The sequence below is a fragment of the Lawsonibacter sp. OA9 genome (assembly GCF_022440585.1).
Map to the genome: position 1 here is coordinate 2,624,674 of NZ_JAKNTI010000022.1, position 99,962 is coordinate 2,724,635.

General features: G+C 56.0%; 84 protein-coding genes, 9 tRNA genes, 3 rRNA genes and 2 pseudogenes (1 of these 98 running past the window's edge). 35 read left to right on the forward strand and 63 right to left on the reverse strand.

Annotated elements, in window-relative coordinates:
• Together MCG44_RS13935 and MCG44_RS13940 are read right to left on the reverse strand one after the other, a co-directional pair.
• A protein-coding gene (locus MCG44_RS13935) for a tyramine oxidase subunit B (protein ID WP_240288824.1) crosses the window boundary here: on the reverse strand, positions 1–695 show its 5' portion. The gene continues 433 nt to the left of window position 1, outside the view; the window shows 695 of its 1,128 coding nt (coding positions 1–695); it begins with the start codon at positions 693–695; the stop codon falls past the left edge of the window.
• A gap of 102 nt (positions 696–797) precedes the next feature.
• The gene (locus tag MCG44_RS13940; RefSeq protein ID WP_240288825.1) at positions 798–2,162 is read right to left on the reverse strand and encodes a sodium/glutamate symporter; all 1,365 of its coding nucleotides are present in this window, start codon (positions 2,160–2,162) and stop codon (positions 798–800) included.
• Positions 2,163–2,580: 418 nt separating this feature from the next.
• Here MCG44_RS13940 and MCG44_RS13945 point away from each other — a divergent pair, with 418 nt between their 5' ends.
• Positions 2,581–4,098, forward strand: a complete 1,518-nt coding sequence (locus MCG44_RS13945) for a xylulokinase (RefSeq protein WP_240288826.1) — start codon at positions 2,581–2,583, stop codon at positions 4,096–4,098.
• A 66-nt stretch (positions 4,099–4,164) separates the two neighbouring features.
• Here the strand turns inward: MCG44_RS13945 and MCG44_RS13950 are convergent, their stop codons facing one another.
• Genes MCG44_RS13950 through MCG44_RS13965 form a run of 4 tightly spaced genes read right to left on the reverse strand, consistent with a single transcriptional unit; the run spans position 4,165 to position 8,568 of the window.
• Positions 4,165–4,998 carry a sugar phosphate isomerase/epimerase family protein gene (locus tag MCG44_RS13950; RefSeq protein WP_240288827.1) on the reverse strand — a complete coding sequence of 278 codons (834 nt, stop codon included), beginning with the start codon at positions 4,996–4,998 and terminating at the stop codon, positions 4,165–4,167.
• A gap of 29 nt (positions 4,999–5,027) precedes the next feature.
• Positions 5,028–6,548: an FGGY-family carbohydrate kinase gene (locus MCG44_RS13955; protein ID WP_240288828.1), complete on the reverse strand. Its 1,521-nt coding sequence runs from the start codon at positions 6,546–6,548 to the stop codon at positions 5,028–5,030.
• A gap of 29 nt (positions 6,549–6,577) precedes the next feature.
• Positions 6,578–7,393, reverse strand: a complete 816-nt coding sequence (locus MCG44_RS13960) for a BtpA/SgcQ family protein (protein ID WP_240288829.1) — start codon at positions 7,391–7,393, stop codon at positions 6,578–6,580.
• Between the two features lie 56 nt (positions 7,394–7,449).
• Positions 7,450–8,568, reverse strand: coding sequence for an ethanolamine utilization protein EutH (locus tag MCG44_RS13965; RefSeq protein ID WP_240288830.1), 1,119 nt, complete (start codon positions 8,566–8,568; stop codon positions 7,450–7,452).
• Positions 8,569–8,898: 330 nt separating this feature from the next.
• Between MCG44_RS13965 and MCG44_RS13970 the strand changes: the two genes are divergently transcribed.
• Together MCG44_RS13970 and MCG44_RS13975 are read left to right on the forward strand one after the other, a co-directional pair.
• Positions 8,899–10,011 (forward strand): ROK family transcriptional regulator, encoded by a 1,113-nt coding sequence (locus MCG44_RS13970; protein WP_240288831.1) that lies wholly within the window; start codon positions 8,899–8,901, stop codon positions 10,009–10,011.
• Positions 10,012–10,046: 35 nt separating this feature from the next.
• A complete protein-coding gene (locus MCG44_RS13975; RefSeq protein ID WP_240288832.1) occupies positions 10,047–10,244 on the forward strand; it encodes a hypothetical protein in 198 nt (65 codons plus the stop codon).
• Between the two features lie 634 nt (positions 10,245–10,878).
• Here MCG44_RS13975 and MCG44_RS13980 read toward each other — a convergent pair.
• A pseudogene (locus MCG44_RS13980) lies at positions 10,879–12,019 on the reverse strand (IS256 family transposase).
• A 1,164-nt stretch (positions 12,020–13,183) separates the two neighbouring features.
• Here MCG44_RS13980 and MCG44_RS14970 point away from each other — a divergent pair.
• The gene (locus tag MCG44_RS14970) at positions 13,184–13,318 is read left to right on the forward strand and encodes a hypothetical protein (protein WP_263858405.1); all 135 of its coding nucleotides are present in this window, start codon (positions 13,184–13,186) and stop codon (positions 13,316–13,318) included.
• Positions 13,315–13,782, forward strand: a pseudogene (locus MCG44_RS13985) (hypothetical protein); the annotation flags it as partial. The gene MCG44_RS14970 and the pseudogene MCG44_RS13985, both read left to right, overlap by 4 nt.
• 51 nt (positions 13,783–13,833) lie before the next feature.
• Here MCG44_RS13985 and MCG44_RS13990 read toward each other — a convergent pair.
• Both MCG44_RS13990 and MCG44_RS13995 read right to left on the reverse strand, forming a co-directional pair.
• Positions 13,834–16,047: a P-loop NTPase fold protein gene (locus tag MCG44_RS13990; RefSeq protein WP_240288833.1), complete on the reverse strand. Its 2,214-nt coding sequence runs from the start codon at positions 16,045–16,047 to the stop codon at positions 13,834–13,836.
• A 902-nt stretch (positions 16,048–16,949) separates the two neighbouring features.
• Positions 16,950–18,461 (reverse strand): recombinase family protein, encoded by a 1,512-nt coding sequence (locus MCG44_RS13995; RefSeq protein ID WP_240288834.1) that lies wholly within the window; start codon positions 18,459–18,461, stop codon positions 16,950–16,952.
• 271 nt (positions 18,462–18,732) lie between these two features.
• On the opposite strand from MCG44_RS13995, the gene MCG44_RS14000 reads away from it, so the two are divergent.
• Together MCG44_RS14000 and MCG44_RS14005 are read left to right on the forward strand one after the other, a co-directional pair.
• Positions 18,733–18,927, forward strand: a complete 195-nt coding sequence (locus MCG44_RS14000) for a helix-turn-helix domain-containing protein (RefSeq protein ID WP_240288835.1) — start codon at positions 18,733–18,735, stop codon at positions 18,925–18,927.
• Between the two features lie 336 nt (positions 18,928–19,263).
• Complete coding sequence (locus MCG44_RS14005) at positions 19,264–19,554, forward strand: hypothetical protein (RefSeq protein ID WP_318653908.1); 291 nt, start codon at positions 19,264–19,266, stop codon at positions 19,552–19,554.
• Between the two features lie 772 nt (positions 19,555–20,326).
• On the opposite strand, the gene MCG44_RS14010 is transcribed toward MCG44_RS14005, so the two are convergent.
• From MCG44_RS14010 to MCG44_RS14090, 17 genes are all read right to left on the reverse strand, one after another.
• A tRNA-Thr gene (locus MCG44_RS14010) sits at positions 20,327–20,402 on the reverse strand.
• A 112-nt stretch (positions 20,403–20,514) separates the two neighbouring features.
• Positions 20,515–20,591 (reverse strand) — tRNA-Asp (locus MCG44_RS14015).
• Positions 20,592–20,633: 42 nt separating this feature from the next.
• A tRNA-Trp gene (locus tag MCG44_RS14020) sits at positions 20,634–20,709 on the reverse strand.
• Positions 20,710–20,712: 3 nt separating this feature from the next.
• Positions 20,713–20,789, reverse strand: a tRNA-Ile gene (locus MCG44_RS14025).
• A gap of 65 nt (positions 20,790–20,854) precedes the next feature.
• A tRNA-Asn gene (locus MCG44_RS14030) sits at positions 20,855–20,930 on the reverse strand.
• 38 nt (positions 20,931–20,968) lie between these two features.
• Positions 20,969–21,084: ribosomal RNA gene (rrf, locus tag MCG44_RS14035) — 5S ribosomal RNA — on the reverse strand.
• Positions 21,085–21,204: 120 nt separating this feature from the next.
• A tRNA-Glu gene (locus MCG44_RS14040) sits at positions 21,205–21,279 on the reverse strand.
• Between the two features lie 3 nt (positions 21,280–21,282).
• Positions 21,283–21,358, reverse strand: a tRNA-Lys gene (locus MCG44_RS14045).
• A gap of 87 nt (positions 21,359–21,445) precedes the next feature.
• Positions 21,446–24,287 (reverse strand): 23S ribosomal RNA (locus MCG44_RS14050).
• A gap of 257 nt (positions 24,288–24,544) precedes the next feature.
• Positions 24,545–24,620: transfer RNA gene (locus tag MCG44_RS14055), tRNA-Ala, on the reverse strand.
• A gap of 25 nt (positions 24,621–24,645) precedes the next feature.
• Positions 24,646–24,722, reverse strand: a tRNA-Ile gene (locus MCG44_RS14060).
• A 123-nt stretch (positions 24,723–24,845) separates the two neighbouring features.
• Positions 24,846–26,376 (reverse strand): 16S ribosomal RNA (locus tag MCG44_RS14065).
• The 16S, 23S and 5S rRNA genes sit together here with 9 tRNA genes alongside, the layout of an rRNA operon.
• Positions 26,377–26,889: 513 nt before the next feature.
• Positions 26,890–28,023, reverse strand: coding sequence for a GerAB/ArcD/ProY family transporter (locus MCG44_RS14070; protein ID WP_240288837.1), 1,134 nt, complete (start codon positions 28,021–28,023; stop codon positions 26,890–26,892).
• Positions 28,024–28,039: 16 nt separating this feature from the next.
• A complete protein-coding gene (locus MCG44_RS14075; RefSeq protein WP_186853176.1) occupies positions 28,040–29,125 on the reverse strand; it encodes a Ger(x)C family spore germination C-terminal domain-containing protein in 1,086 nt (361 codons plus the stop codon).
• The gene (locus tag MCG44_RS14080) at positions 29,122–30,630 is read right to left on the reverse strand and encodes a spore germination protein (RefSeq protein ID WP_147572631.1); all 1,509 of its coding nucleotides are present in this window, start codon (positions 30,628–30,630) and stop codon (positions 29,122–29,124) included. The genes MCG44_RS14075 and MCG44_RS14080 overlap by 4 nt, the downstream gene beginning before the upstream one ends.
• A gap of 85 nt (positions 30,631–30,715) precedes the next feature.
• On the reverse strand, positions 30,716–33,376 hold the full coding sequence (locus MCG44_RS14085; RefSeq protein ID WP_147572629.1) for a cation-translocating P-type ATPase: 2,661 nt from the start codon (positions 33,374–33,376) through the stop codon (positions 30,716–30,718).
• A gap of 135 nt (positions 33,377–33,511) precedes the next feature.
• Complete coding sequence (locus MCG44_RS14090) at positions 33,512–34,462, reverse strand: LysR family transcriptional regulator (protein ID WP_240288838.1); 951 nt, start codon at positions 34,460–34,462, stop codon at positions 33,512–33,514.
• 219 nt (positions 34,463–34,681) lie between these two features.
• Here MCG44_RS14090 and MCG44_RS14095 point away from each other — a divergent pair, with 219 nt between their 5' ends.
• On the forward strand, positions 34,682–35,899 hold the full coding sequence (locus MCG44_RS14095; protein WP_147572625.1) for a pyridoxal phosphate-dependent aminotransferase: 1,218 nt from the start codon (positions 34,682–34,684) through the stop codon (positions 35,897–35,899).
• A 46-nt stretch (positions 35,900–35,945) separates the two neighbouring features.
• The gene (locus tag MCG44_RS14100) at positions 35,946–36,362 is read left to right on the forward strand and encodes a RidA family protein (RefSeq protein ID WP_147572623.1); all 417 of its coding nucleotides are present in this window, start codon (positions 35,946–35,948) and stop codon (positions 36,360–36,362) included.
• Between the two features lie 61 nt (positions 36,363–36,423).
• On the opposite strand, the gene MCG44_RS14105 is transcribed toward MCG44_RS14100, so the two are convergent.
• From MCG44_RS14105 to proC, 13 genes are all read right to left on the reverse strand, one after another.
• Complete coding sequence (locus MCG44_RS14105; protein ID WP_186853178.1) at positions 36,424–37,731, reverse strand: peptidylprolyl isomerase; 1,308 nt, start codon at positions 37,729–37,731, stop codon at positions 36,424–36,426.
• Positions 37,732–37,888: 157 nt separating this feature from the next.
• Complete coding sequence (gene mfd, locus MCG44_RS14110; protein WP_394803818.1) at positions 37,889–41,401, reverse strand: transcription-repair coupling factor; 3,513 nt, start codon at positions 41,399–41,401, stop codon at positions 37,889–37,891.
• A 202-nt stretch (positions 41,402–41,603) separates the two neighbouring features.
• Entirely contained in the window at positions 41,604–42,377 is a 774-nt protein-coding gene (locus MCG44_RS14115) for a hypothetical protein (protein ID WP_240288840.1), read from the reverse strand.
• A gap of 88 nt (positions 42,378–42,465) precedes the next feature.
• Positions 42,466–43,782, reverse strand: coding sequence for a tetratricopeptide repeat protein (locus MCG44_RS14120; RefSeq protein WP_240288841.1), 1,317 nt, complete (start codon positions 43,780–43,782; stop codon positions 42,466–42,468).
• A gap of 28 nt (positions 43,783–43,810) precedes the next feature.
• Positions 43,811–44,404, reverse strand: a complete 594-nt coding sequence (pth, locus tag MCG44_RS14125) for an aminoacyl-tRNA hydrolase (protein ID WP_240288842.1) — start codon at positions 44,402–44,404, stop codon at positions 43,811–43,813.
• 57 nt (positions 44,405–44,461) lie between these two features.
• Positions 44,462–45,445, reverse strand: coding sequence for a ribose-phosphate pyrophosphokinase (locus MCG44_RS14130; protein ID WP_147572613.1), 984 nt, complete (start codon positions 45,443–45,445; stop codon positions 44,462–44,464).
• 76 nt (positions 45,446–45,521) lie between these two features.
• Positions 45,522–46,205: a DapH/DapD/GlmU-related protein gene (locus MCG44_RS14135; protein WP_147572611.1), complete on the reverse strand. Its 684-nt coding sequence runs from the start codon at positions 46,203–46,205 to the stop codon at positions 45,522–45,524.
• Positions 46,206–46,395: 190 nt separating this feature from the next.
• On the reverse strand, positions 46,396–46,893 hold the full coding sequence (locus MCG44_RS14140) for an HDIG domain-containing metalloprotein (protein WP_147572609.1): 498 nt from the start codon (positions 46,891–46,893) through the stop codon (positions 46,396–46,398).
• A 92-nt stretch (positions 46,894–46,985) separates the two neighbouring features.
• Entirely contained in the window at positions 46,986–48,242 is a 1,257-nt protein-coding gene (locus MCG44_RS14145) for a glutamate-5-semialdehyde dehydrogenase (RefSeq protein ID WP_147572607.1), read from the reverse strand.
• Positions 48,243–48,301: 59 nt separating this feature from the next.
• Positions 48,302–48,928 (reverse strand): LysE family transporter, encoded by a 627-nt coding sequence (locus tag MCG44_RS14150; protein ID WP_186853181.1) that lies wholly within the window; start codon positions 48,926–48,928, stop codon positions 48,302–48,304.
• Positions 48,929–48,959: 31 nt separating this feature from the next.
• The gene (locus MCG44_RS14155) at positions 48,960–49,304 is read right to left on the reverse strand and encodes a TIGR04076 family protein (protein ID WP_240288843.1); all 345 of its coding nucleotides are present in this window, start codon (positions 49,302–49,304) and stop codon (positions 48,960–48,962) included.
• Positions 49,301–50,110, reverse strand: coding sequence for a glutamate 5-kinase (proB, locus tag MCG44_RS14160; RefSeq protein ID WP_186853183.1), 810 nt, complete (start codon positions 50,108–50,110; stop codon positions 49,301–49,303). The genes MCG44_RS14155 and proB overlap by 4 nt, the downstream gene beginning before the upstream one ends.
• A 15-nt stretch (positions 50,111–50,125) precedes the next feature.
• A complete protein-coding gene (gene proC / locus MCG44_RS14165; protein WP_240288844.1) occupies positions 50,126–50,983 on the reverse strand; it encodes a pyrroline-5-carboxylate reductase in 858 nt (285 codons plus the stop codon).
• 411 nt (positions 50,984–51,394) lie between these two features.
• Here proC and MCG44_RS14170 point away from each other — a divergent pair, with 411 nt between their 5' ends.
• From MCG44_RS14170 to MCG44_RS14190, 5 genes are all read left to right on the forward strand, one after another.
• Positions 51,395–51,808, forward strand: a complete 414-nt coding sequence (locus MCG44_RS14170; protein WP_240288845.1) for a hypothetical protein — start codon at positions 51,395–51,397, stop codon at positions 51,806–51,808.
• Between the two features lie 51 nt (positions 51,809–51,859).
• Entirely contained in the window at positions 51,860–52,231 is a 372-nt protein-coding gene (locus MCG44_RS14175) for a GntR family transcriptional regulator (protein ID WP_147572590.1), read from the forward strand.
• Complete coding sequence (locus MCG44_RS14180; protein ID WP_240288846.1) at positions 52,228–53,130, forward strand: ABC transporter ATP-binding protein; 903 nt, start codon at positions 52,228–52,230, stop codon at positions 53,128–53,130. Before MCG44_RS14175 ends, MCG44_RS14180 begins: the two co-directional genes overlap by 4 nt.
• On the forward strand, positions 53,105–55,150 hold the full coding sequence (locus tag MCG44_RS14185; RefSeq protein ID WP_240288847.1) for a hypothetical protein: 2,046 nt from the start codon (positions 53,105–53,107) through the stop codon (positions 55,148–55,150). Before MCG44_RS14180 ends, MCG44_RS14185 begins: the two co-directional genes overlap by 26 nt.
• Before the next feature lie 247 nt (positions 55,151–55,397).
• A complete protein-coding gene (locus MCG44_RS14190; RefSeq protein ID WP_240288848.1) occupies positions 55,398–56,654 on the forward strand; it encodes an acetyl-CoA C-acetyltransferase in 1,257 nt (418 codons plus the stop codon).
• Positions 56,655–57,049: 395 nt separating this feature from the next.
• Here the strand turns inward: MCG44_RS14190 and MCG44_RS14195 are convergent, their stop codons facing one another.
• The 6 genes from MCG44_RS14195 to MCG44_RS14220 all read right to left on the reverse strand — a co-directional run bounded on the left by MCG44_RS14195 (position 57,050) and on the right by MCG44_RS14220 (position 62,335).
• Positions 57,050–57,268: a hypothetical protein gene (locus tag MCG44_RS14195; protein WP_186853196.1), complete on the reverse strand. Its 219-nt coding sequence runs from the start codon at positions 57,266–57,268 to the stop codon at positions 57,050–57,052.
• A gap of 460 nt (positions 57,269–57,728) precedes the next feature.
• On the reverse strand, positions 57,729–58,172 hold the full coding sequence (tadA, locus tag MCG44_RS14200) for a tRNA adenosine(34) deaminase TadA (protein ID WP_240288849.1): 444 nt from the start codon (positions 58,170–58,172) through the stop codon (positions 57,729–57,731).
• Positions 58,162–58,338, reverse strand: coding sequence for a hypothetical protein (locus tag MCG44_RS14205; RefSeq protein ID WP_240288850.1), 177 nt, complete (start codon positions 58,336–58,338; stop codon positions 58,162–58,164). The genes tadA and MCG44_RS14205 overlap by 11 nt, the downstream gene beginning before the upstream one ends.
• A 69-nt stretch (positions 58,339–58,407) precedes the next feature.
• The gene (gene spoIIP / locus MCG44_RS14210; RefSeq protein WP_240288851.1) at positions 58,408–59,577 is read right to left on the reverse strand and encodes a stage II sporulation protein P; all 1,170 of its coding nucleotides are present in this window, start codon (positions 59,575–59,577) and stop codon (positions 58,408–58,410) included.
• Between the two features lie 213 nt (positions 59,578–59,790).
• The gene (locus tag MCG44_RS14215; RefSeq protein WP_186853200.1) at positions 59,791–61,191 is read right to left on the reverse strand and encodes a sodium/glutamate symporter; all 1,401 of its coding nucleotides are present in this window, start codon (positions 61,189–61,191) and stop codon (positions 59,791–59,793) included.
• Positions 61,192–61,246: 55 nt separating this feature from the next.
• Positions 61,247–62,335, reverse strand: a complete 1,089-nt coding sequence (locus tag MCG44_RS14220; protein ID WP_186853201.1) for an NAD(P)-dependent oxidoreductase — start codon at positions 62,333–62,335, stop codon at positions 61,247–61,249.
• A 417-nt stretch (positions 62,336–62,752) separates the two neighbouring features.
• Between MCG44_RS14220 and MCG44_RS14225 the strand changes: the two genes are divergently transcribed.
• Positions 62,753–63,703, forward strand: a complete 951-nt coding sequence (locus MCG44_RS14225; RefSeq protein WP_240288852.1) for an AraC family transcriptional regulator — start codon at positions 62,753–62,755, stop codon at positions 63,701–63,703.
• Positions 63,704–63,811: 108 nt separating this feature from the next.
• Here the strand turns inward: MCG44_RS14225 and MCG44_RS14230 are convergent, their stop codons facing one another.
• The 6 genes from MCG44_RS14230 to MCG44_RS14255 all read right to left on the reverse strand — a co-directional run bounded on the left by MCG44_RS14230 (position 63,812) and on the right by MCG44_RS14255 (position 69,995).
• The gene (locus MCG44_RS14230) at positions 63,812–64,810 is read right to left on the reverse strand and encodes an ABC transporter permease (protein WP_240288853.1); all 999 of its coding nucleotides are present in this window, start codon (positions 64,808–64,810) and stop codon (positions 63,812–63,814) included.
• Positions 64,810–65,913 (reverse strand): ABC transporter permease, encoded by a 1,104-nt coding sequence (locus MCG44_RS14235; protein WP_186853202.1) that lies wholly within the window; start codon positions 65,911–65,913, stop codon positions 64,810–64,812. Before MCG44_RS14235 ends, MCG44_RS14230 begins: the two co-directional genes overlap by 1 nt.
• A 2-nt stretch (positions 65,914–65,915) precedes the next feature.
• The gene (locus MCG44_RS14240) at positions 65,916–67,535 is read right to left on the reverse strand and encodes an ABC transporter ATP-binding protein (protein ID WP_240288854.1); all 1,620 of its coding nucleotides are present in this window, start codon (positions 67,533–67,535) and stop codon (positions 65,916–65,918) included.
• A 212-nt stretch (positions 67,536–67,747) separates the two neighbouring features.
• Positions 67,748–69,058, reverse strand: a complete 1,311-nt coding sequence (locus MCG44_RS14245; protein ID WP_147572574.1) for a BMP family ABC transporter substrate-binding protein — start codon at positions 69,056–69,058, stop codon at positions 67,748–67,750.
• Between the two features lie 81 nt (positions 69,059–69,139).
• A complete protein-coding gene (locus tag MCG44_RS14250; protein ID WP_147572573.1) occupies positions 69,140–69,715 on the reverse strand; it encodes a xanthine phosphoribosyltransferase in 576 nt (191 codons plus the stop codon).
• A 112-nt stretch (positions 69,716–69,827) separates the two neighbouring features.
• A complete protein-coding gene (locus tag MCG44_RS14255; protein WP_240288855.1) occupies positions 69,828–69,995 on the reverse strand; it encodes a hypothetical protein in 168 nt (55 codons plus the stop codon).
• 150 nt (positions 69,996–70,145) lie between these two features.
• Between MCG44_RS14255 and MCG44_RS14260 the strand changes: the two genes are divergently transcribed.
• Entirely contained in the window at positions 70,146–70,622 is a 477-nt protein-coding gene (locus tag MCG44_RS14260) for a hypothetical protein (RefSeq protein WP_147572571.1), read from the forward strand.
• Between the two features lie 46 nt (positions 70,623–70,668).
• Here the strand turns inward: MCG44_RS14260 and gap are convergent, their stop codons facing one another.
• The 3 genes from gap to MCG44_RS14275 form a co-directional block, all read right to left on the reverse strand.
• The gene (gap, locus tag MCG44_RS14265) at positions 70,669–71,688 is read right to left on the reverse strand and encodes a type I glyceraldehyde-3-phosphate dehydrogenase (protein ID WP_240288856.1); all 1,020 of its coding nucleotides are present in this window, start codon (positions 71,686–71,688) and stop codon (positions 70,669–70,671) included.
• A 315-nt stretch (positions 71,689–72,003) separates the two neighbouring features.
• Positions 72,004–73,248 carry a dicarboxylate/amino acid:cation symporter gene (locus tag MCG44_RS14270; RefSeq protein ID WP_186853205.1) on the reverse strand — a complete coding sequence of 415 codons (1,245 nt, stop codon included), beginning with the start codon at positions 73,246–73,248 and terminating at the stop codon, positions 72,004–72,006.
• A 70-nt stretch (positions 73,249–73,318) separates the two neighbouring features.
• On the reverse strand, positions 73,319–73,495 hold the full coding sequence (locus tag MCG44_RS14275; protein WP_240288857.1) for a hypothetical protein: 177 nt from the start codon (positions 73,493–73,495) through the stop codon (positions 73,319–73,321).
• Positions 73,496–73,641: 146 nt separating this feature from the next.
• On the opposite strand from MCG44_RS14275, the gene MCG44_RS14280 reads away from it, so the two are divergent.
• From MCG44_RS14280 to MCG44_RS14365, 18 genes are all read left to right on the forward strand, one after another.
• Positions 73,642–74,451 carry a ParB/RepB/Spo0J family partition protein gene (locus tag MCG44_RS14280; protein ID WP_186853207.1) on the forward strand — a complete coding sequence of 270 codons (810 nt, stop codon included), beginning with the start codon at positions 73,642–73,644 and terminating at the stop codon, positions 74,449–74,451.
• Positions 74,452–74,673: 222 nt separating this feature from the next.
• Positions 74,674–75,429, forward strand: a complete 756-nt coding sequence (locus MCG44_RS14285) for a ParA family protein (protein ID WP_147572564.1) — start codon at positions 74,674–74,676, stop codon at positions 75,427–75,429.
• Between the two features lie 120 nt (positions 75,430–75,549).
• Positions 75,550–76,443 carry a ParB/RepB/Spo0J family partition protein gene (locus MCG44_RS14290; protein ID WP_147572562.1) on the forward strand — a complete coding sequence of 298 codons (894 nt, stop codon included), beginning with the start codon at positions 75,550–75,552 and terminating at the stop codon, positions 76,441–76,443.
• Complete coding sequence (locus MCG44_RS14295) at positions 76,436–77,059, forward strand: hypothetical protein (protein WP_240288859.1); 624 nt, start codon at positions 76,436–76,438, stop codon at positions 77,057–77,059. The genes MCG44_RS14290 and MCG44_RS14295 overlap by 8 nt, the downstream gene beginning before the upstream one ends.
• Positions 77,060–77,231: 172 nt before the next feature.
• Positions 77,232–78,533: a serine--tRNA ligase gene (serS, locus tag MCG44_RS14300; protein WP_240288860.1), complete on the forward strand. Its 1,302-nt coding sequence runs from the start codon at positions 77,232–77,234 to the stop codon at positions 78,531–78,533.
• Positions 78,534–78,755: 222 nt separating this feature from the next.
• Positions 78,756–79,190: a large-conductance mechanosensitive channel protein MscL gene (gene mscL / locus MCG44_RS14305; protein ID WP_186853210.1), complete on the forward strand. Its 435-nt coding sequence runs from the start codon at positions 78,756–78,758 to the stop codon at positions 79,188–79,190.
• A 1-nt stretch (position 79,191) separates the two neighbouring features.
• Positions 79,192–79,560: a hypothetical protein gene (locus MCG44_RS14310; protein WP_186853211.1), complete on the forward strand. Its 369-nt coding sequence runs from the start codon at positions 79,192–79,194 to the stop codon at positions 79,558–79,560.
• A 24-nt stretch (positions 79,561–79,584) separates the two neighbouring features.
• A complete protein-coding gene (gene rsmG, locus MCG44_RS14315) occupies positions 79,585–80,298 on the forward strand; it encodes a 16S rRNA (guanine(527)-N(7))-methyltransferase RsmG (RefSeq protein ID WP_186853212.1) in 714 nt (237 codons plus the stop codon).
• Positions 80,299–80,403: 105 nt separating this feature from the next.
• Positions 80,404–81,138: an AAA family ATPase gene (locus tag MCG44_RS14320; protein WP_147572549.1), complete on the forward strand. Its 735-nt coding sequence runs from the start codon at positions 80,404–80,406 to the stop codon at positions 81,136–81,138.
• Positions 81,139–81,311: 173 nt separating this feature from the next.
• Complete coding sequence (locus tag MCG44_RS14325; protein ID WP_147572547.1) at positions 81,312–81,728, forward strand: methylglyoxal synthase; 417 nt, start codon at positions 81,312–81,314, stop codon at positions 81,726–81,728.
• A 335-nt stretch (positions 81,729–82,063) separates the two neighbouring features.
• Complete coding sequence (gene hisS / locus MCG44_RS14330) at positions 82,064–83,431, forward strand: histidine--tRNA ligase (protein ID WP_186853213.1); 1,368 nt, start codon at positions 82,064–82,066, stop codon at positions 83,429–83,431.
• A 48-nt stretch (positions 83,432–83,479) separates the two neighbouring features.
• Positions 83,480–83,965: a hypothetical protein gene (locus tag MCG44_RS14335; RefSeq protein ID WP_186853214.1), complete on the forward strand. Its 486-nt coding sequence runs from the start codon at positions 83,480–83,482 to the stop codon at positions 83,963–83,965.
• Between the two features lie 203 nt (positions 83,966–84,168).
• Complete coding sequence (locus tag MCG44_RS14340) at positions 84,169–84,657, forward strand: hypothetical protein (RefSeq protein WP_240288861.1); 489 nt, start codon at positions 84,169–84,171, stop codon at positions 84,655–84,657.
• Positions 84,658–84,731: 74 nt separating this feature from the next.
• The gene (locus MCG44_RS14345) at positions 84,732–85,241 is read left to right on the forward strand and encodes a hypothetical protein (RefSeq protein WP_186853215.1); all 510 of its coding nucleotides are present in this window, start codon (positions 84,732–84,734) and stop codon (positions 85,239–85,241) included.
• Positions 85,242–85,290: 49 nt separating this feature from the next.
• Complete coding sequence (aspS, locus tag MCG44_RS14350; RefSeq protein ID WP_240288862.1) at positions 85,291–87,090, forward strand: aspartate--tRNA ligase; 1,800 nt, start codon at positions 85,291–85,293, stop codon at positions 87,088–87,090.
• A gap of 228 nt (positions 87,091–87,318) precedes the next feature.
• Entirely contained in the window at positions 87,319–87,693 is a 375-nt protein-coding gene (locus MCG44_RS14355) for a desulfoferrodoxin family protein (RefSeq protein WP_240288863.1), read from the forward strand.
• 146 nt (positions 87,694–87,839) lie between these two features.
• On the forward strand, positions 87,840–88,700 hold the full coding sequence (locus tag MCG44_RS14360; RefSeq protein WP_240288864.1) for a fumarylacetoacetate hydrolase family protein: 861 nt from the start codon (positions 87,840–87,842) through the stop codon (positions 88,698–88,700).
• Positions 88,701–88,710: 10 nt separating this feature from the next.
• Positions 88,711–89,889, forward strand: coding sequence for a glycoside hydrolase family 3 N-terminal domain-containing protein (locus MCG44_RS14365; RefSeq protein ID WP_240288865.1), 1,179 nt, complete (start codon positions 88,711–88,713; stop codon positions 89,887–89,889).
• A 151-nt stretch (positions 89,890–90,040) separates the two neighbouring features.
• Here MCG44_RS14365 and MCG44_RS14370 read toward each other — a convergent pair whose 3' ends face one another.
• From MCG44_RS14370 to rpmH, 9 genes are all read right to left on the reverse strand, one after another.
• Positions 90,041–90,985 (reverse strand): AEC family transporter, encoded by a 945-nt coding sequence (locus tag MCG44_RS14370; protein WP_147572531.1) that lies wholly within the window; start codon positions 90,983–90,985, stop codon positions 90,041–90,043.
• 98 nt (positions 90,986–91,083) lie between these two features.
• Positions 91,084–92,346 carry a stage 0 sporulation family protein gene (locus MCG44_RS15040; protein ID WP_147572529.1) on the reverse strand — a complete coding sequence of 421 codons (1,263 nt, stop codon included), beginning with the start codon at positions 92,344–92,346 and terminating at the stop codon, positions 91,084–91,086.
• A gap of 83 nt (positions 92,347–92,429) precedes the next feature.
• Positions 92,430–93,365: a DNA polymerase III subunit delta gene (locus MCG44_RS14380; RefSeq protein ID WP_240288866.1), complete on the reverse strand. Its 936-nt coding sequence runs from the start codon at positions 93,363–93,365 to the stop codon at positions 92,430–92,432.
• A 30-nt stretch (positions 93,366–93,395) separates the two neighbouring features.
• On the reverse strand, positions 93,396–94,715 hold the full coding sequence (locus tag MCG44_RS14385) for an aminotransferase class I/II-fold pyridoxal phosphate-dependent enzyme (protein ID WP_240288867.1): 1,320 nt from the start codon (positions 94,713–94,715) through the stop codon (positions 93,396–93,398).
• A gap of 62 nt (positions 94,716–94,777) precedes the next feature.
• Positions 94,778–95,764 carry an RNA-binding cell elongation regulator Jag/EloR gene (gene jag, locus MCG44_RS14390; RefSeq protein ID WP_186853221.1) on the reverse strand — a complete coding sequence of 329 codons (987 nt, stop codon included), beginning with the start codon at positions 95,762–95,764 and terminating at the stop codon, positions 94,778–94,780.
• A 2-nt stretch (positions 95,765–95,766) separates the two neighbouring features.
• Positions 95,767–97,251, reverse strand: coding sequence for a YidC/Oxa1 family membrane protein insertase (locus tag MCG44_RS14395; protein ID WP_240288868.1), 1,485 nt, complete (start codon positions 97,249–97,251; stop codon positions 95,767–95,769).
• A gap of 45 nt (positions 97,252–97,296) precedes the next feature.
• Positions 97,297–97,515 carry a membrane protein insertion efficiency factor YidD gene (yidD, locus tag MCG44_RS14400; RefSeq protein ID WP_147572524.1) on the reverse strand — a complete coding sequence of 73 codons (219 nt, stop codon included), beginning with the start codon at positions 97,513–97,515 and terminating at the stop codon, positions 97,297–97,299.
• Positions 97,512–97,874, reverse strand: coding sequence for a ribonuclease P protein component (gene rnpA, locus MCG44_RS14405; RefSeq protein WP_186853222.1), 363 nt, complete (start codon positions 97,872–97,874; stop codon positions 97,512–97,514). Before rnpA ends, yidD begins: the two co-directional genes overlap by 4 nt.
• 198 nt (positions 97,875–98,072) lie before the next feature.
• Positions 98,073–98,207, reverse strand: a complete 135-nt coding sequence (gene rpmH / locus MCG44_RS14410) for a 50S ribosomal protein L34 (protein WP_040649988.1) — start codon at positions 98,205–98,207, stop codon at positions 98,073–98,075.
• A 465-nt stretch (positions 98,208–98,672) separates the two neighbouring features.
• Here rpmH and dnaA point away from each other — a divergent pair.
• Positions 98,673–99,962 (forward strand): chromosomal replication initiator protein DnaA (dnaA, locus tag MCG44_RS14415; protein ID WP_240288869.1); only part of this gene is annotated, 1,290 nt, incomplete at its 3' end.

Here is a 99,962-nt window from a genome sequence, read left to right on the forward strand (position 1 = left end):
GAGGTGGCGGAGTTCACCACATCGGAGCCCCTGACACACTCCTCCACCGAGCCGACGCTGTGGGCCTTCTTGATGCCGGGGTAGGTCTCGGTGATCCACTTGGCCATCCGCTCAGCGTATTCGGGGAATACGTCGTAAATCTTGACCTCCTCCAGAGAGGGAAGAGAATCAATGATGCTCATGAAACAGCTCTGACTGATGGGGCCGGCGCCGATAAGGCCACAGACCTTGGAATCTTTGCGGGCCAAGTAGCGGGCGCCCACGCCCGGGATCGCACCGGTGCGCATACTGCTGACCAAGTTGCCGGACTCCAGGGCGATGGGGGCCCCGGTGTCAGCGTCATTCAGCATCACCATCAGGATGGAGCGGGGCAGGTTCCGCTGCTTGTTGGCAGTGTTGGAGCCATACCACTTCTCGCCGGCCACGTTGAACCGGCCTCCCAAATAAGCCACCATCGCCATGAAACGGCGGTCAGGGCCGTCCAGCGGCATATTGGGGAAGGGAGAGGTCTTGGGGAATACGATTTTCACACCATGGGAGTTGTGATTCTTCCCGCCCATCACGTAGTCGCCCTGACCTAGGAGCTGATATACCTCCACCATAGTCTCAACGCAGGCGTGCATATCCTTAACACCAGCCTTAATCATTGAGGGCTCATCCAGATACAGAAAATCCACTCTTCCAGTATTACTCATAACAATACGTCTCCTTTTCTATAGTCTGATGGATTTATTTGCAAGCGGTGGGGAAAATCTTAAGTTTCCTCTGTCTGCTTTGCCAAAAGGTTTACCTGAAAATTATGGCTCATTATAGCCGCCGCGTCCGGCCAGCGGGGCTTTATACCACATCTTTCCGACAAGGTTGATCGCCACCGCAGCCACGCATACCGCCGCACAGATTCCGACGACCAACCATCCCTGTCCATTCACTAGCGCAATTGGAACAGCTGACCAAGTGAATATCTCAACGAAGTTCAGGAAGGGCGTCATTGCGGTATCCTCTACCGTGTAGGACCGGTTCTCGGGATCAACGATACGCAGCAGCACAAAGCCGATAGCAAACACGCCAGTGGAATAGCCGTAGATGAAGATAGAGCGCTCAAACCAGCTTTTGTCGTTCATACGGGCTCCAAAGGGGATAATGCAGATCACAACGCAGAAGAGACCAACCAGAATCAGTACGATCAGTGGCAAGGCATACTCGATGATAACCTTGACATTGATCAACGCTACACCAAAGAACACCAGAAAATCGGTCGCGGTGCCCGAGACGCGGGAGTTGATGTTCTTATCCACATAGTCGTAGACCGGCGTTTTTCGGAAAATCAGGAAGAAAAACAGCCCCAAAAGGTAGGACACCGTAAAATCAGGGATACCGGAGATTACATATACCGCCAGAACTTTCTGGTTCAAAAGATACCCAAGACCAGCGACCATAAATACCAACGCTACATGGAATCCCAGCCCGTCCAGTGCGACGGAGGAGATGGTTTCACGCCCCATGGACTGCTGATGGTCCTTAGCAACTAGGCCGGTTCGCAGATCGTTATCAATAAACTTGAAATCCTTTACATAGGCGGTCCAGCCCTTCTTGGTAGCGATCTTAATAAGGATCAGGCCGCCAAAAACGCCGGACAGGATGCCAACTGTGGCAAAGGTCATTCCCAAGTCGCCGGCTTCGGCCCAGCCGAGATCGGCAAAGGTTTTGCCGACTGCCGCGGCAGTGCCGTGCCCGCCGGTGAAACCGGAGGCCAGCAGGATACCGAAACCGGGATTCAGTTCAGGCATGACGAACTTAATCAGCAGCAAAGAGACCCCGATACCCAGGGTATACTGAAGGAAATATGCAAGAAAGCGCAGAGAGTTATACCCGGTAACACGCTTGACCGTTGCCGCGCCCTCGCCTTTTTTGATCTCAAAGCCATTAATGCCGACCACCGTGAACACGATGATAATCAGCATACCGGCATAGGACCCGGCGCCGGAAGAAAAGTGGAGTACATCCAAAAATTGCTCGCCGAGAAACAACGCAATCAAGCCTGCAATCAAGCTGGACGGAATAAAAAATTCTTGAAAAAACTTAATTTTGGCCCGAAAAAGCTGTCCGACCAGGATTAGCAATGAAGCAATCGCGAAATCGCTTAAGACATCATAAATACTCACCATGTACCTCCTTAATCTGTCTCCCCTCTATAAGCCTCAGGTTTTGACGTTGTCCGCTGAATGGCGCGTCCCGCAGGCCTGCGGGACGCAAACGGGGGTACCCCCGTTTGAACCGTTTCCGACAATATTTAATTATACTCATATGGGGGCGCGGCTGTTTATATTGATTGCAGAGTATAGTAGCAAGGGGCAATTGCAGAATGGCCATTCCACATATTACACCAATTATTATAATAATAAAAAAAATAAAAGTAAATCTTTTTTTCTTGTCAAAAACGAAAACATGCGCTCCGATTTTTATGCAATTTCACTAAAACAATTTCCGACGCAACATTCTTCAATGTTAGTTTTCTCTTGCGCTCCAGGGGAAAGAGACTTATAATAGCCACATTACTATATTGAAAAAGAGGGCGTTTCTATGGACAGCAAAGAATACATCCTTACACAGGATATCGGCATCTACTCATGCAAGGCGGCACTTTTTTCCTTAGAAGGCGAAACGATCTGCACTAACAGGGTAGATTATGCGCCGGACGTTGTTCCGGATGATCGTTCTACCCAACCGCCTTCCACCTGGTGGAACGCCTTTTGTCTAAACTGCCGGAAGTTGCTGGAAAATGTCCCGGCCAGCTCCGTGAAGGCTGTCTGCGTTTCAGGGCAGATGATGGGCTGTCTTTCTCTGGGGCGGGATGGCCAACCTCTGTATGACCACATCACATGGGACGACAAACGGGACACGGATCAGATTAACAGAATTCAATCTCTCCTCAGTGCAGATATCATTCACTCCATTACCGGTGTTTGTCTGAGCTATATGTTCTCCCTGCCCAAAATTATGTGGCTGAGGGAGCACTTTCCTGATATTTACCAAAACACCTGGAAGTTTATCCAGTGCAAGGACTATATCAACTACCGCTTGACCGGTGTTCTGGCCACTGACGAGAGTGACGCAGGTTTCACCCTTATGTATGATCTGCTGAGGAGACGGTGGTCCGACACGATTTTAAGCGCATTCGAAATTGACGCCGCTAAACTGCCTGAAGTTGTCCCCTCTGGGACAGTGCTGGGTAAAGTAACTCAAGCTGCCTCTGCCGACTGCGGACTGGATCAGGACACGTTGGTGGTAGAGGGACTTGGTGACGGGCGCGCTCCCACTGTAGGCTCCGGCCTATCTCAAAAGAGCCAGGGGCTGGTTTATGTGAGTTCCACCGCTTGGTTTTCTCAAGTGACAGACAGTGTTCAAATAGACCGAAAAAGGATTCTGACCAAGTGCACTTACACGAATCCGGAATTGCTTTTGAACGGCGGAACCGTGCTCTCCGCCGGATATAGTATCGACTGGTTTTTAAACGCGTTTTATCCCGCCAGTCAAAGCACCCGTCTCCACCTGCGCCAGGAGTTGTTTGCCCGCATGAATCATGTCCCTATCGGGAGTAACGGACTGCTTTTTATGCCCCACCTCCGAGGGGAGCGGACGCCCTGGTGGAACAACTTTGCTAAGGGCGGCTTTATCGGCTTGGCTAACTACCATACTCAGGACGACCTTTTCCGTAGCGTCATAGAGGGGGTCTCTTTCCAACTGGCCCTTGTCTATAACTCCATTCAGGAGCTGGAGCCCTTTTCCTCCCTATATTTCAGCGGTTCTCAGGCCACGCCTCAATGGCAGCAGCTCTTATCTGATATTTTTGATATGGAAATTGTTAGTTCTGACATTAAAAGTATCATCGGCTGTGTCGGAGTGGCGGTTACAGCGGGGATAGGCCTCGGTATCTACTCGGGTCCTTCAGAGGCGCGCCATTTTCACCATAATCATTTTTACACCAGTCCGATCAAGGAAAACGTAGAACTCTATCGGGAGCTGATTCCTGTTTTCGAGGACTGTTACAACGCCCTCCGGGATATTAACCAATACCTCAGTCTTATGTGCCGCAAGTAGGACTGATATTGATAAAATGGGTGCCTCCAGCCCGGCAGTCGGAAGGCACCCATTCAATTTAGTTCATTATTGAATCCAGCTCTTAAACGTTTCAATCGACTGGCGGTCAGCCTGCCTGGGGTCCATAAAATAACGTCTATCCGCAATCTCCATGGACAGACAGCCCTCATACCCATACTCACCCAAGGTATCCACAAATTCCTTCAGCGGCAGGTTTCCGTCCCCGAAGGCTAAGTGGCCCCCAGGCGTGCCGTCTACCAAATGGACATGGACCAGATCTTTGCCCAGCAGTTCCAGATAATCCCGGACATGCTCATGTACTATCCCCACCTGACAGGTATCCAGCATAGCTTTCAAGTTTGGGGAGCTAATCTCGTCTACCGCCTGCCGCAGGTCCTGTGCCGTATTAATCAAATTGGAACTAATCGGAGATAGGTGTTCCAACGCCAGCAAGACACCTTCCCGCTCCGCCTTGGCTGTCAGATAGGCCAATCCTTCCATGGCCCGCCCCAAGCTCTCCTCGCGGTTCTGGTTCAAATACCCCCAACCGGAGGTGACCAGCATCATCCTGCATCCCAGCTCTGCCGTAATTTCAATCCCCCGGCTTTCAAAAGCCAGACTGCGCTTACGAATATCCTCCTCCGGGGCGGCGATGTTGACCGGATAGACAACGGTCTCCGGCGTATAGCAGATCAGCTTGAGGCCCCGGTCCTGGATCGCGCAGCGGGCTTCCTGTGCTTTTTGGTGTGTAACGTCATCCACATGGAGATGGGGCGAGGCAGCCCAAACCTCCACATTTTTCACCCCTACCTCGGCGATACTGTCCAAATAGTAAGTAAACGGATAATGGGCGTAATGGCAGTTCATCCCCGCCAACTGTTCAAATTTCAGCTTGTTCATCACAAATATTCCGCCTCCCGGTAAAAGTTTTAAAGCGAATGCATCAGATCCCGGTTAGCCAGGTATGCCCGGTCATAGATTCTTCGGTACTTCTGATATGCCGCATGCCGTTCCAAATCCGGTTCAATGTCCACGGAGAATTGTATTACTCGCTGCAGGTCCTCAAAGCTGTCAAAGAAACCGGTTCCGATCCCCGCCATCAGCGCATCGCCGTAGGAGGCTCCGATGGTCACCTTGGTAATGTGGACCGTCTCTCCCGTTATGTCCGCCACCATCTTCATGAGAATATCATTTTTGGCCCCTCCTCCCGCAGCCATAATGTGCAAAGGAGATATGTTGTGTTCTTTCAAGATATCGACGTGCTGCGCAGCCGAGAAGGCGATCCCTTCCAGCAGGGAGTGATACATGTGATTTTTTGTATGACAGCTCCTCAGGCCAAGCACAACGCCGCGGGCCTCCGGATCGTTGATGGGGGTCCGCTCTCCTGCGAAATAAGGTAAGGTAATCAGTCCCTCGCTGCCGATGGGAATATCGGCCACCTGCCGCATCATCGCCTCATAGACGTTTTCTCCGCCTTTCTCCGCAGCCGCGGCCAGCTCGGGGTAGAAATTGTCCCGGTACCAGTCGATGACCGTACCACAGTTATTGGTCCCAGCTGCAACACTGAATGTACCTGGAATGGTAAAGTTATTTCCACGGACCCGGTCATCTTGGATCATATACTCGGTGCAGCAGTAGATGAAGATTGAAGAACCAAATTGCATCATCATGTCTCCGGGCCGGATTACTCCGGTACTGATAGCCTCAGCGGTGGAATCCCCGGAACCTACAATCACCGGCGTGCCCGCAGCCAGCCCTGTGGCCTCGGCAGCCGCTTGGTGCAGATGGCCCGCCACATCGGTGACTACTCTTCCCTCTGGGAGCTGGTCCGGCCGGCAGAAGGGTTCACACATCTCCTCCCGAATCCGCCCGTCCATCGTATATAAGGGACGGAAAGAGGCAATTCCCAAAAAACGGTCTATGACACAGTTTCCCGTCAGTTTCGCCACCAGGTAAGATGTGCCCGTCAAAAATTTATAGGTCTTTGCGTAGACCTCCGGCTCATTGTTACGAATCCACAGTATCTTGGCGCAGATATCCCCGGAGCATATGGGACGACCGAAGAGCTCCCTGACCCGCTCCTGGCCATAATACTCGGTCAAATATTTGATTTCATTCTGGCTCCGAGCGTCGATCCCATAGAGGATCGCCTTCCGGAGCGGTCTCAGGTCCTTGTCCACCGGAAGACAGTTCGTCCCCAGCGTGCTGATTCCTAGACCCTGTATCGCCTCCTTGGACAGATGAGCCTCTTCCAGAAGGCGGTGTGTCAGCACACACAGATCGTGCCACCAGACCGCGTCGGCATCGTGCTCATAGTAATTTGGTTTCGGATTCTCCATACTGTGCTTTACAGCGGAAAAAGCCACTACAGCCCCATGGGTGTCAATAATGCACCCCTTACTTTCTGAAGTTCCGATATCGATGCCCATCAAATATTGCCAGTCTTGCATCACAGAGATCCTCCTTCCCGCATAGAAATCTAGCACCGGTGTTCGTTGCGGTACTGCCGGACCCTGTCCATAAACAGTTTCACTCGGCTCGCCTCTACCAGATTCTGAAATTTTCCATCCTTTTTAAAGGCCGTCCCCACACAGGCCCCGTCGCAGTAATCCAGTTTTTCACAAATATTTTCCGCCGTACAGCCGGTATTACACAGTACCGGGGTATCTCCGGACACCTCCCGGACCCGCTGGATCAAGCCGTTATCCGTCTCCGTCCCGGCACTGGCACCGGATACGCACAAGGCATCTGGGAAACAGTGGAAAATCATGGACTTTGTAATCTTCTCAATGGGCCGCTCCGCCAGATAGACCCCCGACTCCGGGTTGACCTTATACAGCAGTTTCAGATCATCCAGCCCCAAGGCCTTTTTCCGTCGGATAACTGCTGAAATATCGGTGTCGGTCAGTCCGTCTTCACCGACATAGGCTCCTGTAAAGGTGCTACGGACAAAGCCAGCCCCCACAGCGGCAGCCAGATCTATTGTTGCCAGAGGGTTAAGCACAATGTTGACCCCAAAGGGAATCTTGATATCCTCACGGAGCGCTCCCACAATATATCCCATTGATGCCACAGTCACCAGAGAAACCTTCTTTTCATAGGGCAGGCTGAACTCGTTGGCAATCAGAACTCCATCCACGCCCCCCTCCTGTAACGCCAGCAGTTCCTTCCGGGCGGTTTCAGTTACCTGTTCAATCGAGTCCTCCCGCCGGTACAGCGGGTCGCCGGGCAAAGCGCGCAGATGGAGCAATGCTATGATGGGCTTGTCCACACCGAACATATCTTTCATCCACATTTTCTTTACCATCCTTTCCGTCTGTCACCAATCCTGATTGTTATTTCATATATCGTTCACTGCTGTTCTGGTTTGGCGGCGAAAGTTCCTCCGCCGGGGATTTTGCCCCTCTTGCAGACGTAAGTGGCTAAAGCCACGGCGCTGAAACTGCCTACCATTTTGGAGAGGATCATCGGGATAATCATTGTCCGGTCCACACCGGCAATAAAGCCCAAATGGTCTCCAAACATACAGGAGCCGCTGACCGCGAAGGCTACAGCCACCACCACGCCTGCCGGAGACATCGTATTGCAAGTACCCAGAATCGGCATAATGTTGGCGAAACCGCCCAGTATGGCTACCGTTGCGTTGCTGTCGATTCCCAATAGGAGGCCCAGCTTTTGAAGGGACTGGCCTATCAGCCGTTTTATCAATTGGAGCATCGGGTAGGCCCCGCATAAAACAATTACCACACTGCCTACCACCTGAATACCCTCCAGCACTGAGGCGAGTCCGGGGATGATAACCACCGGTGTCAGTTCTTGGATAATCCCGATGGCAAAACCTGCGGTGGATATGGCGGTTAAAAGATAGCCAAATCCCTTGAAAATCATGATTGTGACTTTTTGCGCTCTCCACAGCCCCAGAGCGATCAGCAAGGAAAAGAGCAGAACCGGCAGCGTATTTCGGGCTACCATAGAAAACTGGTATCCAGCATATATACCGCCTGCGGCCAGTCCCAAGGGAACCGTAATAATTCCAATCAATACCCCGAGGGCAAAATAGCTGTGGTATTCCTTCTGAACGATGTTGATGCCTACCGGAATGATAAAGGAAATCGCCCCGCCCAACGAGCAGCCCAAAATACATCCAGATAAGTCCGCCGCCTCCTGCGTCATCGCCATGGTCTGCGCCAGTGAATATCCCCCCATGTCACAGGCTAAAATAGCACCGGGAAACATGGCCGGATCAGCTCCCATCATCTGGAAAAAAGGGGAAATGATAGGTCCCAGGAAAGAGCCAATTATGGGAGCCAGCAGGATCATACCAACCATGGGGATACACATAGAGCTGAATGTATCCAAACCTGCGTCAATTTGCCCGCCCAGCCCAAAGCGATTGCCGAAACACCTGTCCAATGCGGCTAACGCCATAATGCCCACCATCACATTCACAATAATCTGATTTAAGTCCATACTACCACCTCAGCACCCAAATACTTGCACACTGAAAATTTTTTAGATAAGATTTGTCTGCCGCATACTTACATTCCCTGCTCTTTTGCGCTGCGTTTCATTCTGCTTTTGAATCCCTGATTTGCATTTTATTTATAATTATTTTATTATTTATTATAATTAATAAATAAATAAATGTAAAGAGTATATAGAAATATTTTTAAAATACTCCGCTTATTTTCCGTGAAAATACAGTAGCCCTACAACCTGTTCTCCGTTCTTGCTTGCATTTCCCGCCGTCATTTGGTAAAATTAATATATTTAGCAAGAGCTCAAAAGAGGTATGTGGCCATGGATGTAACAGACATTAAGTCCCAAAATATCAAACGAATCTTAAATGTACTGCGCACTTCAGGCGGGACGACTAAAAATGAAATCTCCGCTATTACCGGATTGAGTTTTTCCACCGTTTCCAACTTGTGCAATGAACTCAAATACAATAATGTTTTGGTTGAGGAAAAGATAAGCAGTTCTACCGTTGGTCGTACTCCTTGTATACAGATCTTCAACTGTGCCGGATTTGCTTCCGTCTGTATCGACTTTCAGGAGGAAGGGATTCTAAACTACTCTATTTCCAACCTTGCGGGCGAGAGCTTATATCGGACTTATTTCGATATTTCCAAGATACAGGATATTTCCACGTTAATTAAAATGATAGACACTACTTGCAATAACATACTCCAGCAGTTTTCCGATATCCAGATTGTGGGTGTGGGCATCTCTGTCCCAGGTATCTATGATGAGGTTACCCGGCTTGTCATCAATTCCGCCATCCCCATTTTGAACAATGTCTCTCTCAAGGAGCTTTTAACACGTGCTCTGAGACTGCCTTGCTATATAGAAAATGAGTCCAACCTGTGCGCCCTGTCAATTCAAAAGGAGTATCCGGAAGTCAATAATATTGTATACCTCCACAGCTCCACGGGGCTGGGCGTCGGAATTATCTGCGAGGGAGTGCTGCTGCGTGGAAAAAACGGCTATGCGGCGGAGGTCGCCCACATTCCCCTCGGAACTCCAGACGCTGTATGCTCTTACTGCGGCAACAAAGGATGTATTGAAAACGATTTGGCTCAACGGGGTATGGAGATTCTTCGATCTTCTGATCTTAGTGGTACAGATCGTATCAGTTTGATACGGGACAGGGCGGAAAAGCTAGGAATCCTCCTTTCCTTGCTGACCAATCTTTTTGACCCTGATATTCTGTGTATCGGCGGCATAGGCTTTGACAGTTACCCCGAATTGGAGCCCATCGTGTTACATATCCTGGAGCAGCGGTCTACCCTTAACATAAAAAAAGGCCTCAAGCTCATTCACGATACAGACAGCCTGCAAGCCATCGAACAGGGGATCACACAGGTCATTTATAATAATTGGGACCCGCTGAAGAATGCATTTCAACTGTAAACCTCTAAGAATTGCATATTAGCCTTAAATCATGAATGGCCATTGGCAGAACTGAAGATGAAGATGTTTATACAAGTATTGTTGAATTTTGCGGAGTCGAGAATATAAAGGAAAAATTTCCGGCTTATAAGCAAGGCAATGATTTAGAAAATCTGCTCGGCAAATTTGAAAGGCTCTTTTTCTGGGAATATATAGAAACGAGCAGAGATTGGAATTTAGAATTTAGCTATTGAGCATTTCTGTGATGACCATTCTCTTCCTATTATGATGATTCATAAAAGCATAGGCATCGAATACTCAGTTGTGTATTTTATTGGATTAAGGGAATAGGCATTTTTAGCTTCAGAAATCGACCTGAGGAGGAGTAGTGTCCGTTCTTTGTCGCAATTTCTCATGCAAAGGCAGAAATTACATTCACATTTTGCAAACAAAGAACTGGAACGAAGTATCCCATACAATAACATATTTTTTATCAACACATAACAAAATCCTTAAAAAATTCGATTTTTCTGGCTTTTTTACTGCGGATTTTTGATTTTTGCGAGCGTCACGGTGTGGGACAACAGTCTGACCCACACCGTAACCCTCGTCAGAACGAATTGCGCGCTACCCCGTCGCCCTAGTGGGTGACAGCCGCTTCGTTTCATTTGTTCTTCCTCTCCCCACAAAAGCACGGTTTTTACATGACCCACAATGGAAATGACCGGAAACGTTCAAAGAGTGCCGGACAAGAAGTTTTTGTTTCCCATCCGGCTTTTTTCTCTATCTTACATGACCTGCTCCATAAAAATTCCCATGGCCTGAGCCGCCTCGGGTCGTGTCAAAAATTTTTCGCACTTTGGTTTGCAGTCTCTGGGATGAATAAAGTCAGCCATCAATGAAATCCTCAACGGAAGCCTCCAGGAGCTTCATATTCATGTACTTCTTGTTGCCCCACTGGGTGTCGGCCACATGGCTCAGCCGGGCACATAAGGGCAGAATTACCGTCCGGGAAACTACCCACTACACGAGTGCGGCGGCGGATCTCCCAGTTTAGCCGTTCAATGACATTGTTGGTGCGGATGCGGGTCCAGTGCTCGCTTGGAAAATCACAGTAGGTTAATGTTTCCTCAATACCGTCCTCAACTTTTTTAGCGGCCTCCTTCAGTTTCATGGAACGGAGTTCCTCCACCACGGTCCTAGCCTTTTCTCTGGCAGCTCTTCTGCTCTCCTGAGCATGGATCGCCTTGAGCATCTTGGACACCAGCTTCACCTTGGAGCGAGGCGTGACCGAGAACACATTGCGGTAGAAGTGGACGGTGCACCACTGGTATTTGGCCTCAGGAAACGCTTCTCCCACAGCCTCCAGCATACCAAGGCAATTGTCTCCAATGACAAGTTTTACGCCGTCCAGACTACGGCCACGCAGCTACTGGAAAAAACTGACCCGGCTGGCCTTGTCCTCTTTCATGCCCTCGATGGTGCCCAGAACCTCGCGGGATCCGTCCTCATTGACCGCAATCGCCTCCAGAATGGCTGCATTTTCAAACTCTCCGCCCCAGTTGCGGCGCAAATATATCCCATCCACATAGACATACGGATAACACCCGGCTTGTAGTGGCCGGTTCTGCCAAGCCTCAATGTGGACTACGTCTTCTTGTTCAGCTCTCTGATGGTGGAGGAAGAGATCTTGTTGCCCCAGAGGGCCTCAGGTGATGTCCTCTACGCGCTTGGACGGACACGCCGGCCAGGTACATCTCTATGAGGGCCTCCTCCACGTTGCCCTCCCGGCGGCGACAGCGCTCAATGATGGCCGTCTCAAAGGAGATCCCCTTGAGCTTGGGTACCTTGAGGGTGATGTCCCCGGAAGTGGCGTTGAGGTTGCAGCTGTACTGGCCGCTACGGTAGCCCTGGCGCTGCTCGTTGCGCTCGTACCGGGCTAGGTCAGCTTCTCCGCCTCAGCCTCCAGCAGTTCGTTGAGGGTCTCCTCTACTCTGCCACGGACCAATTCCTCGATCTCACTCTTGATTACTTCCTCGTTTAGCTATACACTCTTCTCGGACATGGTTTCCAGGGTCCTTTCAGAGTAGATACTTCAGCTCCAGATTGTGATTGAAAACACTTACGGCACACTAAATATTGATATTTTATATTGAAAATCACAAGATATAGCGTCATATAGAAGATGTTGATTGATTCTTTGTGCGATCTCCGCGAAAACCGGGCCAGGTCGTTGGCTTGGGAGCAGCAGGCAGCCGCATTGCACACGTTGTTAAGTTTCTACGAATGTGTTGAGGCCATAGCCTGTAGTTGCTGTGCCCAGACAACTGAGTTGTGTTATGTTGGCCGTGCGCTTTCGAGCTCGCGGTCGTCAAGGGCATCTCGCGAGACGTTGGTCTCTGCGCGCGAAAGCAGGAAAAATTCCACCTACACAAGAGCCTGGCCGCTCTGGTATACTGTACCTGTATTCAGGGTGGCGTAAGTTAGGGAGGAACGGCGAGACATAAGGGATAAGTGTGCCCTCACGCCTCCGGAATGGCCTTGAAGATGTAGGAACAGAAAGAAAATTCAATAACGAAACCACGAAGACACGAAAAGCATGACTGTGCGAACGAGCAGCTTAGCCTCTTTCCGTGTTTTTTCTGTTCGTTGGATCTGACGTGGCGGCTACCAGCCACGGCCCGGCAGGAATGTTGGAGCATGAAAACCTTGTCGATCATCGAAAGTAGCGTTGAGAGCCGTTGGGACGGTACGGCGAGAACACCGTCCAGGGAGCGTGGCAGCCTCCCGATCCTGCGCGCCATGGTGAGAGCATGGCTCCGGCAACGCAGGAACAGCACTCCCCCGATCCGTGGCCGGACGATCGAACGACACACGCGGCCATGGCGTCTGCCATCGCCCGCAGCCGAGTTCAGCGGTTGTGTCAGCAATCGCCGCCGGGCAGTTTGCCCAGCAGCAGGGCTTGTCCCCATACTGCGTTCGTACTGACCTGGTTCAAAATCAAAGAGAGACAGGCTTCCGTGAATGAGCCGTCCCCGTTCCCTGAACCGATTCCGCCGCAAGGCTTTTCCAGCCTACGGCGACTGCCGGGCATGGACGATCTCCACGGAAATCCACTGGAAACAGACGATTTTGCCAATGGGCGTACTGCGCCCGCCTGAACATAACGATGACCTGCAAGGAGTTTTGATATATGTCACGAAATATTGAGAATATGGGCCTTCATCTGGCCCTGGTGAGCCAGTTGGACAAGCTGGCCCGGCGCCATACAGTTACCGCACCAAGGAGCGTTACTATGGGGCGTGCAAGCGGTTCTGCGCCTACTTAGCGGATGTGTACCATCTGCAAAAGCTGGAGAACATCAGCGGCAGGCACCTCACCGCCTATGTCCTCCAGATGCAGGAGGATGGCAAGTCTCCCAGCACCATCAAGACCGACCTGGCCGCCATCCGGTTCTTCCACGACAAGATGAGCCGGCCCAAATACCGACTCCCCAGTAATGACGAGTTGGCCATGGAACTGGAGCGGCGTTGCTTTGGCGGCGTGGACCGCACCGTCCCCATCAACGAGCAGATCGCCCTTGCTCTGCGGCAACAGTTGGAGCGCACGCCCCGCGGCCACAAGCTGCTGGTGCCGGATGGTACGCCCACCGAACAGACCATCCATGCCTTGCAGCTCTTTATCCTGAAACACAGGGCTGATGTCCGGGGTGAGGGCTCTGACCGGCCGCTTTCCTTCCATGGCCTCCGTCACCCGTATGTCAAGCCCACGACAAAAAATAATTCTCTGTGAAGGCAGAAATCCCAAACTATCCATAGAGTCAGATAGTTTGAGATTTCTGTTTTACTGAATCGTACCGACTATATTTTGAAGTTCTTTTTTTATGACCTCTTCTGCAATATAACCTTCCATCAGGCTGTTTTCTGAGTCTCTTTTCATAGTCATTAGAAAAGCAACAGAATCTAACTGGTTTTCTTCTGGAAGTAGTAAAAATTCACGAGTTTTTACAAAGTTACCCATACGCCGATACGCTTCATCTATATCAGTAAACTCACTGAGGCTTTGCGTGTTTATCTTGCGTGTTTTCACAACGAGCTTAGTTGCCATTTTCCCATAAGAGGTGCAGTAACTGATAATCTTTGCAAGCGAAATGTCATCCGTAATAAGTATATCTTTGATGTGCTTTACAAGCTCTTCATCAATTTGACTTAGTAACCACAAAAAATTCAGTCCTCCATACTGTGACAATGCAGTTCCTAAATCTACCGCATCCATGCATCGGGCCTTAAATATAGGTTCAAGCTTTAACAGTTCGTCTAACGAGATCACCTGTTTATCTTCATGTGACTCTTTATCGGTAAAGCGTCCATGCTGTACTTCGAAATTATGCAAAAGTAACGCTAATGTTGACGCTTCGACCTCTTTATCTTCAAATACTCCTTGTAAGAACGCAAAGCGTTCCGACGCATCTATAGCTTTTAGTAAAGGATCAACACAAAATAGCAATCTCCACGCAAATGGAACTGTAAAAAAACCTTCCTCCTCGACTTTAAAATAACTCCATTTTTTGCATAGACAGCGTATTAGCAATGCCGCCCGCTCTGAAGGAATACTCCTCGAGTCGCCTTGGTTTGCGTATGCTTCGATTTCTTCAAGTAACCTAATAATTTTTCCATCCTCATAAAGCTGATTAATTCCTGTTAGAAGCTCACTTTCATTTGCCTCATACATGAATCTTTTCATAGTTACCGTTGGAATTGCATTGTCTTCCAGAAAGAGTGAAAAATAACGGTCAAAACACTCTGGAACTGCAATATTACACTTGATTAAAAATTCTCTATGATTGTAATAGCGCCCATAAGAAAAATATCGACCAAAAGCCAAATTCATTTTAGGAAACAATATCCCCAAAATGTTTTTTGCAGCCTCCTCATTTGTGGCAACACCAGTTGCAAAAAGATTGCTGACAGCTTTCTTTACCTTCTCCTCTTCAGTCTTTTGTCGATCAGATGAGTAGCTGCTATTTGAGCCACATATCGTGTCCTTATAATCATTGAGCATAGAATAGATAGCCGGCTCAAACACCTGAAGGCATGTCAAGCCGAGTAAATCTACGGGATCGGTTTCATCTTGTAAGAGGTTATATTTTAAGTAAAATACATTTGAATATCGAATAACATCCCTAATAGACCGAATATATTCTTTTATTCCCAATTGGAACAATTCTGCCCATATCGCTTTATCCCACCGGTCTTCTGATATATCTCCAAGTATTCCGTTGAGCTTTGAGAAAAGCGCATTATGAATGCTCGCCATACTTGGCGCGGGTATTTCAAACGGAACCTGTATAACTTTCTCAAGATATTCTCGCCCGTCTCCATGTTGTACCACGCTAAGTGCACGCACCACAACATCGTAATCAAATGCAAGTAGGTACACCGCATTTGGAAAATCCGCTAGCGATTTTACCAGTTGAAAAACTGCAATGATTTCTTCCTCGGAAAGCCGATCAATATCATCTATAGACACAATAATTTTCAAATGATCTTCGCCCATTTTGCGAATTATTTCATCTTTTTTCCCTTGCAAATCGTTGTCTTTTTGATTTATGTGTTTCCTTGCCCTGCTTGAAAATGCCTTACCCACTGCGGCAATTGCCGTTCCAGCACCAGGAATAAGACTTGCTGCATCAAAAAAATCTGCATATTGATCCACTAATTCACACACAGTATCCGCTGCGGGTTTCTTTATTTTGATTGCGCTTGCCATCTGCTTGAAAAACTGGGTGATAAGCTGTTTGGGATCAGAACAAAGCCAAGGATTAAATCTTAATACGATTACATCCTTATTTTTGGCCTCTACTTGTTCTATCACCATGTTGAGAAGTGATGTTTTACCACTCCCCCATTCGCCATACAGGCCAACGGTAAAAGAGGTAGGAAAAGTGGATCTCAATAAAACACAAGCAAGACTTTCGGCAAACAATTGCCGATTAAGTTTGTCATCAGAAGATCGAGTAATAGGCAAATCTGGACTTATCATTTCATTACCTCGCATAAGCAAATTTCTCTAACCAAAAACTTTTTTGAAAAAGGAATAGGCTCTGATCTCGTACACTCATAGCAGAGTTATCCGGAATTATAAATATTATACCAGGCTGTTACTCACTTGTAAATCAATCTGTATCCGCCCAAGTTCCCTTAATCTGACGGCCGCCACTTACCGTTATCCGGTCAATGCAATCCATGATCTAATCCAATGGTATTTCCTTGTTCAGAGCTTGCTACCTCCTTAAGAACTGCTGGTATCGGCGTCCATGCATTTTCAGCTCATGTTGTACACGCTCCAAACACTTCTTTGCCTCGTTGCTCTTTGCTTTTTCGGCTAGGTAGGTATCTTTGTCTAGTTCGTTTTTAACAAACTGCTCATAGATCCGCATACCTCATTCAAGTGAAATATCGGATAGTATGGCCTGACACTCAGTAATTTTTTGTTCAAGTTTCTCCTATTTTGAGCCATATTCCACGCTAAAGCCAGATCTGGATTTGATATATCCCTTCAACTGATAATATATGGCGATGAAAATGTCCTCTTCGCGCACATACATTCCCGTGTAGCGGTCGACTCCACTCCGGTTGTTCGTCAGACAAGTGAAGAAGTACAAGTTCGCCCGATTCGTACCTCGGCGGCGCTACATCTTGCTGCCGTAGCATCCACAGATAACTTTTCCCTTTAAAATTCAGCGAGATTTGTGTGTTGTCATTGTCCGTAAGCTTAAGTCATCCATTATATTAAAGCGATGATTTAATCGTTCTCGATTATCTTTTTTTCTTCCCATACGATCATCCTTAGCTTGCTTTCAATATCTCTATAACCATTAAAGCACATATTTTTACAATTAATACGCAAACATGAAAATTTATTAGAGAAAAGAACAGCAATACCTAATAATTGCCCATTTAGAATTCAATCGCCCATTTAACGGTAATATTTTTGTTTGGACATATGATAATCTCATCAATACAGTCCATAATCTCGCTGAGAGCAATTTCTTTGTGACTTGCTTTCAATAATTTGCGAAACACTTGATACTGTCTTTCATAATCCGTCTTGCTTGTAATCAAACCATCTCGAATTGCTTTCTTTTCATTCGCTGCACTTTGAGCTACTCGAAATTCTTCTTTGCTGATTTCTCCGTCAACAAACATCTCATAATGACGAATAAAATTCTCAAAAGTCTCTTGATATTGCTGATCAGATTGGGCAATATCATTGTCAAGCCCCTTTATTACCTGCTTATAGTGTGAATCGGAAATAAAATGCTCGTTTACATATAACTTTAGTTGATAATAGACAGCGTGAAAAACATCTTCCTCCCGCACATACATACCAGTGCATTTACCAGCACCTAAACGATTTTTAGTAATACAGGTAAAGAAGTACCAATCTGCATGATTGGTTCCGCGCTTACGCTGCATTTTCCCACCGCAGCACCCGCAGATAACTTTCCCTTTTAAAACATTTTCTGTCGATTGGCCTTTTGTGGTAAGGTTAAACGCTTTCGCTTGAAATGACCTTTGAATGGCATCAAAGGTATCCGTTTCTACCAAGGGCTCATGTGTTGCGGCAACAGCTCTCTTTTCTTTTCCTTGTATGAGCATGCCGGTATAGGTTCGATTGGTCAGGATATACTTGACTGACCTGCTATTCCAATCTCCGTTTCCATCATCATAGTTTCCGGCCAACCCCTTTGATCTCGCATATTGGATTGGTGTGGGAATATTTTTCTCGTTCAAATACCGAACTATGGCGGTCATACCAGTGCCATTCGCTGCTAACCCAAAGATTTTTCGGACAACAATAGCTGCTTTAGGATCAGGAATGAGTTTATCGTGGTTAGATTCTGATTTTTGATAACCGAATGGGGCTCTTGGCCCAATAAATGTACCTTGTTGTGCTTTCATGTCTAAGGTCGCCTCCACTTTCTTTTTAATTTCAATAGATGTTTGCTCGTTAAATGCGTTTATTATGGGTACGCGTATTCTGGAACTGTAAGGATGTTCTTGGTTGGTAATACCGTCAATCGTATCAAATTGATCGTTTACAGATACAAATCGGACTCCGTTAGCTGGGAAAATGACTTCGATATAGTAACCGGTAGTAATGTAGTCCCTTCCCAGGCGAGAGAGATCCTTTACAATAACACAGTTGACTTTGCCCGCAAGTATATCTTCTATCATTTTTTGAAATGCAGGCCGGTCAAATCGCTGACCGCTAAAACCATTATCGATATAGTAATGCGATATAGGAATTTGGTGCTGATCGCCCCAGCGTTCGATAATGAATTTCTGATTTTGGATAGAATTGAATTCTTCCTGATTTGCAACTGAAAGTCGAACATATCCTACTGCATTGGCAGTAGAAGGTCTAAACATTTCTGTATACTGATGTTTTCTGCTTTTTCGTGCCATGAAAAAATACCCTCCTTCGCCAAAAAAGGCTACGGCGCAAACCGTAGCCTCTAACAATATCATAGCATATGGCATTTTCCGCTTCCACGAGGGAATGTCCATTTGTCGCTTCCACGAGCTTAGTCATACTTACGCAGCAGAGAAATACAAGGAGCTGGTCAACGGGGGATGGGCGCCCTGGACGCCCACTTTACCGTGTCCCGGCTCCTGGGCCATGAGCGGCCGGACGTGACCGACATCTACCTGACCTCGGTGAGAGGGGGTGGCGGCAATGGAGCGTAAATATCATTCCTTTGATGAACTACCCCTGACCCTCCGTGTGGAGGACCTGATGCCTATACTCGGCATCGGCAGGAATACGGCCTATGAGCTGGTGCCCTCCAAACAGATATACAGTGTGAAGGTCGGCCGCCAGCTTCGCATCCCGAAACAATCACTGATCGACTATCTAAAGCGCAAGCCTTGATCTGATCGTATGGCATAGGGCGGTTGATTTTCTCAACCGCCCATGCTATACTCACTGCATGAATGGGTACTCCATTGATGTAGCAGGAAGGAGGATATCGCCAACAAATGGACGTGACTGCAAAGGAGTATACATGAAACCACGTAAAAAGGGACAACAGTACGAAATATCTTACTGCTACCCATGTTATCCAGAGCCATTTTATGAACGATTCTCCTCTTATGAGGAGGCCAATCTCCGCATCGCTCAAATTGAATATGAGAAGTCTCTTGGCGTTTTCCAGCCGCCTAAGCCTGTTCCCAGCACAGTGCGGACTGTTCGGAAAAAGTATACACTGTGGGGGAATTGATGGACAAGTATGTTCAGGTCTACGGTTTGAACCATTGGGGCGATTCCTTTTTATCCAACAACCGCCACCGCATCGAACATTATATCAAGCCATATCTCGGCGATGTAGCCGTGAAGGATCTGACTACCCTTGACCTGAATGTTTTTTATGATTTCCTTCAGGATAAGCCCGCTGTGATCCTCAAGGGGCACAAAAAGACTGACGCCACAGTTTGTCTCTCCGTCATTGAAAAGACCCACGCATTGCTGAGAAGCGCCTTGAAACAGGCGGTCATCTGAGAATACATCCCCAATAACCCCGCCGAGCGTGTGACGCTCCCCAAATACAGGCCCGCCGCCTGGGCGGTTTGGAGTGCCAGCGAAGCGCAGCGTGCGCTGGATTGCTGTACTGATCCTGTTCTGGAGATCACCATGTTGCTTGGCCCTTGGCTGTTCCATACGGACCGGAGAGATTCTGGGACTGACTTGGGATTGTGTGGATGACTCGGATTAAAGTCTGAAGGATGGCACAACGCATGTTCCGTAGTCAAGGAGCTGAAACGCTACCAGAAGGATAGCTTACGGGACTTTGAGTGCCGTGGCCACTCTTCCCTGAACAGAAGAAACCGCAGTTCTCCACGTCCCTAGTCCTAAAGTCACCGAAAACTGAGGGCAGTGTCCGGACGATTTTCCTACCCAGAAAGTAGCCTTGGCCCTTCGGAATATCAAAGAATCCCAAGATGCGCTGAAATTGTTGAATGGTGACAAATACGCTGGCTATGGCCTGGTCATTACACATCAGGACGGCAAGCCCTATGAGGAACGCCGCCATTTGGCTCAGAAAGTAGAGGAAGATTTCTTTCAGAAAAGGCAGGTAGCAGTAAAAAAGATACCACGGATGAAGCAACGCTCTCTCACCAGCTACTGTAGGAAAATCCCGATATCGCCAAACTTCTCATTGCAACCCTGTAGAAGAAAAGCTCCTGAAATATGTTTGCTAGAGAACTGTATTATCCAACAAATACCCCAAAAACTAAAAAGCCTTGAACCCGTTGAGGCTCAAGGCTTTCGCTGGAGCTGCTACCCAGATTTGAACTGGGGACCTCATCCTTACCAAGGATGCGCTCTACCGACTGAGCTATAGCAGCAAATCTGTTCCCAAACGGAAACTATTCTAACAGGACATGGCTTAGAATTTTTACAGATAATTAAAAAACTGGGAGACTATTTAAACAACCGTATGGTTGAAAATCTATAAAATGGCGACTCGGAAGGGACTTGAACCCTCGACCTCCGGCGTGACAGGCCGGCGTTCTAACCAACTGAACTACCGAGCCATTTTAAACATATGAAACAGAATGAAATCTGATATTCTTTTTTGGCAGGGGCAGAAGGAATCGAACCCTCGGCACGCGGTTTTGGAGACCGCTGCTCTACCTGCTGAGCTATACCCCTATATGGTGGGCCTTCACGGGCTCGAACCGTGGACCGGCCGGTTATGAGCCGGCTGCTCTAACCAACTGAGCTAAAGGCCCATGACCGTTCTCACATTATTTCGGAAAGAGCGGCTTGCCGTCATATATTGGCGGCAAGCCGCTTCTGGCTCCCCAAGTTGGACTCGAACCAACGACCCTGCGGTTAACAGCCGCATGCTCTACCGACTGAGCTATTGAGGAATGTGAAAGGGTCCGGTCCGGATGGACCGGACCCTTTATGTTGGCGTTACCTATCTTCCCGGTCCGTCTCCAGACAAGTATTTTCGGCAGAAGCGAGCTTAACTTCCGTGTTCGGAATGGGAACGGGTGGACCCTCGCCCTAATCAACACCAACTACTACTTTCTCTTTGAAAGAAAGTAAGCAAAGAAAAAACTACCTTTTCTCTCCTTACCGTCTTTCCAACAGTAAGTATTATATCCGTTTTTGCTCAATTGTCAAGAACCATTTTATAAATGGTGACCCGTACGGGAATCGAACCCATGTTTGCGGCGTGAGAGGCCGCCGTCTTAACCGCTTGACCAACGGGCCGTGTGGTGCGCCTTCAGGGATTCGAACCCGGGACCCACTGATTAAGAGTCAGTTGCTCTACCAACTGAGCTAAAGGCGCATTTTGCGCTTTTGCCTGCACCCTGAAAACCGAACAGTGAAGCCGCATTCCTTGCTTACAAGCGCCTGCATTCTATTCTTAACCTTTTAGGTCAAGCCCTCGGCTTATTAGTATCGGTCAGCTCAACACCTCACAGTGCTTACACCTCCGACCTATCAACGACATAGTCTACGTCGAGCCTTACTCCATAAAGGATGAGAGATCTAATCTTAGGGGGAGTTTCACGCTTAGATGCTTTCAGCGTTTATCTCGTCCAGACGTAGCTACCCAGCTGTGCCCTTGGCAGGACAACTGGTGCACCAGAGGTCTGTCCATCCCGGTCCTCTCGTACTAAGGACAGCTCCCTTCAAATCTCTTACGCCCGCAACAGATAGGGACCGAACTGTCTCACGACGTTCTGAACCCAGCTCGCGTGCCACTTTAATCGGCGAACAGCCGAACCCTTGGGACCGAATTCAGCCCCAGGATGTGACGAGCCGACATCGAGGTGCCAAACCTCCCCGTCGCTGTGGACGCTTGGGGGAGATCAGCCTGTTATCCCCAGGGTAGCTTTTATCCGTTGAGCGACGGCACTTCCACTTGCATACCGCCGGATCACTAACTCCAACTTTCGTTACTGCTCCACCCGTCGGTGTCGCAGTTAGGCTCGTTTATGCGTTTACACTCAATGCACGATTTCCGTCCGTGCTGAACGAACCTTTGAGCGCCTCCGTTACCTTTTAGGAGGCGACCGCCCCAGTCAAACTGCCCACCTAACAGTGTCCCCCGACCGGATTCACGGCCGCAGGTTAGAAAACCAGTAAATCAAGGGTGGTATCCCAAGGGTGGCTCCACCTGAGCTGACGCCCAAGCTTCCAAGCCTCCCACCTATCCTGTACATGATTTACCAATCCTCAGTATTAAGCTACAGTAAAGCTCCATGGGGTCTTTCCGTCTAGTTGCGGGTAACCGGCATCTTCACCGGTACTACAATTTCGCCGGGTGGGCTGTTGAGACAGCGCCCAAATCGTTACGCCATTCGTGCGGGTCAGAACTTACCTGACAAGGAATTTCGCTACCTTAGGACCGTTATAGTTACGGCCGCCGTTTACTGGGGCTTCAATTCAAACCTTCGCTTGCGCTAAGCTCTCCTCTTAACCTTCCAGCACCGGGCAGGCGTCAGCCCATATACGTCATCTTTCGATTTAGCATAGACCTGTGTTTTTGGTAAACAGTCGCTTGGGCCTATTCTCTGCGGCTCCCCTTAGGGAGCTCCCCTTATCCCGAAGTTACGGGGTAATTTTGCCGAGTTCCTTAACAACCCTTCTCCCGTTGGCCTTAGGATTCTCTCCTCATCTACCTGTGTCGGTTTGCGGTACGGGCACCTTAGCATACACCAGAACTTTTCTCGCCTCGTTATTCTCCGACTTCCCTACTTGATTTCGGTCCCTTTCGCCCGGGTCAACCAACGCCCGGGTTCGGATAGCTCCAAGTGTCCTTCTGGTTTAAGTTTCGGTGGCTACGGAATTTCAACCGTATGTGCATCGACTACGCCTTTCGGCCTCGCCTTAGCTCCCGGCTTACCTTGGGCGGACGAACCTTCCCCAAGAAACCTTAGATTTTCGGCCATTATGATTCCCACATAATTCTCGCTACTCATTCCGGCATTCTCACTCGAATAAAGTCCACCGCTGCTTCCGCTACGACTTCACCCCTTATTCGACGCTCCCCTACCACTGCATTAGATGCAATCCCAAGCTTCGGTTATACGCTTAGCCCCGTTACATTTTCCGCGCAGAGTCACTCGACCAGTGAGCTATTACGCACTCTTTTAATGAGTGGCTGCTTCTAAGCCAACATCCTGGTTGTTTTCGCAACTCCACATCGTTTTCCACTTAGCGTATATTTGGGACCTTAGCTGTGGGTCTGGGCTGTTTCCCTTTTGACCACGAGACTTATCTCACGTAGTCTGACTGCTAGTCATCAATTATCCGGCATTCAGAGTTTGATAGGGTTCAGTAACTTTATCAGCCCCTAGCCCATTCAGTGCTTTACCTCCGGTAATCTAAACTAACGCTAGCCCTAAAGCTATTTCGGGGAGAACCAGCTATCTCCAAGTTCGATTAGAATTTCTCCGCTATCCACAAGTCATCCGCCACCATTGCAACGGGGGTCGGTTCGGTCCTCCATGGGGTTTTACCCCCACTTCAACCTGCTCATGGATAGGTCACCTGGTTTCGGGTCTATTGCACGCGACTTTATACGCCCTATTCAGACTCGCTCTCGCTTCGCCTCCGGTGCTGAACACCTTAAGCTTGCCACGTACAATAACTCGCCGGACCGTTCTACAAAAAGTACCTCATCACACTTTAACGTGCTTTGAGTGCTTGTAAGCACAAGGTTTCAGGTTCTCTTTCACTCCCCTCCCGGGGTCCTTTTCACCTTTCCCTCACGGTACTGCTCCTCTATCGGTCATCAAGTAGTATTTAGGGTTGGAGGGTGGTCCCCCCAGTTTCCCACAGGGTTTCACGTGTCCTGCGGTACTCTGGATCCTGACTAAATCGACTCAGCTTTCGCTTACGGGACTATCACCCGCTGTGGTCGGCCTTCCCATACCGTTCAGCTAGCCTATCAATCCGTTGTGTCAGTCCACAACCCCGAAGGATAAATCCTTCGGTTTGCCCTCTTCCGCGTTCGCTCGCCACTACTTGCGGAATCTCTGTTGATTTCTCTTCCTCGCCCTACTTAGATGTTTCAGTTCAGGCGGTTCCCCGCCTACGCCTATTTGATTCAACGCAGGCTGACAGAGTATTGCTCTGCCGGGTTTCCCCATTCGGAAATCCTGGGATCGAAGCTTATGTGCAGCTCCCCCAGGCTTATCGCAGCTTGTCACGTCCTTCTTCGGCTCTTGATGCCAAGGCATTCCCCTTGCGCTCTTATTAGCTTGACCTTCGTAGAACAACCTTTTCAAGCTGTTCTCTTGGTTCTATAAGAATTATGCAGGCCTCAGATTCAGTTTCATTGTAGTATTTGTTACCCTTTTAATTCCTTAAAAAGTCCACAAATTTTACTTTGTTACCTCTCTGTTGCTTGCTCGCAATTTCTTGCTTGCTTCACTGTTCAGTTTTCAAGGTGCAGTTCTCCGACCCTTTTCAAGGTCAGATCGAAATGCTCACCCTCTTGGGTAAACACTTCGATTTGATCTTGTGGTGGAGGTTATCGGACTCGAACCGGTGACCCCCTGCTTGCAAAGCAGGTGCTCTACCAACTGAGCTAAACCCCCTTATCCGGGTGCCCTCAGCTTTTGGTGGTGGGCCCAAGTGGACTCGAACCACCGACCTCACGATTATCAGTCGTGCGCTCTAGCCAGCTGAGCTATGGGCCCGTGAGCCCCCACCGCTCCCCTTACGGCGTGCGCCCTCTAAATTAAACAACGTGACCCCTACTTTGCACAGACGTCTGACCTTAGGACGTTACAAAAACCTATCGGCTTTTGAACTCTCCTTAGAAAGGAGGTGATCCAGCCGCACCTTCCGATACGGCTACCTTGTTACGACTTCACCCCAATTATCGAACCCACCTTCGGCCGCGCCCCCCTTGCGGTTAGGCTACGGACTTCGGGTGTTCCCGACTCTCATGGTGTGACGGGCGGTGTGTACAAGGCCCGGGAACGTATTCACCGCGGCATGCTGATCCGCGATTACTAGCGATTCCAACTTCATACAGGCGAGTTGCAGCCTGCAATCCGAACTGGGATGGCTTTTAGGGGTTTGCTCCACCTCGCGGTCTTGCTTCCCTCTGTTGACCACCATTGTAGTACGTGTGTGGCCCAGGACATAAGGGGCATGATGATTTGACGTCGTCCCCACCTTCCTCCGTTTTGTCAACGGCAGTCTCGCTAGAGTGCTCTTGCGTAGCAACTAACAATAAGGGTTGCGCTCGTTGCGGGACTTAACCCAACATCTCACGACACGAGCTGACGACAACCATGCACCACCTGTCACCGGTGCTTCCGAAGAAGAAGGTGTATCTCTACACCGGTCACCGGGATGTCAAGCCCTGGTAAGGTTCTTCGCGTTGCTTCGAATTAAACCACATACTCCACCGCTTGTGCGGGCCCCCGTCAATTCCTTTGAGTTTCAACCTTGCGATCGTACTCCCCAGGTGGGATACTTATTGTGTTAACTGCGGCACGGAGGGGGTCAGACCCCCCACACCTAGTATCCATCGTTTACAGCGTGGACTACCAGGGTATCTAATCCTGTTTGCTCCCCACGCTTTCGCGCCTCAGCGTCAGTTGCTGTCCAGCAGACCGCCTTCGCCACTGGTGTTCCTCCTAATATCTACGCATTTCACCGCTACACTAGGAATTCCGTCTGCCTCTCCAGTACTCAAGAACTACAGTTTCAAATGCAGGCCACAGGTTGAGCCCATGGTTTTCACATCTGACTTGCAGTCCCGCCTACACGCCCTTTACACCCAGTAAATCCGGATAACGCTCGCCACCTACGTATTACCGCGGCTGCTGGCACGTAGTTAGCCGTGGCTTATTCCTCAGGTACCGTCACTTGCTTCGTCCCTGAGAAAAGAAGTTTACAACCCGAAAGCCTTCTTCCTTCACGCGGCGTTGCTGGGTCAGGCTTGCGCCCATTGCCCAATATTCCCCACTGCTGCCTCCCGTAGGAGTCTGGGCCGTGTCTCAGTCCCAATGTGGCCGGCCAACCTCTCAGTCCGGCTACTGATCGTCGCCTTGGTGGGCCGTTACCCCGCCAACCAGCTAATCAGACGCGAGTCCATCTCAGAGCGATAAATCTTTGGCAGTCAGAGCCATGCGACCCAACTGCATCATGCGGTATTAGCAGATGTTTCCACCTGTTATTCCCCACTCCAAGGCAGGTTACTCACGCGTTACTCACCCGTCCGCCACTAAGTAACTCACTCCATTGGACGAATCCTCTGTCATGAGCACTCCGTTCGACTTGCATGTGTTAAGCACGCCGCCAGCGTTCATCCTGAGCCAGGATCAAACTCTCAATAAAATGGTATTTAAAGAACCGAAGTCCCTCAAATCATATTATTGAAACTTTTCCAAGCTTCAAAGAAATTTACGGTCATCCGTTTCAAGCTTCGCTTGTCTTCGAACAACCAAATCCATATCTGGTGCTTTTCGTTTGTCACGTTGTTTAATTTACAAGGTACACGCCGCTCCGTGCGGCGGGTTTTTATCTTACCACATTCAGTTCGCTTTGTCAAGAACTTTTTTCGAGCTTTTTCAAACTCTTTTGTCCTCTCATTCGCCGCTCCCTTAGTGGCTTGCCGCTGCCCTCGCGGACAGCTTGATTAGGTTACCACACTTCATTGCCTTTGTCAAGCACTTTTTTTCGCCAGTTTCAAACTTTTTTCGTCTGTCCCCTGGACCGCCTCATGTGGCTCCCTCCGCTCCCCCGCAGGGCTTGCCCCTGCCGCAGAGCGCTTGCTTATATTAGCAAACACTTCCTCCCTTGTCAACACTTTTTTCCCACTTTTTTCCCCTTTTTTTATCCCCTCCTTACCTACACCATATCTTCCCCTCCTTCACTCCCTCCTACCACTATATCTGGACCGCCTGTGTCTTTTTTCACAAAGGCATCCGACAGACACAGTAGGAGTGGGATACCCAACGTCAGAATGATATGCCCCCAGGGCAGGACCTCTCGGCTCCATCGCTCTGCCGCCGCTCCGTCGGAGAAGCCAGCCAGGGCGCCCACCGCGGCGACGGCCAACGCCCCCGCCGCCAGTCCCCGCTCCCTGAGTCTGGGAATGGCAGTCCTGGCCATAGCCCGGATAGAAAATAGAAGGAGGGCCGCCATGGTCAGGTCTGAAAAGGTCCATAGCGCGGACACTACGCTCTCCACCCGTTGAAACGCGCCTTCAACGCCTACGCTCTTGGCCAGGGCAAAGAAGGGGCTGTCCAGCCCTGCGGCCAGCCGAGGTCCCAGGTTACCCAGGATAACGGTCTGAGCCAAAGTAAGCAGGGCCATCCCGCCTAGCCCCCAAAACAGCCAATGCCAGTTCCGCTTTTCCTTCTGCCCCTCCAGAGAGCCTGTCAGGAAGGCGGCCCAGCCGCCCCAGCCCACCACCCCAAAGGCGGGCAGGGCGGAGCGGAGTATTCCTGGCACGTCCCCACTCCACAGCGGCAGCAAGTGCTCCGCCTTCACCTGTCCTAGGGACAAAACTAGGACCACTGCCGCCGTCCCCAGAAGGACCACCAGAAAAAGCTGCGCCGCCCGGGCAAAAGGAGCGAGCCGGCCAGTTCCCATCCAGAGGGCCATCAAAGCCAGGGCCGCCAAGAAAAAGATCAGCGATCCGTCCCGGTAACCCGAAGCCAGCAGGCGCTGGGCACAAGCGCGAAGGCGGATGGCCAGAAGGAGCTCCGCCCACACTATATATATAATGAGGAGCAAGTTTCCCCCTGCCCTGCCCAGCCGCTCGCAAAAGGCGAACGCCAGCCCCCGCCCCCCGGAAAGCCGTCCCAGCAGCCAGCCCGATACCAGCGCCAGAGGAGCGGCGGCCAGCGGAGCCAGCCAGGCGCCCTTCCCCGCGGCAGGCAGGGTCAGACCGGGCAGCAGCTCCGCCGCCGGGGCCAGCAGTCCGGCCCACACCATGGTCATGAGCTGGGTGCGTGAAATATGGTCGTTGTTCTTCACAAGCTTCCCTCTTTCCTCACTCCTGGATCGATACCCTGATCTGGAGGTCTGGTTCCAGCGCGGCAAAGATACTGGGCCAGTCCTCCTGGATGGCCTGCCATTTGCCGGGCGAGGTCAGGGCCACCTGGGCGCCCAGCCCCAGGCAGTCCGCCTGCCACTGGCGGAGCTTGTCCAGCGCCCCCCTAATTTGGTTTTCCACCTGGCTGGCCAGCCGTCCGGTCAATTCTTTCCGCTCCTGGTCGGACAGGGGGTAGCGGTACTCCAACAGGTCCGCTTCGACGCGGCAGGTCAGCGTCAGCCCCATCAGCTTATTCCCTTCCCAGATAGGGGACATCTCTGTATGGGCCTGTGTCACGCGGAGCGCGGCCCGGTTTTCGGGCAGTTCGCCCTCCAGGAGATTGACTCCCGGCCTGCCGGCCAGCAGTTCTAGCCCCCGGGCCTCCCGCCCCTCCAGATATCCCGCCAGCAGCTCACCCTTCAAGATACCATAGCCGCCCTCCAGCAGGGAGGTGTCCCCCTCCCCCCCTTCCGCCGGGATAAGGGCTGGGACATAGGCCGCCCCCTGCTCCAGCAGGTCGGCATACACCTCCCCGGCAGTACGGGAGATGGTCGCCACCCCCATCTCGCTGTCGATCTGCAGGGTGGAAAGGCGGGCCTCCACCCCCTGATCTCCGCCAGATCGAACCGCTTCCTCCGCAGAGGCCTCCCGGACCAGCCACAGTTGAGCTCCAAGTCCCAGCTCCACATCCCGGGCAAAGTAGTCCAGCACAGATACTACCCCATGGCGGGCCAGCTCCTCCCCGAGCAAAAGCTGGTCTACATATCCGAAAAACACATAGCTGTCGCTCTGGCCCTGCATGGCCAGGCAGGCTCCACTGAGGGACTGGCTCTGGGCGGATAGGACTAGGGCAGACTGTCCCTCCGCCTGCAGCCCTCTGGCCCGTGGACCGGTGGAGGCGGTGACGGACAGTCCCGTTTCCAGCCAGTCTACTCCCATGGTACGCAACAGGGCCATGTCCCCCATTTCCCTGGCCCTGGGCAGCGGGGAGCACCCAGCTAAAAAAGCACAGGCAAGGGCCAAGGCACACAGCCGTCCTCTCATTTCTGATTCCTCCGGTTCTTGGTGTCATAGGCTCCATCCCGCCACTTCATTCGCGGCAGGGGCAGGCGGATCAAGGTAGGGTGGCCTCTCCTGGCCCCAGCCCCAGTGGTAAAGGGGGCCAGATAGGGGATGCCAAAGCTCTCCAGCCCGGCCAGGTGATAGATCAGGGCGGCCCAGCCCATGGCCAGGCCGAACAGCCCGCCCACACTGGCCAGGACGGCCAGCAGGAACCGCCACAGCCGCAGGGCGTTGCCAAAGTCCTGGGAGGGCTGGGCGTACCCCGCCACCCCGGCGATGGCAACGGCGATGAGGACCGCCGGGGACACGATATGGGCCTCTACCGCGGCGTTGCCCACCACCAGGCCGCCCAGAATGGATACAGCGGACCCGATAGGGCCCGGAAGACGGAGGCCAGCCTCCTGAATGACCTCAAAGGCCAGCAGCATAATTAACACTTCAAAGACAGTGGAAAATGGCACTTCCTGTTTAGCGGCCACAATGGACAGGGCCAGCTTCACCGGGATGGCCTCCGGATGAAAGGTGACCAAAGCGATATAGAGGCCGGGCACCACCAGGGTGACCAGGGCGCAAAACCAGCGGATCAGTCGGAGGGCGGAGGACACCATCCAGTGGTAGGCTTGGTCCTGTCCGGTCTTGAAAAACTGGTCGATAGTGCCAGGCACCAGCCACCCCAGAGGGATCCCGTCGGCCAGCAGGCCCACTCTTCCCTCCAGCAGGCCCTGGCAGAAGCGGTCCGGCCGCTGGGTATAGGCCATCAGAGGGAAGGGGCTTCTGTCTCCCTCCACCAGATACTCCTCCAGATTGCCGGTCGCTTCCACCCCGTCTATATCCAGGTCCGCCAGCCTTTCCTCCAGCTGGGACACAGTGTCCGGATCGGCGATGCCGTCCAAAAAGAGTACATCCACCACCGTCCTGGACTGCCGGCCTACGATCTGCTCCTTGATTTTCAGTTGGGGGGCCTTCAGATGGCGGCGTACCATAGCGGTGTTGGTACGCACCGACTCCACAAAGGACTCACGGCTTCCCTTCAGGGCAGGTTCATTGTCCGGCTCCCCCACCGACCGTTTTTCCTCTGTGGGGACAGGCAGAGTAAGCGCGTCTATCCGGCCGTCAAAAAACAAAGCGCAGCTTCCCAGGATAAGGTCATTGACCACATCGTCCAGTGTATCCCGCCGGACTGCGGCCAGATTATATAAGGCCCCATACTGAAGCATAGAAAACAATTCTCCCTCTGACACCTGGCTCAGTGCCGGATTCTGGGTCAGGGGACGCAGGATATAGTCGTTCAGTCTCTCATTTCGGGCCATTCCCAACAGATAACAGACAGTCACCATCCGCTCCCTGTCCCCGTGGAGGTACATCTGCCGCTTGCTGAAGTCGGCACAGCCGGCAAATGCCGCCTCCAGATTTTCCAGTGAGAGCGGTCCGGGAAACAGGGGTTCCTTGCGGGGATGGGGCCCGTCCACCTGATTTTTGTTTGACATGACAGCTCCCTCCTTCCGGCATAGTTTGCCAAGAAGAAGGGAGATTATGTAAAAATCAATTTTTCCCGCTGGAATGGAGGGACTTTTACCGTTTTGCTTTCTCTCTGACGGCAGACCGCTCCTCCCGCTCCCCTCGCTCTCCCTTCCGTCCCAGCGCCTTGGTGATCTCGCAGATGGGAATGGGGGCCGCCGCCAGCCCAAAGACAGCTAACCACTGGGCGCTGTCCATGGCAGTCACCGCAAATACGCCCTGGAGCGGAGGCACCAGCAGCACCGACAGTTGAAGCGCCATTCCCACCAGGAACGCCCGGTTCATAGCCGGGTTGGACAGCGCCCCCTGGGCAAAGAGGGAGCGGTCCTCGCTGCGGACATTGAAGGCGTGAAACAGCTGGCACAGGGTCAGCGTGGCAAAGGCCATGGTGTTGGCCACGGCCCCCTCCATGCCTGGAGCAGCCAGCCTGGTAAAGCCCAAAAAGTAAGCCGCCAGGGTGAGTCCGCCCACCATCAGGCCCTGCCAGGCCAGTCGGAAAGAAAATTTTTGATCAAAGAGGCCGGCCGCGGCGTCCCTGGGCTTCTCTTCCATAACCCCCTCCTCCACAGGCTCCACCCCCAGCGCCAGGGCGGGCAGGGAGTCTGTAACCAGGTTGAGCCAAAGCAGCTGCACAGGGACCAGAGGCATCTGTCCGAAGTCCAGCAGAGTGGCGGCAAAGATGGTGAAGATCTCCCCGATGTTGCAGGAGAGGAGGTAGTGAATGGCTTTTCGAATGTTGGAGTAGATGCCCCGCCCTTCCTCGATGGCGGAAACGATGGTGGAGAAGTTGTCGTCCGTGAGAATCATGTGGGCTGCCCCCTTGGCCACGTCGGTGCCCGCCACTCCCATGGCGCAGCCGATGTCCGCCGTCTTGAGGGCAGGGGCATCATTGACGCCGTCTCCAGTCATGGCCACCACATGGCCCCGCTTCTGCCACGCCTTTACGATGCGCATTTTGTGCTCCGGAGTCACCCGGGCAAAGACGGCAAATTTTTCGATGTCCTCCTCCAACACCTCCTGGGGCATGAAGTCCAGCTCGCCGCCTGTCACGGTCCACTCTCCGGGGCGGATAATGTCCAGCTCCCGGGCCACGGCGGCGGCGGTTGCCCTGTGGTCTCCGGTGATCATCACGGGACGGACTCCGGCCAGGTGGCAGCGAGCCACGGCCGCCTTTACCTCCGGCCGGGGCGGGTCCATCAGGCCAAAGAGACCCAGGAAGGTCAAGCCGCTCTCCACCGCCCGCGGCTCCAGCCCAGGCGGCAGGATGTGCAGCTCCCGCCGGGCCACGGCGATGACACGCAGGGCTTTTTGGGCCATGGCCTCATTGGCCTCCAGCACCGCCCGCCTGTCTTGGGCGGACAGAGGCCCGCGGGGGCCAGCCACACATCGCTCCAGCAGGATGTCAGGGGCCCCCTTGACAAAAACAGTCCAGCTCCCGTCCTCCCTGGCATGAATGGTGGACATAAGCTTTCGTCCGGAGTCAAAGGGCAGATCCGCCGTCCGCGGCCAGTTCTGTTCCTCCTTTTCCTGGTCCACCCCCTCCCGGGCGGCGGCCACCACCAAGGCCCCCTCGGTGGGGTCACCGACAGCGGTAGGCGCCCCCGCCTTCCACTCCAGCCTGGCATCAGAGCACAGGCAGCCGGCCAGCAGGGCATCCCGCCGATGGCCGCCAGCAGGTGTCCATAGCTCCTGGACCGTCATCCGGTTTTGGGTCAGTGTCCCTGTCTTATCCGAGCAGATGACGCTGGCACAGCCCAGCGTTTCTACGGCGGGCAGCTTTTTTACTATGGCCCCCCGGGCCGCCATACGCTGGACGCCCAGGGCCAGGACGATGGTGACGATGGCGGGCAGCCCCTCCGGAATGGCAGCTACCGCCAGGGATACGGCGGTAAGAAACATATCCAGCATATTTTTTCCCTGAATCAGTCCCACCCCGAACATGACAGCGCACACCGACAGGCACAGGAAGGACAGGGATTTGGAGATCTCCCCCATTTTTCGCTGGAGCGGCGTGTCGCCCTCCTTGTCCTCCAGAAGCAGGTTGGCGATCCGCCCCATCTGGGTGTCCATCCCCGTGGCCACCACCAGGGCGGTCCCTCGGCCGGCGGTAATCATGGTGCCAGAGAGCACCATGTTGGTCCGGTCCCCCAGAGCGGCCTCCTCAGGCAGCCGGTCGTGGGCTCCCTTTTCCACGGGGACCGATTCGCCGGTCATGGCCGACTCGTCCGCCTGGAGGCGGCTGCACTCCATAACTCTAGCGTCAGCGGGCACCATGTCCCCCGCCTCCAGCAGGATCACGTCCCCAGGCACCAGGGCGGCGGCGGATATCTTTTTTGCCCGCCCCTCCCGCAGGACATGGGCCTGTGGGGAGGACATCCGCCTCAGCTCCTCCAAGGCCTGCTGGGCGTGGTCCTCCTGGGTGATGGAGATGACTCCGTTGACCAGAACAATAATTAGAATGATAGCGCCGTCCAACCAGTCCTCCCCGCCGCTGGCCGCCAGAGACAGGGCGGCCGCCCCCAGCAGCACCAGAATCATAGGGTCCTTCAACTGGCCTAGCACCCGGGCCAGCACAGAGGGCTTTCTGGGCGGCTCCAGTTGGTTGGGACCCAGCCGCTCCAGCCGCTGGGCGCTCTCCCGCTCCGTCAGGCCGGAGGGACGGCTGTCCAGCTCTTTCATTACCTGTTCCAAAGGCCGGCTGTGCCAGTCACTCATATGTACCACGCTCCTTCTCAGCTTCTCTTTCAGTATAGCCTTGGGCCTGTCCATTTTTTGGAGAATCCTGGGGGAAGAAAAAAAGAGAGGCTGGGGCATAAAAATCCCCCGAACCAGAGGTTCGGGGGTGTGGGTTCACTCCTCCTGCCGATTTTTGTCCATAAAGTCCAGGAAATCGGTATAGATAGCCGGGAGGGAAGATTCCCTCCGGTAGTAGAGATAGAGGGTCCGCATCACATTCTCGTCGTCGATCTCGTAGAAGTAGAGCTGGTCCGTGGGCTTCACATGGTCCAGCACCCGGGGGCGGACAAAGGTGAGGCCATGGCCGTTCTCCGCCACATGATAGGCGGTCAGCATCTGGTCCAAGTACATATTCACCTTGGGGGTAAAGCCCGCGTTGCGGCACAGCTTCAGCACCCGGCGGTAGGTGTCGCTCCCCTTCTTCAGCAGCAGAAAGCCCTCCTTGGCAAAGGCGGACAGAGGCGCCCGGTGGCTGTCCACCCCCATGCCGCTGCCTGATTGGACCTGTTCAAACGTGAGGCGCCACTCCGCCATCTCCTGGTTGATCGCCAGCCCCGCCGGGACTGCCAGGATCAGCTCCTCCTGCCCCCACAGCTGGCCCTGAAACAGGTTGGTGTCCAAGGGGTAAATATCCAGCATGAAGTCGATGACACCGGACTGCAGGCACTTGGTCAGGTCGCTGGTATTGCCTTCCAGCAGGCTGACCACATAGCCGGGGTACCGGCGCTGAAATTCCATCGCCAGCTCAGACAGCACATAGGAGCAGAAATAGGCGGATGCTCCAATGGTGATGGCCCCCTCCCGCTGGTCGGCCAGCTGGGCGAGGCGGCTGCGGAGCTCGTCCTCTATGCCCATCACCTGCTCCACTGCCTCCACATAGCATTTGCCGGCGGGGGTCAGGCGGATGGGGTTGGTGCTGCGGTCAAAGAGGGGGGCTCCCACCCGCTCCTCCACCTTCTTCACCTTGCTGCTGAGGGCTGGCTGAGAAATAAACAGCCGCTGGGCCGCCCTGGAAAAGCTGCGCTCCTGGTAAACAGCATAGACATATTCCCTGTCTCGGAGCATAGGACGTCCCTCCTTATTTTAATCGTATTAGAATGATTTATTTTACCTCAACAGGGCCCCTTGGGGCAACCTTAAAATTTTTTAGATATATTCTTATATAATTTTCTGTAATTGATTTTCTGGCGGGATGCTACTAAAATAGAGATATCAAAGGCGGACCGGCACTCTTCCTCCTCTGGAGGAGACGGCACTGACTAATATTCAGGAGGTATGTTGAATATGGATTACATCACTGAAAAATTCTCAAAGCTGGGCTGTGACAACGCTCCCGGCCAGGAGACCCTGCAGAAGCAGGAGGCTCTGCCCATGGAGGGCGATCCCATCCCCGGCACCCCCGTAGACTTCTCCCACGGCGACGTGGACGCACACAAGCCCATCCCCGGCAGCTTGGAGAAGTTTGTAGAGGGCTATGTGGTGGGAGGCGGCCACCAGGCCTACACCGAGTACCGCGGCAAGAGCGATATCCGCGCCTATCTGGCCCAGAAGCTCACCGAGTTTAGCGGCGCCCCTGTGGACGCGGCCAGCGAGCTGATTCTGACTCCCGGCACCCAGGGCGCACTGTTCCTGGCCATGGGCTCCCTCATCGGTCGCGGGGACAAGGTGGCCATCATCGAACCCGACTATTTTGCCAACCGCAAGCTGGTGGAGTTCTTTGACGGCGAGCTGGTCCCTGTGCCCATCCACTGGAAGGATGTGGACCGTTACTCCGGTCTGGACCTGGAGGCGCTGGAAAAGGCCTTCCAGAGCGGCGTAAAGGTATTCCTGTACTCCAACCCCAATAACCCCACTGGTGTCATCTACTCCCCTGAAGAGGTGGCCGCCATCGGCCGGCTGGCCAAGAAGTACAATGTGGCCGTCATCGCCGACGAGCTGTACTCCCGCCAGCTCTTCGATAAGGACCAGCCCTACACCCACCTGCGCGCCCTGGAGGAGAAGCCCGACACTCTGATCACCATCATTGGCCCCTCCAAGACCGAGTCCCTCAGCGGCTTCCGTCTGGGTGTGGCCTACGGCTCCGCCCACATCATCACCCGCATGGAAAAGCTCCAGGCTATCGTGTCCCTGCGGACCGCCGGCTACTGCCAGTCCGCCTATCTCAGCTGGTTCTCCGAGCCCGATGGGTGGATGGAGAAGCGGGTAGCCGACCACAAGGCCATCCGGGACGATCTGCTGAAGGTTGTCGCCAAGTACCCCGGCTGCTGGGCCCGTCCCACCGAGGGCGGCAGCTACATCTTCCTCCAGCTCCCCGCTCTGAAGGTCACCCTGGACCAGTTCGTTAAGCTGTGCCGGGCTCAGGCCGCCGTCACCGTCACCCCCGGCACCGAGTTCGGTCCCCAGTTCACGGACAGCGTCCGCCTGAACTTCTCCCAGGATCACCAGGCTGCCGTGGCCGCTGTGGAGCGCATCTGCCAGATGGCCCAGCGGTACCACGCCTAAACACAGCCGCTACTTAATATTACCAAAACATAAAGGAGTGTCTGTTATGAGTAATCCGATCCCGCAGGGCAAGTATAAGCCCGCCGTCCGGAAGGGCAACCTGATCTTTACCGCCGGCATGACCCCCCGCCTGAACGGCCAGCTGATTATGTCCGGCAAGGTGGAGAGCGGCGTCTCCGTAGAGGACTACCGCCAGGCCGCGGACCAGGCCACCGCCAACGCCTTGAACGCCGCCCTCAGCTGTGTACAGCCTGGGGAGAAGATCACCCAGATCCTGTCCCTCACTGTTTATATCAACGCCGCCCCCGACTTTACTTCCCACGCCAAGATCGGCGACCTGGTTTCCGACTATCTCTATGAGAAGCTGGGCGACGCCGGCATCGGCGCCCGGGCCGCCATCGGTATGGGCACCCTGCCCGGTAATGCCCCTGTGGAGGTCCAGTTCATCGCCTGGGCGGAGTAATCCGCTCCCTGAACAGCAAAAAACGGGAGGCTCTCAAAAGAGAGCCTCCCGTTTTTTGGATTTATCCCTGGCTTCCAGAGGCGCTGGAACTGTCTGTCGCGGGACTGGAGCCATCGGAGGGGGCGGAGGAGTCCGCGTCATCCTCCGCGGCCTCATAGATGGCCGCGATCTCCTGCTGAACCGCTGCCTGCAGGGCCGTAACCTGGGTCCGGAAGGTGATGGGATCGATCTGCTCAAAGGCCTCGGTGGGCACGACGCCGTACTCATCCAGCCACTGCTGACTCAGAATCTCCATTTTGTCCGCCACCATCTGCCCGCGGTAATCAGCGGGGTCCAGGGGCAGCCGGAGGATGATGTGGTAGCCGTAGGTGCTCTCCACCACGTCGCTGATCTCCCCGTCCTTCAAGGCCAAAGCAGTGTTCTCAAACTCTGGGACCATCTGGCCCTTAGTGGTTGTGTACCCATCAGGATTGGCGGCTAGGCCGCTGTCCTCGCTGTGCTCGTTCATCAGTTCGTCAAAGAGGGCGATGGGGTCCTCCGCAGCCCTTAGCTGGGCCAGCAGGTCATCTGCCAGCGCCTTCTTCTCCGCTACTGTGGCGTCGTCTAAGGGGGCATACCCGGTGGTCCCGTCCTCATTGGTGACAGTCTGCTCCATATCCTTGGTCAGCAGCAGAATGTGCTTGGCCCGATAGACGCCCAGCTCATCCTGGGCATAGGAGAGCACCTCGGCGTCGGTGGGATAGCCCTCGCTCCCCTCGCCGTAGTAGAGCTCCTGGAGCTGTTCATCCAGGCTGACCCCCTCGTACATACTGCGGAACTGGTCCGGGGTCATCATGCTGGCCCAAAAGTAGTGCTCCATCGTTTCCTGGCCGCCCAGCTCCTGAACGGCGCTGTCTAGAAAGGCCGCCACCTGGTCCAGCATCTCCTGATCTGGGGACAGCCCTTTCTCCGCGCACAGTTCCGGAACCAGGCGGTAATAGGCGGCAATCTGAAGGGCAGCGTTCTTTAGCGTGTCCGCTAAGGTGCCGTCCTCTGTTTCGCTGTCCCATGGCAGGTCGGTCAGGCCAAACATGGCATACTGCTGCAACTGATACTCGATGTTGTAGTTCAGCCAGTAGAGCAGGCTTTCAGCGGTGATCTCATAGTCGCCCACCTTGGCCACTACGGTGTTTCCGGGGACGCCGGCGGTAGCCTGATAGGGGTCCGTGACCCCGGTCAGGTCCATGGGCTCAACTTCAGAGGGGGCGGAGGTGTCGGCGGAAGAGCCGCTGGTGCTGCTGTCCTCCGAGCCGTCCCCCTTGGAGCAGCCGCTCAACAGCGTGGTCCCCAGTGCCAGCGCAAGGGCCAGGGACAGGATTCGTTTCATCATGATCATGGAGATAGGATTCCTTTCTCATCAGGACAAGTTTTGTCTCTCTTAGGCCAAAGGCCCGCGGACGCATATCATCATAACACAAAATGAAGCGGGGAGCAAGGGCAAGTGAGGGCCCGCTCCCCTGGGGCACGGGCCGGGCCACGGCGGGCGGTCACTCCTCCACGGGCCCCTCACCTCCGGCGGCGTAGTCGGCCACCAGGGTACGGGCCGCCCGCAGAGCGTCCTCCCCCTGCTTCAGCCGCAGGGAGAGATACGGGAGCTCCCCGGCGGAGAAAAGGAGCCGGCCCTTGTACTTGCGATCTCCACACAGGAGGGATACCTGACGCAGATCGAATTGAGGGATGGTCAGCAGCAGGCAGCCATTCCTCTGGTCGATGTCGGTGACGCCGGCCCGGGCGGCGTCCGCCCGGAGCAGCGCCACGGAGATCAGGTTGTTTACAGTCCTTGGAGGCTCGCCGTAGCGGTCGATAAGCTCATCCACCAGGTCGTCAGCGTCGCTCTCCTCCCGGATGGCGGCGATGCGACGGTACAGGTCCATCCGCTGCTCCGGGGAGGGCACATACCGGTCGGGGATGGAGGCGGCCACCGACAGGTTGGCGGAGCACTCGGCACGTGTGGGGACCTCCTGTCCCTGCTCCAGCAGGACGGCCTCCTCCAGCAGCTTCAAGTACATATCATAGCCCACCGAGAGCATAAAGCCGCTCTGCTCCGGACCCAGCACATTGCCCGCCCCCCGGATCTCCAGATCCCGCATGGCGATCTTGAAGCCGGAGCCAAATTCGGCAAACTCCCGGATAGCCTCCAGCCGCTTGGAGGCCACCTCGGTGAGCACCTTGCCCCGACGGTAGGTCAGATAGGCGAAGGCCCGGCGGCTGGACCGGCCCACCCGGCCCCGAATCTGGTGGAGCTGGGCCAGGCCAAGCTGGTCGGCGTTTTCGATGATAAGGGTGTTGGCGTTGGGCAGGTCGATGCCCGTCTCGATGATGGTGGTACACACCAGCACGTTCAACTCCCCGTCGGTCATCCGGCTCATCACGTCGTCGATGGCCTCCTGGGTCATCCTGCCGTGGGCCACACCCACCGCCGCATCCTCCCCCAGCAGCGTCTGAACACGGGCGGCGCAGCGGTCGATGGTCTCCACCCGGTTGTGGAGGTAGTAGACCTGGCCGCCCCGCTCCAGCTCCCGGCGCATGGCGTCGGCCAACACCCCCCAATCGTGCTCCAGCACATAGGTCTGGACCGGCTGGCGGTCCGCCGGCGGTTCCTCCAGGGTAGACATATCCCGGATACCGGACAGGGCCATATTCAGTGTGCGTGGGATGGGGGTGGCGGACAGGGTAAGGACGTCCACCTGCTTGAACTGCTCCTTCAGCTTCTCCTTGTGCTGCACACCGAAACGCTGCTCCTCGTCCACCACCAGCAGCCCCAGATCCTTGAACTTCACATCCTTATTGAACAGGCGGTGAGTGCCAATCAGGATATCGACCGAACCGTTCTCCACCTGACGCAGTGTCTCCTTCATCTGGGCGGGGGTACGGAACCGGGACACCACGTCAATGTTCACCGGATATTTGGCAAAGCGGCGCAGGGCGGTGAGATAGTGCTGACGGGCCAATACGGTGGTAGGCACCAGGATAGCGGCCTGCTTGCCGTCCAGCACGCACTTCATCATGGCCCGGAAGGCTACCTCCGTCTTTCCGTAGCCCACGTCGCCACAGAGGAGGCGGTCCATTGGGGAGGCCCGCTCCATATCTGTTTTGATCTCCTGGATGCAGCGCAACTGGTCCTCCGTCTCGGTGTATTCGAACTGCTCCTCGAACTCCCTCTGCCATGGGGAATCAGGAGAAAAGGCATATCCTGGCTGACGCTGTCTCTGGGCGTAGAGCTGAATAAGCCCCTTGGCCAGGTCCTGAACCGCTTTTTTGGCCCGGGTCTTGGCCTTCTCCCACTCGGTGCCCCCCAGTTTGTTCAGCTTCTTGGTCTCCGCCGCGTCCTCGCCGCCGCCAATGTACTTGGACACCATATCCAGTTGGGTGGCTGGGACATAGAGCACATCGGTGCCGGCATAGGCGATCTTCACATAGTCCTTCTCCACGCCGTCTACCTGCATTTTGACCATACCCACATAGCGGCCCACTCCATGGTGCTCATGAACCACCAGGTCGCCGGGGGACAGGTCGGCGTAGGACTTCAGCTTTTGCCGGTTGGTGGCATCTTTCCGGGCCCGCGGCTTTTTGATGGCCCGCGGGTCGCCCTCTGTGATGACGGCCAGTTGGATGGATGGATACTCCATTCCCCCGGACAGGCCGCCCACGGTGATGACCGTCTGCCCAGGCCGGGGCAGCTCCTTCATCTGGAAATCCACAGCCGACTTTACCTTCTGCTCCCGGAGCAGTCCCTGTAGATCCAAGGCCCGCTGCTCCCCGGACACCAGCACCAAGGAGGAAAAGCCGCTGTTCTGGTAGTGAGCCAAGTCCTGGACCGCCGTCTCCAGACTGGCCCCAAAGGAGGGAAGCTGCTTGGCGGTGATGGACAGCAGCACCTTGGGCGGGTCAGGATAGGCGGAGGTGGTAAAGGAGTCCAGATAGACCACCGGCCAGTCCCGCAGCAGGGCGGTGAGCTGGGAGAAGGTCAGGGACAGCTCGCCGCAGGAGCCATCCAGCAGCCCCCGCTCCAGCAGGGACTTCACGTCCTCATCCAGCTGCCACTGCCAGGTCTTGGCCCGGTCAGCCACCCGGGCGCATTCGGAGAATACCACACAGGCATCTCCGGGGAGATAGTGGGCGGCGGAAGCCGCCTTGGGGTAGATCAACGGCAGATAGCGGTCCATAGCCGGGAAGGAACGGCCCTGGGAAATGGCCTCCCGGTCCTGCTCCAAGGTGGCTGCCAGCTCCTTTAAGCCGTTCTGGGCGGCCTTAGCCGCCAGTTGGCGGAGCCGCTCCGACAACCCGGCCAGTCCCCCTGGGGCCAGCTGAGGCAGCGTCTCGGCGGCCGGGAGAAGACGGACCTCCTCCAAATTTTCCGTCCGCCGCTGGGTGGACAGGTCAAAGGAACCCATGGCGTCCACCTCATCCCCGAAAAACTCCACCCGGGCTGGGGCATCCATACCGGGGGCATACACATCCAGGATGCCGCCCCGGAGGGCGAACTGGCCCACACCCTCCACCTGGTCACACCGGATGTATCCCGCGGCCGACAGGGCTTCCGCCAGCTGGGCCAGGTCCTGGCTCTGGCCGACTTTCAGTCGGAAGCAATACTGCTCCAGCGCCTGTGGCGGAAGGGTGCGCTGGAGCAAGCCCTCCACCGTGGCTACCAGGAAGGGAAGCCGCCCCGCGGCCAGCTTCTCCATCAGGGCCAGCCTCCGGTGCTCCCACTGGCGGGAGACGGTGGCGGCATTGTGGAAGGTAAAGGAGCGCGGGGTAAGAACCGGCACCTCCTGACCTACGAAGGCAGTCAGATCCCGGGCCAGCCGTTCCCCCTCCCCTTCGTCGGCACACACCACTACCACGGGCCGCCCGGTCATCGTCCCAATCCCCGCGGCCATGTGAGCCCGGTGGACCGCCGCCACACCGGACAGGGCGGCGGGAGAGCGGCCCCCCTCCAGGGCGGAGAGGAGCTGCTGGAATTCAGGGATGCGGTTCAGGGCGTCAATAAGCAGCTGCATCATAACAAAACCTCCGAAGCAACGCGGCAAAGCCCCCAATCCAACCGGACAGGGGGTGATCTCTTTGGTATGGATAAAAGTTTACTCCAGAATAGGCCCGTGTCAAGAGGAACAGGGCGGTAAGTGGGACCGCCCCGTTCAGAGGGTCATCCAAAAGGAAGAAAACCCAGGCGAACCGGAAGGACGTTCTCCCCCGCTTGCCTCAACCCTTTCCTGATAGGCGGCACAGCATCCGCTCCGCCTCCGTACGGACTGCCAGCCGTCCCCCGCGGGCAACCACAAAGGACAGATGCTCCTGGGCCTTGTTCTCCAACCCCCGGCGCTGGTAATAGATCCCCAGCGCCATGTGGGCCGCTACCTGTTCCCGGGTACAGCCGGCCTGTTCCAGATCGGCCAGCAGCAGAGGCTCTAGCTCAGGCCGCGCCTCCTGGATCTGGGCCGCCCGGTCCCGCATGGTCCCGGCCCTGGCCAGGACAGCCCGCTTTTGGGGAGAGAGCCGGCGGACCAGCCGTTCCATGGCCAGCTCTCCTCGTTCCCGCTCCGGGTCCTCTGGAGGGAGCTGGGTGAGCCACACAGCTAGAAGGGGCGGGTTTTTCCACAGCCGGGGCTGCTCCGCGGCCATGTGAGCAGAGTCCTCCGCCTCCCTACGCCGGCCCAACAGAGCCAGGGCATAGCCCTCAAACACCCGGTAAAAAAGGGACTTGGGGTTCTGCTTCAGCACCATGCGGCACAGTTCCAGCAGGGGTTCCGGGTCACAATACTCGTCCATCGCCCGGAATGCCGGCCGCCGGGCCCAGCCGCACAGGAATCCGTTGATCCCCCAAAACCCCGCCGCTTCCCAGAGGACAAACAGGGCGTAGGCGGTCATTAGGCCCTCCCCCTCGTTCCGCGCGGCATACCAGACCAACAGGGCCAGGGAGGGAACAGTCCACAGCCAGAAGGCTAGCCGGGCATGGGTTAAAATCCATCGGTTCATCACAGAATACCTCCTGAAATCCTATGTATTGCCCGGTCAGAATAGCACGGCTCTGTTAAAAAAAGAGGTATATTCTCTTAATTCTCTCTTAATTTTTTCCGTCCCGCGGGGATTGGCGGAGGGTCCGAAGCAGCTGCGCCGCCTCTTTTCCCACATACATGGGCCCGCCCCGCTCCGCCGCAAAGGTCAGGTGCTCCCCGGCCTCCTCTATTCTCCCCACAGCCAGGCAGTACCGGCCCAGCAGCAAGTGGTCACCGACCTGAGAAAGGAGAGGCCCGCCGCAGGTGATGTACCGCCGAAGGCCCTCCTCCAGTCCATCCGCCTCCCCCCGCTTGAGGCGGGCGGTGCACCGGAGGCAAAACACCTCCCGCCGTCCATTGTCCCTGCCCGCCTGGACCATCAGCTCCTCCATCTTTCCGGCCAGCTCCTCCGCCTCCTCGGTCCGGCCCCGGCGGTTGCACAGGATGGCCCTGAGTTGCAGCTTCTGCATCCTGTAATCCCCCTGCTCCTGGTCCGGGACCTGGTCCAGCAGGGCCTCGGCCTCCTCCTCCCGGCCCAGGCTGACCAGAGCGGTGGCCTCCAGCATCCGGAGTCCGGCGCGGGCAGGGGCAGGGATCTGACAGGCCTGGGCAGCCTCCAGGGCCGCCAGCAGGGGCCAAGGGTCGCAGGTATCCGCCATCCTCCTGGTTTCCTCTTCCACCCGAAGCATGGCCCGACGCCATTGGCGCTCCGGGCTGGGCTCCCGGCCCTCCAGCTCCCTCAGCAGGTCGTCCGCCAGCAGCCCGACATAGGTTTCCCCGCCCTGGGCCAGCGCAAATTCCAGATGGTCCCGGGCCGCCTGGGTATTTCCCACAGTCAGGTGATACCGCCCCAGCAGCAGCCGGGCCTCTACCCGCTGGAACCGGTTGACGGCGCTGTCTGCCAAGGCGGACAAATCGTCCTCCAGCCCCTCCAGGGTACTACTGTGGATCTTCAAGGCGTAGCCCGTGACGCACAGCAGGCGCTGGAGCTCCCGCCGGACGTCCCGCCGCAGGGGGCAGTCGTCATAGTTGGCCATGGCCTGAACCTGGGCCTGAAGGGCCTGGTCCCAGCGCTCCCACTGGATATGGATCAGGGCGGCCAGCCCCCAGTACAGGGCGCCGTTGCCGCTGTGCCTGTCCTCTAACTGGGCCTTCATCACAGATTCCGGCGTCACTACCTCCCCCGCCGCGATCAGGGCACCCACATAATAGGTGGTATAGAGATCTTGGACCAGCTGGCGCTCCCGCCGGGGGCCGCCGGCATACCGATTCTCGATGGCGCGCCTCAGCGGCATTGGGTCGCACCGCTCCCACAGGGGGCGGGCCATCCCCGCCAGCTTCTTCAGTGTCCGGCCGCAGGCGATCCCGGTCATCAGCTCTCCCATCTGGACACCCTCCTCAAAAAGTTCTGCCCTACCCGTTAAACCGATTCATTCCCTGCTCCAGGCCGTCCTTCAAAATACACTCCACCCCGTCGGCCGCTCGCTTCACCGCGGCGTCGATGGCCTTCTTGTCCTCGCCGGTGAACCTGCCCAGCACCCAGTCGGCCAAGTCGTAGTCCGGGTGGGGCTTCTCGCCCACGCCTACCCGCAGGCGGGGAAACTGATCTGTGCCCAGGTGCTGGATGATGCTTTTCAACCCGTTGTGTCCGCCGGCGGAGCCGCCCCTCCGGACGCGCAGTTTGCCCACAGCCAGCGCGGTATCGTCCAACACTACCAGCACATGGTCAGGCGGAACCTTGTAAAAATCTGCCGCCTGCCGCACCGCCTCGCCAGACAGGTTCATATAGGTGACCGGCTTCATCACCAGCACCTTTTCCCCGGAAATGGTGAAGATATTGGTCAGCGCCCTGAATTTCAGCTTCTGGATGGGGGCGTGCTGGCGCTCGCCGATCTCGTCGGCCACCATGAAGCCCACGTTGTGGCGGGTATCTTCGTACTTTTCTCCGGGATTTCCCAGGCAGACCAGCAGCCAGTTGATGCCGCCGGCATCTTTTTTCAAAAACATCGCGGTCCCTTCTTTGAAAACAGGGGCGGGCAAAAGCCCGCCCCTGGAGGTTTGTTCTTACAGGAAAAGGGGAGAAACGGAGGTCTCCATGTAGATGTGGCTGATGGCCTCGGCAAACATGTGGGCCACAGAGATGTACTTGATCTTGGGGCACTGGATACCAGGCTTCGCGGGGATGGTATTCAGGAAGATCACCTCGTCCAGCACGCTGTCCATGATGCGCTGGATGGCGGGGCCGGACAGCACGCCATGGGAGGCGCAGGCGGTAACATCCCGGGCGCCGCCAATCTCTACCAGCGCCTTAGCCGCGTGGCACAGAGAACCGCCGGTATCCACCATGTCGTCCAGAAGGATGACGTGCTTATCCCGCACATCACCGATGATATTCATGACCTCGGAGGAGTTGGCCTTCTGGCGGCGCTTGTCCACGATGGCCAGGGGCATATTCAGCTTCTGGGCAAAGGCCCGGGCCCGGGCCACGGAGCCTACGTCGGGCGACACGATCATAGTGTCATCATGGCAGGAGGCGTACTTCTGGGTAAAGTGCTCCACAAAGATGGGGGAGCCCAACAGATTGTCCACTGGGATATCAAAGAAGCCCTGGATCTGGTTGGCGTGGAGGTCCATGGTCAGCACCCGGTCCGCTCCCGCCGTGGTGATCAGGTTGGCCACCAGCTTGGCGGAGATGGGGTCCCGAGGCTTGGTTTTGCGGTCCTGGCGGGCGTAGCCGAAATAGGGGATAACAGCGGTGATGCGGCCGGCGGAGGCCCGCTTCAGGGCATCGATCATGATGAGCAGTTCCATCAGGGAATCGTTGACGGTGCCGGGCTTTCCCTCATCGACAAAGGAGCAGGTGGACTGGACCACGAAAACGTCGGAGCCGCGGACAGTCTCATAGATGGAGGCAAAATTTTCTCCATCGGAGAAGGCTCCTACCTCGGAGCTCCCGAGGGGGATGCCCAGCTCCTTACAGATGTCCTTGGCCAGCTGGGGGTTGGAATTGCCGGTAAAGACCTTGATATCCTTCCCGTGTGCGATCATAATACAGCTTCCTCCTAATATTTTTGGGTCCGGCTGTCGCCGCCGGCCCCGTTCCTATGTTGTGTGAGGCGTCCCCTCACTTTTTGCGCTTTTTCTCCCGGTTGGCGGCGGCCCAGCCCTCTTTCACCTGCTGGCGGGTGCGGCCGATGACCATGGCGTCCTGGGGCACATCCTGGGTAACCGTGGTAGCAGCGGCGATAAAGGCCCCGTCCCCAATCTGTACTGGGGGGACAAAGTTGGTGTTGCAGCCCACGAACACGTTGCTTCCGATGATGGTGCGGTGCTTCTGAAAGCCGTCATAATTGCAGGTGACGGTGCCGCAGCCAAAGTTGCAGTCGTCCCCCACGTCGCTGTCCCCCACATAAGTCAGGTGGGCCATCTTGGTCCCTTTGCCCAGATTGCAGTTCTTCAGCTGGACAAAGGCGCCGATCTTGGACCCCTCACCTACCACACAGTGGGGGCGGATGTGGGTATAGGGGCCAATTTGGCAGCCCTTCCGAATGACGCTCTCCTCACACTGGGAGGCGTTGATGGCGCATTCATCCTCCACTGTGCAGCTGGTGAGCATCACGTTGGGCCCAATCTGGCAGTTCCTGCCCACCACGGTGTCCCCGCGTAAAATGGTGCCGGGGAGGAGCAGGGTCCCCTCGCCCACCTGGACCGAGTCCTCCACATACACAGAGGAGGGGTCCATCATATCCACGCCCGCCTCCAGCAGAGCCTGGCGTTTGGCTTCCAAAGCGGCCTGACGATCACGCATATTGAATTCTCCTTTTGCTCTGGCTTAACAGGCCCTGAAATCAGGACTATAGACATTATAGCATATTATCAGGTCTTTTTTCCCGTGACAAGGAAAATTTTTTCAAAAAGGCCAGAAAGCACAATTTCACCGCAAAATCCCCCAACTTCGCAAAAAAACTCTCCTCCAGCAGGTGGAGGAGAGATAAAAATCAGGCACAGGCGGGCAGGAGGGGGCGCACTCCGAGCCGCTCCCGCAGACGGGCGGGATGGTAAACGCGGGACATTTCCAGTCCGGCGCAAAGGGTGTCCACCAGGTCCACCAGCCAAGCCTCTCGAGACCTGGGCAGAGCTCCACCCAGGGGCCACATATGGGACAGGATGATGTTCCGCTCCTTGTCGGACAGCCAGGTCAGCTCCCCGGCGTTTCGAGCGGCCGCCCGCGGATGGTCAAAGCACTGCCAGCCGGGATGGGCGGACTTATCCTTAGAGTCGTACAGATACAGGTCGTGGAGCAGTCCTCCCCGGGCAGCGGCCCGAGCATCCAGCCCCAGTACCTTGGCGGCGCGGTAGGACAAGTAGGCCACAAACAGGGAATGGTCCAGGGTGGAAATAGGGCCATGGTGCTTCCACCGGCCCATCATCCGCACCTGGTCAGACTCCAACAGCTCACGGGTAGTCTGGAGGAAATCCAAAATATGACGATTCATGGGAATCCATCCTTTCTCCTTCTGGAAAAGTCATTCTCTGGGCTCATTATACACAAAAGCTGGAAAAATACCAGACAAAAAATTTACCAAATCTATCGTATCTGGCCGCTGCCCCGGACGATAGTTTTGTAGGAACACAGCTCCGCCAGCCCCAGGGGGCCCCGGGCATGGAGCTTTTGGGTGGAAATGCCCATCTCACACCCCAGTCCAAATTCACCGCCGTCGGTAAAGCGGGTGGAGGCGTTCCAGTACACGGCGGCAGAGTCCACCCGCTGTTGAAAGGCGTGGGCAGCCCTCTCGTCGCCGGTGACAATGGCGTCAGAGTGGCCGGTGGAGTGGGCGGCGATGTGGTCCACCGCGTTTTCCAAGCTGTCTACTACCTTGACTGCCAGAATGTAGTCCAAAAACTCCGTGTCAAAGTCCCGCTCCCCGGCGGGAGTGCCCGGAATGACCGCCGCGGCGGAGCGGTCCAGGCGCAGTTCCACGGGGGGCAGGCCGGCGGCAGCCCGGTCCTCCGTCAGCCGCCGACGCAGCTTGGGCAGGAACTCCTCGGCGATGGCCCGGTGGACCAGGCACACCTCGGCGGCGTTGCACACACTGGGCCGAGAGCATTTGGCGTTCTCCACAATGTCCAAGGCCATCGTTTGATTGGCCCACTGGTCCACATAGATGTGGCAAATGCCGGTGCCTGTTTCCAGTACCGGGACGGCGGCGTTGTCCACACACGCCCGGATCAGCCCCGCCCCGCCACGGGGAATGAGCAGGTCTACCAGGCCCCTGGCCGCCATCAGCTCCCCCGCCGACTGGCGGGTGGTGTCCTCCACCAGCTGGAGTGCCTCGCTGGGCAGGCCGGCAGAGGACAGCCCATCCTTCAGGGCAGCCACAATGGCGGCGGCTGAGTGGTGGGCCTCCTTGCCACAGCGGAGCACGCAGGCAGACCCGGCCTTCAGGGCCAAAGCGGCGGCGTCGGAGGTCACGTTGGGCCGGGACTCGTAGATGATAGCGATGACCCCCATGGGAACAGAGACCCGTTGAATCACCAAGCCATTTGGCCGGTCCACTCGGTTCAGGACGACGCCCACCGGATCTGGGAGATCAGCCACCTCCCGGACACCCTGTGCCATTCCGGCAATCCGGTTCTCATTCAGGGCCAGCCGGTCCAGCATCACCTCAGAGATGGTCCCTCTGGCCGCCTCCATATCCAGGGCGTTCGCCGCCAGGATGGGGTCTGCGCGGGCGATGAGCGCATCCGCCATAGCCAGCAGGGCACGGTTTTTCCGGTCAGTATCTGCCAGAGCCATGGCGGCCTTGGATGCCTTGGCCTTTTGCAGCAGTTCTTGTGTCGTCATATCAAACACCTCTTTATCATGGTAGGTCAGCATAGAAAAGGACGGGCGCACACTCGATTTCAACCAGAGACGAGGGAGGCAGGGCCCTCGGTAAAAAAGGGCCATACCAAGCTAAACGCGCACAGGACTAGGGCGGCGGCCATTGTGGTATCTACCGCCCCGCGGTGGCTGGTGAACAGGGACTGCAGGGAGGCCCCAGCAAAGAGCCATACCAGGTTGCAGACCGGCCCAGTGAAGGGGAGAAACAGCCCCACGCCCAGCAGGGCCCAGAAGGATCGGGTATAGGGCAGCACATAGGCGCTCAACGCGGTCAGACAGAAAATCATGATTTTCACATTTGTCAGGTTGATAAGCAGCCCGGTCCGGAAAGTGGGGGCGGCCGGGTCCTTGGCAGCCCCGGACTTCGGGCTGCGCGCTATGTGCCAGGCCAGCCACAGCATATACACCGCGCCCAGCCAGGACAGCATTCCCACGTATTGGCCCAGCGCCGCGCCCAGCCGCCAAGTGATGGCCACCGAGACCAGAGAGATGAGGAGGAACCCGGTAAACAGCCCGCGCCATTGGCGCAGGGCCGCACCGGGACCATACCGCAGGGCCGCCGACAGGGAGCACAGGTTGGCGGGGCCGGGGGTAATGCCGCCTGTAAAACAATATAAGAGGAAGGACGGGAGCATGGTTACAGGCATAGCGGCACATCTCTTCTTTCCGTCTGTGAGCTCAGTTCACTGGTACGTAATTGATTTGGACATCCTGATCGGTGGCCTCCAGCTTGAAGATGACGGGGCGCAGGCCGTCATTGCAGGAGCAGATGGCAACACCGGGGGTGCGGATCCAGTCCCCAAAGTAGAAGGGCTCCTGGCCCGCCCCGTGGGCCAGGGCAAATACATATTGATAGATCGCCTTCCATGCCTCATCACACAACCCGTCAGGTTTGGCGTAGTCGGCATAGAATACCTCTCCCTCCTGAAGCATGGGACAGGCAGACAGTCCTTCCACTCCGTATTCCCTGGCCAAGTCCTCCTGAAGTGTCTTGCGCAGAACGGTGATCTTTACTTTTTTCATCGCCCGGTCTCCCGTCCTTTTTGATGCGCGGCCTCCAGGGCAATCTTCCCCAGGAAGCGGGTACCTACGGCCCGGCCGTCTACGATGTCATAGAGGTTCTCTGGGCGCGCGCCGTTGGTGATAACCATATCGCAGCCCCGCTGGGTGACCATTTTGGCCGCCCGAAGCTTGGTCCCCATGCCGCCCACCGCCAGCTCGCTTCCCTTACCGTCAGCCAGGGACTCGATTTCCGGTGTGACCTCTTCCACTGTGGGGATAAGGCGGGCGGCGGGGTCCTTGCGGGGGTCGGCAGTATACAGCCCCTCGATGTCGGACAGAAGGACCAGCAGGTCGGCCTCCACCGAGCAGGCTACGATTGCGCCCAGCGTGTCGTTGTCCCCCACCTTGATCTCGGCGGTGGCAACGGTGTCGTTCTCATTAATGATAGGCAGAGCGCCCAGCTCCAGCAGTCGGGCCATCGTGTTCTCAAAGTTCTGCCGGCGGTCGTCGTGGTCAACGTCCTCTCCGGTCAACAGGATCTGGGCTACTGTGTGGTTGTACTGGGCAAACAGCTTATCATAGGTATACATCAGCTCACACTGGCCCACCGCGGCGGCGGCCTGCTTGGTGGGCATATCAGCCGGCCGGCCGGATAGATTCAGCTTGCCTACTCCCATGCCGATTGCGCCGGAGGACACCAAAATCACCTCATGTCCGGCGTTTTTCAGGTCGGACAGCACCTTGACCAGCTCCTCCACATGGCGGATGTTCAATCGCCCAGTGGCGTGGGCTAAGGTGGAGGTGCCTACTTTGACTACGATGCGCATTGGAATCACCTCATACTATTTCTTCTGGTCCGGCGAGAGGAGCTGGCCGGAGGGCGTAGATCCCTGCTGGGTCATCTTCATGGTCTTTTCATAGGCGGCAATTACAGCGTCGGTGGCGGCGGACCGGAAAGCCCGCTCCTCCAGCAGCCGTACCCCCTGAATGGTGGATCCGCCGGGGGAGCACACCGCATCCTTCATGGCGCCGGGATGGGTCTTTTCAGCCAGATATAGGGCCCCTGTGCCCACAAGGGTCTGAGCGGCGCAAATCATGGCCTTATCCCGGGCCAGTCCACAAGCCACACCGCCGTCGGCCAGCGCCTCCAAAAACATGGCGGCAAAGGCAATGCCACAGCCGGATACACAGTTGGCCACCGCCATCAGGGGCTCATCCATCTCATCCAGCAGACCGGAGGGGGCCATTAGAGATAAAAAGCCCGCCTTCTCCTCTTCCGTTACCCCTTGAACACAGAACTGGGCAATGCCCTGCCCGATGGAGGCGGGGGTGTTTGGCATAATGCGAATCAGAGGATAGGAGCCGCCCAGCAGGGAAGTAAGCGTTTCAAAGGTCAGTCCGGCCGCCATACTGACCACCACGAAACGGTCGGTCCGGGCGGCAAGGACGGGAACCAAATCCTTTAAAGCAGCGGCCATCATCTGGGGCTTCACCCCCAGGAAGATCGTATCACAGGACCTGGCAATCTCCTGATTATCAGACATCTGGGCCCGAGAGAGCTGGTTGCAGAGCGCCTCCGCCTTAGCGGGTGTTCGGTTGGACAGATAGAGACGGGCGCCAGGGGCGGCTCCCTTGTCCGCGGCCCGGGCCAGGGCGGAGCCCATATTGCCGGTGCCAATAAATCCGATTGCACGAAACATTCACTGGTCCTCCTTATATTCCGGGATTTGGGGTATTTCTGGTAAAAGACAAATTTTCCTTTTCTAATCATAACACGTTCCGTCAACAATTCAATAAAAATTTGCGCCAGGGTCCTCTAACTTTTTTACTTCCTTCTAATTTGTATTGTTTTAGCCCCGACCATATCTGCTTTTCGCCTATAAGACTGGTGAAATCTTGTTTTTGTCTACTACTCCTATATGTCCCAGTCGTAAGTCCGACCTCTGTTTTTGAAACCGAGGGCGGGACCTTTGCCGGTCCCGCCCTCGGTTCTTTTTTTCTTAGGAGAAAATTTAAGAAGTTCTTAATTGTTTTTTCCCGCTCTCTTCGATATACTATGTGTACTAATACAATTAATACAGTTTTGAGTGTGGGAGGTCGCGATGCGCGGGATGAAAAAAAGCCTCTGTTTCCTGGGTGCCTGCCTGCTGTGTTTGGGGTTGACCAGTTGCGCCGCTGCGGAGCAAGACGCCTTTCAGGTCCAGATTATCTGCAGGAGTTCCGGCATACAGCAGATCTTCTGGAGCTGCTATCTGGATGGAGTCTTTTATGGTTCTGGGGGAATGGCCGACTTGGACGGAGAAGAGTTGACAGCGGAAAGCGAACTTGTCCCCTGTTTCTCCCGTGCCTACCTAGACGGTGCAGATCCGATTGGCTTCTCCATCGATTTTTCCCCCTATGCGGAGGGCAGGACCACCCCCTTAGGCACTACGGACCAGGTATCTATCCCCGCCCAGTATGGAGCGTGTTACACTGTGATACTCTCCGGGGACGAGGCAACAGGCTTTCAGGCCGAACTACAGTAAATATCTACAGACCAGATCCGGCGGCGTCCCGCCGAGAGAGGAGGAATCGCTTTGCTCAACCTAGACTTTCGGGATTCCCGTCCCATCTATGAACAGGTGAAGGACGGCCTGCGGAAGCTGATGGTATCCGGAGTCATTCAGGAGGGAGAAAAGCTCCCTTCTGTCCGTACCATGGCCAGCTCCCTGGCCATCAATCCCAATACCATCCAGCGGGCTTACGACGCTCTGGAGTCCGAGGGCTATCTCTGCTCCGTGCCAGGCAAAGGCTCCTTTGCCGCCCCCAACAGCGGGGTGGACACCGGGCGGCGGGACGCCCTGTTCCAGACCTTTGACCAGACAGCGGCGGAGCTGCTGTTTCTAGGGGTCAACGGCGAGGAGTTATGGGCCCGCATCCGGGCTCTGGAAGGAGGAGAGGAACCATGATAAAGGTAAACAACGTAGTCAAGACCTTCGAGGGCTTCCGGGCCCTGGACGGTCTGACCATGACGGCGGAGAAGGGCTCTATCTACGGCCTTGTGGGCCCCAACGGCGCCGGAAAATCCACCATCCTGCGACACATCATTGGCGTCTACCGCCCCGATTCCGGCAGCGTCTTGGTTGACGGCCAGCCGGTCTATGAAAATCCCGCTGTGAAGGCCAAGATCGCCACCATTCCGGATGAGCTGTATTATTTCGCCTCCGCCTCCACCCGGGACATGATGCGGTTCTACCGGGGGATGTACCCCCAATTTGACGCCAAGCGATATGAGGCGCTGAAGGATGCCTTCCCCGAGGTGGATGAGAAGCAGCCCATCCGCCGCCTGTCCAAAGGGATGCAGAAGCAGTCCGCCTTCTGGCTGGCCCTGTGCTGCCAGCCGGAGGTACTGGTGCTGGATGAGCCGGTAGACGGGTTAGACCCGGTGATGCGCCGTCAGGTCTGGTCCCTGCTGATGGGTGACGTGGCCCAGCGGGGGACCACGGTGCTGGTGTCCTCCCACAACCTGCGGGAGCTGGAGGACGTGTGCGACCATGTGGGCATCCTGTCCCATGGCAAGGTACTTCTGGAACGGTCCCTCACCGACCTTCAGGATAACGTGGTCAAGCTCCAGGTGGCCTTCCAGGACGGGCATCTGCCCCAACTGCCCCAGGATATGAACGTCCTCCACACCACCCAGGTAGGTCGGGTGTTCACTCTGATTGTCCGGGGCAGCCCAGCGGACATCAAGACCAGGATGGCGGTGTATTCCCCCATTCTGATGGAGGCACTGCCCCTGTCCCTGGAGGAAATCTTTATCTATGAAATGGGAGGTGAGGACTATGGGGTCCGCGACATCGTGCTTTAATTCCACCCTCTACCGCAAAACTATGACCCGCTTCTGGCCCCTTTGGGCCCTGTATGGGGTGATTTGGGCCTTTCTGATCCCTCTGAACCTGCTCAATCAGTTTTTCTGGCTTCAGGAGCGATATCAGGGAGAGCTGGACCTTCAGTCCATGCTGACCTCCGCCGCCCTGGACATCCCCTATCTCCTGACTATGGGAGTGGCCCTCTCTCTGGTCTTTGGGGCGCTGGCCGCCATGGCCTCCTTCGGCTATCTGTACAATAACCGGTCCGCCGCCATGATGCACGCGCTGCCCCTGCGGCGGGAGGCCTTGTTCACCACCCAGTATCTGGCCGGTCTGTCCTGCCTGTTGCTGCCCCATCTGGCGGTGGCTCTGGTGACGGCGGCCGCCGAACTGGCCTTTCTGCCTATGGAGTGCTGGGGAGAGGCGCTGGCCGCCCTGGCTGTCTGGCTGCTGGTTCAGAGCGGCACCGCTCTGTTTTTCTTCTCCTTTGCCGCCTTCTGCGCCATGTTTACCGGCCACATCCTGGCCCTGCCCGCCTTCTATGTCATTCTGAATTTTCTGGTCATGGTGATCTCCACCCTGCTGGCGGAGCTGATGAACCGCTTTTTCTACGGCTTCCCCGGCCGGGGCTGGGTGGGGGGCAGACTGGTAGAGTGGTGTACCCCCGTCTATCTGCTGTCCCAGGCCTGTAACTGGAATGTGGTCCAGACGGGGGAGAGCGGGGCCGCTGTGACTAGGGAGTGGGGTCTCGCCTCCCCCTCCACCGTGGCCATCTACGCCGTGGCCGGACTGGTTTTTGCCCTTTTAGCCCTGCTGGTCTACCGCCACCGTCATGTGGAATCCGCCGGGGATGTAGTGTCCATCCCCCTGGTCCGGCCTATTTTTAAATATGGGGTCTCCTTCTGCGCCGGACTGTGCTTTGGCACCTTTACCAGCACTTTTTTGGGCTGGCAGGCAGACGCCGTATTCCTCACCGCCTGTGTGCTGTTTTGGACCGTAGCGGGCTATTTTACCGCTGAGATGCTGCTAAAAAAATCCTTCCGGGTGCTAAACGCCTGGAAAGGCTGCGCGGCGGTGGCGGCCGCCATGGCTCTGTTATGCGCCGCCTGTGTCTATGATCTCTTTGGCGTGGAGAGCCGGATTCCCGATGCCGGCCAAGTCGCTTCCATCAATCTATCGGCAGACATGGGATACCCCATGGATATCAGCGGCTTCCATCTGTCCCAGATCACCGAGCCCGGCCAGATCCAGCAGGTCTTGGACCTCCACCAGGCCATCATCAATGAGAGGGACCGGAATGGAGCTGACAATTACAGCATATACGGTGATGACTACATCTTTTTCTATGTGACCTATACGCTGAAGGATGGGTCCACCCTGTCCCGTGAATATTCCAGCGTCCCCATCTTCCTGGATGAGTTGGACAAGGAGGGCTCTGTCACTCAGCTGGCCGACCAGTTGATCCAGAACCGCGGCCTGATCTCCATGGTGTATAATTTTGCCTCTTTCGAGGAACAGGGCCGGCTGGTGGAGGCCTATCTCACCGATGTCCGGATGCTGCCCAATTCCCTGTCCCCGGAGGGGGAAGATCGGAGCACCCTGTATCTGGACGGCGCCGCCGGGGAGGACCTGGAGGGCCTGTGGGAAGCGGTCAAGGCTGACTTTGCTGATGGGAGCATCGGCGTACGCTATCTCTTCAGCGACGAGGAGCGGTTGCGAAACACCTACCGCACCGACCTGCGTTTCCAATGGGAGCTACCCCTTGAGGAGCAGCCCGGCCGCGGCGGCCAGTATGCCCCCGCCGCAGAGAGCAGTCCCGTCGGCCAGACTTATTCCTCCTCCCTCAGCATCACCCTGACGCCCAACGCCAGCCGCACACTGGAATGGCTTCGGACGTTCAGCGGCCTGGGCTCCCAGTATGAGCTGGTCCTCCACGATGAGGAAACGGCTGTCGGAAGCGTTTCTACCGGAGATACCTCTGTGGCGGCCCTCTACCAGGAGGCCGTCCTTGCGGACTGAAGCCTTCTTCCCTCCCCCGGCTTAAAATAGAGCCGGGGGATTTTGTTAAAAAATTCACTATTTTACATAATTTTTGCCCTTCCGCTGATATAATTTTTGCGATTTTGTCAATCACAGGCAGGAAAGAGGCACCCTTGGACAGAAAAATTGATTGCTTTTTCCCCTTTCCTCCGATATAATCAGAACAAGAGCGGAAATCGTGGGCGTCCCTCTGGACGCCAAATAAATTTTGGAGGTAACAGAAGCTATGAAAGACATCTACGTTGTCAACTGCTGCCGCACCGCCATCGGCTCCTTCGGCGGCTCCCTGAAGGATATCCCCGCCGCTGATCTGGGCGCTACCGTCATCAAGGAGGCCCTGTCCCGCGCCGGCGTCAAGCCTGAGCAGGTGGACGAAGTCATGTTTGGCTGCATCCTCACCGCTGGCCTGGGCCAGAATGTGGCCCGTCAGGCTGCCATCAAGGCCGGTGTGCCCACCTCCGTCCCCGCCTACACCGTGGGCATGGTGTGCGGCTCCGGTATGAAGTCCGTCATCGAGGCCGCCCGTACCATCATGGCCGGCGACGCCGACATCATTGTGGCCGGCGGCACCGAGAATATGTCCGCCGCCCCCTACGCCCTGCCTGCCGAGCGCTGGGGCGCCCGCATGGGTGACAAGAAGGTGGTAGACACCATGATCAAGGATGGCCTGTGGGATGCCTTTAATAACTACCACATGGGTACCACCGCCGAGAACATCTGCGACGTGTGGGGCATCACTCGCCAGGAGCTGGACGAGTTTGCCGCCTCCTCCCAGAACAAGGCTGAGGCCGCCATCAACTCCGGCCGCTTTGACGACGAGATCGTCCCCGTGATGGTCAAGCAGAAGAAGCAGATGGTGGAGTTTAAAGTGGACGAGTTCCCCCGCGCCGGCGTCACCGCCGAGGGTATCTCCAAGCTGAAGGGCGCCTTCCCTGTGGGGCCTGAATCCCCCGCCCCCGCCGTGGAGCACACCTTCGAGCCCACCGGCATCAAGGAGTCCGCTGACAAGGGCCAGCAGCGCGTCACCGCCGCCAACGCCTCCGGCATCAACGACGGCGCCGCCGCTATCATCCTGGCCTCTGGCGAGGCCGTGGAGAAGTACGGCCTGAAGCCCATGGCCAAGCTGGTCTCCTGGGGCCAGGGCGGCGTGGATCCCAAGATCATGGGCGTGGGCCCCGTGCCCGCCTCCCGTCAGGCCATGGCCAAGGCCGGCCTGAAGATCGAGGACATGGATCTGGTGGAGGCCAACGAGGCCTTTGCCGCCCAGTCCATCGCCGTGGCCCGCGAGCTGGGCTTCGACATGAGCAAGGTCAACGTCAACGGCGGCGCTATCGCTCTGGGTCACCCCGTGGGAGCCTCCGGCGCGCGCATCATTGTCACTCTGCTCCATGAGATGCAGAAGCGCGACGACGCCAAGAAGGGCCTTGCGACCCTGTGCATCGGCGGCGGCCAGGGCGTTGCCACCATCTTTGAGAAGTGCTGATTTTCTCTTCTCCCCTTTGGAAAAGCGGCCTGTGATTTTGGAAGGATCACAATATAGTATCGAGCGGAGCTCCGGGACATCCCCAGGGCTCCGCTCCTTTTGTCCCGTGAGTCTCCCCCCAAGAAAGCGGGAATTTCCGAGGTCCTTGAGCCTTTTCGTCTTTTTTACGAAAATTCTGGTGATAGATTGAAACAAGGGGAAAAATAAGGTACTCTAAAGGCAGAGTGAAACAAATCGGCCAAAGGGTCCATCCAATGATCGAGGGAGGAAACAGATGAACAAGATATAGAAACAGCTTCTCTATTACTGCGGTATTTTTCTTGTTATTTTCCTGAGTCATGTGGCTTGCTCCGGCTTTCAGGAAAAGGCACAGAGTACCCTATCAGCTTGTATACCTACTCCTTGACCTTGGGACCGGCATTGCCGCCTTTATCCTTGTATTGCTGCTGGTCCTGGGCCGGACGGCGCTGTGCTCCATACGGCCAGCGGAAAATTCCGTTGTCTGTAATGCGGTATGCTTCTTCGCGGCCGCGGGGTTTCTGTGGTGGCGGTTTTTCTATTTTGGGGAGGTAACCTTTATTTCCCTGCTGCTGCCTGTAAGCGAGCTGTTTCATGGGCTGATGACCCTGCTGCTGATGCGGAAAAAGAAAGTTCAGGGAAATGCTGACACAAGTATCCCCTCCCCATAAAAATCAAAAGGCAGGCCTGTAGTTGGAACAGGCCTGCCTTTTCTTTTCCTGCGGGGCCGCTGACGAAAGCCCCCGGACGCCTGCTCCAAGGCGTCCGGGGGCTTCCGTTGAAAAAGAGGATCAAAATGAAACGAACTGTCTCTTGCAGATTTTATGATAAGAGAAACTTATTAACAATTCCAACGCAAGTTGTTACATAAGTTTTAAATCTCTCCTGGATCCAAAAATTTTGCCCAAAAAGGGGGGAAAGACCAGCGGTCAAACCGCCGGTCTTCCAAAAAAATTGGAGGATAGAATGAAAAGATGCTCTTGCCTTGCGAGTATCAGTATACCCAAGGGTTATTACAAAAGTTATCCGCAGTTGTTACAAAACCTTTAAATCTTTTCAGCGCAGCGCCTCAAAAAACTTCTGAAGGACCGCTTCACACTCCTCCCGCAGGGGACCCCGATAGATGCGGGGATGGTGGTTGAAGCGTTCCTCGAACAGATTGAGAACCGAGCCGCAGCAGCCCGCCTTCTCATCTCCCGCTCCGTAGTAGATTCGGTCAATGCGGGCGTTGATGATCCCTCCAGCGCACATGGGGCATGGCTCCAACGTTACATAGAGGGTACAGCCGTGAAGACGCCAGCTTCCGGTCCTGGCGCATGCGTCCCGTATGGCCTCCAGCTCCGCGTGGGCGGTGGCGTCTCCCCGTTCCTCCCGCCGGTTGCGCCCCTCGCCAACGATTTCTCCGTCCTGAACAATAACACAGCCTACGGGCACATCCCCCTCTGCCTGGGCCTCCATCGCCAGCTCCAGAGCCCGGCGCATATACTGTTCATGATTCATCCTGAATCTCCCGCATGAACACCAGTCCCCCATTCACCTGTGCGCAAAACTGCCAGCCTGCCCGGCCCAGCGCATTCCACTGCTCCTCCGCTTCTCTCACCTTTTTCTTCTCGTCAAACCCCATAGATACCCTGATATCAGCTATTTTATATTCGTATTGCTTCATCCGTTTCACCCCTTTTCCCCAGTTTACACCAGGGGGGTGGTTTTCGCAACCGCTCTTTTCTTGGACTTCCTACCCCTCCTTCATGGCCAGCAGGGTGCGGGCCACGTTGTCCGCCCACAGGCGGGCCCCGGCCAGGGCCTCGGTGAGAGTATTTCCATGGCCTCCCACCTCCACCAGGAGGTAGCCGGGCGAGAGCTGCTGGTTATACCGGCTGTTGCGCAGGACGATGGGCCGGGCCAGGCTGGAGTACCCTGTGACCAGGTTTTTTTGCAGCTTGATTCCAAAGGCCAAATTGTCCCTCCAGCGGGGGTGGGCGGCGCCAGAGCCGTCGGTGCCCACCACCAGCATGACCTGGGCCACCTTCTCCCCGGCCTCCTCTGAAACCAGCTTATAGATCTCCCCCTCGTTTCCCACCAGGGCGTCCCGGTGGACATCCAGCACCACTTTGATGGTGGGATACTGCTTCAGCCACTGCTCCACCGCCGCCTTGGACCGGTCATAGGCCCCATTATAGGCCGGATAGTCATAGAGGTTGGTATCATGGACCACCTGAAGGCCGTGGGCCCGAAAAACCGTGGCCATCTCCTCCCCCACCCGGACCATGTTGTGGTTACAGTCGGTGGTCCGGTAGGGATCGCTCTCCTCATAGGACCTCCCGTCCGACTGGGAGTATGCCTCACTGCCATGGGTGTGCAGGATCAGGATCTGCGGTCCCTCTCCCAGTGGAACGTCCACCGTGCCCTCCCCCAGCACCGAGGCGTCCAGCCCCAGGTCGGTCCGGTCATAGACATAAACTCCCTGGTCGTGGAGGTACTTCCCCCCCTCTTTGCCCTTCGCCGTCATCTCCAGGATGCCCTCGTCCTCTGTGGGAGGCTTCAGGTCGGGTTCCCCCTGCTCCTCCTCATCCACCAATTCTTCCTTTGAGCCCAAATCCTCCATCGGGTCGGCCCCATCTCGGACTTCCGCTACCGCTTCCTCTCCGGCAGCCAGCAGGGCGCTGTGACTCAACAGCAGCCTGCCCCATCCGGTCAGCTCTGCGGAAGCGGTCTGCCGGGGCAGCTCCCCCAGCTGGCTGGACAACAGGGACACGGACAGGCCGGGCTCCTGCCCCAGCGCGGCCAGCCGTTCCTTTACCCCGGATAAATCGGCCATCAGGGACAGCCCCCAGCAGGCCACCAACACAAGCCCCAGGGCCACTCCACGGCGCAGGGCCCGTCCGATTTGATCTCTCTTATCCACATTACCACCCCTTATCCTCTGTATGGTTCGTATCAGGAAGATATGCGGGAGCCAGCTCCTATATGACTTTCTGCCCCTTATTTCCTGGGCAAAAAAGACCTGGCTGGTATATGGGGCACTCCGATCTGGGTATATAGCGGCACACACCGCCTCCTGGCTCTCTGGGGAGGACCAAGAGACGGTGTATGTAGAAGAAGATGAAAAATGGGTAAATTATCGATATGTCTTCAGACGACGTCCGGGGACCCAGCCCTTAGTGAAGTAGGCGAAGATCCACATAACAGCCACAATGGCAAAGCAAGCGCCAGTGACGATCCAGCTTCCGGTCGTACCCATGTTGACGATAAGAATGGGAGGAATTACCTGAAGGCCAATGATGATGGGACGGTTGAACACATCGGCGATGCCGGAGTCCTCAATACCGCGGCTCTTCAGTTCCGGGTCAACCACGCGCTGCAGCAGCACGCCGGTGGCCGCCACGCCGGTGGCGTGACCCCAGACCATCATGTTGCGCTCGAACCAATCCTCGTCGGAGGATTTTCCGCCCACGATGATGAACCAGAACCAGTTGATGAGGAAGCCAGCGGCGCACACCACGATGAGGGGAACCGCAAATTCCATTACGACACTGAGGTTCAGCGAGCCGATACCGGAAATCATCAGGAAGTCGGTGGCGGTGCCCTGGATACGCTGTACCGTACCCCGGTCCACATACTGATCCGCACCCGTCTTGTTCAGAAAGCCATTGAGGATGATTCCGGCAATGAGAGACAGGCAGAACTCAGGAATAGAGATCTTGAAATCAAAGGTAGCCAGCGTCCAGTTGGCAAACCACTTGGAGGCGATATAGCCCACCCAGCAGGCCAGCATCACAATACCCAGATGGAAGCCCAGAGGATCCAGGCAGATGGAGGCTACGGTGCCTTTCGAAGAAGACTTCTGCTTATTGGCAGGGACCAGGCCGGTACGCATTTCCTGAGGGAGCTCCTTGGGATTCTCCACGTAGTGGGTGTAGCCCTTACGGGTGCCCCAGTTGATAATGATCATGCCGCTAATGATGCCGCCTACGATGCCAATGGTGGCGCAGGTGTTGCCCAGATCCGTCATGTTAGGCACGCCCAGCTCACTCAGAGCGGAGCCTACCGCCGCAGCGGTGCCATGGCCGCCGTAGAAGCCAGTAGCCATCATCAGACCAAAGTTCTCGTCCAGAGTGGGATAGAGTTTGACCAGCAGCACCAGTGTGACCAGCATGCCTACGGCGTACTGCAGTACGGCAATACCCGACACGTTAAAGAACATACCGCTGATCTTGGGGCCCGACGCGGCCCCTTTCTGGGGCTTGTCCCCGATGGGGGTGGCGGCAAAGATCACCACGATCAGCACGCTGGCATAGGTCCCGAATGAGGTAGACAGAGGCAGGATCTTCAGCTGCTCCACAGGACTTTGTGGACCGAACAGAAGAGCCAGAAAACCAGCGATAACCGCGGGAGGAATCAGCACCTTTTGAATCAGTTTTACCTTGGCACGCAGAAATTCACCGATCAGTAGCAGTGCGCCCATGATCGAAATATCGACCATGACTTGCCAGATAGCAGAAGACATTGTGAGTTCCATTGTAAACACTTTCCTCCTTTATCAGTTGCTCCAGAAAGCCCTGACGCGCAGAAAGTCAGATCACATCCTGGTAATAGGGCAGCTGTTCATCAAAACGTTTCTTCCCGTTTTGATACCAGCTGATCATGTGGGAAATTGTGTCAGCTGCCTTGGACTCCACAGCCAGATCAGAGTTGAAGCCCTGGTGGGGCTGCACATAAATGTTGCCCATCCGGCTCTCCGCCATCTGGAGCAGCACCAGCGCCGCAGCTACCCGGTTGTTCACAGTCTCAACCTGCCCCTTCTGAACAGCCAATGAAAAATCATGCTCATTGGAGAACACATCCAGGCCGATGCCGCCCAGCACACCCTGATCGTAGAGCTTCAGCAGCACAGGCTCCGGCGCAATCTCGCCACGAGTCACATTGATGAAGATCAACCCCTTCTTGGCACGGCTGAGATAGTCGTAGGAGAAGTAGTTCTCGTTGTAATAAGGGCTCCCCTTGATCCGGGTCAGATTCATGGCGTTGATGATCACGTCGCTGGTCTCAATGGCCTCATCCTTGGTGACAAATTTCACGTCGTCACCGTATCGCTGGGACAGCTCCCGGGCGCGGATGTCCACAGCCTGTACTGTCAGACCGTTGGCACGAGCCAGATCAAATGCGCGCTTTCCAATATTGCCAAGACCAAATACTGTCACCACCCGGTTGGCGGCCAGCTCCATGAAGGAGTCAGTCTTGTTGCGCTCAAACGTAGCAGTGTTCACTGTGTATTGGTTTAGCAGTCCGGCAGTCGCGTACAGGAATTTGATGGCGGTCTGCGCAACCGCGTTGACGCAGTAGTTGCGCAAAGAGGTGATGTTGGAAACATCAGCCAGACTTTCCAGATGATCATAGCCAGCACTTCTGGTAATGATGCTCTTTTTGGGATTGCTGGCAAGGTAGTCCTGGGGAGGAACAGAGTGGGTCTTAATCGTAATGAGGGGAGGAAGCGTTTCGTCTGGGTGCTGTGCAAGAAAATCCTGCAGTGCATCGGGAACGATCAGATAACGCAGATCCCTGGGCAGCAGCCCCTTGGCCTGCGCTGCCTCCGTCTCCTCACGAAGGTGGTGAGCTTCCTCGCCCAAAGCCTCAAAGTGGATCACGTCGTAGTTGTGCAGCATTATGTTGTTGCTCCTTTTTCATTCGTGCCCAGCCCAACCCGCTGGCTGCGCCTGGTATAAGGCCCGTGCCGCAGGTTTTTCTTGGCTGCCGGGCAGAGACAGATGGGAATCGCCGCTGCGCATTGGCTTTTCTGCCTTGAATTATGTCAGAGAATAAGGACGTTTTCCTGCACTCAACGAGGATTAAATTGACGTATCTTGCTAATAGCAGGATGAAAACACCAAAAAAGTGAAAATGACGGTAAAGCAAATAAACAAATTGAATAAAACAAAAAATGGATTTATTTCCAAAAATATTAAATAATTCGGATCAAACACATAAAATGGGGTCATGTCGAAATTTCTGGTAGGTACCTTGTTATTTTATTGATCTATCTTGTTCAAAAAAGCAAAATGCTTTGAGAAGCGTTTCCGTCCATGCTACATTTGAGAGAACACAGGCGCTCCCTGGGAAACGCCCGACTTGAGAAAGGAGAGAACAGCGCCCGTATGCTGCAGTGCCGATATGAAGTACACATCAGTAAAAATGACACCTATTCTATGGATAAGCCTCACTTCCATGAGGATGTGGAGATTGTTCTGTGTGTGTCTGGAGAAGGGCTTTTGTTTATTGGAAACACTGTGTTTCCGCTGCACCGGGGACAGCTATTTTTCATTAATAGCTCGGTCCTGCATCGCAGCGTGGCGAATGAGGAGTACCGGTGTATGGTATTTCATGTGTCTCCCCAGATGCTCCAGGTCCTCAGCAGCCCCTATACCCAGTTCAGCACATACTGCTGCGGGATCGGGCAGGCGGTGACCCTCACTGGAGACGATATCAACAGGCTGGAAACACTGTTTTCCGGCCTGATGGCCCCAAAAGAGATCGGGTTTGGCGCCGATTTGAACAGAGTTGCAGAGGTCATCAACTTTTTGGTGGAGTGCTTTTCCCACTTTGCCAAAGCCGGAAAACCCCAGGCGCGCACCAATCCGGGACTAGAAAAAGTGACCCCGATTTTAGAATATATCCAGGACCATTTGGATGAGCCGCTGACTACCGCAAGTATCGCGGAAGCCTTTTATATGAGCAAGCATTATCTGTGCCACCTATTTAAGGAGCACACTGGCTTTAGCTTAATTGACTATGTCATTAACTGCAGAGTTCTCAAGGCGCGGGGACTGCTGCGACAGGGAATGCGGGTACAGGAAGCGGGAGAACGGTCCGGTTTCCAAAGCAACGAACATTTTATCCGTACCTTTAAAAAGCTTACGGGAGTAACCCCAAAACGTTACGGCATGATGTATCGTGAGATCGACTTGAATATGAAGCAGGAGGTGGTGACCATCAAAGGTCAGGATGGACGCATTGTGGAAAGCATCAAAGCCTGAAAAATGTGGAAACGGTACATAAAATATATAGAAAATGCCGCTGTCTTCCTCAGAAGACAGCGGCAAAAAACTATTGTGATGGATCCGGTCAGGTCTTTTTCTTGCAGGTCACCGCTCTTCCCGAAAATAATTGAGCCCCAGGGAGGCGGGCAGGCCGGAGCCCTCACGCTTGCGGACGGAGGTAGCCACCAGCACAATGGCGGTGATGAGGAAGGGCAGGGCCTGGTACAGCTGGGTTGGGACGGCAGCCAGCCACCCAAGCGTATCGGGGAAGGCGGCGGCCAGACTGGAGCCTGAAACTCGCAGGGTATTGAAAAAGCCGAAAACGAAGGTGCCCAGGATGGCCAGGGCAGGATTCCAGTTGGCAAAGATGACCAGTGCCACCGCAATCCAGCCGTAGCCGTTGATCCAGCAGCTGCTGTTGAAGGAGCCAGACATATTCAGCCCCATATAGTAACCGCCGATCCCCATGATGCCGCAGCCCAGGCAGATGTGGATATATTTGTACCGCTTTACATTGATACCCACAGAGTCGGCGGCGCCGGGATTTTCCCCTACCGCCCTCAAACGCAGGCCGGGTGCGGTACGGTTCAGATAGCACCACATGAGCAGAGCAATGGCCACCGCCAGATAGACCATAATATTGTGGTCAAACAGGCCCCGGCCGACAACGGGCAGTTGGGACAGGCCGGGAATAGCCAGATCGGAAAAGCCCTCCTTGATGTTGGCGTAGTCATTCATGGCGGGCCAGCTGACCGCCTTGACGCCGTTGCCCACAAAGAAGTAGACGCCCAGGCCGAAGGTGGTCAGGGTCAGGCCGGTGATGTTCTGGTTCGCCTGGAGGGAAACAGTCAGCAGGGCAAAGAGCAGGCCGCACAGGGCGCCGGCCAGGAAGGACACCAGAATGCCCACCCCCAGGCTGTTGGCGTAGCAGCCCACAATATAGCCAAAGATGGCTCCCACGGCCATAATGCCCTCCACGCCCAGGTTCAGGCTGCCTGACTTTTCCACCACGATCTCGCCCACCGTGCCGTAGAGCAGAGGAATGTTGTACACCACGATGTTGTGGACAAAGGTGGTGACCACGCCCAGTTTATCCATTTCCATTAGGTGCTACCCCCTTTCTGAGAACGCACAAGCTTAAAGCGGATGAAGAAGTCCGCCGCCAGTACCAGGAACAGAATGACCCCCTGAAGCATATCGGCAAAGCTGGAGTCCACCTTGGAGAAGGTGGCGGCGGCAATGGTGGAGCCGTGCTGCAGCATGGAGATCAGAGCGGCCACCACAAAGATCACAGCGGTGTTCAGCTGGGACAGCCAGGCCACAATAACGCCCGTCCAGCCCACATCGTCGGTAAAGGAGGTGGAGAGGATGCCGGAGGTGCCCACCTTGAAGGAGGCAGCCAGGCCGATAAGACAGGCGGACAGGAATACGGTGCGCAGCACGATGGCGTTCACCTTCATGCCCGCATAGTGGGCGGTGCCGGCGCTGTCCCCCACCACAGCGATCTCATACCCATGTTTGGAGTATCTCTGGTAGATATAGACCAAGACGCCGATGAGCAATGTGAGGGGAACGCAGATATTCAGGGAAAATTTCCCGATGGGAATGGTGGGGAAGGACACCATCTTGCTGAAGTTAGCAAAGACAGGCCGGACGGACGAGGTGTCCAGAAAGAAGTTCCAGGACGCTTGGGTTTCTCCCAAAAATACCAGGAAATATAGGGCCACATAGTTGAGCATCAGGGTCATCAGGGTCTCATTGGTGCCGAACTTTACCTTCAGCACAGCTACGAAGGCGCCATACAGACCGGCGGCTGCCATTCCTGCCAGACACATCAGCACTAAAGTCAGCGGAGTCGGAAGCATAGGGCCGGCCTTAAAGGCCACTGTGGCGGCGGCCACAGCCCCCAGGATGAACTGACCCTCGCCCCCGATGTTCCAAAACCGCATCTTAAAGGCCAGGGACAGGGCCACAGAGGTGAGCGCCAGGGGAACAAAGACCTTCAGATAGTTCTCAAAGGTCTTGTAGGCAATCTTGTTGCCCACCATGCCCATGGTGAACATCCGGCTGTAATAGGCGACTGGGTCCACTCCCATGGCCAGCAGCAGCAGACCGCCTACCGCCAGGGCGGCGCCCACCGCAAGCAGATAAAGGCACAGCTTTTTCCAGAGGGGACAGTGATCCCGCTTGACGATATGAAAACGCATGGTCAGTCCTCCTTCCTCCGGCCGCCGTCCTCCTGGGCCTCCAGCTCACGCAACTCCTGGTCGGTGATGTTGGTGTCCCGGGCAATACCGGCGGGCTTATTCTCATACTTATTGGTCAGGTCCAGGGCGCCAGTCATCATCAGACCCAGTTCCTCCTTGGTCGTCTTGTGAGCGTGGACCACGCCCATGACCTTACCGTGGCACAGTACCATGATCTTGTCGCACAGGGCCAGCATCACATCCAGATCCTCGCCCACGAACAGGATGCCTACCCCATCCTGTTTCTGCTGGTTCAGGATGTGATAGATGGCGTAGGACGAATTGATGTCCAGACCACGGACCGGATAGGCGGTTATCAGGACATTGGGGCCCGCCTTAATCTCCCGGCCCAGCAGCACCTTCTGCACATTTCCGCCCGACAACCGGCGTACCGGGGTTTCTGTTGAGGGAGTGACCACGCCCAGTTGCTCAATCACCTGCTGGGCGGCGGCCCGGCCCGCCTTCCGATCCACAAAGGGACCCTTGTTCTCACCATAATTTTTCAGGAGCATATTGTCCGTAATGGACATGGAGGGGGCCAGGCCCATTCCCAGCCGGTCCTCGGGGATAAAGGACATGGAGATGCCCTTCTCCAGAATAGCCTTGGGGGGCAGGCCCACAATATTGTCCCCCTTGTGAATCATCAAGCCGGACTGGATGGGCCGCAGGCCGGCGATGGCCTCACACAGCTCCTTCTGGCCGCAGCCGGCGATGCCTGCCACTCCCAGAATCTCCCCTCCCCGGATGTAGAAGCTCACCTTGTCGATGGCCACGGCGCCTTCGTCGTTTTTGATGGTCAGATCCCGGACTTCCAGCAGGGGCCGGGTTTTTTCCACCACAGGCCGTTCAATATTCAGGTCAATTTTCCGGCCTACCATCCACTCGGTCAACTCCTGCTCGTTGGTGTGAGCGGTGTCCACGGTGGTGATATACTCCCCCTTGCGCAGGATAGCTACCCGGTCGGAAATGTCCATGACCTCGTTGAGCTTGTGGGTGATGATGATGATGGAGTGGCCCTCCTCCTTCATCTTCCGCAGCACAGCAAAGAGCTTATCAATCTCCTGGACTGTCAGCACCGCGGTAGGCTCGTCCAGAATGATGACCTTAGCTCCGTAATAGAGCACCTTGATAATCTCCAGGGTCTGCTTCTCCGACACCGCCATGTTCCGGACCTTTTTTCTGGGGTCGATGTCAAAGCCGAATTTTTTGGCCATCTCCCCGATCTCTCCGTACCGAGCCCTGTTTAGCCCGATACCGGCCTTCTCCTTGCCCATCCAGATGTTATCGGCCGCGGAGAACACATCCACCAGCTTGAAGTGCTGATGGACCATACCAATGCCCAGCCGCTTAGAATCCTCCGGGGAATTAATGGTCACAGGTATCCCGTCCATCAGGATCTGGCCCCGGTCAGGCTGGTAAATGCCAGACAGCATATTCATCAGGGTGGTCTTGCCCGATCCGTTTTCCCCCAGCAGGGCCAGAATCTCCCCCTGGCGCAGGGTCAGGTCTACGTCCTTGTTGGCCACCACACTGCCAAAGGTCTTGGTGATGCCCTTCATTTCAATGACATATTCCGACGCCATGGAACCACGCTCCCTCTTTTGTACTACAAATTGTTATCTTTCTCTCTTATATTGCACATCGTATCCAGGCAATCCAATACCGCTGGCCTCTCCTCCCTGGGCCGGAGGTTCCGGACCAGGGAGCACAGGCCAAGGGCCATAAGCTCTAAAAACCGGGCCGGCCGGTGGCCGGCCCGGTTTTTCGGGTCTTAGGGGATATTCGTTCAAAAAGCTCAGGCCACTACGACACCCTTGACAAAGTAGTTCATGGTGCCGGTGATGACGCCGTCCTCCACAGACTCGCCGCCGGCGGGCACGATCTCGGTGTTGGCGGGAACCACCACCTGGCCGTCCTTGGTCTCGTCCCGGTCGCTGGTGACCAGAGCGTCGTCATACTGCTCCACGGCGGCCTTACCGTCAGCGACTGTGACCTTCAGCTTTACGCCGGAGAACACGTCCCAAGCGCCGGAAACGATAAGCTCACGGACCTGGTCAATGGCGTCCTGGGTGCCGGCAGCACAGTTGTCACTCAGGGGGGACACATCTACAAAGCCTTCGGCCAGACCGCCGTACCAAGCTTCGCCGCCCATCTTCTCCACGAACTGGGAAGCATCGCCTTCACAGGCCATGGCAGTCTCGATTGCCAGCTTGTAGTAGACATCCCAGTTCCACACAGGGGCAGTCAGGTGGGCGTTGGGGGCGTCCTTGGTCATGTCGGAGTTGTAACCGCAGCCAAACACGCCGGCCTTCTCCGCGGCCAGCTGAGGCTGGGCAGAGTCGCAGTGCTGGGCGATGACACCGCAGTTGTAGCTGTTAATCAGCTCCTCGGCAAAGGCGTACTCGTTGACCTCGTCGAACCAGTTGCCCAGCTCCTTCACATAGACAGTGGCGTCGGGGTTGACGGCCTGGACACCCAGGGCAAAGCCGTTAATGCCGGAGCAGGTCTCAGCGTACTCAGTGCCGTAGGCGGACACATAGCCCACATTGTTATTGTTGGTCTCCAGGCTCTTCAGGCCAGCGGCAATACCGGCCAGGTAGCGCGCCTGATAGATACGGCCAAAGTAGTTGTTGTAGTTGTTGGGGTTGCTCATATAGCCAGTGGCGTGAGAGAAGATCACATCGGGATACTCCTCAGCCTTGTCGGCCATGGCATTCAGATAGCCGAAGGAGATGCCGAAGATGATGTCGCAGTCCTCGCCCACCAGGGTATCCACGGCGGTGGCCACGTTCTCATAGTCCTCGGTGATCTCGTCCTGGATGATGAGCTGGGTGTCGGGGTCCATGCCCAGGGCCTCCATGGCCTTGGTAATGCCGTTGTGGTGGGCATAGGTGTAGCCGGCGGTGTCGTTCTTGCTGTTGATGTAGATAGCGCCCACCTTAAAGTCGCTGACGTCGGTGGTCTGGGAGCCGCCAGCCTGGCTGCTGCTGGTGTTGGACTGGTTGTTTCCGCTGGTGGCACTGTTGCCGCCGTCGCCGCTGTTGCCGCAGGCGGCCAGGGACAGGACCATGGCCATTGCCATAGCCGCCGCAAGGATCTTCTTCATCGTTGTGTTATCCTCCTTAGTTTTTGGTTGCTCTTTTCATTCCTCGGATGGTACATATATTAAAACCGGATGGCTCCGGCTTTAATCCGCGAACTCCACACCGTTTTCCTCACTCATAGCCTTGACTCTGGCCAGGGACTCCACCCGCACGCCCTGGGCGCGGAGCCGGTCTCCACCGGGCTGGAACGCCTTTTCAATGACGATCCCCGCCCCGGCCAGCTGTGCCCCGGACTGCGCCACTATGTCGATCAGTCCCTCCAGGGCGGCGCCGTTGGCCAAAAAGTCGTCAACGATAAGCACCTTGTCCTGGGGGCCCAGGAACTTTTTGGACACGATGACCTGATAGATCCGGCCGTGAGTAAAAGACTCCACCTGGGTGGCAAAGACCTCGCCGTCAATATTTTTGGTCTGGGTCTTTTTGGCAAAAATCACCGGACAGTGAAAAAACTGCGCCGTGATACAAGCGATCCCGATGCCGGAGGCCTCGATGGTCAAAATCTTGTTCACGCCGCAGTTGGCGAACCGGCGCTGGAATTCTTTGCCGATCTCCTCAAAAAGGGCAATATCCATCTGATGGTTCAGAAAACTGTCCACCTTCAGCACATCGTTCCCCTTCACGATCCCGTCCTGACGGATCCGCTGCTTGAGAAGCTCCATTTCCAGTCCCCGTCCTTTCCTCGAAAATGACAGTGGCCCGAAAATACGGGCCACGCTACTTCTTGATATACATTCATTCTACAAAAAATTTTCGTCCCCTGCAATCCCTTTTTTAAATTTTTTCTCTTGCGCCTTCCACAATTTTTTCTCTGTTTCTCCCCAGCTTTCGTCCTTTTTCACCAACCACGCCTTCTTTTGCCCCGACCGTCCCGTTCCACAGGAGAAAACGGGGCAATACGGTACCGCTTGAAATACAGGCTGACAAAGTTTCAGCCGACATAACCAAGTGCAGCATCTTTTTTCAGTCGGTAATCCTGCACAATTTTTTTTAAAATCTTCTTGATATTTAATGCAACCTGAACTATAATAAAACTATACACAGCCCCTTTCACCCCAGTCTATTTTATTTAAAGTATAGGAGGAAACGTCCATGGGTTATCCGAAAACTGGAAATGAGGTTTATGTCAGCTTTTCCCTGTCAAATACAATGTTCTCCGGCATTGGCAAAGGGACCATTACCAGAGAACTGGTATCGGTAGATTATCTAAAGGACCTATTCCAAAAATACGGGGTCATCGTATCGGCCAAGCCGGAACAGCGCCGGCTGCTGGAACTGGTGAACGAGGCCTACGGCCTGGGTCTGGAGATTCCTGACACCCTGAAGCTGGCCCGCCTGTCTGAAAAGAACCGCCGTCTGGTCCTCATTTCCGTCCAGGGCCTGAAGCGAGTCAACGGCTCCCTCCTCCCCTCTTATAGCGAGGAGGAATTCCAGGAGGCCACTTTTGAGTTTGTCAAATACTATGTCCAAAGCCGGCACTACGACGATCTGGTGGCGGAGAACAACAAGCTGAAAAGCGACTTGGAATCTGAGATCGCCTGGCGTACCAGAACGACCGCTGACGAGTAAAACAAAAAAGAGCCGCCTGCTGGTTTCCCGGCAGACGGCTCTCCTTTTAGGAACGGTCCACGCGGTACATATGGGAAATCAGGTCCAGCACTTTATTGGAGTACCCCCACTCGTTATCATACCAAGCGATCAGCTTGACAAAGCGGTCATCCAGCATGATACCCGCAGTTTCGTCCAAAATGGAGGTGTGGGGATTGCCAATGATATCGGAGGACACGATCTGATCTCTGGTATAGGATAGGATTCCCTTCATGGGGCCCTGGGCGGCCACATGGACAGCATGGCATATCTCCTCATAGGTGGTGGGTGTCACCAAGCGGGCGGTCAGGTCCACCACGGATACATCATTGGTCGGGACACGGAAGGACATCCCGGTCATTTTGCCCTTCAGCTCCGGAATGACCAGGCCCACCGCCTTGGCCGCCCCGGTCGTGGAGGGAATGATGTTGCCAATGACAGAGCGGCCTGTCCTCCAATCACGCCCCGCTCTGGCGTCTACCGCCTTCTGCTTGGCTGTAGAGGCATGGATGGTAGACATAAGGGCCTGCTCTATCCCAAAATTGTCCTGGATGACCTTAGTCAGAGGCGCCAGACAATTTGTCGTGCAGGAGGCGTTGGATACTACATCCATATCCGCGCTATAATTCCAGTGGTTGACGCCCATGACAAAGGTGGGCGTCATTTCATCTTTGGCCGGAGCGGTAATGACCACTTTTTTTGCCCCGCCCTGAAAATGGAGGGAGGCCAGCTCTTGGGAGTTAAAGGCCCCGGTGGATTCTACGATGTACTGTGCGCCGCACTCGCTCCATGGGATCTGCCCCGCGTCGCTCTGACTGAATACCCGGATCCTGTGTCCGTTTACGATCAGGTCGCGGCCATCATGTTCCACCGTCCCCTGAAAGGTGTGAAACACTGAATCATACTTCACCATGTACTCCATGTAGTCCAGGTCAGCCTTACGCAAATTGATGCCGCGCAGGTCAAAGCCGTCCCCTCGCTCCAAGATGATTCGGAGTACAACCCTTCCAATCCGTCCGAATCCATTGATCCCAACTGGAATACCCATTTTACATCATCCTCCATTTTACTTCTCAATAAATACTAAAAAATATATATTTAGTATAGCTTTCATTATATATCTCTTTTCTAATTTGTCTATATAATTAAATAAGTTTTTTCTAAATAAATATTTTTATTGCTTAATTCTATTATAGAATAATATAATTATTATTTAAATAAAAATCAAATTCTTTTCCGGCTTGTTTAAAAAGTAAGAGGGAGCCTCTCCCAAAGGAGGGGCTCCCTCTTATTGTTCCATTGACGCGCCAGCTTTGTGGATCGGGCGGCCCTCACCGCCTCTCCAGGCACAACGCGGAGAAAATCAGCGGACCGCGCCCTGCGTCTTGGCAGTCTTACGGTCCTCCATCTTGGACACGATGACCGCACAAGCGGCGTCGCCAGTGATGTTCACCGTAGTACGGCCCATATCGAAGATCCGGTCGATCCCGGCCACCAGAGCGATACCTTCGATGGGGATATTGACGCTCTGAAGAACCATGGCCAGCATGACCATGCCCGCCCCTGGTACGCCGGCGGTACCGATAGAGGCGAGGGTAGCGGTGAGCACTATGGTGACCATTTGTCCCAGGCTCAAATCAATGCCGAAGGCCGTGGCGATAAAGATGGCACAGACGCCCTGGTAGATGGCGGTACCGTCCATATTGATGGTGGCCCCCAGGGGCAGGACAAAGGAGGCCACCTCACGCCGGGCCCCCAGCCGCTCGGAACACTCCAGCGTAAAGGGCAGCGTCCCTACTGAAGACGCGGAGGAAAAGGCCATCATCATAGCCGGGGCCATGTAAGCAAAGAATTTGAGAGGGGACACTCCCCCCAAGGTACCCACGGTTAGGGAATAGACCAGGACGGCATGGAGGATATACCCCACATAGGCCACCAGCAGCACCGCCACTAGGGATGCTAGGATCTCCGGGCCGTTTTCCACGATGACCGGACAGATCAGGCAGGCGACACCAATGGGAGACAACTTGATAATCAGGTCCATAATCTTCATGGACACCTCATTGAAACTGTCCACAATCTGGGCGGCCACCAGCCCCTTCTCTCCGGCCAGCAGGATACCGAAGCCCAACAGCAAAGAAATGACGATGACCTGAAGCATAGAGGCATTGGCCAGCGGCGTGATTGGGTTGGCGGGGAAAATATCCACAATGACCGACATAATGCTTTTTCCCGCTGGGGGTTCATAGCTCAGGCCGCTGGTCTCCAAGGTCGTAAAGAGGCCGGCCCCCTTCGCCACGCTGGCCAGCGTTAGGGCCAGCACCACCGCAAAGGCTGTGGTACACATATAATATACCACTGTCTTGCCACCTACCGAACCCACGCGGCTGATGTCCTGCATCGAGATGACTCCGGCAGCGATAGAAAACAGGACGATAGGCACTACAATAAATTTCAGCAGGTTCAAAAAGATGTCGCCCCAGGGCTTGATATAGCCAATGGCGATCTGCCCTCCGTCAGGGACCGCCATCAGTATCAGGCCCGCGGCAATACCAGCCACTAAGCCGACAAAGATCCAAAAGGCAAGAGGCAGTTTTTTTGTTTTCATAATTCTCCTTCTCCTTCCCTATCTTCCCTTATACTTTCGCAAGGATTTTCCAGAAATAAAACGGCCGTAATCATACATACAACGGCATTGGACCCGGCCCTCTCCCTCTCTCCTTCCTCTTATTTCCCTTATCCCCGCTTTTTACAGCACTTTTTCTTCTGCTTTCATTATATACACCTCGCTTTGAATTTACAAGGTATTCTCTTCCTCTCCTTTTATAATTGTGCAAGTTCCCCATATCAATCATTCATTTTTTATCTATTCAGTCAGCCTTTGACCCTCCCTCTGAAATTTTTACGGATTTTTTTCTGCCCCTCTGTGTTTTCGACCTATTATTTACCATATTTTGGTAGAATATGGGTGTGAGAACTTGACAGAAAGGCGGTACCTATCATGCGGCTGCTGCCCAAAAAAGGTATATTCGACAGCGGGCGTGTCCTATTCCTCCCTGTGGACTCAATCCTTCCCAATCCTGACCAGCCCCGCACGTTGTTTTCCCAACCCGAACTAGAGGAACTGGCTGACTCCATCCAGTCTATGGGTATTTTACAGCCACTTACTGTGCGCCGCCGGGAGGGCGGCTGGGAGCTGGTGGCTGGCGAGCGGAGGCTGCGTGCGGCCAAGCTAGCCGGTCTGCGGGAAGTGCCCTGCCTATCCATCCAGACAGACGGTCAGTCCTCCTCCCTGCTGGCCCTGGTGGAGAATCTCCAGCGGCGTGACCTGGATTTTTGGGAGGAGGCTCTCGCCCTGCGTAAACTCATTGACACCTATCACATCTCCCAGGATGAAGCCGCCCGGCGTTTGGGTAAGAGCCAGTCCGCTGTGGCCAATAAGCTCCGGCTGCTGAAGCTGGACCCGGCGGTCCTCACAATCCTGCGGGAAGGTGGATGCACCGAGCGTCACGCTCGCGCCCTGCTCCGTCTGGAGGACCCGGCCCAGCAGCGGGAAGCGGCGCAGCAGGTGACCGAGCGTTCCCTGACCGTGGCCCAGACAGAGAGTATGGTGGAGGCCATGCTCTCCTCTCCCTCCTCCGGCCCTAAAAAGAAACCCACGTTTATTGTCAAGGATGTCCGGCTGTTTTTAAATACCATCAGCCGTAGTCTGGATCTGATGCGCTCTGCCGGCGTCAACGCCTGTTGCCGCAGAGAGGACACCGACGAGGAGATTTTACTTACCATTCATATTCCCCGAAGGGCCACATGACGCCCTCCCCCCTTTTTGCCCCGTGGGCTTTTGATCCTGAGCCCACGGGGTTTTTGCGCCCAGATGGCCCTGATGTTTCACGTGAAACATTAGGCACTCATTTTTTGTGGGAAAGGACAGAGAAAAAGCGGAAAAGCAGTTGAAATCCCGGTGCCCGATTGATATAATAAGATGCTGTACCGCCCCTTCGGGGGCATTTTCATCGCTGCTAAGGAGGCGCTCATGGCCAAGATCATCGCTGTCGTCAATCAAAAGGGTGGAGTAGGCAAGACGACCACCGCTGTCAACTTGTCCGCCGCCCTCCATGACCTGGGCAAGCGGGTGCTGCTATGCGACTTCGATCCCCAGGCCAACTCTACCTCCGGCATGGGTGTAGATAAGAATACCGCTTCTCCCAATATCTACGATGTGCTGATCAATGGGGCCGAGCCGGCCAAAGCAGTGGTCCGGACCAGATATGGCGATGTTCTCCCCTCTAACAAGGCGCTGGCCGGAGCGGGCATTGAGATGATCGCCATCGACAACCGGGAGAGACTGTTGAAAACCGCCCTGGACGCCCTGTCCGGGGACTATGACTATATATTTATCGACTGTCCCCCTTCTCTAGAGCTGCTTACTGTCAACGCCCTGTGTGCCGCCGGCTCCCTGTTGGTCCCGGTCCAATGCGAATACTATGCCCTGGAGGGGCTTAGCGACCTCTTGGCCACAGTGCGGTTAGTCAAGCGGGGATTGAATCCCGCCCTCTCTCTGGAGGGGGTTCTGCTCACCATGTTCGACAGCCGTACCAACCTCTCCCTTCAGGTAGCGGAGGAGGTCAAGCGCCACTTCCCTGGCCAGGTATACGCCACCGTCATCCCTCGAAACGTCCGCCTCTCCGAGGCACCCAGCCACGGCAGACCCATCTCCGCCTATGATCCCTATTCTCGTGGCGCGGAGGCCTACCGCCTGTTGGCGGATGAGATTGCATCCAAGCGCTAACCTTATAAAAGAGTACGGAAAGCGGAGCTTTCGAGGTTCTGCTGTGTGGTCGTCCGGCTCTTATGAATCAATATCGTTCCTCTCCGCACCCGATGTTTTACTCTGGAAAAGGAGTTTATTATGGCAAAACGAACCAAAGAACTGGGGCTGGGCCGTGGTCTTAACGCCCTGCTGGGCGACCCGGACCTCCAGCCCCAAGGCGAGGGCTCTGTATCCCTGCCCATTTCCCAGGTCGAGCCGGGACTGAACCAGCCTAGAAAGCGATTTGACGAGGCGGCATTGGCCGATCTCACTGAATCTATCCGAGTCCACGGCATTATTCAACCCCTTACGGTTCGGCGGCTGTCCTCCGGCTACTATCAGATTATCGCCGGTGAACGCCGGTGGCGGGCGGCCAAGGCCGCCGGGCTGGCCGAGGTGCCCGCCGTCATTATTGAGGCGGATGACCGGAAGGTCATGGAGCTGGGCCTGATTGAAAACCTCCAACGGGAGGACCTGAATCCGGCCGAGGAGGCTCGAGGCTATCAGGTCCTGATGGATGAATATGGTCTGACCCAGGAGCAGGTAGCTCAACAGATGGGCAAGTCCCGGCCCGCCATCGCCAACACTCTGCGCCTGCTGGCTCTGCCGGATGAGGTGCTGGCGCTTCTGGAGGAGGGCATTCTTTCCGCCGGGCACGCCCGAGCCATTCTAGGCGCCCCCACCGCCGCCATTCAGAAGGAGGCGGCCCAGCGGGTAGCGGAGGGTCAGCTCTCTGTGCGCCAGACCGAAGCGCTGGTCAAGGCTCTTCAAAAGGAGCGTAATGAAAAGCCGAAGGCCGTCGGCCCCGACCTCTCCCTCTACCTGGGAGATCTGGAAAAGGACCTATCCGGCCGGCTGGGCCGGAAGGTGAAGATCGCCCACAAAGGAAAAAAGGGCCGGATCGAGCTGGAGTACTATGATGACCAGGACCTGGAAGCTCTCTTGACCCTGCTTCAGAGCCTCCACCGGGAAGGAGGTGGTGGGAATGGATGAGGAAAAAGCTCAGCAGGTAGGACAGGCCCCCCAGCCTGATTCACAGGATCTCCCCCCCTCTCCCGCCAAACGTGGGGACAAACCCATGACCAAGGGACAGCGGCAGCGCCGCCAGCGGTCGGTATTCCAATATATAGCCATCCTCTTTGCCGCCGCCTTCTTGCTGTTGCTGTACTCTTTCATGATGGAGCGGCGGCAATATAAGAGTTATCTGGAGCAAAACCAGGAGCAAATCGACAGCCTTCAGCAGTCCGCATCCGCCGTTCAGCGGTTGGATACCCTGTACGAGGAGAATGCGAAGTTGAAGGAGCAGGTAGCGGACCTGGAGGAACAGTTGGCGGATGCCAATGACCAGTTAGATGTGCTGCCTGATGTTATCAGCCACCAGGAACATGTGCTCTCTGAAACCTGCCGCGCCCTAGACCACTTCTGGCAGATTGACGAGGCCTATGTTCGGGGGCGTTATTCCCTTTGTCGTGAGTTAATTCAGGAGATGGAAGCCACAGAAAATGGGCAGACACCGCTGAAAGACTATCTCCCTAAGGAGAGCACCACTGACAATGGCCGTTTTTCTCCCTATGACCGCTATCTGGAGATTTACGAGGCTCTTTATTAGGGCACTTACTCTACCCTCAAGCTGAGGCCGAGCGCCAGGGAGATCTGTTTTGTGACCTAGAGACATGGGCTTTGGATCAGGAAAGCCCGCCAAGTCACTCCTTATCAAACTGACTTTCCCCCTGGAACGTTTCACGTGAAACATTACACTTAAATAAAGGAGAACGTATAAAATGTTAGATATTCGATTTGTCCGCGAGAACCCCGATGCCGTCAAAGAAAATATCAAAAAGAAATTCCAGGAGGCCAAGCTGCCCTTGGTTGATCAGGTCATTGCCCTGGACGAGGAGAACCGGGCCGCCGTTAGCGAGGCCAATGAGCTCCGCGCCAGCCGCAACGCCCTGTCCAAACAAGTGGGTATGCTCATGGGTCAGGCAAAAAAAGATCCCTCCAAGCTGGAGGAGGCGGAGGCGGTCAAGGCCCAGGTCAAGGCCAACGCCGACCGTCTGGCGGAGCTGGAGGCCAAGGAAACCGAGCTGGCCGCCCAGATCCGCAAGATCATGCTTCAAATCCCCAACATCATCGATCCCTCCGTCCCCATTGGCCCCGACGATTCCGCCAACGTAGAGGTAGAGCGGTTTGGGGAACCCAAGGTACCGGACTTCCCTATCCCCTACCACACTGAAATTATGGAGTCCTTCCGCGGCATCGACATGGACGCCGCCGGCCGGGTATCGGGCAACGGCTTCTACTATCTGCTGGGAGACATCGCCCGGCTGCATGAGGCAGTGCTGGCCTATGCCCGAGACTTTATGATCAACAAGGGCTTCACCTTCTGTATCCCTCCCTTTATGATCCATGGCAACGTGGTGGAGGGCGTCATGTCTCAGACTGATATGGAGGCCATGATGTACAAGATTGAGGGGGAGGACCTGTACCTCATCGGCACCAGCGAGCACTCCATGATCGGCAAATTTATTGACCAAATCATTCCTGAGGAATCCCTGCCCCAGACGCTCACCTCCTACTCCCCCTGCTTCCGCAAGGAGAAGGGCGCTCATGGCATCGAGGAGCGGGGTGTCTACCGCATCCACCAGTTTGAGAAGCAGGAGATGATCGTGGTCTGCCGGCCTGAAGACTCCATGGACTGGTACGAAAAGATGTGGCGCTACTCCGTAGAGCTTTTCCGCTCCCTGGACATCCCCGTGCGACAGCTGGAGTGCTGCTCCGGCGACCTGGCCGACCTGAAAGTCAAGTCCTGTGACATTGAGGCCTGGTCTCCCCGCCAGCAAAAATATTTTGAGGTGTGCTCCTGCTCCAATCTGGGTGACGCCCAGGCCCGCCGCCTGAAGATGCGGGTCAAGGGGGAAAAGGGCACCTATCTGCCCCACACACTGAACAACACAGTGGTAGCTCCGCCCCGTATGCTCATCGCCTTCCTGGAAAACAACCTCCAGGCCGATGGCTCCGTGGTCATCCCCCAGGTCCTTCGTCCTTACATGGGTGGTCTGGAAGTCATGGTGCCTGAAAAGTAATTTAGCGATTGCGATATTCTATTTTGCAATATTTTTATTATATATTACAATTTGTATTGACCGTTCTGGAGCGATTTACAGCACGTCTTACCCTACCCCAAGTCATTTGGACCGCCGAAAATGGCTCCAGACGGGTCGCAGGCTTCAAACCGTTGCGGCCCAACGGTTTCCAGGTTCTCCCCTTTCCGGTAGGCCCATTCAGCAGATAGGAGGAAAGCAGGCATGAAAAAATTTTTGGAAGAATTCAAGGCCTTCGCTATGCGGGGCAATGTAATGGACATGGCCGTCGGCGTGGTCATCGGCGGCGCCTTTGGCAAGATCTCCACTTCCCTGGTCAATGACATCATCATGCCCCTAATCTCCATGATTACCGGCGGCATAGACTTCTCTGACTGGAAGCTGGTCCTCAACGAGGCGGTGATCGATACCCAGGGCACTGTCGTCACCCCCGAGGTGGCCATCAACTACGGCAACCTGATCTCGGTGATCCTGGACTTTATCATCATCGCGTTCGCCATCTTCTGTGTCATCAAGGCCATCAACCGGCTCCATAAGAAGCCGGAGGAGGTCCCCGTCGAGGAGCCCGCTCCCCCGGAGCCCAGCGCCGAGGAGAAGCTGCTCACCGAGATCCGTGACTTATTAAAGGAGAGATCCTAAAATGTCCGAGGAAAAGCTCCCGGAGGAGCATAAAGGGGAGGACCGGGGATATACCCCCGCTTCTCCCCTGAAAAGGACCATGGCCTGGATCGCCCTGGCCTATGTGCTCATCCTCTTAGCCCTGACCACCTACTACTTTTACACCGGCACTACTTTGGGTAATCTGGCCCCCTTGCTCACCGTTCCCGGCCTCATCGGCTTGGGGGCGCTGGCTCTGGTGAGCTGGCGGTCCACTGGTCGGCCACGCAAATGGCTCGCCATCCTGCTGGCTATTTTGTGCTGGCTGGCTGCCCTGGCCACTCTGCCCATCGGCATTGTGGGCCTGCTGTCAAACTTCAGCGGGTTCGGCATCATTGCGTCAGTTTTCTGATCCCTGATTCTGGAGGAAGCAACCATGCGTGATATCATCGCCGCCGGCCTGGAGGAGCTGGGCCTGTCCCAACGAGTCCCACCGGAGGCACCGGAGCTGCTGGAGGCCTACGGCCGGGCGCTGCTGGAAAAAAACCAGGTCATGAACCTGACCGCCATTACCCAGCCCGACCAGGTGGCCCGGCTGCATATGCTGGACTGCGCAGCCCTGCTCAACTACGTCCACCTAGAGGGGAAAACGCTTCTTGACGTAGGTACCGGAGCCGGATTTCCCGGTCTCCCCTTAAAGATCCTCTGCCCCACCCTGGAGGTTACTTTACTGGACTCCCTGGGCAAGCGGGTCCGCTGGCTCCGTGAGGTGTCGGAGCAGCTTGGTCTGTCCGGTGTCACGGCCATCCACGCCCGAAGCGAGGAGCAGGCCCTGGTTAAAGGCTTTCGGGACTCCTTTGACTTTGTTACCGCCCGGGCGGTGGCCGACCTGCGGCTGCTGGCCGAGCTGTGCCTCCCCTTTGTGAAAGTGGGCGGCGTGTTCCTGGCCATGAAATCGGTGGACTGCGGCCCTGAAGTGGAGGGCGCCGCCCATGCTATCAAGCTGCTGGGTGGCCGGGTCCGGGACCAGGCGGACTATCAAATTCCCGGCACAGAGATCACCCACCGGGTTGTGGCCATCGAAAAGGTTGCTCCAACGCTCAAGGGCTATCCCCGGCGCTGGGCAAAAATTCAGAAAGAGCCGCTCTGACGAAAAGGCCTAAAAAAAACAGGTTTTAGACGAAAATTTTTTGTGAAATAGTTGACGAAATCCCAAATTGTGGGTACACTTGATTTGGTGAGTTAGGAGGTTTTTATGGGAACTGTCATTGCCGTCACCTCCGGGAAGGGAGGGACTGGAAAGACCTCCATCACCGGCGGCGTAGCCGCCTCCCTTGCTCTGATGGGCCACACGGTACTATGTATCGACATGGACATCGGCCTGCGTAATCTGGACATCACCCTTGGTCTCAGTGACCGGGCCCTGATGGACTTTTCTGACGTGGCGCTGGGCCGCTGTCCCCTGGCGAGAGGGGCTGTGGACCACCCCGATGTGAAGGGGCTGTCCCTACTCACTGCCCCTATGTCCCTGTCCCCCAGTCTGACCATCGACAAGGTCCGGGCCATGCTGGATACCGCCCGTGGGCAATATGACTACATCCTCATTGACTCCCCCGCTGGACTGGGGGCCGGCTTTCGGCTGGCCATCTGCGGAGCCGACCGAGCTCTGGTCATCGCTACCAATGATGCCTCCTCTTTGCGGGACGCCCAGCGTACAGTCTGCGAGCTGGAGAGTATCCGCCAGGTCCACCTGATCATGAATCGTATCCAGCCCAAGCTCCTCCGGAAGCTGCGGGCCACTATCGACGACGCCATGAACACCGCCGGCCTGCCTCTGATTGGGGTGGTGCCGGAGGACGATCAGGTCATGCTGGCCGCCAACCTGGGCCAGCCCTTGACCGCCCAGGGGCGACGGGGCGCCGCCTTGGCCTGCTGGAACATTGCCCTCCGTCTGGACGGCAATCAGGTTCCCATCATGCGCATCCGGTAACCCCCCTGGCCAAGACGCGCCCCTGGCCAGAAAAAATAGGAAGTATAATGGAAATACCCCGCCTACAGGGGTCCGTTTCCACAGGGCGGCCTACGGAAAAATAAATCAGTATTTTACGTTGGCCCCACAAAGCCTGGCGGCAAAGTCTCCGCCGGAGAAGGAGGTAACGCCTTATGAATATCGCGATCATGAGCCATACCAAAAAGCAGGATCTGATGGTCCAGTTCTGCACCGCCTACTGCGGCATCCTGTCCAAGCATACGGTATGCGCCACCAACGCCACCGGCCGCATGGTTATGGAGGCCACCGGCCTGCCCGTCAACCTGTTTTTATCCCATGAGCATGGTGGGATCGAGCAGATTGGCCAGCGCATCATTTATAATGAGATTGACCTGGTGCTGTTCTTCAACTCGCCTCTGGATAACGAGATGGATCAGAGCGTCCTCTACATCTCCCGGCTGTGTGACCAGCACTCCGTGCCCATGGCCACCAACGTGGCCACCGCCGAGCTGCTCATTCACGGGCTGGCCCGGGGCGACCTGGACTGGCGGGAGGGCATGAATCCCAATCGGGTCCCCTTTGCCCTATAAGGCTTGACTTTTCTTCCCCGCTGGGGTAAGATCGATAAATCACCGTGATGACGGCTCATTAGTATTCGGTATGTCGCCCAACAGAGAGGGGCCCCTTGGTTGAGAGGGCCCTAGGGTCTGGCTCCGGAGAAGACAGTGCCACCAGCGGGCCCGGAGACGGGTGCGGTCCCCTTCCCGCAACAGAAGGTCAGAGAGGGATGCCGGAGGCGTCTGAAATTGGGTGGCACCACGAAGCGTTCCGCGCTCTCGTCCCAATCATGGGAGGAGAGCGTGTTTTTTATTCTAACCAGCCAATCCCATTACTTCATTTCCACCAAAGAAAGGATCTTGATACCATGAGCAAAGTACAGCCCCGCACCCTGTCCGGCTTTATGGAGCTGCTGCCTCCGCAGCAAGCCCAGTTTGAGCGGATGGCGGCCATTCTGCGCGAAACTTACTCTCTCTATGGCTTCACCCCCTTGGATACCCCACTCATCGAGTCTAGCGAGGTGCTGCTGGCCAAGGGAGGAGGAGAGACAGAAAAACAGATCTACCGCTTTATGAAGGGGGACACGGATCTGTCCCTCCGCTTTGACCTGACCGTTCCCCTGGCCAAGTATGTAGCCCAAAACTATGGCCAGCTCACCTTTCCCTTCCGCCGCTTCCAGATTGGCAAGGTCTATCGGGGAGAGCGGGCCCAGCGGGGCCGATTCCGGGAGTTCTATCAGGCGGACATCGACGTTATTGGCGATGGCAAACTGGACATCTCCAACGAGGCGGAGATCCCCGCCATCATCTATCAGGCCTTTTCCAAAATGGGCCTGCGGCGCTTCCAGATCCGGGTGAATAACCGGAAGATCCTCAATGGCTTTTACGCCATGCTGGGGTTGACAGACAAGTCCGGAGACATCATGCGTACCGTGGACAAGCTGGACAAGATCGGCGGGGAGAAGGTAGCCGCCCTCCTCACTGGGGAGGACATCGGCCTCACCCAGGACCAGGCCGATGAGATCCTGAAATTCATCGCCATCAAGGGCTGTAACGGAGAAGTCCTTGCCGCTCTGGAGGGCTATCGGGGCCGTCACGCGCTCTTTGACACTGGACTGGACGAACTGCGGACCGTCACAAAGTACCTGGCCGCCTTTGGCGTGCCGGAGAGCCACTTTGCCGTGGACCTGACCATCGCCCGTGGGCTGGATTACTACACCGGAACCGTCTACGAGACCACCATGCTGGACCATCCGGAAATCGGTTCCATCTGTTCCGGCGGCCGATATGATAACTTGGCGGAATATTATACCGATAAACAACTCCCCGGAGTTGGAATTTCCATCGGCCTGACCCGCCTGTTCTTCGTTCTGGAGGATCAGGGCTATCTGAATCAGAATCTGAACACCGCCCCCGCCGACGTGCTCATCCTGCCCATGACCGAGGACCTCTCCCCCGCCATCTCTTTGGCCACCACCATGCGGGATGCCGGTATCCGTACCCAAATCCACGGGGAACAGAAAAAATTCAAGCAGAAGATTTCCTATGCCGATAAGCTGGCTATCCCCTATGTCGTCTTTCTGGGAGAGGACGAGATCCGCGCCGGCGTGGCCGCTGTCAAGGATCTGCGTACCGGCGAGCAGGTGAAGCTGCCCTCCGTTGAGGCCGTGGCCCATATCCGAAGGGGGTTGGAACAACTGAATCGGGGCACACCCATCCGGGACCGGGAAAGCTGAGCCGTCCGCTGACGAGATCTTCCTCTCCGCCGCAAAAAGGGGGTTACCATGAAAGCTGTCAAAAAGTGTTCTTACATCTTATTCCTGGCAGTCGGTCTTCTCCTGGCGTTATTTTTAGGGTTTCGGTGGCTGGATCGATCCAGAGAGTTTTCCTCCCTCCTTCCGTTTTCTCTCCAGGAAGTCACTGCGTGCTACGCTACCCTCGAATGTTTCTATCCGGACGACCCGGCTCAGGAGAAATCTCTCCACACCCAGCTCACCCAGACACAGACTCAGGATCTTCTGGAGCGGCTCTCGCAATCCACCTACCGGCGGGAGGGCTCCGCCAGCGGGCTCTCCACGGAAACAAACTCTCTGATCCGGATCTATCTCCACACCTCCGGCTCCAGCCACTCGGAGCTGATGCTGAACGGAGAACTCCTGCTGGTCAACCCCCTTACCTATCGGGGCGATTCCGTTACCTACCGCCCGGAGGGGGACAGTCTGGCCCAATATCAGGCGCTTTCAGCCTTTTTGCAGTCGTGTATGAAGTAACGCACCCGACTCTAAGCAGCCCCTCCCTGCCCGGCTCCCCGGACGGCGGGATTGCAGTTTACTATCTTTCCGGCTGTACCCCGGAGTGCATGGCCTACTGGGACGGCACTTTTCTCTGGCTGCCGACCTCAGCGCCGGCCAAACCCCATAGAACGCAGCCGTTCCCCTATTTTCCACGGATCACAGAGAGGAGTGCTGCCATGATGAAAAACCAGTTGAAGCAATTTCTCATCGCCGGGGCTGTGCTGGCCGTTCTGGCCGCCCTTTTCTTTGGATGGCGCAGCTGGTACTATCGGCCCCAGACTCTGGCTGATATCCTTCCTCTCTCCCCAGAGGACATTGAGGCCTGCGACGTACAGATGGACTATTCCGACCGGGAAAACGCACTCTGCTTTGATTTGACCACCGGGCAGTTCCATGAACTGCTGGACCTGCTCTCCAGTACGACTTATCAAGTCCCCGGAAAAAATATTGGGATCCCGGAGGACACCGTTCAAATCACCCTGGACCCTCATGCGCGGGTCTTTTTCCACTCCGGCGGCCGCCACATGGAACTCATCCTCCCCGGCAACCTGATCTTAGTCAACCCCCTGGCTTTCCCTGGCAAATCCAGGACTTATCTCCCCGATGGCAACCAGGAATTTCAACAGGAGGTCATCGCCTTTCTGGAAAGCTGCCAAAACGGCGCTTAACGATATACTTTTAGCAATCTTACTATACGATATAAATTGGAGTTGATTTTACTGACCAAAAAAGGAGCATTTTAATGAAAAAGAAGCGTATTTCACTTCTTATTACTCTTGCAGCCGCCCTCACTATTGCTGGGCTGTGGTACTTTTGGCCCCGTAGCCTCTGGGATATCCTCCCCTACTACACTCAGCCGGAAGAGGCATTCACCTCCTGCTATGCCATCCTCTCCCCCTTTGACCCGGGCGACGGTCTGCCTATCCAGACAGTGGAATTCCCTCTCGATTCCCCGCCCTATGACCAGCTAAAAGAACTGCTGGACTCCTCCTCTTATCGGCGGGGTCTCTCCGATCTGTTCCGCCTGGGTCGGGCCTCCGACACCCAGGTAGTCACCCTGTCCCCATACGCCGTTTCCATCTACTTCCGTCGGGGGGAGCTCCAGTGGTCCATTGACTTCTGGGGCCCACGGGCGGTGGCCAACAGTAGCACTGGGGCCAGCCGGACCTATCACCCCACAGGAGGGACCACTTTTCAGCAGGAGGTGGTAGACTTCATTGCCTCCCATGCCCCAAAACCGACCGTCATGTAATACAATTTGATATTATTTTTATAAATAATACGATTTGGAGTTGATTTTTATGGATAACCTTCAGAACTTTCACCGCACCAACTACTGCGGGGACCTGCGCCTGTCCGATGTCGGCAAGACGGTTTCCCTCTGCGGCTGGGTCCAGCGCCAGCGGGACCTGGGCGGCCTGATCTTCGTGGACCTGCGGGACCGCACCGGGCTGGTCCAGCTGTCTTTCGACGACAGCACCGACAAGGCCATCTTTGAAAAGGCCGCCTCTCTCCGGGCGGAGTTTGTGGTGGCCGCCACCGGACTGGTGCGGGAGCGTGAGTCCAAGACCAACAAGATCGCCACCGGAGATATCGAGGTCTATGTCACCCAGCTGCGCCTGCTGGCCAAGTCCGAGACCCCTCCCTTTGAGATTGTGGAGCACTCCAAGGCCAATGATATGCTGCGGCTGAAGTACCGCTATCTGGACCTGCGCCGCCCGGAGATGCAGGCGGCCATCGCCACCCGCCACAAGATCACCAAGATCTGCCGGGACTACTTTGATGAGCAGGGCTTTTTGGAGATTGAGACCCCCGTCCTCACCAAGTCCACCCCCGAGGGCGCACGGGACTATCTGGTCCCATCCCGGGTACACCCTGGCAAGTTCTATGCCCTGCCCCAGTCCCCCCAGCAGTACAAGCAGCTGCTGATGCTGTCCGGCTTTGACCGTTACTTCCAGATCGCCCGGTGCTTCCGGGACGAGGACCTGCGGGCCGACCGCCAGCCTGAGTTTACCCAGATCGACCTGGAGATGTCCTTTGTCAACGAGGACGACATCATGTCCATCCAGGAGGGCTTTTTGAAGCGGGTATTCAAAGAGGTGCTGGATGTGGATGTTCAGACCCCCTTCCAGCGTATGCCCTGGCAGGAGGCCATGGACCGCTTCGGCTCTGACAAGCCCGACCTGCGCTTCGGCTTTGAGCTTACCGACATCAGCGACATTGTAAAGGACTGCGGCTTCGGCGTGTTCTCCGGTCCAGTGGCAGGCGGCGGCTCCGTCCGGCTGATCAACATCAACGGTCACGCTGCCGACTTCCCCCGGAAGAAAATCGACAAGCTGGTGGACTTCGTCAAGACCTATAAGGCCAAGGGCTTGGCTTGGACAAGGATGGTGGACGGCCAAGTGACCTCCTCCTACGCCAAGTTCCTCACTGAAGAGGAGAACAAGGCCATTCTGGACCGGGCCGGCGCCAGGGACGGCGACCTGATCCTCATCGTAGGCGACGAGAAAAACGACGTGGTATGGGCCGCCCTGGGCGCCCTGCGGTGCGAAGTAGCCCGTCAGCTGAATATCCTGGACCCCAAGGACTTCCGCTTCCTGTGGGTGACCCAGTTCCCCATGTTCGAGTGGTCTGAGGAGGAGGGCCGCTACCAGGCCATGCACCACCCATTCACCGCCCCCATGGTAGAGGACGAGGACAAGATCCTCACCGATAAAGCCCACTGCCGGGCCCGGGCCTATGATATCGTCCTCAACGGCACCGAGCTGGGCGGCGGCTCCATCCGCATCAACACCCCGGAGATGCAGGAAAAGGCGTTCCAGGCTCTGGGTATCAGCGAGGAGGACATTCAGGAGCGCTTTGGCCATCTGGTCAACGCCTTCAAGTTCGGCGCTCCCCCTCACGGCGGCCTGGCCTATGGTCTGGACCGGCTGTGTATGCTGATGGCCGGCGCTCCCTCCATCCGGGACGTCATCGCCTTCCCCAAGGTGCAGAACGCCTCTGACCTAATGATGGCCTGTCCGGACTTTGTGGATGACAAGCAGCTGGACGATTTGAGCATTGCTGTCACCCGCAGGGAACAGGATGAGCCGGAAGCCTGATTCTCCTGTCCTGTCATCCACAAAATTCTATTTTGCAGAGAGAAACGCCAAACAATTAGGTGCCCTACCCGTCGCTGTTATCCACATGGAAAAAACCGCCGGGGAGAAATCGCCTCTCCCCTGGCATCCACCGGAGTCCCATGTACCATGGGACTCCGGTTTTTTTATAGTCACTGCCAGGTCCACCGCATAGAATATCTCAGTATTACGGGAAAGGAGCCTTTTACAATGAATTTTTACGCCGTTTCCCCTCACAGCGAGGTCGTCACCTTTCTGAATAATTTTGGTACCCCCATCTCCTCCTGCGGGCGGCGGATGCGGCCTCTGGCCTCCGGCTCTGGTGGAGGTTCTCCAGAGGTCCACGTCCCCATCTTGTCTATCAACGGGAACGAGGTCACTGTCCATGTGGGCACTCAGCCCCACCCCATGCTATCTGTCCACTATATTCAGTGGATCGTGCTGGAGTGTGCTAACAGTAGGCAGTGCCGCTTTTTGGTCCCCGGTCAGGAGCCCAAGGCTACGTTTCTGCTAACCGACGGTGACCAGGTGGAAGCTGCTTACGCCTACTGCAATATACACGGATTCTGGGCCTCTCAGCGGTAGAACGGATGGCCACCTGCCTTTTCTACGGTTCTCCTTGCCGTTCCCCGGCGGATATGCTACCATAGTGGTACCGGAACCCTGTCCCGCCACCGATGCCAGCCCTTCGCGGGACTGCCCCTGATTTGATACAAAAGGAGAGATCGTTTATGAAACTGGTGCAATTTTGGCGCAATGGAAGGCCCGCCCTGGGACTCCAGACCGAAAGAGGGGTGGTAGACGCGGCTGCCGAGGCCACCCGCCTGGGCGTCACGGTCCCAGAAGATATGGCCGCCGCCATTGCCCTCCCCGCTGGCGAGCTGGAGCGGCTGCTGACCCCCCTGCTCCAGGACCCTCAGTGTTTTACCGGCGCCCCCCTGGCCCCGGTGGTCACCGGGACTGACCGTATCTTTTGCATCGGTCTGAACTACCGCCAGCACGCTAAGGAGTGTGGTCTGCCCATCCCCCCTGCCCCGGTGCTGTTCAACAAGTTTTCCAACGCTCTGGCTGCACATGGGGACTGTGTCAAGCTGATTTCAGATTACAAAGAGTATGATTATGAGGCGGAATTGGTAGCTGTAATCGGAAAACCCGCCCGGTCCGTGTCCGAGGAGGATGCCCTGGACTATGTTTTTGGCTACACCTGCGGCAACGACCTGTCCACCAGGGACCTGCAGTTTGCCCGGGGCGGCCAGTGGGTGCTGTCCAAAACCTTCGACGGTTTTGCCCCCGTGGGCCCATGCCTGGTCCCTGCCGGAGAATTGGACCCCAACCATCTGGACATCTCCAGCACGGTCAACGGGGAGGTGCGGCAGAGCTCCAATACCTCGGACATGATCTTCCCCCTGGCCCAGATCATCGCTGACCTGTCCCATCACTTTACTCTGATGCCCGGAGATCTGATCTTCACCGGCACCCCCCAAGGTGTAATGCACGGCTATCCCGCTGACCAAAAGAGCTGGTTAAAGCCGGGCGACTGGGTGGAGGTGACCATCCAGGGCATCGGCACTCTGCGTACCACATTCTGTTAAGGAGCATACCATGAAACGATGTCTTTCCCTGCTCCTACTCTTTTTTCTGCTGACAGGCTGTACCTCCGCGCCTGAGACCTCCTCTGAAGGCCCTGACGAGCCAGCCGTCCCGGCGGGGCCCTCTATCTCAACCACCGAACCCTCTACCTCCCCAGAGGAAGTCCCCGACCCCCGGCGGGAGACCATTGACCGCCTCCTCTCCTCCATGACATTGGAGGAAAAAGTGGGGCAGATCTTCTTTGCCCGCTGCCCACAGGAAGATGGAGCCGCTCTGGCCAGCCAGTACCATCTGGGGGGATATATTCTGTTCGGCCGGGATTTTAAGGACAAGACCGCGGAGCAGGTCAAGGAGGATATCGCCTCCTACCAGTCGGCTGTGGAGATCCCTATGCTGATCGGCGTGGACGAGGAGGGGGGCACTGTGGTCAGGGTCAGCTCCAACCCAAAACTACGGCCCCAACGGTTCCTGTCCCCCCAGGCGTTGTATGAACAGGGCGGGATAGAAGCTATCCTGGCTGACACACAGGAAAAGGACGAGCTGCTCCGCTCTCTTGGCATCAATGTGAATTTTGCCCCGGTGGCCGATCTGTCCACGAATCCCGACGACTTTATTTACGACCGCACGCTGGGTCAGGGCGTAGAGGAAACCGGCGATTACATCGCCCAGGTGGTAGAGCAGATGTCAGTGGATACCATGGGCTCTGTGCTAAAGCATTTCCCAGGTTATGGAGACAATGTGGACACCCACACCGGCATCGCCCTGGACCAACGGCCGCTGGAGCTGTTTTGGGAGCGGGATCTCCTCCCCTTCCAGGCCGGCATCCAGGCCTCCTCCAACCATGGGATGACCGCCGTGCTGGTATCCCACAATATCATGGCGGCTCTGGACCCGGATCTCCCCGCCTCCCTCTCCCCAGCGGTCCACCAACTGCTGCGGCAGGGCTTGGGCTTTGAGGGAGTGGCGCTCACTGACGACCTGGCCATGGACGCCATTGATCAGTATGCCGCTGACGGCTCCGCCGCTGTTCTGGCCCTGCTGGCTGGCAACGATATGCTGGTCACCACTGACTTTCAGGAACAGATCCCCCAGATCCTCCAGGCACTGGAGGACGATGTCATCCCCCAGGAGCTGTTGGACCGGGCCGTGGAGCGGGTACTGGGCTGGAAATACGATCTGGGCCTGCTGTAAGCAGCCTAGGCCGTCGGCCCTCCATTCGCTGCCTCTGTTAAACCAGAATAGGAAAGCCGGCGAGTAATTATACTCGCCGGCTTTTTATTCCACCCATTTTTCAAACTCAGTGCCAACCAATTTGGTGCCGAACTGGTCCTGGGTCCACTCCTCATCCCAGACCCAGCATTAAAAAGGGGACCGTCACTAGACAGACTAGCACGGACAAGCAAGCTCCAGCAGCAGCGTACTCCTCGTCTGCGCCATAGGCTCCAGCCAGCACAGGAACTTGGCTGACCACCGGCAGAGCGCTCTCCACCACAAAGACATCCCGGGCCAGCCCACTGACACCGAACAGCATACAGAATAGCCAGCAGATCACCGGGGAAAGCCCCAGACGTATCACCAGCATAACAGGCAGTCCGGGCATCAGTCTCAAATTTTTCAGCCCCAATTCATAGAGAATAAACCCGCAGTAAATTAACGCGAGAGGGGAAACTGAATCCCCGATGTACTCCGCGAACCGCATCACCGGCTCCGGCAATTTCAAATCCGCTACTAGGAGCAGTAAGGACAACAGAAGGGCAAGAATAGGCGGCTTTGTCACCAAGTCCCAAAAAAAGCCGGTCACTCCGCCTCTAGAGGCCGGTCTGTCTCCCGACCGTTCAATAAGCAAAATCCCAACCGACTGTACAAAAATGGTGTTGGCCAGATAATATAGCATCACATAAGGCATACATACCTGACCAAACAACTGAGTACAGACCGGGATGCCAATAAACAGGGTATTGGACAACCCGGCCATAGCCACAAAGACGCCCCACCGCTTCCGCGGCAGATGAAGCAGGGCTGCGGCAGCGGTAGATATCAGCAGTGTGACCCCCACTCCCAGGACTCCAGACGCCACTAGAAGTCCAGCCTGGGCCAAATCATTATGGCTCAGATTATCCAGCAGTCCCACCACACAGTTGCATGGTACTGCGATGTTAACGATGTACCGGCTGACAAACCGCTTCTCCCTAGTGGTCATCCAGCCCTTGACTCCCATAAAGTAGCCCACAGACATGAGCATCAGCAGCACTGACACAGCGGACAGCGCGTGGAGGAAGCCATCCATCCCTTTCCACCTCTTCTCAAATCAAAAGCAAGGACCCGGCCCTCTCCGCGAATAGACCGGGTCCCTATCTCTCTGCCACAGTGCGATGGGAGCAGAGCTCACTCCTGGGGCTGTTCACTCCTGGGGCCGCTGCCCCCTCTAGGCCGGCGGCGGCGGCGACGGCTGTTCCGCTTCTCGCTCCCCTCGGTCCCGGCGGACTTGGGCTGCCCCTCGCCGCTCTGAATCTCCTGGGGCCGCTGCTCCTTCCGCTCCTGGCGGGGGCGGTCCTCCGTAGTACGGCCCTCCTGCTCTCCAGCGGTACGCCGCTCTCCTCTGGGTCGGCGGCGGCGACGGCGTTCCCGGCGCTCCTCGCCCCCCTCCTGCTCCACAGCGGGCGGGGGTGGGGTCTGGCTCTCCTCTCGGCGGCTGAAAACCTCCTCCAGCGCGGCGGCCAGAGAGGAGCCCTCACCGCTGAACTCCCGCTTCTCCTCCGGGGCGTCCTCTACTTTACGGCGCAGCTGGGCCAACTGCTCCAAAGGTGGCTCCACATAGCCCTCCGGCCGCTTTCCCTTCCCATTTCGGATCACACACAGTTCACAGTTATGGTAGCATTTGGGGGTCTCCGGTGCCGACTCCAGCCGAACTTGGACTGTTTGACGGAGCAGGTTGACGCTGGACACAGTGCCCGCTCCGTCTGGAGTTTCCACAAAAGACTCCTGCTTCGGGGCGTGCTTCACCAGGTCCTCATATGCCTCCTGCTCGTACTTCAAGCAGCACATCAATCTGCCACAGGTACCCGATATCTTGGTGGGATTCAGGGACAGGTTCTGCGTCTTTGCCATTTTGATAGACACAGGCTGGAATTCATCCAAAAATTGGGAGCAGCAGAAGGGCTTTCCACAGATGCCTAATCCACCCAGCATCTTGGCCTCGTCCCGCACGCCGATCTGGCGCAGCTCGATACGGGCGTGGATGGCCCCGGCCAGGTCCTTGACCAGCGCCCGGAAGTCCACCCGCCCTTCGGAGGTAAAAAAGAACAACACCTTGCTGCCATCAAAGCTGTACTCCGCCTTGACCAGCTTCATATCCAGGCCATGCTCGGCAATCTTCTGCTGGCAGATGGAAAAGGCTTTCTTCTCCTTCTCTCGGTTGGCCTCTACTGTCTGCCGATCCTCCTCCGTGGCCACCCGGATCACCGGGCGCAGGGGGGCGGTGAGCTCGATCTCATCGATCATAGAGTTTGCTTGTACACACTCACCGTACTCCGTACCCCTGGAGGTCTCCACGATGACCCCGTCCCCTATCTGGAACTGCCGTCCATCGGGGTTGAAATAATATTGCTTTCCGCCGCTTTGAAAGCGGACGCTGATGATCTCTACCATAGGGGATTCTCCTTCTTCTCTCCAGAGTGGATACGCGGGGCCGGCGGCTGTGCCGCCTTTTCCCCGCTCCGCTCCCGGAGTTCTCACTCCTTTATGAACATCCCGGCACATAACCAGCCAGCCATCTGACCGGAATTGGCGTTGAGCTGTGAGGCCCTCCGCAGCTGATGGACCAGCTCTACTCCCCGGAGGGATCTACGGCGGTCGCCGCTCCTCCCAATTCGGGCACCTAGAGCCGCCTCCAGACTGTCCAGCAGTCGGTTCAGCTCCTCCCGGTCCATCCTATCCAAAACCATGGCCGCCTCAAAGAGCTGCAGCTCCGTACCTTCCTCCACGGCCTGGGCCAGCCGGTCCGCCTGCTCCTCTCTGGTCCTGGTTTTCTCGTCGGTCCCAGACAGCCGGTCCACCGCCCGGCCCAGAACACCCTGGCAATCCAGGGCGGCTGTCTGGATCTCCTCCAAGCTTTTTTGGGGAAAGCGGTCCTTCAGCCAGCTCTGGCACTGGACCACAGAAACAGGGGACAGCACCAGTTCCTCGCACCGGGAGCGCACTGTCTGAAGCAGTCCCCCCCCGTTCTCCGCCAACAGCAGAAAGACGGCATATCCAGGGCCCTCCTCCAACAGCTTCAACATGGCATTCTGGGCGGAGGCATTCATCTGGTCTGCCCCTTCCAGCAGATAGATTTTCCGATCCCCCTCGTTAGGACGTATATATGCGTCGCTTCGGAGGGCTCGGATCTGATCCACGGTGATAGGTTTGCCCTCCTCCGGGCCGGAAATAATCTCAAAATCTGGATGGATTCCAGCGGTTATCTTTTTGCATGGGGAGCATTTTCCACAGGGCCTGCTGCCGCTATCGGACGTACATACCATAGCGGCGGCCAGCAGCCGGGCCAAAGTATGCCGGCCGGAGCCGGTTGGACCTGAAATAATGTAGGCGTGGGCCAGGCCGCGGCCGCTCTCCTGCTGGGAGAGCTGCTCCTTCAACCTGTCGTTGCCAGCCAAGGCCGAAAATTCCATAACCTTCCTCACTTGTGGGAACATTCTCCATCAGAGGGCGGCAATCCGCACCTCTGATTTTATATTATATCCTATTTGTTTCAAATAGGCCAGCGATTTTTTTGAGATTACCTCGCCGGGAGCCACTACTGGTACTCCCGGAGGGTAAGGCGCGATCTGACAGGCGGCCACCTCCCCCTCACAGTCCTCCAGCGGCCAGACCCGGCTGGGGGCAAAGAGAGCCTGCCGGGGAGACATGGCCTGCTCCGGCAGAGGCGGAGCTGGAATGGGCGGACAGGGTCCCATCTGCTCCCGCAGCTCCTCCAGCCGCCTCTCCAGCGCACTCAGGGAAAAGCTGTTATCAAAGGGGGTACAGATAAAGACCACATGGCCCCCGTCCTCCATCTCTGGATAAACGCCGCGCTTCTCCAGCGCGCGGGTAAAAGCGGGACCGTTCTGGACGCTGAGAACAAAGCGGGTGGGATCCAGCGACAGTCTTTTTTCTCTTAGGGAGGGGAATTGCTCCCGCAGCTGTGCCACCCGGAGAGCGGTCCGGCGGTAGTCGTGATGTCCCCATTTGACCATCCACTCTCGGGCCGTGTCCATGCTGGCCATAATGGGATAGGAGGGACTGGAGGTGCCAAAGACCGAGGCCAACTGCCGCACCCGGTCCGGGTCCATCCCATTGGTAAAGAGCAGGGCCCCTTGTCCCAGGGTGGGAAGGGTCTTGTGGGCGGACACTACAACTCCATCCGCTTCCCAGAAGGGAGCCTGACCTAGGAAGGGCAGATGGGCGCCGTGGGCGCCGTCTACAAAAAGTTTTCCACCATGGGCGTGAACGAGACGAGAAATTGCGCCAACATCTGATAACACTCCGGCATATGTTGGAGAAGTAATACAAACTGTTTTTATTTTAGGACATTGGCACAGCATATTTTCCACAGTTTCCGGGGAAATCGGACCGATCAGGCTTTCCTCTCCCAGCCAAGGGCGCTCCAGATAGATGGGCTCCAGATCCAGCAGAGCCATGGCGTTAAACACCGCCCGGTGGCAGTTTCGGTCCACTAGCACTTTACTCCCCGGCGGACAACACAGGGCCAGTCCGGTGTGGATGCCCTGGGTAGAGCCGCCGGTGAGAAATTGGCAGTATTCAAAGCCAAACTCCTTTGCCCATAGAGCCTGGGCGGAAGCAAAGGGCTCACCCCCTTCGTACAGGTTCCCGGTAGGGGGCAGCTCGGTGAGGTCAATGGGGGTCATCCACTTCAGCTCCGCCATCAGGGGAACAGGCCCTCCCTTGTGCCCCGGCATATGGAATCGGAAAGGCTCTTGGTCCGCGTACTTTTTCACCGCGTCATATAAAGGCGTAGGCATGGGACACCTCCAACTGAAAAAAAGCGGCGGGAGAAAATTTCTCCCGCCGCCCGTGCATTCTCTTATTTCTGACCGGGAGCATAGGCCACCACAGTGCGGCGGTTGGGCTCCACACCGGTGGAGTAGGTGGTAACATTGGGATAGTCCTGAAGAGCAGTGTGAATCACATGGCGCTCATAGGCATTCATGGGCTCCAAAGTCATATTCTTCCGGTACTTGACCACCTTGCCGGCTACCTTCACCGCCAGGCGCTGAAGGGCCTCCTCCCGCTTGGAGCGATAACCTTCAGCGTCCACGTGGATACGGACCCGCTTAGACTGACCATGATTGATGGCGTAGTTTGTCAGCTGCTGAATAGCGTCCAGCGTTTCTCCCCGGCGGCCGATGATAGCCCCAAGATCCTGCCCCTGGAGACGCACCTTATAGTTGCCCTCCTCGGTGACAAAAATCTCAGGAGCGGCCTGCACATTCAGGTGCTCCATCAGACCGGTGAGGAATGTGGCAATCTTCTGGGCCTTCTCATCGTCCTCAGATACGGGGACCGCGGGCGTTTCTGTCCGCAGGGGTTTGTGCTCCCTGCTGCTGATAAGCACCTCATCTCCCTCCTGGAGCTGGCCAGGCGCGGGACGGCGCTTACCCTCATTCCGGCGGTCCCGGCGGGGCTGCTGGCTCTTCCAGCCAGGTTTAGCGGACAAAATAGTCTCCTCTTCCACAGGGGCGGCGGGTTGTTCCTCTTCCTTCTCCTGGACAGGAGCGGCAGACAGCACACGCTCCTCCCTGGGCTGAGGCTTTTTCTCCACCTGTCTGGGCTCCTCCTGGCGGACAGAAATCTCCTCCAGCAGGTCCTCCATCATAGGCTTGGGAGAGCCATCCTCCACCTCATAGCTCACACGGACCTTGGCGGGGTTGCTGCCAAAACCCAGAAATCCGGATTTTGCCCGCTCAATCACTTCAACAGACACATCGTCCCGGTCCAGGCCCAGCTGGAACAGGGCGGCGGAGATGGCATCCTCCTCAGAGCGTCCGGTGGTCTCAATCCACTTGATCATAGTCAGATACCCTCCTTCTTCTCGTCCTCATCCGGCACTTCGACCTCGATTTCCTCTACCTCGACCTCGATTTCCTGAGTCTCGGCTTCCTCGGTCACTTCAGCGGCAGAGGACATCCGCTCCTCCACAGCCTGGGCGGACTGGACATCTAACTCCTCTTGAGCTGGGGCTTCAGCCGCCGTCTGCTCCATCTGAACGGGAGCGGCAGGCTGTTCCGCCTGGGACTCAGGGGCGGGCTGACCCTTCTTTTTTCCCTTGGCGGCGGCCTGAGCCTCCATCTGGGCACGGATCAGGATATTGGGATCCTGATAGGGTGTGACGCCGCCAAACCGGCCGGGTATATAAGCCCGGCCCCTGGCGTAGGCTCGGATGCCCTCCCGGCTGTCCTCCTTGTTGACGCCCTCCTGATCGGGTTCCTCATCTTTTTTCTTCTTCTGACCAGACTTTTTCTTGCCCTTGTTCTGCTTCTCTTCCTCGATGCGGCGGGCCCGCTCCAGACGAGCCTCCTCCTTACGGCGCTTTTCCTCTTCCTTCTCCTGGCGCTCCCGCTCTTCAGCGGCCAGCCGGGCAGCCTCATAGTCCTTCTTCAGCATCCTGCCGCAGATGACCTCCTGGGCCATGGTGACGAAATACTGGGCCACCCAGTAGACAGACAGGCCGGCAGGAACGGTAAAGCCGATCCACAGAGACATCAGCGGCATCATCCACATCATTATTTTATTCGTCTGGTCCATCTGGGCATTCTGAGTCTTGGTATTCATCTTGTTGGTGGCCATGGACACCTTCATGGATAGGAAGGACACTCCGGTGGACACCAAGGGCAGGAGAAACAGGCCAATCGAACTCCATTTCAGGCCGCCGGTCCAGAATTTCCAAGTGGGGATGAGGGACAGGTCCAGACCCAGGAACTGGAAGTTCATAACAAATAAGCCGCTGCCGGCCTCACCCAGGGCAGCCTGGAGCGAAGCCAGATTGGAGTCATTGATCAGGGACAGCAGATACAGCTGATTATAGGCGCCGTTCTCAAAGACGCCGCCGGCCTTGTCCATCATGGCTTGGGTCACCCAGCCCTGGGTGACCGCTACGGTATCCCAGTTTAGCAGCTGGGCCACTTCCTTGATCTGGTCCATAGACAGGTTCATGAAGTAGGTGATCGGCTCGCGGATAATGCCATACAGCGCGATGAGCACAATCATAGGGATCAGGGACCACAGGCAGCCGCCCATGGGGTTGACCTTCTCCCGCTCGTAAAGTTTCTGTACCTCAAGGTTATAGCGCTCCCGATCTTTGCCGTACTGCTTTTGCAGCTGCTGCATCTTGCCGGAGAGCAAATTCATCTGGATCATGCTCTTCTTGCTCTTCAGAGAAACAGGGAAGAGAATGAGCTTAATCACAATGGCGAACAGGATCAGGGCCAAGCCGTAGCTGTTAAAGATATTATAAAAGGTCAGCAGCAGCCAGGCAAAGGGTTTTAGTATGATACCCACAATGTTACCTCCACAAATCAGGTTGGGGCGGCGGGCCCGGTCTCGTTACGGGACAGGATCATATTGGATCGATCTCTGCCGGTGGAAGGGGTGGCACCGAAGGATGCGGCGCAGGGCCAGCCAGCCTCCCTTGAGAGCGCCGTATTTCTCCACTGCCTCCAGGGCGTAGGCAGAGCAGGTGGGGATAAAGCGGCAGCAAGGGGGGCGCAGGGGCGAGATATTGCGCTGGTAGGACCGGATGAGCTTCAGGAGCAGCCATTTCATGGCCTGTCCTCCTTTTTGTCGGACTGGGCCATAAGTCCCAACTTCTTCATCTGCTGGAGAAAACTGCGCTCCAGTTCCCTGTACCGGCCAAAGATGGCCCGCGTCCGGGCCACTACCACGATGTCGAAACCTGGGAGGAACTTCTCCTCATTGGTACGGTACAGCTCCCGGATACGGCGGCGGACAAAGTTGCGCTTCACAGCGTTGCCCAGCTTCACGCCAGTGGTAATGCCCAGCCGGCTCTGGTCCCGGCCTGTTTTGCGGCAATATACCACAAAATAGGGGGACACCGCACTTTTTCCTTTGTTGTACAGGCGGCGGAATTCATGATTCTGTTTCAATGAAACGGTGTGCTTCATGATACGCCTCCCTCTGTCCAGGGCATCTCCATTGGTTTACAGGAATCTCCGTATGCGCGTTTGGGGCGGGGGATCAGATCCCACGCCCCTTCTGCCCGATCTATAAAAATCGTGTCCTCTCACCGCATCTGCATCAGATCCGGTCTTCCGCTCATCCCAGGATGGTTTTGCGGGACGACTCTGGTCCCGCCAGTCTCATCAGTGGGTCAGGCGGGCGCGGCCCTTGGCGCGGCGGCGAGCCAGCACCTTGCGGCCATTGCGGGTGGCCATACGCTTGCGGAAGCCGTGCTCCTTGGAACGCTGGCGCTTCTTGGGCTGATAGGTACGAAGCATGGGGGACACCTCCTCATTTGATCTCAAGCCGGCTTTCCCGGCCCAACAACAGTTTCCAAAGAAACTGCGGTCTGCTCTTTCCGGCGCCGGATAGACCCCGGCCGGTATTTCCGCAAAAATGGGTACAATAGCCCCTTTGCAGGAAAGCGTTACTCATTATAGACGATGATGGGACCTGATGTCAACCATCTTTTTTATCATCTGAGTCAACTTTTTTCTCTCTTTTTCCTCATATCTCTACATCTTGTGTCAGATATCTTTCCTATACACAAATTGGACTATTTTTTTCCCTTACATTATAAATAAAAATAAAGGGAAATCCTTGCGGTCCAGCCCCAATTTTGGTATAATGTTCAGTATGGAAAATCCTATTTTCAGGAACATCCCGATGAAACCGACCAGCCGCCTTCTCTGTGCAGGGGAAGGCGCTTTCCAAGTTTTCAGACTGTTTTAAGGAGGACTCCAATGAACCCTGCCGACGATATCTGGGCAAAGGTCATCGAACTGATGAAGCAGCAAGGCCTGAGCCCTACCACCATCAAAACATGGTTTGACGACGCGAAAGCCGTATCCCTCACTGAGGACAGTTTTACCATATCGACCCCAAACGACTATACTCAGAGCGTGATTAAATCCCTCTATATTCCGAAGATCGAGGCAGCCCTGAAAGAACTGTTTTCTATGGACCTGAAGGTGGTGGTCCTGACGGAAAAAGAGCTGGAGAATACCAGCGCGGCCAAACAGGATATCCTGTTTCCCGGCACCAGCGATTATACCTTCGAGCGATTTGTGGTAGGCTCCTCCAACCGATACGCCTACTCCGCCGCCCGGGCGGTGGCCGATATTCCGGGCCGGGCGGGCTACAACCCGCTGTTTATCTACGGCGAATCCGGACTGGGCAAGACCCATCTACTCTACGCCATCGCCCACACCATCCACGCCAACCATCCAGACTATAAGATCGTCTACATCAAGGGGGACACCTTTACCAACGAGCTGGTAGCCGCCATCCGAGAGGGCCGCAATCAGCAGTTTCGGGAGAAATACCGGGAGGCGGATGTCTTTCTGATGGACGACGTTCAGTTCATCGCCGGCCGGGAGTCCACCCAGGAGGAGATGTTCCACACCTTCAACACCTTGTACGAGGCCGGGCACCAGATCGTATTCACCTCTGACCGCCCCCCAAAGGAATTGCTTCGGCTGGACCAGCGACTTCAGACCCGATTCGAGCAGGGCCTGCCCGCCGATATCAAGCCTCCCGACTATGAGACCAGAATGGCCATCATTAAAACTAAGGCTGTTCGTATGGGGCTGGACCTGCCCGAATTTCTGCTCCAACTCATCGCCGAGAACATTACCGCCAACGTGCGGCAGATCGAAGGGACCATCAACAAGATCATGGCTTACCGGGATCTGATGGGCGCCACTGTGGACAAGGACACCGTGGTCCGGGCGGTAAAAGATATGTTCAAGGAAAAGTCGGATATCCTGCCCACAGCGGATGTTATCATTGACGAGGTATGCAAGTTCTACAACATAGAACCTACCATTCTACGGGGCCAAGGCCGGTCCAAGGACATCGTGTTGGCCCGCCAGATCGCTATGTATCAGATCCGAAGGATGACCAACCTCTCTCTGGACGAGATCGGCCAGGAGTTCAGCGGCCGGGATCACAGTACAGTCATCCACTCCATCCGTCAAATCGAGGAGTCCATCAAAAGCGACTCGGAAAAGGCGGAGATCGTCAAGGACATC

Bases quoted from the DNA above. Each gene is read 5' to 3' on its own strand.
- MCG44_RS13945 (WP_240288826.1), top strand. From the start codon at position 2,581: ATGGACAGCAAAGAATACATCCTTACACAGGATATCGGCATCTACTCA.
- MCG44_RS13950 (WP_240288827.1), bottom strand. From the start codon at position 4,998: ATGAACAAGCTGAAATTTGAACAGTTGGCGGGGATGAACTGCCATTAC.
- MCG44_RS13955 (WP_240288828.1), bottom strand. From the start codon at position 6,548: ATGCAAGACTGGCAATATTTGATGGGCATCGATATCGGAACTTCAGAA.
- MCG44_RS13960 (WP_240288829.1), bottom strand. From the start codon at position 7,393: ATGTGGATGAAAGATATGTTCGGTGTGGACAAGCCCATCATAGCATTG.
- MCG44_RS13965 (WP_240288830.1), bottom strand. From the start codon at position 8,568: ATGGACTTAAATCAGATTATTGTGAATGTGATGGTGGGCATTATGGCG.
- MCG44_RS13970 (WP_240288831.1), top strand. From the start codon at position 8,899: ATGGATGTAACAGACATTAAGTCCCAAAATATCAAACGAATCTTAAAT.
- MCG44_RS13975 (WP_240288832.1), top strand. From the start codon at position 10,047: ATGGCCATTGGCAGAACTGAAGATGAAGATGTTTATACAAGTATTGTT.
- MCG44_RS14970 (WP_263858405.1), top strand. From the start codon at position 13,184: ATGTCACGAAATATTGAGAATATGGGCCTTCATCTGGCCCTGGTGAGC.
- MCG44_RS13990 (WP_240288833.1), bottom strand. From the start codon at position 16,047: ATGCGAGGTAATGAAATGATAAGTCCAGATTTGCCTATTACTCGATCT.
- MCG44_RS13995 (WP_240288834.1), bottom strand. From the start codon at position 18,461: ATGGCACGAAAAAGCAGAAAACATCAGTATACAGAAATGTTTAGACCT.
- MCG44_RS14000 (WP_240288835.1), top strand. From the start codon at position 18,733: ATGGAGCGTAAATATCATTCCTTTGATGAACTACCCCTGACCCTCCGT.
- MCG44_RS14075 (WP_186853176.1), bottom strand. From the start codon at position 29,125: ATGAGAGGACGGCTGTGTGCCTTGGCCCTTGCCTGTGCTTTTTTAGCT.
- MCG44_RS14080 (WP_147572631.1), bottom strand. From the start codon at position 30,630: ATGTCAAACAAAAATCAGGTGGACGGGCCCCATCCCCGCAAGGAACCC.
- MCG44_RS14085 (WP_147572629.1), bottom strand. From the start codon at position 33,376: ATGAGTGACTGGCACAGCCGGCCTTTGGAACAGGTAATGAAAGAGCTG.
- MCG44_RS14090 (WP_240288838.1), bottom strand. From the start codon at position 34,462: ATGCTCCGAGACAGGGAATATGTCTATGCTGTTTACCAGGAGCGCAGC.
- MCG44_RS14095 (WP_147572625.1), top strand. From the start codon at position 34,682: ATGGATTACATCACTGAAAAATTCTCAAAGCTGGGCTGTGACAACGCT.
- MCG44_RS14100 (WP_147572623.1), top strand. From the start codon at position 35,946: ATGAGTAATCCGATCCCGCAGGGCAAGTATAAGCCCGCCGTCCGGAAG.
- MCG44_RS14105 (WP_186853178.1), bottom strand. From the start codon at position 37,731: ATGATGAAACGAATCCTGTCCCTGGCCCTTGCGCTGGCACTGGGGACC.
- mfd (WP_394803818.1), bottom strand. From the start codon at position 41,401: ATGCAGCTGCTTATTGACGCCCTGAACCGCATCCCTGAATTCCAGCAG.
- MCG44_RS14115 (WP_240288840.1), bottom strand. From the start codon at position 42,377: ATGAACCGATGGATTTTAACCCATGCCCGGCTAGCCTTCTGGCTGTGG.
- MCG44_RS14120 (WP_240288841.1), bottom strand. From the start codon at position 43,782: ATGGGAGAGCTGATGACCGGGATCGCCTGCGGCCGGACACTGAAGAAG.
- pth (WP_240288842.1), bottom strand. From the start codon at position 44,404: ATGTTTTTGAAAAAAGATGCCGGCGGCATCAACTGGCTGCTGGTCTGC.
- MCG44_RS14130 (WP_147572613.1), bottom strand. From the start codon at position 45,445: ATGATCGCACACGGGAAGGATATCAAGGTCTTTACCGGCAATTCCAAC.
- MCG44_RS14135 (WP_147572611.1), bottom strand. From the start codon at position 46,205: ATGCGTGATCGTCAGGCCGCTTTGGAAGCCAAACGCCAGGCTCTGCTG.
- MCG44_RS14140 (WP_147572609.1), bottom strand. From the start codon at position 46,893: ATGAATCGTCATATTTTGGATTTCCTCCAGACTACCCGTGAGCTGTTG.
- MCG44_RS14145 (WP_147572607.1), bottom strand. From the start codon at position 48,242: ATGACGACACAAGAACTGCTGCAAAAGGCCAAGGCATCCAAGGCCGCC.
- MCG44_RS14150 (WP_186853181.1), bottom strand. From the start codon at position 48,928: ATGCCTGTAACCATGCTCCCGTCCTTCCTCTTATATTGTTTTACAGGC.
- MCG44_RS14155 (WP_240288843.1), bottom strand. From the start codon at position 49,304: ATGAAAAAAGTAAAGATCACCGTTCTGCGCAAGACACTTCAGGAGGAC.
- proB (WP_186853183.1), bottom strand. From the start codon at position 50,110: ATGCGCATCGTAGTCAAAGTAGGCACCTCCACCTTAGCCCACGCCACT.
- proC (WP_240288844.1), bottom strand. From the start codon at position 50,983: ATGTTTCGTGCAATCGGATTTATTGGCACCGGCAATATGGGCTCCGCC.
- MCG44_RS14170 (WP_240288845.1), top strand. From the start codon at position 51,395: ATGAAAAAAAGCCTCTGTTTCCTGGGTGCCTGCCTGCTGTGTTTGGGG.
- MCG44_RS14180 (WP_240288846.1), top strand. From the start codon at position 52,228: ATGATAAAGGTAAACAACGTAGTCAAGACCTTCGAGGGCTTCCGGGCC.
- MCG44_RS14185 (WP_240288847.1), top strand. From the start codon at position 53,105: ATGGGGTCCGCGACATCGTGCTTTAATTCCACCCTCTACCGCAAAACT.
- MCG44_RS14190 (WP_240288848.1), top strand. From the start codon at position 55,398: ATGAAAGACATCTACGTTGTCAACTGCTGCCGCACCGCCATCGGCTCC.
- MCG44_RS14195 (WP_186853196.1), bottom strand. From the start codon at position 57,268: ATGAAACAGCTCGCTTACAGGCAGCAGCAGGGAAATAAAGGTTACCTC.
- tadA (WP_240288849.1), bottom strand. From the start codon at position 58,172: ATGAATCATGAACAGTATATGCGCCGGGCTCTGGAGCTGGCGATGGAG.
- MCG44_RS14205 (WP_240288850.1), bottom strand. From the start codon at position 58,338: ATGAAGCAATACGAATATAAAATAGCTGATATCAGGGTATCTATGGGG.
- MCG44_RS14215 (WP_186853200.1), bottom strand. From the start codon at position 61,191: ATGGAACTCACAATGTCTTCTGCTATCTGGCAAGTCATGGTCGATATT.
- MCG44_RS14220 (WP_186853201.1), bottom strand. From the start codon at position 62,335: ATGCTGCACAACTACGACGTGATCCACTTTGAGGCTTTGGGCGAGGAA.
- MCG44_RS14225 (WP_240288852.1), top strand. From the start codon at position 62,753: ATGCTACATTTGAGAGAACACAGGCGCTCCCTGGGAAACGCCCGACTT.
- MCG44_RS14230 (WP_240288853.1), bottom strand. From the start codon at position 64,810: ATGGAAATGGATAAACTGGGCGTGGTCACCACCTTTGTCCACAACATC.
- MCG44_RS14235 (WP_186853202.1), bottom strand. From the start codon at position 65,913: ATGCGTTTTCATATCGTCAAGCGGGATCACTGTCCCCTCTGGAAAAAG.
- MCG44_RS14240 (WP_240288854.1), bottom strand. From the start codon at position 67,535: ATGGCGTCGGAATATGTCATTGAAATGAAGGGCATCACCAAGACCTTT.
- MCG44_RS14245 (WP_147572574.1), bottom strand. From the start codon at position 69,058: ATGAAGAAGATCCTTGCGGCGGCTATGGCAATGGCCATGGTCCTGTCC.
- MCG44_RS14250 (WP_147572573.1), bottom strand. From the start codon at position 69,715: ATGGAGCTTCTCAAGCAGCGGATCCGTCAGGACGGGATCGTGAAGGGG.
- MCG44_RS14255 (WP_240288855.1), bottom strand. From the start codon at position 69,995: ATGTCGGCTGAAACTTTGTCAGCCTGTATTTCAAGCGGTACCGTATTG.
- MCG44_RS14260 (WP_147572571.1), top strand. From the start codon at position 70,146: ATGGGTTATCCGAAAACTGGAAATGAGGTTTATGTCAGCTTTTCCCTG.
- gap (WP_240288856.1), bottom strand. From the start codon at position 71,688: ATGGGTATTCCAGTTGGGATCAATGGATTCGGACGGATTGGAAGGGTT.
- MCG44_RS14270 (WP_186853205.1), bottom strand. From the start codon at position 73,248: ATGAAAACAAAAAAACTGCCTCTTGCCTTTTGGATCTTTGTCGGCTTA.
- MCG44_RS14275 (WP_240288857.1), bottom strand. From the start codon at position 73,495: ATGATTGATATGGGGAACTTGCACAATTATAAAAGGAGAGGAAGAGAA.
- MCG44_RS14280 (WP_186853207.1), top strand. From the start codon at position 73,642: ATGCGGCTGCTGCCCAAAAAAGGTATATTCGACAGCGGGCGTGTCCTA.
- MCG44_RS14285 (WP_147572564.1), top strand. From the start codon at position 74,674: ATGGCCAAGATCATCGCTGTCGTCAATCAAAAGGGTGGAGTAGGCAAG.
- MCG44_RS14290 (WP_147572562.1), top strand. From the start codon at position 75,550: ATGGCAAAACGAACCAAAGAACTGGGGCTGGGCCGTGGTCTTAACGCC.
- MCG44_RS14295 (WP_240288859.1), top strand. From the start codon at position 76,436: ATGGATGAGGAAAAAGCTCAGCAGGTAGGACAGGCCCCCCAGCCTGAT.
- serS (WP_240288860.1), top strand. From the start codon at position 77,232: ATGTTAGATATTCGATTTGTCCGCGAGAACCCCGATGCCGTCAAAGAA.
- mscL (WP_186853210.1), top strand. From the start codon at position 78,756: ATGAAAAAATTTTTGGAAGAATTCAAGGCCTTCGCTATGCGGGGCAAT.
- MCG44_RS14310 (WP_186853211.1), top strand. From the start codon at position 79,192: ATGTCCGAGGAAAAGCTCCCGGAGGAGCATAAAGGGGAGGACCGGGGA.
- rsmG (WP_186853212.1), top strand. From the start codon at position 79,585: ATGCGTGATATCATCGCCGCCGGCCTGGAGGAGCTGGGCCTGTCCCAA.
- MCG44_RS14320 (WP_147572549.1), top strand. From the start codon at position 80,404: ATGGGAACTGTCATTGCCGTCACCTCCGGGAAGGGAGGGACTGGAAAG.
- MCG44_RS14325 (WP_147572547.1), top strand. From the start codon at position 81,312: ATGAATATCGCGATCATGAGCCATACCAAAAAGCAGGATCTGATGGTC.
- hisS (WP_186853213.1), top strand. From the start codon at position 82,064: ATGAGCAAAGTACAGCCCCGCACCCTGTCCGGCTTTATGGAGCTGCTG.
- MCG44_RS14335 (WP_186853214.1), top strand. From the start codon at position 83,480: ATGAAAGCTGTCAAAAAGTGTTCTTACATCTTATTCCTGGCAGTCGGT.
- MCG44_RS14340 (WP_240288861.1), top strand. From the start codon at position 84,169: ATGAAAAACCAGTTGAAGCAATTTCTCATCGCCGGGGCTGTGCTGGCC.
- MCG44_RS14345 (WP_186853215.1), top strand. From the start codon at position 84,732: ATGAAAAAGAAGCGTATTTCACTTCTTATTACTCTTGCAGCCGCCCTC.
- aspS (WP_240288862.1), top strand. From the start codon at position 85,291: ATGGATAACCTTCAGAACTTTCACCGCACCAACTACTGCGGGGACCTG.
- MCG44_RS14355 (WP_240288863.1), top strand. From the start codon at position 87,319: ATGAATTTTTACGCCGTTTCCCCTCACAGCGAGGTCGTCACCTTTCTG.
- MCG44_RS14360 (WP_240288864.1), top strand. From the start codon at position 87,840: ATGAAACTGGTGCAATTTTGGCGCAATGGAAGGCCCGCCCTGGGACTC.
- MCG44_RS14365 (WP_240288865.1), top strand. From the start codon at position 88,711: ATGAAACGATGTCTTTCCCTGCTCCTACTCTTTTTTCTGCTGACAGGC.
- MCG44_RS14370 (WP_147572531.1), bottom strand. From the start codon at position 90,985: ATGGATGGCTTCCTCCACGCGCTGTCCGCTGTGTCAGTGCTGCTGATG.
- MCG44_RS15040 (WP_147572529.1), bottom strand. From the start codon at position 92,346: ATGGTAGAGATCATCAGCGTCCGCTTTCAAAGCGGCGGAAAGCAATAT.
- MCG44_RS14380 (WP_240288866.1), bottom strand. From the start codon at position 93,365: ATGGAATTTTCGGCCTTGGCTGGCAACGACAGGTTGAAGGAGCAGCTC.
- MCG44_RS14385 (WP_240288867.1), bottom strand. From the start codon at position 94,715: ATGCCTACGCCTTTATATGACGCGGTGAAAAAGTACGCGGACCAAGAG.
- jag (WP_186853221.1), bottom strand. From the start codon at position 95,764: ATGATCAAGTGGATTGAGACCACCGGACGCTCTGAGGAGGATGCCATC.
- yidD (WP_147572524.1), bottom strand. From the start codon at position 97,515: ATGAAATGGCTGCTCCTGAAGCTCATCCGGTCCTACCAGCGCAATATC.
- rnpA (WP_186853222.1), bottom strand. From the start codon at position 97,874: ATGAAGCACACCGTTTCATTGAAACAGAATCATGAATTCCGCCGCCTG.
- rpmH (WP_040649988.1), bottom strand. From the start codon at position 98,207: ATGCTTCGTACCTATCAGCCCAAGAAGCGCCAGCGTTCCAAGGAGCAC.